The sequence below is a fragment of the Ramlibacter sp. WS9 genome (genome assembly GCF_003797765.1).
Classification (GTDB): Bacteria; Pseudomonadota; Gammaproteobacteria; order Burkholderiales; family Burkholderiaceae_C; genus Ramlibacter.
Window position 1 is genome coordinate 112,488 of sequence record NZ_RKMB01000003.1, and the last position, 113,899, is coordinate 226,386.

General features: G+C 64.6%; 102 protein-coding genes and 2 pseudogenes (2 of these 104 only partly in view). 49 read left to right on the forward strand and 55 right to left on the reverse strand.

Annotated features, from left to right (window positions below; translation table 11 throughout):
- The 9 genes in view from EEB15_RS06465 to EEB15_RS06505 are tightly spaced (at most 28 nt apart) and all read left to right on the forward strand, a layout consistent with a single transcriptional unit that may run on beyond the window.
- On the forward strand, nt 1–835 hold the 3' portion of the coding sequence (locus tag EEB15_RS06465; RefSeq protein WP_141508847.1) for a transporter. The gene continues 107 nt to the left of window position 1, outside the view; 835 of the gene's 942 nt are visible here — the last part of the coding sequence; its start codon lies off the left edge, out of view; it ends in the stop codon at nt 833–835.
- A gap of 28 nt (nt 836–863) precedes the next feature.
- Entirely contained in the window at nt 864–2,528 is a 1,665-nt protein-coding gene (locus EEB15_RS06470) for an amidohydrolase (protein WP_141508849.1), read from the forward strand.
- A complete protein-coding gene (locus tag EEB15_RS06475) occupies nt 2,525–3,604 on the forward strand; it encodes a GTP-binding protein (RefSeq protein ID WP_141508851.1) in 1,080 nt (359 codons plus the stop codon). The genes EEB15_RS06470 and EEB15_RS06475 overlap by 4 nt, the downstream gene beginning before the upstream one ends.
- A 17-nt stretch (nt 3,605–3,621) precedes the next feature.
- The gene (locus EEB15_RS06480; RefSeq protein ID WP_141508853.1) at nt 3,622–4,932 is read left to right on the forward strand and encodes an ABC transporter substrate-binding protein; all 1,311 of its coding nucleotides are present in this window, start codon (nt 3,622–3,624) and stop codon (nt 4,930–4,932) included.
- A 10-nt stretch (nt 4,933–4,942) separates the two neighbouring features.
- Nucleotides 4,943–5,668 (forward strand): ABC transporter ATP-binding protein, encoded by a 726-nt coding sequence (locus EEB15_RS06485; RefSeq protein ID WP_141508855.1) that lies wholly within the window; start codon nt 4,943–4,945, stop codon nt 5,666–5,668.
- The gene (locus EEB15_RS06490; RefSeq protein WP_141508857.1) at nt 5,655–6,353 is read left to right on the forward strand and encodes an ABC transporter ATP-binding protein; all 699 of its coding nucleotides are present in this window, start codon (nt 5,655–5,657) and stop codon (nt 6,351–6,353) included. The genes EEB15_RS06485 and EEB15_RS06490 overlap by 14 nt, the downstream gene beginning before the upstream one ends.
- A gap of 7 nt (nt 6,354–6,360) precedes the next feature.
- Nucleotides 6,361–7,227 (forward strand): branched-chain amino acid ABC transporter permease, encoded by an 867-nt coding sequence (locus EEB15_RS06495; RefSeq protein ID WP_141508859.1) that lies wholly within the window; start codon nt 6,361–6,363, stop codon nt 7,225–7,227.
- Nucleotides 7,224–8,210, forward strand: coding sequence for a branched-chain amino acid ABC transporter permease (locus EEB15_RS06500; protein WP_233259380.1), 987 nt, complete (start codon nt 7,224–7,226; stop codon nt 8,208–8,210). The genes EEB15_RS06495 and EEB15_RS06500 overlap by 4 nt, the downstream gene beginning before the upstream one ends.
- Nucleotides 8,211–8,233: 23 nt before the next feature.
- A complete protein-coding gene (locus EEB15_RS06505; protein WP_158290014.1) occupies nt 8,234–9,406 on the forward strand; it encodes an ABC transporter substrate-binding protein in 1,173 nt (390 codons plus the stop codon).
- A 34-nt stretch (nt 9,407–9,440) separates the two neighbouring features.
- Here EEB15_RS06505 and EEB15_RS06510 read toward each other — a convergent pair whose 3' ends face one another.
- From EEB15_RS06510 to EEB15_RS06550, 9 genes are read right to left on the reverse strand one after another with little or no spacing between them, the layout of a single operon-like run.
- On the reverse strand, nt 9,441–11,186 hold the full coding sequence (locus EEB15_RS06510; protein WP_141508862.1) for an amidohydrolase: 1,746 nt from the start codon (nt 11,184–11,186) through the stop codon (nt 9,441–9,443).
- A gap of 45 nt (nt 11,187–11,231) precedes the next feature.
- Nucleotides 11,232–11,990, reverse strand: a complete 759-nt coding sequence (locus tag EEB15_RS06515) for an SDR family NAD(P)-dependent oxidoreductase (RefSeq protein ID WP_199236488.1) — start codon at nt 11,988–11,990, stop codon at nt 11,232–11,234.
- Nucleotides 11,978–13,477 carry an APC family permease gene (locus EEB15_RS06520; protein ID WP_141508866.1) on the reverse strand — a complete coding sequence of 500 codons (1,500 nt, stop codon included), beginning with the start codon at nt 13,475–13,477 and terminating at the stop codon, nt 11,978–11,980. The genes EEB15_RS06515 and EEB15_RS06520 overlap by 13 nt, the downstream gene beginning before the upstream one ends.
- Nucleotides 13,474–14,274 carry an SDR family oxidoreductase gene (locus EEB15_RS06525; protein ID WP_199236469.1) on the reverse strand — a complete coding sequence of 267 codons (801 nt, stop codon included), beginning with the start codon at nt 14,272–14,274 and terminating at the stop codon, nt 13,474–13,476. The genes EEB15_RS06520 and EEB15_RS06525 overlap by 4 nt, the downstream gene beginning before the upstream one ends.
- Nucleotides 14,271–15,653 carry a transaminase gene (locus tag EEB15_RS06530; RefSeq protein ID WP_141508868.1) on the reverse strand — a complete coding sequence of 461 codons (1,383 nt, stop codon included), beginning with the start codon at nt 15,651–15,653 and terminating at the stop codon, nt 14,271–14,273. The genes EEB15_RS06525 and EEB15_RS06530 overlap by 4 nt, the downstream gene beginning before the upstream one ends.
- Nucleotides 15,654–15,694: 41 nt before the next feature.
- A complete protein-coding gene (locus EEB15_RS06535; protein WP_141508869.1) occupies nt 15,695–16,348 on the reverse strand; it encodes an HAD family hydrolase in 654 nt (217 codons plus the stop codon).
- Nucleotides 16,341–17,597 (reverse strand): Tm-1-like ATP-binding domain-containing protein, encoded by a 1,257-nt coding sequence (locus tag EEB15_RS06540; RefSeq protein ID WP_141508871.1) that lies wholly within the window; start codon nt 17,595–17,597, stop codon nt 16,341–16,343. Before EEB15_RS06540 ends, EEB15_RS06535 begins: the two co-directional genes overlap by 8 nt.
- A gap of 1 nt (nt 17,598) precedes the next feature.
- A complete protein-coding gene (locus EEB15_RS06545) occupies nt 17,599–18,966 on the reverse strand; it encodes an aminotransferase class III-fold pyridoxal phosphate-dependent enzyme (protein WP_141508873.1) in 1,368 nt (455 codons plus the stop codon).
- A 46-nt stretch (nt 18,967–19,012) separates the two neighbouring features.
- Nucleotides 19,013–20,455 carry an NAD-dependent succinate-semialdehyde dehydrogenase gene (locus EEB15_RS06550; protein ID WP_141508875.1) on the reverse strand — a complete coding sequence of 481 codons (1,443 nt, stop codon included), beginning with the start codon at nt 20,453–20,455 and terminating at the stop codon, nt 19,013–19,015.
- 145 nt (nt 20,456–20,600) lie between these two features.
- Between EEB15_RS06550 and EEB15_RS06555 the strand changes: the two genes are divergently transcribed.
- Entirely contained in the window at nt 20,601–21,599 is a 999-nt protein-coding gene (locus EEB15_RS06555; protein WP_141508877.1) for a helix-turn-helix domain-containing protein, read from the forward strand.
- A 44-nt stretch (nt 21,600–21,643) separates the two neighbouring features.
- Here the strand turns inward: EEB15_RS06555 and EEB15_RS06560 are convergent, their stop codons facing one another.
- Together EEB15_RS06560 and EEB15_RS06565 are read right to left on the reverse strand one after the other, a co-directional pair.
- A complete protein-coding gene (locus EEB15_RS06560; protein ID WP_141508878.1) occupies nt 21,644–22,612 on the reverse strand; it encodes a LysR family transcriptional regulator in 969 nt (322 codons plus the stop codon).
- 51 nt (nt 22,613–22,663) lie between these two features.
- Nucleotides 22,664–23,620, reverse strand: a complete 957-nt coding sequence (locus EEB15_RS06565; protein WP_141508880.1) for a tripartite tricarboxylate transporter substrate binding protein — start codon at nt 23,618–23,620, stop codon at nt 22,664–22,666.
- 186 nt (nt 23,621–23,806) lie between these two features.
- On the opposite strand from EEB15_RS06565, the gene EEB15_RS06570 reads away from it, so the two are divergent.
- From EEB15_RS06570 to EEB15_RS06595, 6 genes are read left to right on the forward strand one after another with little or no spacing between them, the layout of a single operon-like run.
- A complete protein-coding gene (locus tag EEB15_RS06570; RefSeq protein WP_158290015.1) occupies nt 23,807–24,370 on the forward strand; it encodes a cupin domain-containing protein in 564 nt (187 codons plus the stop codon).
- Complete coding sequence (locus EEB15_RS06575) at nt 24,367–24,834, forward strand: cupin domain-containing protein (RefSeq protein ID WP_141508884.1); 468 nt, start codon at nt 24,367–24,369, stop codon at nt 24,832–24,834. The genes EEB15_RS06570 and EEB15_RS06575 overlap by 4 nt, the downstream gene beginning before the upstream one ends.
- A 16-nt stretch (nt 24,835–24,850) precedes the next feature.
- Entirely contained in the window at nt 24,851–25,549 is a 699-nt protein-coding gene (locus tag EEB15_RS06580) for an RraA family protein (RefSeq protein WP_141508886.1), read from the forward strand.
- Between the two features lie 5 nt (nt 25,550–25,554).
- Nucleotides 25,555–26,526 (forward strand): Gfo/Idh/MocA family protein, encoded by a 972-nt coding sequence (locus EEB15_RS06585; RefSeq protein WP_233259401.1) that lies wholly within the window; start codon nt 25,555–25,557, stop codon nt 26,524–26,526.
- The gene (locus EEB15_RS06590) at nt 26,519–27,487 is read left to right on the forward strand and encodes a Gfo/Idh/MocA family protein (protein WP_141508890.1); all 969 of its coding nucleotides are present in this window, start codon (nt 26,519–26,521) and stop codon (nt 27,485–27,487) included. Before EEB15_RS06585 ends, EEB15_RS06590 begins: the two co-directional genes overlap by 8 nt.
- Complete coding sequence (locus EEB15_RS06595; protein WP_141508891.1) at nt 27,484–28,635, forward strand: serine hydrolase; 1,152 nt, start codon at nt 27,484–27,486, stop codon at nt 28,633–28,635. The genes EEB15_RS06590 and EEB15_RS06595 overlap by 4 nt, the downstream gene beginning before the upstream one ends.
- Here the strand turns inward: EEB15_RS06595 and EEB15_RS06600 are convergent.
- From EEB15_RS06600 to EEB15_RS06625, 6 genes are all read right to left on the reverse strand, one after another.
- Nucleotides 28,625–29,629, reverse strand: coding sequence for a D-2-hydroxyacid dehydrogenase (locus EEB15_RS06600; protein WP_233259381.1), 1,005 nt, complete (start codon nt 29,627–29,629; stop codon nt 28,625–28,627). The two genes, EEB15_RS06595 and EEB15_RS06600, sit on opposite strands and share 11 nt — an antisense overlap.
- Nucleotides 29,605–30,558: a tripartite tricarboxylate transporter substrate binding protein gene (locus EEB15_RS06605; protein WP_141508893.1), complete on the reverse strand. Its 954-nt coding sequence runs from the start codon at nt 30,556–30,558 to the stop codon at nt 29,605–29,607. Before EEB15_RS06605 ends, EEB15_RS06600 begins: the two co-directional genes overlap by 25 nt.
- 78 nt (nt 30,559–30,636) lie before the next feature.
- The gene (locus EEB15_RS06610) at nt 30,637–30,990 is read right to left on the reverse strand and encodes an NIPSNAP family protein (protein ID WP_141508895.1); all 354 of its coding nucleotides are present in this window, start codon (nt 30,988–30,990) and stop codon (nt 30,637–30,639) included.
- An 11-nt stretch (nt 30,991–31,001) separates the two neighbouring features.
- The gene (locus tag EEB15_RS06615) at nt 31,002–31,961 is read right to left on the reverse strand and encodes a tripartite tricarboxylate transporter substrate binding protein (protein WP_158290017.1); all 960 of its coding nucleotides are present in this window, start codon (nt 31,959–31,961) and stop codon (nt 31,002–31,004) included.
- 5 nt (nt 31,962–31,966) lie between these two features.
- Entirely contained in the window at nt 31,967–33,139 is a 1,173-nt protein-coding gene (locus EEB15_RS06620) for a hypothetical protein (RefSeq protein ID WP_141508899.1), read from the reverse strand.
- Nucleotides 33,136–34,155: a tripartite tricarboxylate transporter substrate binding protein gene (locus EEB15_RS06625; RefSeq protein ID WP_141508901.1), complete on the reverse strand. Its 1,020-nt coding sequence runs from the start codon at nt 34,153–34,155 to the stop codon at nt 33,136–33,138. The genes EEB15_RS06620 and EEB15_RS06625 overlap by 4 nt, the downstream gene beginning before the upstream one ends.
- Nucleotides 34,156–34,417: 262 nt before the next feature.
- Here EEB15_RS06625 and EEB15_RS06630 point away from each other — a divergent pair, with 262 nt between their 5' ends.
- Nucleotides 34,418–35,503 (forward strand): porin, encoded by a 1,086-nt coding sequence (locus tag EEB15_RS06630; RefSeq protein WP_141508903.1) that lies wholly within the window; start codon nt 34,418–34,420, stop codon nt 35,501–35,503.
- On the opposite strand, the gene EEB15_RS06635 is transcribed toward EEB15_RS06630, so the two are convergent.
- The gene (locus EEB15_RS06635) at nt 35,491–38,622 is read right to left on the reverse strand and encodes an FAD-binding and (Fe-S)-binding domain-containing protein (protein WP_141508904.1); all 3,132 of its coding nucleotides are present in this window, start codon (nt 38,620–38,622) and stop codon (nt 35,491–35,493) included. The two genes, EEB15_RS06630 and EEB15_RS06635, sit on opposite strands and share 13 nt — an antisense overlap.
- Nucleotides 38,619–39,683 carry a DUF1338 domain-containing protein gene (locus tag EEB15_RS06640; RefSeq protein WP_233259382.1) on the reverse strand — a complete coding sequence of 355 codons (1,065 nt, stop codon included), beginning with the start codon at nt 39,681–39,683 and terminating at the stop codon, nt 38,619–38,621. Before EEB15_RS06640 ends, EEB15_RS06635 begins: the two co-directional genes overlap by 4 nt.
- Here EEB15_RS06640 and EEB15_RS06645 point away from each other — a divergent pair.
- The 4 genes from EEB15_RS06645 (at nt 39,682) to EEB15_RS06660 (ending at nt 43,518) form a co-directional block, all read left to right on the forward strand.
- The gene (locus EEB15_RS06645) at nt 39,682–40,656 is read left to right on the forward strand and encodes a LysR substrate-binding domain-containing protein (RefSeq protein ID WP_233259383.1); all 975 of its coding nucleotides are present in this window, start codon (nt 39,682–39,684) and stop codon (nt 40,654–40,656) included. The genes EEB15_RS06640 and EEB15_RS06645 overlap by 2 nt on opposite strands.
- A gap of 111 nt (nt 40,657–40,767) precedes the next feature.
- The gene (locus EEB15_RS06650) at nt 40,768–41,535 is read left to right on the forward strand and encodes a class II aldolase/adducin family protein (protein WP_233259384.1); all 768 of its coding nucleotides are present in this window, start codon (nt 40,768–40,770) and stop codon (nt 41,533–41,535) included.
- Nucleotides 41,536–41,545: 10 nt separating this feature from the next.
- Complete coding sequence (locus EEB15_RS06655) at nt 41,546–42,466, forward strand: fumarylacetoacetate hydrolase family protein (protein WP_141508908.1); 921 nt, start codon at nt 41,546–41,548, stop codon at nt 42,464–42,466.
- 143 nt (nt 42,467–42,609) lie between these two features.
- Nucleotides 42,610–43,518 carry a LysR family transcriptional regulator gene (locus EEB15_RS06660; RefSeq protein WP_158290018.1) on the forward strand — a complete coding sequence of 303 codons (909 nt, stop codon included), beginning with the start codon at nt 42,610–42,612 and terminating at the stop codon, nt 43,516–43,518.
- A 64-nt stretch (nt 43,519–43,582) separates the two neighbouring features.
- Here EEB15_RS06660 and EEB15_RS06665 read toward each other — a convergent pair.
- Together EEB15_RS06665 and EEB15_RS06670 are read right to left on the reverse strand one after the other, a co-directional pair.
- Nucleotides 43,583–44,053: pseudogene (locus EEB15_RS06665) on the reverse strand (DDE-type integrase/transposase/recombinase); the annotation flags it as partial.
- A gap of 30 nt (nt 44,054–44,083) precedes the next feature.
- On the reverse strand, nt 44,084–45,532 hold the full coding sequence (locus EEB15_RS06670) for a PLP-dependent aminotransferase family protein (protein WP_158290019.1): 1,449 nt from the start codon (nt 45,530–45,532) through the stop codon (nt 44,084–44,086).
- Nucleotides 45,533–45,857: 325 nt separating this feature from the next.
- On the opposite strand from EEB15_RS06670, the gene EEB15_RS06675 reads away from it, so the two are divergent.
- The 5 genes from EEB15_RS06675 to EEB15_RS06695 are packed head-to-tail and all read left to right on the forward strand — an operon-like array spanning nt 45,858 to nt 54,294.
- Nucleotides 45,858–48,215: a TonB-dependent receptor gene (locus EEB15_RS06675; RefSeq protein WP_158290020.1), complete on the forward strand. Its 2,358-nt coding sequence runs from the start codon at nt 45,858–45,860 to the stop codon at nt 48,213–48,215.
- 55 nt (nt 48,216–48,270) lie between these two features.
- Nucleotides 48,271–48,657, forward strand: coding sequence for a co-chaperone YbbN (locus EEB15_RS06680; protein WP_141508915.1), 387 nt, complete (start codon nt 48,271–48,273; stop codon nt 48,655–48,657).
- Nucleotides 48,658–48,689: 32 nt separating this feature from the next.
- Complete coding sequence (locus EEB15_RS06685) at nt 48,690–49,673, forward strand: hypothetical protein (protein WP_141508917.1); 984 nt, start codon at nt 48,690–48,692, stop codon at nt 49,671–49,673.
- A 36-nt stretch (nt 49,674–49,709) separates the two neighbouring features.
- Nucleotides 49,710–51,431, forward strand: a complete 1,722-nt coding sequence (locus tag EEB15_RS06690; protein ID WP_141508919.1) for an ABC transporter ATP-binding protein/permease — start codon at nt 49,710–49,712, stop codon at nt 51,429–51,431.
- Nucleotides 51,424–54,294 carry an insulinase family protein gene (locus EEB15_RS06695; RefSeq protein ID WP_141508921.1) on the forward strand — a complete coding sequence of 957 codons (2,871 nt, stop codon included), beginning with the start codon at nt 51,424–51,426 and terminating at the stop codon, nt 54,292–54,294. The genes EEB15_RS06690 and EEB15_RS06695 overlap by 8 nt, the downstream gene beginning before the upstream one ends.
- A gap of 15 nt (nt 54,295–54,309) precedes the next feature.
- Here EEB15_RS06695 and trxB read toward each other — a convergent pair whose 3' ends face one another.
- Complete coding sequence (gene trxB, locus EEB15_RS06700; protein ID WP_141508923.1) at nt 54,310–55,260, reverse strand: thioredoxin-disulfide reductase; 951 nt, start codon at nt 55,258–55,260, stop codon at nt 54,310–54,312.
- Nucleotides 55,257–57,542: an aminotransferase class V-fold PLP-dependent enzyme gene (locus EEB15_RS06705; RefSeq protein ID WP_141508924.1), complete on the reverse strand. Its 2,286-nt coding sequence runs from the start codon at nt 57,540–57,542 to the stop codon at nt 55,257–55,259. Before EEB15_RS06705 ends, trxB begins: the two co-directional genes overlap by 4 nt.
- An 86-nt stretch (nt 57,543–57,628) precedes the next feature.
- Here EEB15_RS06705 and EEB15_RS06710 point away from each other — a divergent pair, with 86 nt between their 5' ends.
- The gene (locus EEB15_RS06710) at nt 57,629–58,105 is read left to right on the forward strand and encodes an Lrp/AsnC family transcriptional regulator (RefSeq protein ID WP_141508926.1); all 477 of its coding nucleotides are present in this window, start codon (nt 57,629–57,631) and stop codon (nt 58,103–58,105) included.
- A 98-nt stretch (nt 58,106–58,203) separates the two neighbouring features.
- On the opposite strand, the gene EEB15_RS34575 is transcribed toward EEB15_RS06710, so the two are convergent.
- From EEB15_RS34575 to EEB15_RS06745, 7 genes are all read right to left on the reverse strand, one after another.
- Complete coding sequence (locus EEB15_RS34575; RefSeq protein ID WP_141508928.1) at nt 58,204–58,644, reverse strand: BPSL0761 family protein; 441 nt, start codon at nt 58,642–58,644, stop codon at nt 58,204–58,206.
- A 120-nt stretch (nt 58,645–58,764) separates the two neighbouring features.
- Nucleotides 58,765–60,348 (reverse strand): hypothetical protein, encoded by a 1,584-nt coding sequence (locus tag EEB15_RS06720; protein WP_158290021.1) that lies wholly within the window; start codon nt 60,346–60,348, stop codon nt 58,765–58,767.
- Between the two features lie 4 nt (nt 60,349–60,352).
- A complete protein-coding gene (locus EEB15_RS06725) occupies nt 60,353–61,366 on the reverse strand; it encodes an ATP-binding protein (RefSeq protein ID WP_158290022.1) in 1,014 nt (337 codons plus the stop codon).
- Entirely contained in the window at nt 61,363–63,312 is a 1,950-nt protein-coding gene (locus EEB15_RS06730; RefSeq protein ID WP_141508934.1) for a hypothetical protein, read from the reverse strand. Before EEB15_RS06730 ends, EEB15_RS06725 begins: the two co-directional genes overlap by 4 nt.
- On the reverse strand, nt 63,309–64,016 hold the full coding sequence (locus EEB15_RS06735) for a hypothetical protein (protein WP_141508935.1): 708 nt from the start codon (nt 64,014–64,016) through the stop codon (nt 63,309–63,311). The genes EEB15_RS06730 and EEB15_RS06735 overlap by 4 nt, the downstream gene beginning before the upstream one ends.
- 367 nt (nt 64,017–64,383) lie before the next feature.
- A complete protein-coding gene (locus EEB15_RS06740) occupies nt 64,384–64,806 on the reverse strand; it encodes a type II toxin-antitoxin system VapC family toxin (protein ID WP_141508937.1) in 423 nt (140 codons plus the stop codon).
- Between the two features lie 12 nt (nt 64,807–64,818).
- Complete coding sequence (locus tag EEB15_RS06745) at nt 64,819–65,109, reverse strand: type II toxin-antitoxin system prevent-host-death family antitoxin (RefSeq protein WP_141508939.1); 291 nt, start codon at nt 65,107–65,109, stop codon at nt 64,819–64,821.
- A gap of 99 nt (nt 65,110–65,208) precedes the next feature.
- Here EEB15_RS06745 and EEB15_RS06750 point away from each other — a divergent pair.
- From EEB15_RS06750 to EEB15_RS06760, 3 genes and pseudogenes are all read left to right on the forward strand, one after another.
- Nucleotides 65,209–65,364, forward strand: a pseudogene (locus EEB15_RS06750) (ABC transporter); the annotation flags it as partial.
- 43 nt (nt 65,365–65,407) lie between these two features.
- Nucleotides 65,408–67,459 (forward strand): phenylacetic acid degradation bifunctional protein PaaZ, encoded by a 2,052-nt coding sequence (paaZ, locus tag EEB15_RS06755; RefSeq protein WP_141508941.1) that lies wholly within the window; start codon nt 65,408–65,410, stop codon nt 67,457–67,459.
- 562 nt (nt 67,460–68,021) lie between these two features.
- Complete coding sequence (locus EEB15_RS06760; protein ID WP_141508943.1) at nt 68,022–69,278, forward strand: hypothetical protein; 1,257 nt, start codon at nt 68,022–68,024, stop codon at nt 69,276–69,278.
- Here EEB15_RS06760 and EEB15_RS06765 read toward each other — a convergent pair whose 3' ends face one another.
- Nucleotides 69,279–69,749, reverse strand: coding sequence for a universal stress protein (locus tag EEB15_RS06765; protein ID WP_233259386.1), 471 nt, complete (start codon nt 69,747–69,749; stop codon nt 69,279–69,281).
- A gap of 180 nt (nt 69,750–69,929) precedes the next feature.
- Here EEB15_RS06765 and EEB15_RS06770 point away from each other — a divergent pair, with 180 nt between their 5' ends.
- The 11 genes from EEB15_RS06770 (at nt 69,930) to EEB15_RS06820 (ending at nt 83,911) form a co-directional block, all read left to right on the forward strand.
- Nucleotides 69,930–70,439, forward strand: a complete 510-nt coding sequence (locus EEB15_RS06770) for a universal stress protein (protein WP_141508947.1) — start codon at nt 69,930–69,932, stop codon at nt 70,437–70,439.
- 16 nt (nt 70,440–70,455) lie between these two features.
- Nucleotides 70,456–71,070 carry a YitT family protein gene (locus tag EEB15_RS06775; RefSeq protein ID WP_141508949.1) on the forward strand — a complete coding sequence of 205 codons (615 nt, stop codon included), beginning with the start codon at nt 70,456–70,458 and terminating at the stop codon, nt 71,068–71,070.
- A gap of 165 nt (nt 71,071–71,235) precedes the next feature.
- Complete coding sequence (locus EEB15_RS06780; protein WP_141508951.1) at nt 71,236–72,537, forward strand: nitrate/nitrite transporter; 1,302 nt, start codon at nt 71,236–71,238, stop codon at nt 72,535–72,537.
- Between the two features lie 36 nt (nt 72,538–72,573).
- A complete protein-coding gene (locus EEB15_RS06785; RefSeq protein WP_141508953.1) occupies nt 72,574–74,220 on the forward strand; it encodes an MFS transporter in 1,647 nt (548 codons plus the stop codon).
- A gap of 33 nt (nt 74,221–74,253) precedes the next feature.
- A complete protein-coding gene (locus EEB15_RS06790) occupies nt 74,254–78,066 on the forward strand; it encodes a nitrate reductase subunit alpha (protein WP_141508955.1) in 3,813 nt (1,270 codons plus the stop codon).
- Nucleotides 78,063–79,586, forward strand: a complete 1,524-nt coding sequence (narH, locus tag EEB15_RS06795; RefSeq protein ID WP_141508956.1) for a nitrate reductase subunit beta — start codon at nt 78,063–78,065, stop codon at nt 79,584–79,586. The genes EEB15_RS06790 and narH overlap by 4 nt, the downstream gene beginning before the upstream one ends.
- A gap of 1 nt (nt 79,587) precedes the next feature.
- Nucleotides 79,588–80,301, forward strand: coding sequence for a nitrate reductase molybdenum cofactor assembly chaperone (narJ, locus tag EEB15_RS06800; RefSeq protein ID WP_141508958.1), 714 nt, complete (start codon nt 79,588–79,590; stop codon nt 80,299–80,301).
- A complete protein-coding gene (gene narI, locus EEB15_RS06805; protein ID WP_141508960.1) occupies nt 80,298–81,071 on the forward strand; it encodes a respiratory nitrate reductase subunit gamma in 774 nt (257 codons plus the stop codon). The genes narJ and narI overlap by 4 nt, the downstream gene beginning before the upstream one ends.
- A 3-nt stretch (nt 81,072–81,074) precedes the next feature.
- On the forward strand, nt 81,075–81,866 hold the full coding sequence (locus EEB15_RS06810) for a peptidylprolyl isomerase (protein ID WP_141508962.1): 792 nt from the start codon (nt 81,075–81,077) through the stop codon (nt 81,864–81,866).
- Complete coding sequence (locus EEB15_RS06815) at nt 81,863–82,591, forward strand: carbonic anhydrase (protein ID WP_141508963.1); 729 nt, start codon at nt 81,863–81,865, stop codon at nt 82,589–82,591. The genes EEB15_RS06810 and EEB15_RS06815 overlap by 4 nt, the downstream gene beginning before the upstream one ends.
- Before the next feature lie 15 nt (nt 82,592–82,606).
- A complete protein-coding gene (locus EEB15_RS06820) occupies nt 82,607–83,911 on the forward strand; it encodes an acyl-CoA dehydrogenase family protein (protein WP_141508965.1) in 1,305 nt (434 codons plus the stop codon).
- Nucleotides 83,912–83,921: 10 nt separating this feature from the next.
- Here EEB15_RS06820 and EEB15_RS06825 read toward each other — a convergent pair whose 3' ends face one another.
- Nucleotides 83,922–84,329 carry a ribonucleotide reductase subunit alpha gene (locus EEB15_RS06825; protein WP_141508967.1) on the reverse strand — a complete coding sequence of 136 codons (408 nt, stop codon included), beginning with the start codon at nt 84,327–84,329 and terminating at the stop codon, nt 83,922–83,924.
- Nucleotides 84,330–84,445: 116 nt separating this feature from the next.
- Between EEB15_RS06825 and EEB15_RS06830 the strand changes: the two genes are divergently transcribed.
- The 6 genes from EEB15_RS06830 to EEB15_RS06855 all read left to right on the forward strand — a co-directional run bounded on the left by EEB15_RS06830 (nt 84,446) and on the right by EEB15_RS06855 (nt 90,331).
- A complete protein-coding gene (locus tag EEB15_RS06830) occupies nt 84,446–84,727 on the forward strand; it encodes a DUF2249 domain-containing protein (RefSeq protein WP_141508969.1) in 282 nt (93 codons plus the stop codon).
- 33 nt (nt 84,728–84,760) lie between these two features.
- Nucleotides 84,761–87,034 (forward strand): nitric-oxide reductase large subunit, encoded by a 2,274-nt coding sequence (locus tag EEB15_RS06835; protein WP_141508971.1) that lies wholly within the window; start codon nt 84,761–84,763, stop codon nt 87,032–87,034.
- Nucleotides 87,031–87,501, forward strand: coding sequence for an Rrf2 family transcriptional regulator (locus tag EEB15_RS06840; protein WP_141508973.1), 471 nt, complete (start codon nt 87,031–87,033; stop codon nt 87,499–87,501). Before EEB15_RS06835 ends, EEB15_RS06840 begins: the two co-directional genes overlap by 4 nt.
- Nucleotides 87,498–88,679 (forward strand): NnrS family protein, encoded by a 1,182-nt coding sequence (locus EEB15_RS06845; protein ID WP_141508975.1) that lies wholly within the window; start codon nt 87,498–87,500, stop codon nt 88,677–88,679. The genes EEB15_RS06840 and EEB15_RS06845 overlap by 4 nt, the downstream gene beginning before the upstream one ends.
- Nucleotides 88,680–88,766: 87 nt before the next feature.
- Complete coding sequence (locus EEB15_RS06850; protein ID WP_141508977.1) at nt 88,767–89,861, forward strand: DUF72 domain-containing protein; 1,095 nt, start codon at nt 88,767–88,769, stop codon at nt 89,859–89,861.
- Between the two features lie 125 nt (nt 89,862–89,986).
- A complete protein-coding gene (locus tag EEB15_RS06855) occupies nt 89,987–90,331 on the forward strand; it encodes a hypothetical protein (RefSeq protein WP_141508978.1) in 345 nt (114 codons plus the stop codon).
- A 15-nt stretch (nt 90,332–90,346) separates the two neighbouring features.
- On the opposite strand, the gene EEB15_RS06860 is transcribed toward EEB15_RS06855, so the two are convergent.
- From EEB15_RS06860 to guaB, 10 genes are all read right to left on the reverse strand, one after another.
- Nucleotides 90,347–91,261, reverse strand: a complete 915-nt coding sequence (locus tag EEB15_RS06860; protein ID WP_141508980.1) for an LD-carboxypeptidase — start codon at nt 91,259–91,261, stop codon at nt 90,347–90,349.
- Nucleotides 91,258–92,631, reverse strand: coding sequence for a tRNA adenosine(34) deaminase TadA (tadA, locus tag EEB15_RS06865; RefSeq protein ID WP_141508982.1), 1,374 nt, complete (start codon nt 92,629–92,631; stop codon nt 91,258–91,260). The genes EEB15_RS06860 and tadA overlap by 4 nt, the downstream gene beginning before the upstream one ends.
- Complete coding sequence (locus tag EEB15_RS06870; RefSeq protein WP_141508983.1) at nt 92,628–92,864, reverse strand: hypothetical protein; 237 nt, start codon at nt 92,862–92,864, stop codon at nt 92,628–92,630. Before EEB15_RS06870 ends, tadA begins: the two co-directional genes overlap by 4 nt.
- Complete coding sequence (locus EEB15_RS06875; protein ID WP_141508985.1) at nt 92,861–93,502, reverse strand: FMN-binding negative transcriptional regulator; 642 nt, start codon at nt 93,500–93,502, stop codon at nt 92,861–92,863. Before EEB15_RS06875 ends, EEB15_RS06870 begins: the two co-directional genes overlap by 4 nt.
- A gap of 38 nt (nt 93,503–93,540) precedes the next feature.
- Nucleotides 93,541–94,542, reverse strand: coding sequence for a type II toxin-antitoxin system HipA family toxin (locus tag EEB15_RS06880; protein ID WP_370283429.1), 1,002 nt, complete (start codon nt 94,540–94,542; stop codon nt 93,541–93,543).
- 256 nt (nt 94,543–94,798) lie between these two features.
- The gene (locus EEB15_RS06885) at nt 94,799–95,131 is read right to left on the reverse strand and encodes a helix-turn-helix transcriptional regulator (RefSeq protein WP_141508989.1); all 333 of its coding nucleotides are present in this window, start codon (nt 95,129–95,131) and stop codon (nt 94,799–94,801) included.
- A 136-nt stretch (nt 95,132–95,267) separates the two neighbouring features.
- Entirely contained in the window at nt 95,268–96,884 is a 1,617-nt protein-coding gene (guaA, locus tag EEB15_RS06890) for a glutamine-hydrolyzing GMP synthase (RefSeq protein WP_141508991.1), read from the reverse strand.
- Between the two features lie 9 nt (nt 96,885–96,893).
- Nucleotides 96,894–97,316 carry a type II toxin-antitoxin system VapC family toxin gene (locus EEB15_RS06895; protein WP_158290023.1) on the reverse strand — a complete coding sequence of 141 codons (423 nt, stop codon included), beginning with the start codon at nt 97,314–97,316 and terminating at the stop codon, nt 96,894–96,896.
- Entirely contained in the window at nt 97,313–97,588 is a 276-nt protein-coding gene (locus EEB15_RS06900) for a type II toxin-antitoxin system Phd/YefM family antitoxin (protein WP_141508995.1), read from the reverse strand. Before EEB15_RS06900 ends, EEB15_RS06895 begins: the two co-directional genes overlap by 4 nt.
- An 82-nt stretch (nt 97,589–97,670) precedes the next feature.
- Nucleotides 97,671–99,143 carry an IMP dehydrogenase gene (gene guaB / locus EEB15_RS06905; protein ID WP_141508996.1) on the reverse strand — a complete coding sequence of 491 codons (1,473 nt, stop codon included), beginning with the start codon at nt 99,141–99,143 and terminating at the stop codon, nt 97,671–97,673.
- A gap of 21 nt (nt 99,144–99,164) precedes the next feature.
- Here guaB and EEB15_RS06910 point away from each other — a divergent pair, with 21 nt between their 5' ends.
- Entirely contained in the window at nt 99,165–99,812 is a 648-nt protein-coding gene (locus EEB15_RS06910) for a DUF4124 domain-containing protein (protein ID WP_370283431.1), read from the forward strand.
- Nucleotides 99,813–99,820: 8 nt separating this feature from the next.
- Here the strand turns inward: EEB15_RS06910 and EEB15_RS06915 are convergent, their stop codons facing one another.
- Both EEB15_RS06915 and EEB15_RS06920 read right to left on the reverse strand, forming a co-directional pair.
- Nucleotides 99,821–100,162 (reverse strand): RnfH family protein, encoded by a 342-nt coding sequence (locus tag EEB15_RS06915; protein ID WP_141508997.1) that lies wholly within the window; start codon nt 100,160–100,162, stop codon nt 99,821–99,823.
- Nucleotides 100,155–100,592 (reverse strand): type II toxin-antitoxin system RatA family toxin, encoded by a 438-nt coding sequence (locus EEB15_RS06920; protein WP_141508999.1) that lies wholly within the window; start codon nt 100,590–100,592, stop codon nt 100,155–100,157. Before EEB15_RS06920 ends, EEB15_RS06915 begins: the two co-directional genes overlap by 8 nt.
- Before the next feature lie 57 nt (nt 100,593–100,649).
- Between EEB15_RS06920 and smpB the strand changes: the two genes are divergently transcribed.
- Nucleotides 100,650–101,123 (forward strand): SsrA-binding protein SmpB, encoded by a 474-nt coding sequence (smpB, locus tag EEB15_RS06925; RefSeq protein WP_141509001.1) that lies wholly within the window; start codon nt 100,650–100,652, stop codon nt 101,121–101,123.
- Nucleotides 101,124–101,139: 16 nt separating this feature from the next.
- On the opposite strand, the gene EEB15_RS06930 is transcribed toward smpB, so the two are convergent.
- The 11 genes from EEB15_RS06930 to EEB15_RS06980 all read right to left on the reverse strand — a co-directional run.
- Entirely contained in the window at nt 101,140–102,210 is a 1,071-nt protein-coding gene (locus EEB15_RS06930) for an enoyl-CoA hydratase/isomerase family protein (protein ID WP_141509003.1), read from the reverse strand.
- Nucleotides 102,207–103,082, reverse strand: a complete 876-nt coding sequence (locus tag EEB15_RS06935) for a DMT family transporter (protein WP_141509005.1) — start codon at nt 103,080–103,082, stop codon at nt 102,207–102,209. The genes EEB15_RS06930 and EEB15_RS06935 overlap by 4 nt, the downstream gene beginning before the upstream one ends.
- On the reverse strand, nt 103,079–104,917 hold the full coding sequence (gene typA, locus EEB15_RS06940; protein ID WP_141509007.1) for a translational GTPase TypA: 1,839 nt from the start codon (nt 104,915–104,917) through the stop codon (nt 103,079–103,081). Before typA ends, EEB15_RS06935 begins: the two co-directional genes overlap by 4 nt.
- The gene (truB, locus tag EEB15_RS06945; RefSeq protein ID WP_141509009.1) at nt 104,914–105,861 is read right to left on the reverse strand and encodes a tRNA pseudouridine(55) synthase TruB; all 948 of its coding nucleotides are present in this window, start codon (nt 105,859–105,861) and stop codon (nt 104,914–104,916) included. The genes typA and truB overlap by 4 nt, the downstream gene beginning before the upstream one ends.
- Nucleotides 105,862–105,863: 2 nt before the next feature.
- Entirely contained in the window at nt 105,864–106,232 is a 369-nt protein-coding gene (gene rbfA / locus EEB15_RS06950) for a 30S ribosome-binding factor RbfA (protein WP_141509010.1), read from the reverse strand.
- 107 nt (nt 106,233–106,339) lie between these two features.
- Nucleotides 106,340–109,222: a translation initiation factor IF-2 gene (infB, locus tag EEB15_RS06955; protein ID WP_141509012.1), complete on the reverse strand. Its 2,883-nt coding sequence runs from the start codon at nt 109,220–109,222 to the stop codon at nt 106,340–106,342.
- A 23-nt stretch (nt 109,223–109,245) separates the two neighbouring features.
- Nucleotides 109,246–110,742 carry a transcription termination factor NusA gene (gene nusA, locus EEB15_RS06960; protein ID WP_141509014.1) on the reverse strand — a complete coding sequence of 499 codons (1,497 nt, stop codon included), beginning with the start codon at nt 110,740–110,742 and terminating at the stop codon, nt 109,246–109,248.
- Between the two features lies 1 nt (nt 110,743).
- Nucleotides 110,744–111,310: a ribosome maturation factor RimP gene (gene rimP, locus EEB15_RS06965; protein WP_141509015.1), complete on the reverse strand. Its 567-nt coding sequence runs from the start codon at nt 111,308–111,310 to the stop codon at nt 110,744–110,746.
- Between the two features lie 163 nt (nt 111,311–111,473).
- Nucleotides 111,474–111,884, reverse strand: coding sequence for an alternative ribosome rescue aminoacyl-tRNA hydrolase ArfB (gene arfB, locus EEB15_RS06970; protein ID WP_141509017.1), 411 nt, complete (start codon nt 111,882–111,884; stop codon nt 111,474–111,476).
- A 10-nt stretch (nt 111,885–111,894) separates the two neighbouring features.
- Nucleotides 111,895–113,493, reverse strand: coding sequence for an ABC transporter ATP-binding protein (locus tag EEB15_RS06975; RefSeq protein ID WP_141509019.1), 1,599 nt, complete (start codon nt 113,491–113,493; stop codon nt 111,895–111,897).
- On the reverse strand, nt 113,490–113,899 hold the final stretch of the coding sequence (locus EEB15_RS06980; RefSeq protein ID WP_141509313.1) for an ABC transporter permease. The gene runs 628 nt beyond the window's last position; the window shows 410 of its 1,038 coding nt (coding positions 629–1,038); the start codon falls outside the window, past its right edge — the gene reads right to left on this strand; the stop codon is at nt 113,490–113,492. The genes EEB15_RS06975 and EEB15_RS06980 overlap by 4 nt, the downstream gene beginning before the upstream one ends.

Genomic DNA, 113,899 nt, shown 5'->3' on the forward strand with positions numbered 1-113,899 from the left:
CACGCCCTTCGGCGTGTTCGACTTCGGCGCCGGCCAGTTGCCGCCTCCTTCCGAGATCGCCACCGTGGGAGTGCGGGCGGCAGTCTATCGTGCCAGCGAGCTGCGCGACAACGCGGGCAACGTATCGCCGGTGGGAGCGAAGGTCAGAGTCGACAGCGTCGGCGCAGCCATCATCAAGATGACCGACCACAGCTTCATGGGCGGCAAGTACGGTTGGGGCGCCGTGATCCCGGTGCTCAACATGGGCCTGGATCTGGCCATCCCCACCCCGGTCGGCACCGTCAACGTGTCCGGCCGCAACACGGCCGTCGGCGACATCCAGCTCATTCCGCTGATGGTGCAATGGACGCCCTCCCCTGGCCTCTTCACCAACGCGAGCCTGCAGCTGCAACTGCCCACGGGCTCCTACGACAAGAGCCGTGCGATCAACGCCGGAACCAACCACTGGACGGTGGTGCCGACCTACGCGTTCACCTACATCACTTCGGGCGGCTTCGAGGTCTCCTCGAACTTCCAGCTCAATTTCAACGGCCGCAACAAGGACACGGACTACCGCTCGGGCGTCGAATACCAGCACGAGTTCGCGCTGGGCCAGCACCGGGGCCCGTGGACCTTCGGGCTGGGCGGCTACTACTACCAGCAGCTGACCGACGACAAGGCACCCGGCCTGCCGAACGGCAACCGCTCGCGCGTCGCGGCACTGGGGCCTGTGGTCAGCTTCTTCGAACTCGGTTCGGGCCTGCCTCTGGTGTGGGTCCACGCGTACAAGGAATTCGGCGCCCGCAACCGCAGCCAGGGCTCGCAGCTCACGGTCCGGGCCGCCTGGACGTTCTGACCCGATCGCGAACGAGGAGCAAGCACCCATGCCCAGACAGTCCACCGGCTCGGCCGATCTTGTGTTGCGCAACGGCGCGATCTACACCATGGACGCCGCCCGCCCCTGGGTCGAGGCGCTGGCCATTCGCGACGGCCGCTTGTTGGCGCTGGGTCCGGAGGCGCAAGTGCGCGCGGCGGCCGCGCCGGATGCCCGCGTGGTGGACCTGCACGGGCGCATGGCCATGCCCGGCATCGTCGATGTGCACAGCCACTTCGTGTGGGCCGGGCGCGCCGAGCTGTATGAAACCACGTTCCCCCCTATCCTCACCCTCGAGCAAGTGCTCGACCAAGTGCGCCAGACAGCGGCCAAGCAGCCGCCCGGCGCATGGGTGGTCGGCGGCATCTGGGGCAGCGGGCTGATCGGCGAGCTGACCGCGCAAGCGCGCCTGGCACTCGACGAAGCCGCGGGCGGACGCCCCGTGATGCTGCGCGACGACTCGCACCACAACCGCTGGGCCAGCACGGCCGCATTGCAGCAGGCCGGCATCGACGCATCCACCCCCAACCCACGCAACGGCGAGATCGTGCGCGACGCGAGCGGTGAGGCCACCGGCCTGCTGCTCGAGTCGGCCTCAGCGCTGGTGGAAGCGGCGGTCGCCAAGGCATTGGCGGCCTCGCCACAACTGGACTTCAATGCCGCCGCGCATGCCATCCGGCGCTTCAATGCCTGCGGCGTTACCGCCACGCAGGAAGCGTTGACCACTCGGGCCGTACTGGAAGCCATCAAGTCCCTGGAAGGCGCGGGCCAGCTCACCGCCTGGGTCGTGGGCAGCCTGCCGGTGGTCGAGGCGCCCCTGGCGCCCGGCGAATGGGGCGAGACCCTGTTCGCGCTGCGCGACCACTACCGCAGCCGCCACTTCCGGCCCGACGCCGGCAAGATCTTCCTCGATGGCGTTCCGACCTCGCGCACCGCGGCGATGCTCGAGCCCTACCTGCCCGATGCGGCACATGGCTGCTGTTTCCGCGGCGGCACCACACTCACGGTGCCACAACTCGCGCGGGCGCTGGCCGACTGCGAGGCACGCGGCATCGCCGTCAAGATTCACTGCGCGGGCGACGGCGCCGTGCGCAGCGCGCTCGACGCGGTGGAAGTCCTGCGCAGTTTCAACGGGCCCGGGCTCGCGCACCAGATCGCGCACGCGAGTTTCATCGCCGACGACGACGTGCCGCGCTTTGCCGCGCTCAACGTCGTGGCCGACCTGTCGCCGATGCTGTGGTTCCCCGGTGTCATCGTCGAAGCCATCCGGGCCGCCGTGCCGTCCGAGCGCGTCGAGCGTTTCTGGCCCAACCGGGATCTGATGGAGGCCGGCGCGCTGATCGCGGCAGGTTCCGACTGGCCGGTGGTGCACGACCCCAGCCCCTGGGCCGGCATCCAGGGCATGGTCACGCGACGTGACCCGACCGGCCGGTTCCCCGGCGCGCTGTGGCCCGAGCAGGCGCTGGACCTGGCGTCGGTGCTGCGTGCCTACACCATCAACCCGGCACGGGCGATGGGCCTGGCGGACGAGACCGGCTCGCTCGAAGTCGGCAAATCGGCCGACCTAATCGTGCTCGATCGGCACCTTTTCGAAGTCCCGCCCGAAGAACTCGCCGCCACTCGTGTGCTCAGCACCTACTTCGAAGGCCGCGTGGTGCATGAGGCCGGCTCGTGAGCGCCGCCGCCGACGTGCGCCTTCCGGTCACCGTGCTCACGGGCTTCCTGGGCAGCGGCAAGACGACGGTGCTGAACCACTTGCTGGGCCACCCAGAACTGGGCGACAGCGCCGTCATCATCAATGAATTCGGCGAGGTGGGCCTCGACCACCTCCTGGTCGAGCAAGTCAGCGAGAACCTGCGTGTGCTCAATAGCGGCTGCCTGTGCTGCACCGTCCGCGGCGACCTGGTCGACACCCTGCGGGAGCTGGAAGCGCGGCGCACGCGCGGAGACGTCGCCCCGTTCTCCCGCGTCATTGTCGAGACCACCGGGCTGGCCGATCCCGCGCCCGTCCTGCACACACTGATGGCCGATCCCGCGGTGACGCCGGGCTATCGGCTCGAAGGCGTCGTGACCACAGTCGATGCGGTCAACGGCTTGGCGACGCTGCAACACCATCCGGAAGCCGTGAAGCAGGCGGCGGTGGCCGACCGGCTCCTGTTAACCAAGACCGACCTGGCCGGCACGCCGCAGATACAGGTCCTGGCCGCACGGCTGCAAGCCGCCAACCCCGCGGCCCGCTTGCAGCACGTGGTCGGCGGAGCGATCGCGCCCCGGGACGTCTTGCAGATCGGCTGGTACGACCCCCTGGACAAGTCGTCCGACGTGCGCTACTGGCTGGCGCGCGAGGCGCATCACGGCCACCAGCGCGAACACAGTCATGGCCATGCGCCGCACCGGCATGACCACGCCGGCCGCCATGGCGACCGCATTCGGGCGCACTGCTTCATCTCGGACGAGCCGGTGCGCGAAGCAGCATTCACCCACTGGCTCGAACTGATGGCCGCGATGCGCGGCGAGAAGCTGCTTCGCGTCAAAGGACTTGTGCACTTGGCCGAGCGTCCCGAGCAACCCCTGGTGGTGCACGGTGCGCAGCACGTCTTCCATCCGCCGCGCTACCTGCCCGCATGGCCGTCGACGGACCACCGCACTCGTCTTGTCTTCATCACCGACGGCCTCGATCGCGCGGACATCGAACGCACGCTGTCCCAGTTCGCCGGCTTGCGCACCGCCGGCTCCCCGCATCCTGCATGACACGGAGACTCACCCCCATGAACGCAAAGTCCATCTCGAAGAAACACACTACCCCCGCCGTCGATCTCGGGCGGCGCCGCTCCATCGCGCTGACGGGCGCCGCCCTCGCGTTTCCGCAGCTCGCGCTGGCCCAGTCGCGTCCGATCAAGATCGGCTACATCACCGCCCTGTCGGGTGTGCGGGCCGCGTTCGGCGTGGCCGACGAATGGCAGCTGGCGAGGATGCGCGAGATGCTCAAGAACGGCATCGAGGTGAGCGGCAAGCGCCATGCAGTCGAGATCGTGCTGAAGGACAACCAGTCCGACGCCAACCGCTCGCAGCAAGTGGCCAGCGACCTGGTACTGCGCGACAAGGTCGACCTGATGCTGGTCCAGGACGGCGACGCGGCCACCCCTGCGGGCCAGCTGTGCGACGTGCATGGCATCCCCATGATCAGCACGATGACGCCCTGGCAGGCGTTCCTGTTCGCTCGCGGCGGCACGATCGGCAAAGGCTTCCCGTTCTCCTTCAACTTCTTCTGGGGCGCCGACGACGTGGTGAAGAACTTCGTCGCGATGTGGGACGGCGTCAAGACCAACAAGGCCGTGGGCACGTTGTATGTCGACAACCCGCCGGGGCAGGCTTTCGCCGATCCCCTGCGCGGCATGCCGCCGGCGCTGCGCGACGCCGGCTACAACCAGGTCTCGTCCAGCTTCTTCAAGGTCGCCACCGACGACTTCTCGAACCAGGTCGCAACCTTCAAGGCCAAGGAGGCCCAGATCGCGTCGGGCTTCATGTTCGAAAGCCACTTCGCCACTTTCTGGAAGCAGGCGCAGCAGGCCGGCTATCGGCCCGAAGTCTGCACCATCGCCGGTGCCTTCCTGTTCCCGAGCGCGCTGAAGGCCCTTGGCAACGCCGGCAATGGCATGTCCACCGAAGTGTGGTGGACGCCGAACTATCCGTTCAAGTCGTCGCTCACCGGCCAATCGGCGCAGGCGCTCGCGGCCGATTGGGAAAAGTCCACCGGCAACCAATGGACGCAACCCCTCGGCTACGCCCATGCGCTGTGGGAAACCGGCATCGCCGCCCTCAAGACGGCGGCCGATCCGCTCGACCGCAAGGCAGTCAGGGACGCAATCCGCGACATGGTGCTCGACACCATCGTCGGCAAGGTGGACTTCAAAAACAGCCCCATCAAGAGCGTGGCGAAGACCTCGCTCGCCGGCGGGCAGTGGCGGCGCTCGGCTGCGGGAGCGCGCTTCCCGTTCGAGCTGCAGGTGGTGAGCAACCCGACCGCACGGCACATCCCCGTCGGCGCCGAGTTCAAGCTGCTGTCGCAGTTGGCCTGACGCGAACGCCATGGTCCTCGTGGTCGACGGCCTATGCAAGGCCTATGGCGAAGTGGTGGTGGCCGATGACGTGAGCTTCTCGCTGGCCCACGGGGAATGCCTGGGCGTGATCGGGCCCAATGGCGCCGGCAAGAGCACGCTGTTCCACCTGCTAGCCGGCGCGGTGACCCCCGAGCGCGGCAGCATCCGCCTGAACGGTAACGAGCTCGTGGGGCTGCCGGCGCACCGGCGTGCCCGCATGGGCGTTGCGCGGGCTTTCCAGATCCCACAGCCGTTCGCGCATCTGACCGTCTACGAGAACGTGCTGGCCGCGGCTTCGTTCGGTGCCGGCCTGCGCGGGCGCGCCGCGGCCGACGCGGCGGTGGCCGCCCTGGAACGTACCGGATTGCACGATCGGCGCTCGATGCTGGCAGGCGCATTGCCGCTGCTGGACCGCAAGCGGCTCGAGGTTGCCAAGGGAATTGCCGCCGCGCCCAAGCTGCTGCTGCTCGACGAAGTGGCCGGCGGACTGACGGAGCGCGAGGTGCAAGCGATGGTGGAACTGGTGCGCGAACTGAAGCAGTCTTACGCGGTGATCTGGATCGAACACATCCCGCACGCCCTGAAGGCCGTGGCCGATCGGGTGATGGTGCTGCACTTCGGCCGCAAGCTGCTGGAGGACACGCCGCAGGCGGTGATGGACAGCGCCATCGTGCGCGAAATCTACATGGGGATACCGGCCGATGCCGCTGCTTGAACTCGAATCCGTGGAAGTTTTTTACGGCGATCTGCAGGCAGTGTTCGGCGTGTCGCTGTCGTTGGCGCAGGGCGAAGCCCTGGCTTTGATCGGCGCCAACGGCGCGGGCAAGTCGACCTTGCTCAACGCCATCACCGGCCTCGTTCCGGCGCGCGCGGGCGTCGTTCGGTTCGATGGCGAGTCGATCGCCGGATTGCCGGCGGAGAAAATCGCGGCGCTGGGCATCGCGATGGTGCCCGAGGGGCGGTTGCTATTCCCCTCGCTCAGCGTCGAGGAGAACCTGTTGATGGGCACGCTGACGCGGCGCGCCGGTCCCTGGAACCTGGACGCGGTGTACAGCCTGTTCTCGATGCTGCACGAGATGCGCAATCGGCCCGCAACGCGGCTGTCGGGCGGGCAGCAGCAGATGGTCGCGATCGGGCGCGCGCTGATGTCCAACCCACGACTGCTGTTGTGCGACGAGTTGTCGCTCGGCCTGGCGCCGCTGGTGATCGAGGAGATCTACCGCGCGTTCGAGCGCATCCGCGCAGAAGGCCTGTCCGTCATCCTGGTCGAACAGGACGTGGCGCGCGCCTGCAAGGTGTCCGAGCAACTGCTTTGCCTGTTGAAAGGGCGTGTCACCCTGGCCGGCCCGGTCTCGCAGTTTTCACACAGCCGCATCGCAGCGGCCTACTTCGGGGAATGAGGCCACCATGGACTGGATCGCCACCATCATCAACGGCGCCCTGCTGGGTGGCCTCTACGGACTGTTCGGCCTCGGGCTCGCGCTGGTGTTCGGCGTCATGCGCGTGGTCAACCTCGCCCACGGAGAGTTCATCGTGATGGGCGCCTACCTGGGCGTCTTCCTGGTCGCCTCGATGCCGCAGGTCCCGCCGTGGCTCATGATCGTGCCGGTTGCGCTGGCCGGCTACGCACTGGGCTGGGGACTGCAGCACAGCGTGGTCAACCTCGCGCAACGCACCGGCGACCCGCTGACACCGTTGATGCTCACCTTCGGCCTGTCCGTCATCCTTCGCAACGGCATGGTCGAACTCTTCGGCGCCGACTCCCGTGCCATCGACGGCGGCGCCCTCACCAGCGCCGGCTTCGACCTGTTCGGGCTGCGCCTGGGCGTCTATCCGCTGCTGGTGCTGGGGCTGGCCATCGTGTTGTTCGGCAGCCTCCAGTGGCTGTTGAACCGCACCGAGTTCGGCCGCGTGGTGCGCGCGACGGCCGACGCGCCACCTGTGGCCCGCCTGATGGGCGTGGCGCCGGGCCGCGTGTTCAACCGCGTGATGGGTCTGTCGCTGGCCTTCGCGCTGGTCGCGGGTTTCCTGCTCGCGCAGCGCACCTCGTTCACGCCGTTCTCCGGCGCCGAGCGCATGCTGGTGGCGTTCGAGGTCGTCATCATCGGTGGGCTCGGCTCTTTCTGGGGCGCGCTGATCGGCGGCGTGGTGCTGGGCATCGCCCAGCTGGTGGGGCAGAAGTTCGATCCGAACGCCGGGCCCTTGTACGCGCACCTGCTGTTCGTGGCGACGCTGGTGCTGCTGCCCAAAGGCCTCGCCGGGGAGCGCAAGTGAACAAGCAACGGATGGCGAGCCTGCTGGCCGCGGCGGTGGCTGCCGCCGCCCTGGCGGCCATGGCGCCGCGTTTTGCCGACGCCGGCGTCTTGCGCCTGTGCGCGGAGATCCTGCTGGCGATCTGCATGGCCCAGATGTGGAACCTGCTCGCGGGCTACACCGGCCTGTTGTCACTGGGCCACCAGATTTTCGTCGGCATTGGCGCGTATGTCCTGTTCGAAGGCTCGCAACGCCTCGGGGTGGCGCCGTACTGGTTGCTGCCCGCGGCCGGGTTGGCGGGCGGATTGGCCGCCGCGCTGATGGCGCCGGCGCTGTTCCGGCTGCGCGAGGCCTACTTCTCGATCGGGCTGTGGGTGTTCGCCGAGATCGCCTACCTGGCCGTTTCGAAGGCACCGTTTCTCGGCTCGTCGGCAGGGCGCACGCTCGACCTGTCGGCCATCGACGACCCGGAGAAGTTCCAGGCGATCTCGTTCTGGGTGGCCTGCGCCATCGGCGCATGCGCGTTGGCCGGAGTCTATGCCCTCATGCGCTCGCGCCTGGGCCTCGCATTGATGACCGTGCGGGACAACGAACTGGCGGCACGCAGCATCGGCGTCGACGTCTGGCGGGTGCGGCTGCCGGCCTTCGTCGCTTCGGGCTTCGGCTGCGCGCTGGCGGGCGCCGCCTATTACATGGGCGGCATGTTCGTCTCGCCCAACGCGGCTTTCGACATCAACTGGGTGGTGATGATGATGTTCGCCACGCTGATCGGTGGTGTCGGCAGCATCGAGGGACCGGTCATCGGCGTGCTGGTCTGGTTCGCGCTGCGCGAGCTGCTCGCCACCTGGCTGGGGCTGCCCGGCGGCTGGTACCTGATCGGCATGGGTGCGGTCGCCATGGTGGTGAGCCTGGTTGCACCGCGCGGCATCTGGGGCCTGGCACAGCGCCGCTGGGGCTGGCGCGGTTGGTCCGTCACACGGCGACCGCCCGCTGCGGTGGAGTGAAACACATGTCAAGGAGCCTTCGAATGCCCGGTTTTTCCAACACGCCCACGCGCGTCCGCCACGTGGCTCACGTTGCCGCCATTGTCCTGGCCCTGGCTTGTCCCGCCGCGTGCGCAGCCAAGGACGCAGGCACCATCAAGGTCGGCGCCATCAGCACGCTGACAGGGACGGGGATCTCCACGGAGGCGGTCCGAGGCGCCAAAGCGTATTTCGACGCGCTCAATGCGGCCGGGGGAATCCGCGGCAAACGCATCGTGCTGGTTTCGGAGGACGACCGGGCCGAACCGCAATCGGCCGCGGCCGCCGCTAACCGGCTGGTTGCCGACAAGGACATCGTGGCGATGGTCGGCGGCTCCAGCGTGCTCGAGTGCGCAGTGAACCACAAGCTCTATGAGGAAGCCGGGCTGATGTCCCTCCCGGGCGGGGGGATCGATCCCCTGTGCTTCGGCTCCCCCAACATCGCGCCTGTCAACGCCGGACCCTACGTCTCGCTGGCCAATGGACTGACATTCGCGCGAACCGTGCTGCGGCATGAACGCCTGTGCGTGGTCTCGCCGGCGCTGCCTGGCATGGTGGAGGCATTCCAGCAAGCGATCGACCAGTGGGCCAAGACCCAACGCGTGCCCAGTCCACCGATGGAAATCTTCCAGCTGGGCGATCCGATGGAGCCTGTCGTGAAACGGGTGGCGGCGCGAGCCTGCCAATCGCTCGTGTTCACCGGACCGAACGTGGTCGAGTGGGCGCGCAGTTCGCGGCCACTGCTGCCGGGTGTGGAACAGATATTCCTGACGCCGGCGTACACCACTGTCGTGACCCAGGCGCTGGGTGCCTCCGGCGAAGGCATCTATGCCATCGCGGAATTCGAACCCTGGACAAGCCGGTCGCTGCAGCTTAATGACTGGCGCGCGTTGATGACCGCCAACAAGGTACCGTTGAGTTCGCTCTCGCAAGGCGGCTACTTGGCGGCCCAGATGTTCGGTAAGGCGGTACGCGGAATTAGCGGCCCCATCACACGCGAAACCGTGGCCAAGGCGCTGCGCGAGATGGCGCCGGTGTCGAACGCCTTGACCGCTTCGCCGTTCGTCGTCGGGCCCGGCCGGTCACACAATCCGAACAACAGCGGGATTCCGATGCAGTTGAAGGACGGCCAGTGGCGCGTGGCGCATTCGAAGTGGATCAGCTTCGAGATGCGCTGACGCGCGTGGAATCACGCTCCATCCCGCGCAGGATTCAAGGCGCGGAATGCACCAACCTTCCCTGGAAGAAGGTTCGCTGCACCTGCGTGAGATGGATCTGCTCGACCGGCACCTTGAACACATCGCGATCCAACACGATGAAGTCCGCAGACTTGCCCGGTTCGATGGAGCCGGTTTCGCGCGCCAAGCCCATGGCCTGCGCGCTGTTGATGGTATAGATGCGCACGGCCGTTGCTAGGTCGACCGCCTGATCCGGCCCAAGCACGCCGGGAATCTCGCCGAGCGGATTCTTTCGCGTCACCATGCCTTCGATTCCTATCCACGGATTGGCTGTCGGCTGGCCAGCCGGCCAGTCCGAGCCGCCGGCCACCAGGGCCCCGGCCGTCACCAGCGACTTGATGGGAAAGATGCGCTTGGCACGAATTTCGCCGATGGCCATCGCCGTCGCGATGTTCAGGCCCGTCGGAAACCACAGCATGGGTGACAGGTCCGCTGTGACATTGAGCTTCCTGAAACGCGGCAGATCACTGTCGGCGATGAAGCTGGCATGGGCGATCTGGTGGCGTGGTCCTTTCGGTCCGTTGCGCTTGCGGACGGCTTCGACTGCGTCCAGCGCCTGATGCAACGAGGCGTCGCCGGTGGCGTGCATCTTGGCTGCCACACCCTGCTTGTCCAGCACGGCCAGCATCTCTACCAGTTGAGCGAAGGTGTAGGTTGTCCTGCCGCGGAAGTCCGATCCATGCTCATGATCCGGCAGGTAGGGCTCGATGAAGCTTGACGTGCGCGCGGGCGGCACACCATCGAGAAACAGTTTGGCAAAGTCCGGCCTGACGTTCGCCGTTCGATAGCTGCCGCGCGCGCCGACCAGGGCCATGCCATTTCGGTCCCCCGTCTGCTCCGGCTCCAGCATCGACACAGACGCGACAACGCGCAGCGAAAGCGCCTTGCTGCGATCCGCCTGCGACCAGAGGCGCAGGCTTTGCTCTGAGCTGGCGGCGTCTTGCACGCCGGTGATGCCATAGCCGTTCAGCGTGCGGCTGGCCGCCTCGACTGTCTGACGCATTTGATCGGCGGTGCGTGGCGGGATCAACTTCTGGACTTCGGCGAAGGCCGGAAACTCCTTGAGCAGGCCCACGGGCTGTCCCGTCACCGCGTCCTTGACGTAGCTCCCATTGGGTGGATCCGCGCTCTGCGCGCTGATGTTCGCGCGTTGCAACACGTCGCTACTGACCCAGCGATTGTGGTAAGTCTCGTCGCGCAGCACTGTGGGATGGCCCGCGCTCGCCTTGTCCAATGCCTCCAGCGACGTGCTCGACGCGATCTGTCCGAGCAGGCGGCTGCTCCAACCCCCGCCGACAATCCACCCTCCGGGGGCGGCACGCTTTGCGCACGCTGCCACGCGTTCGAGCACCTTCTCGAGGTCGTCGGATTGCGCCATGTTGCAAGCGAACAAGTCTTCGTACGCGCCGCTCAAGGGGTGTGCGTGCACGTCGTTGATGCCGGGCATGGCCATTGCCCCTTTCAGGTCGATCACCTGGGTCTTGGGTCCGATGTGGCGCGCCATGTCGGAGTCGGAACCGACGGCAATGTATCGGCCATTGCGCACCGCGAACGCTTGAGCCCAAGGCTTGGCCCCCTGCACCGTGTAGATGGCGCCGCTGCGCACCACCAATTCGGCAGGGGTAGCGGCCTGGGCGCGCACCAGCGCCGTGGGCATGGCCAGGCCCAACGCGAGCGCCACGTGCAGCGTCAAACGCTGCGTTGTTCGATCCGATTTCATGACATTTCCTTGTAAAACCATTTCCATTGCTCCGCACTTTCGAATTCAGATTCCACGCGCCGCGGCAGGCATTCGGGCGCCGCCATCGGCCACCAGCGCCGCGCCTGTGATGAAAGAGCTTTCGTCGCAGGCAAGGAACAGGCACACGGCGGCCATCTCCTCGGGCCGCGCCATGCGGGCCAGTGCAATGCGGGCGACTGTGCGCTCCCTGGCCTGCGCCTCGGTGATGCCCAGCTCGCGCGCTATGTCCTGCATCTCCTTGGCGGCCATCGGCGTGTCGACCCACCCCGGGCACAGCGCATTGACGCGCACGCCCTGCGCGCCGTAGGCCTGCGCCGCCGATCGTGTGAGGGCGACCACACCCGCCTTGCTGGCCCCGTAGCTCGCCGAGCCGGCGCCTGCGTTGAAGGCCGCCACCGAGGCAATGTTGACTACCGATCCGGTGCCGCGCGAAAGCATGTGCGGCAACACTGCCCGCATCGTGCGCATCGTGCCGGCGAGGTTGATCTCGTGCTGGCGCGACCAGACCGAATCTTCGATGTCGGCTGCATCGTCGTTGACGATCACGCCTGCGGCATTGACCAGCACGTCGATGCGGCCATGCCGTTCGAGCGCAGCCGCCACGGCGGCGCGCACCTGGGCCTCGTCGGTCACGTCGCAGGTCAGGGCGCCCGGGAATGGCGGCAGCGGCATACCGCACGCCAGCACTGTGGCGGCCTCCTGCGCGAAGCGCCAGACCACCGCGGCGCCGATGCCGCTGCTCGCGCCGCACACCAACGCCACCTTGCCCTTCAATGCTGCCACTGCCCTGCCCTCTCGGTAGGCTTGCTCGCCTGCGGCTCGATGCGCCGAAACTCGGCCTCGAGCACCTGCTCGACCTCGGCCGGGGTGAACAGCGGCCGGCGCTGGACGAAGGCAGTCCATAGCAGCGCATACAACGCCGTCAGTCCCAGCATCACACCGAAGGGCACATAGATGTCGCGCGGGTTCATGTTCGGCGGCGTGATGTACCAGATGGCAATCAGGATGCCGATCGAGGACACGATCTGCGGCAACGGAAAGAACGGCGAGCGGTAGGCCCGCGGCAGTTCGGGGCGCCGGATACGCAGCAGCACCACCGACACGTTGACCATCAGGTAGGCCGTTCCCCATGCACACACCGCCGCGAGCACCAACGGCAGGATGCGATCGAGGTTACCGTTGATCCAGATCACGTGCGCGATCGGGATGATGGCCGAGACCACGATGCCGACAACCGGGCTGCGGTACTTGGGATGGAGGTAGGCGAACGCCTTTGGCAACGCGCCGTCCACCGCCATGCCGTACAGGATGCGCGGCAATGCAGCCATCAAGGTATTGATCGTCGCGGCGCCGGCCAGGAGGAAGGCAATCCCGAGCCAGATGCGTCCGAAAGGTCCGAGCACCTGCTCGGCGAAGGCGGGGATCGCCTCGGGTGTCTCCAGCAGATGCACGAGCCCCTTGGGATCCACCGGCGTGTTGGGCACCTGGCGTTGCATCGCGGCGCCCCACATCAGCATGCACAGCGACACCAGGCACAAACCCATGAACATCGACCGCGGGATCGAGCGTTGGGCATTGCGCAGGTCCGGCGCCAGCGGCGTGACGAACTCGACGCCCAGGAACATGAACATTGCCAGGCCCACCAGCGACAACACCGCGAACAGGTCGGTGCCCACCGCCGATGCGCCGAACCAGCCCTCCAGGTTGACCTGCGCCGCCATCGACAGCCCCAGCACGCCAAAAACCATCAGCGTGACCCACATACAGAAGGTCAGGACCACTTCCACCCGCCCGAATGCGGCGATGCCGAAATAGTTGAGCCCCGCGAACAGCACAACCATGCCCACGCCCACGGTCCAGGTGGCATCGTGCGCCACGAGCACGCCATGCAGGCCCGGGAAGTTGACTGTGGCCATCACACCGGAGAGGATGGTCTCGGCGGTGCCAGCGAACACATGCACCAGCATGTAGGCCGAGATGGTTCCGGTGATGGCGAAGAAGCGCCCGCAGCCACAAGCGATGTAGTCGTAGACGGAGCCGGCCGTGGGCAGCATGGTCGCCGCCTCGGCAAAGGTCGAGGCCTGCGCCAGCATCAGCACGAAGGCGATGAGCATCGCGGCGACGAAAGCCCAGCCGCCGATCGAAAAACCGGTGGTGGCCGTCAGGATGGCGGGGCTGGCCATCACAACGCCGACAGAGGTGGCCAGCGCGGTCGGGAATCCGACAACGCCGCGTACGAGGTGCGCATGGGTGCGTTCTGCAGGGGTCATGGGGTGCTTTCGGATTCGTTGAAGAAAGGGCTCTCCGGCAGGGTCGAGCCGCCATCGACCACCAGGGTCTGGCCGGTGACGTAGCGCGCAGCGCCGCTGGCCAGGAAGCACATCGCGCAAGCGATGTCCTCGGGCCGGCCCAGTTCGCCGGCCGGGATGTGTCGCGCGATGCGGGCGGCACGTTCCGGGTTGGAGAGCAGCGATCCGCCCTGCTTGGCGATGTAGCCCGGCTCGACGCCGTTGACCGTGATGCGGTCGGCGGCCAGTTCCAGCGCCGCGCTGCGGATGAAGCCGTTGACACCGGCCTTGCTGGCGGCGTAGTGCGCGCTGCCCGGCATGGCCACGCGCGGTCCGGTGACGGAAGAAGTCACCAGCATGCGCCCGCCACCGCGCGCGCGCCAGTGCGGCAGCGCGGCCTGGACCAGCCAGAAGCAGGCCTTCAGGTTGACCGCCAGCGTCGTGTCCAGGTCGGCATCGCTCATCGCTTCGATGCGCGCCCAGGGGTTGACGGCTGCGTTGTGCACCACGATGTCGAGCTCGCCGAAAGCACGCACCGTCTCGGCGACCGCCCGCGTGGCTTCGTCGTGCCGGCCGATGTCGCAGCCGATGGCCCGCGCGCTGCCGCCTGAAGAACGAATCGTCTCGGCGATGCCCTCGCCCGCCGCTTCCGTGCGGTTGGCGATCAGGACCCGCGCGCCGGCTTGGGCGAAAAGCGTGGCGATGGCCGCGCCGATGCCCCGGCCGCCGCCGGTGACGAGGGCGACCTTGCCGTCGAGCCCGAACACGGCGGGCGTCACTTGACCAGCTCCTCGATCAGTTCATCGAACATCGCGTTGTGCCTGTCCACGTCGTCGGCCGTGGTGCCGGGGCAGCACAGCATCATGTTGTGGAACGGCGTGATCAGCACTCCGCGGTTCATCAGGAACAGGTGAAGCAGCGCCTCCATGCCGGCATCGCGGTGCTGCCGGACTTCGGTGGCGTTGCGCGGCTCGTCGGGCGCGAACAGCGTCTCTACCCGTGCCCCCACCCGCGTCGCGTGCCAGGGCAGGCCGCAGCGCGCAATGCTGTCGTTGACGCCGCGCTGCAGCCGCTCGGCCAGCGCCAGCATGCGCTCGAAGGCGTCTTCGGTCAGCACGTCGGACAGCACCGCGCGCATCACGGCCACGGTCAGCGCGTTGCCGGCCAGCGTGCCGCCGAAGCCGGCGTGCGCACTCTGGCGCACCGTTGGCGGCACGGGAGGCAGCGCCTGCCAGACGCGCTCGGCCGTGGCCTGGCTCAGGCCAAAGGCCGCCGCGGGAATGCCGCCGGCGATCGCCTTGCCCAGGACGAACATGTCGGGCGCCAGGCCATGCAGCCGCGTGTAGCCGCCGGCGCCGCTGGAGATAGTGTGCGTCTCGTCGATGACGAGCAGTGTTCCCGTTTCGCGCGTCAGCCGCCGCAGCGCCTCGTGAAAGCCCGGCTGCGGCGCGATCATCCCGTAGTTGGTCATCGCCGGCTCGGCCAGCACGCAGGCCACGTCGCCCTGGCGGAGCGCGGCTTCGAGCGCCGGAACGTCGTTGAATTCGACCACGCGCGAAAGCTCGTCGTGAGGAAAGAAGTTGTGGTGGATGTTGTTGCGCATCTGGACCGCGCCCTCGCGCAGTTCCACATGGGCTTCTTCCACACTGCCGTGGTAGGCGCCGGAAAAGACCAGCACCCGCGGCCGCTCGGTGACCATGCGCGCCAGCCGGATGCAAGCGCGGTTGGCGTCGCTCGCCGACGTGGTGAGCGTCCAGTACGGCACGCCGAAACGCCGGGTGAGTTCCTGGCCCACCCATTCCGCGTCGCCCGTGGGCAGCATCAATGAGGTGCCGATGCGCGCCTGGTGCGCCATCGCGGCAACCACTGCCGGGTGGCCGTGCCCGCACATGCCGCCGGTGTCGCCCAGGCAGAAGTCGACGTAGTCGTTGCCGTCCACGTCGCCGAAGCGGACGCCGTAGGGGCGCGCCTCGTCGCGGATGTAGATCGGCCAGCCGCCGATCCAGCGCCGCATCCAGTGCGAGGGGGCGCCGTACAGCCAGCTGGATTTGCCTTGGGCGTAGGCCTCGCCGGAACGGGTATGGGTGGCCGCGTAGCGGGCCTGCTCCGCTGCCATCAGTTCGGCCACGCGGGTGGGATTGGGAAAGGGAACGGTCATGGTCTCGGGTTGTGAAATGGGGACTAGGAACCGGGTGCCCATCAGCACCCAAGCAGGGTCAGCGCTTGCCGGTACGACTGCGCCGGCTGCGTGACGTCGAAATGAACCACCCGCATGCCGGCACGCCGGCCACCTTCGACGTTGCGGAACTGGTCGTCCACGAACACACAGGCGTCTGCGGGCAGGCCCAGCTGCTGCGTGCACTGCGCGTAGGCGCGCGCGTCGGGCTTGAGGATCTGTGTGTAGGTGGCGTCGATGACCACATCGAACAGCTGCAGCAGCGGCAGCCGCTCGCGAAAGCCGGCGCCATAGAACAGGTCCAGTTCGTTGGACAGGACGGCGAGCCGGCAGCCGGCGGCCTTGGCCGTGTGAATCGCCGCCACCGCCTCGGGCCGGAGCACGGCCTGCACGTCCGCACCACGCGCGCGCTGCACGAACGTCTCCATCCGGTCCCAGTCCTCGCCCAGCAGGCGGCCCACCTCGCGGGTGCGTGCCATCCAGTAGTCACGCTCGCTGATCTTGTCGGCCTGCATGTCGCGCCACAGCGCGTCGCCACCCGGATCGAACGGGCCGCGCCAGTCCAGCGTGCCGGAGGCCAGCCCGAGGGCCTGTTCCGTCAGGTCGTGCGTCTCGAACGGCGTGCGGCTGATGACCCCGCCGAAGTCGAGCACCAGGGCTTGAGGGAAGTCATTCATGCGATTGCACCGCACCAGGCAAGACGATGCCGTCACGCACCCAGGTGTCGAAGATGTCGAGCGCCGCCTGGGCGAAGGCGGCATCGTTAATGTGCGCGTCCAGCTCGACCAGCTGTGTGTTCGGTCGCACGGCCAGGCGCAGCTCGTCGACCAGCGCGGCCAGGCCCTCGGGATCGTGCAGGGGCTCGCCCGGGCGGTCCCAGCCCTCGATGCCTTGCTTGGGAACGAGCAGCGCGACCGGTGCGGTGGCCTCGCCCAGGCGCTCGCAGATGGCGCGCGCCGCTTCACGGCGCATCGCGGAATCGATGCAGACGGAAGCCAGCAAGCGATTGTGCGCATGTTCCGGGCGGCCGGTGAAGCGCGCCGGGCGCGGACCCCAGGCCGGGTAGTCCAGCATGTCGGTCGCGCCAGGCGCCACCAGCTGCGGCACTCCGGCGCGGCCCGCGCCGCGCAAGCGGTCCGGCCCGGCCGTCACGCACGAGCCGCCCAGGTGATTCACCAGTTCCTGCTGGCAAAAGTCCATCACCGCCACGAAGCGGCCCTGGCTCGCCAGTTCCTCGAAGGCGCGGCCGCCCATGCCGGTGGAGTGAAACACGGCTAACTCGTAGCCGCGCCGCTCGAGCTCGGGCCTGAGGGTCTTCATGTAGCTCAGCGCGCTGGATCCGAGCGAGGTCATGCCAACCATGGGACGCTCGAAAGCCGGCGCCACGGCACAGCGGCATGCGCCCATCACGGCGCCGGCGGCCTGCGCCAGCGCGGAGCGGCAGAGGCTGTTCAGGCCATACAGGCCGCCCGCCCACAGCACCATGATCAGGTCGGGCGGAATGCGCTCGGGCGGCAGCATGTGGGAGTGAGCGACGGTGGACACCAGGACCTTGGGAAACCCGAGCGGCAGGGCATTGGCCACGTCCAGCGCCAGGTCGGTGCCCATGGTGCCGCCCAGCGCCAGCAGCCCATCGATGCGGCCCTGCGCATGCAACCGCGCGGCCAGCGCGGTCGCGCCCTGGGCCATCAGCACCATGGCGCTGTTTTCGTCGCCCGAGTCGGCGACCTGCTGCAAGCTCAAGCCGGCGGCTTGCGCCACTTCGTCGTTGGTCACGTCGGGCGTGACGCCGCCGCGCCCGAGCACGCCCACGTCCATCACCATCACGCGGCCGCCCGCGCTTTCGACACGCTCGCGCATGAACGCGATCTCGTCGCTCTTGGTGTCGGCGGTGCCGATCAACAGGATTGTCGGTGTCGTGTTCATCTCAAAGTGCCTTGTCCACGGCGGCGTAGGACGCTTCGAGGATGTCCACCAGATGGTCAACCTCCTCGCGCGTGATCACCAGAGGCGGCGACAGGATCATGTTGGGACCGGAGATACGCACCATCGCGCCGCGCTGGTAGGCCTCGCGCGCGACACGTGCCGGGATGTCGCTGCTGCGCGGCTGTGGAGTGCGTTTGGCCTTGTCGGTCACCATTTCGATGCCGGTCATCAGGCCCACACCGCGCACATTGCCGACGAAGCTGAACTTGCGCTCGAACTGCGCCATGCGCTCCTGGAAATGCGCGCCCACGCGCGCCACGTTGCCGACCACGTCCTTCTCTTCGAGTTCGTCCAGCGTGGCCAGCGCGGCCGCCGCCGCCACCGGGTGCCCGCTGTAGGTGTAGCCATGGGCCACGGTGCCCAGGCCCGCGGTGTCGGCCAGGAAGGCGTCGGCCACCTTCTTGCTGAGCGCAGTGGCGCCCAGCGGCACGTAGCCCGAGGAGATGCCCTTGGCCAGGCACCAGATGTCCGCCGTCGTGCCCCACAGGCGGGTGCCGAACATGGCGCCGCTGCGGCCGAAGCCGGTGACGACTTCGTCCGCGATCAACAGCACCTTGTGGCGTTCGCACACCTCGCGCACCAGCGGCCAGAAGTTCGGCGGCGGCACGATCACCCCCGCCGAGCCCTGGACGGGTTCGGCAATGAACGCGGCCACGGTGTCCGCGCCCTGGAACTGGATCTCGCGTTCCAGCAGGCCGGCGCAGATGCGGCCCAGCTCTTCGGGATCCTGTGTGTAGGCATTGCGGTACAACCAGGGGGAGTCGACATGGAAGCAGCCGGGCATCAGCGGCTCGTAGGCGCGCCGGATGTTGGCCAGGCCGTTGACGCTCATGCCGCCGAAGTGCACGCCGTGGTAGCCCTGCTTCAAGCTGATGAACTTGGTACGCTCGGGCTGGCCCAGCACCTTCCAGTACTGGCGCGCGATCTTCAGCGCGCCCTCCACGGCGTCGGAGCCGCTGTTGCCGAACATCACCGCACCCACGCCGTCGGGTTGCATCATCTTCACCACGCGCGCCGACAGCTCGATGGCGCGCGGGTGCGTGGTGCCGCGGAAGGTGTTGTAGAACGGCAGTTCGTCGAGTTGCGCGACGATGGCGTCACGCACGCGCTTGTTGCTGTGGCCGAGGTTGCTGCTCCACAGGCCGGCGACGCCGTCGATCATCTTGTGGCCGTCGATGTCCCAGATCCAGCAGCCCTCGCCCCGGGCGATGATGTCGGGCTTGGTCTTCTGCATGGCCTGCGGGTGGGCCATGGGATGGAACAGGTACTGGGCGTTGTCTTGCTTGAGTTGGTCGATGCCGGTTTTCATGGAAACTTCCTTTGAACTTCTGTTGCGATGCCGGTCGCGGTGGTCCTCATCGCGGCACCCCGACAATCACCGTCTTCAGCTCGGTGTAGCCGAGCAGGCCTTCGGCCCCCATCTCGTGGCCGTGGCCGCTTTCCTTCCAGCCGCCGAAGGGCATCTCGGGCTGCGAGACTCCGAAGTGGTTGATGCCGACCATGCCTGCCTCGATCTCCTCGGCGAGGCGATGTGCCGTGACCAGGTCGCGCGTGAAGGCGTAGGCGCCCAGACCGTAGGGTGAGTCGTTCGCCTTCGCGATGGCGTTAACGAGTTCGTCGAAGGGTTCGATGGTGGCGATGGGACCGAACGGTTCGGTGTTCGCGAGCCGGCAGGCCGGCGGCACGTCCGTCAACACGGTGGCCTCGAAGAAGTAGCCCGGCCGAGCCGCGCGCTTGCCGCCGCACAACAACCGCGCGCCCTGGTCGATCGCCTCACCAACCAGCGTTTCCATATCGTCGATGCGGCGCGCATGGGCCAGCGGCCCCATCTGCGTTTGCGCATCCAGGCCGGGACCCAGGCGCAACGCGCCGGCCGCCTTGGCGAAGCCGGCACTCCAGGCCTCGTAATGCTTGCGGTGCACATAGAAGCGGATCGGCGAAGCGCACACCTGGCCGGCGTTGCGGTACTTGGCCACCACGGAGGTCTTGAGCGAGAAGTCGAAGTCGGCATCCTCGCAAACGATCACCGGCGCGTGGCCGCCGAGTTCCGGCGTGTAGCGCTTGACGCCGCGCGCGCACATCTCGCCCAACAACTTGCCCACTGCCACCGACCCCGTGAACGAAACCTTGGCGATGGCCGGGTGTGCGATCAGCAGCGACGAAACCTGTGCCGGCTCGCCGCATACCATGTTCAACGCATCGGGCGGCACGCCGGCATCCAGGAAACAGCGCACCAGCGCCATGCAGCTCCCCGGTGTCTCTTCAGCCGGTTTCACGACCACGCTGCAACCGGCGGCCAATGCGCTGCCGATCTTGCGGGCCGGCAGGTTGACGGGGAAGTTCCAGGCCGTGAAAGCCGCCACCGGGCCCACTGGCTGGCGCATGACGGTCTGGCTCAGGATGCCGGCCACGCGCGGCGGAACGGTGCGCCCGTACAGCCTCTTGGCCTCCTCGGCCTGGAATTCGATGATGTCGGCCGACAGCGTGACTTCGCGCAGTGCCTCGGCCAGTGGTTTGCCCTGCTCCAGGGTCAGGACGTGCGCGATGTCGGCGGCACGCTCGCGCATCAGGTCGGTCGCGCGCCGCAACACCGTGAAGCGCTCCAGCGCGGACAGCTTGCGCCACTGCGCGAAACCGCGCCGCGCGGATTCGGCCGCCGCGCGCAGCTCCGGTTCGCCGGCCAACGGCAGCATGCCCAGCGTCGATTCGTCGGCTGGGTTCAGCACAGGACGCTCACCGCCCGAGGTTTGCGTCAGCCATTGGCCGCCGATATGCAATGCAAGGATGGGATACTTCATGCTGCGAAGGTAGCCCGGAGGTGGCTCCAGGCGTGATCGCATTCCCGCAATTCAACACCCAGGGAAAACCCTAGAATTCATTTCGACAACGACGTCCAGCGCGCCGGTACGCAACTTGCCGACTTGCCCTCTGACCCGCCGATCAATGCCCGCCCTCGAAGACACCCCGCAACCGCCGACCGGCGAGTCCACGGCATGGCTGCGCCAAGTTGAATCGACGGACATCGACGAGCACGCGGCGGCGCAGCCACACTGGTCGCTGCACTACGACCAGCTGTCCAGTGGCGCCTTCATGGGCAGGTTCACGCATCTGCAGTTGCCCGGTCTGCGGCTGGTGTTCGAGAGCGCGAACCGGGCGGTACGGCAGCGCGGGAGCATTGGCGAGGGGCACTACGGTTTCGCGATGCTGACGCAGCAGGCTGGCGACGCCTTCTTCAGCGGGCAACGGCTGGACCACGAAACCATGATGATCGGCCGGGGGGAAGAACTGGACCTCTCGAGTCCAGCTTCTTTCAGCATGATCGGTGCCGTGGCCGATGGCGCTCTGCTGAGTTCCCTTTGGGAGGCCTTGTACCAAAAGCAACTTGCATCCTGGCTGGACAAGCAGGTCACGGTGCAGACGCGTGCCATCCTCGCCGAAGAACTGCGAACAACCCACCTGGCAATACTGGACCGCGTCGCCACCGCGCCCGCAGTGCTCAATGACCCCGTCGCTGTGATGCAGATGCGCGACGCGATCCTGATCGAGTGGATCGAGGCGATTCCGGCACAGGTCGATACCAGCGGGCTCAAGAGCGTGGAGGCGCGCAGGCGCGTGGTGAACCGGGCCTGCGAGGTGATGCTGTCGCAGCCCGACCAGCCGATGTCGGGCCTTCAACTCTGCAAACAGGTGGGCGCCAGCCCGCGCAAGCTGGAGTACTGCTTTCGCGACGTGCTGGGCACGAGCCCGGCGAAGTACCTGCGCACGGTGCGCTTGAACGGCGTGAGGCGCGACCTCAAGCGCAACACGAACGACGGTGTCGGCGTTTACGACCTTGCCGCACGCTGGGGTTTTTGGCACCTCGGCGAGTTTTCAGCAGACTACAACCGCCAGTTCGGCGAACTTCCATCGCAAACGCTGCGACGGGCGCGCCAGTTGCGCTGAAGTACGGGTCTTTGGCCGCGTCGCCACCCGGCTGGCTACGGAGATCAAACCTCCCAGTACGGCGGCTTTCCGAATTTCTGGCTGAAATAGGTCACGAAGCTGCGCAACTGCTTGGACTTGGAAAGTTCGGGGAGCCAGACGAAGCTGATATCGCGGGGCTCGGCGTCGCTGTCAAAGCGGCACTGCGGCAGCAGCTGCACCAGCTTTCCCTTGCGCAAGTCCTCATGCACGGCCCAGCTTGCCAGCAGCGTCACACCCATGCCGTTGCATGCGGCTTCCGCGAGAATGTCCGAGCTGTTCGCGGCCATAGGCCCCGCCACGTGCAGAGTGCGCATGGTGCCGCCGGACCAGAAGTGCCACACCCCCGTCGGTGCCAGCCGGGTATGGATGAGGCAAGGGTGCCGCGCGAGGTCTTCCGGGCTTGCTATCCTGCCGCGCCTAGACTCATAGCTCGGCGATGCGCAGAGAATTCTGCGCTGTTTGCCGATTTTCGCCGCGACAAGACGGCGGTCCGGAAGATGCCCGATGTGAAGCAGGAGATCCACTTCGTCGCGGACGAGGTCCACTTTCTCGTCGGTCAGCGTCAGCCGGATTTCCACACCCGGATTTGCGTCGCGAAAAGATTGTAGGTAGGGAAGGATGTGCTTCTTGCCGAACATCGGTCCGGTAGTCACCTTCAGCACGCGCGGGCTGGAATTCGATTGCCGCAGCAGTTCCAGCAACTGGTCCGCCGATCGCAGCATCTCCTTGCCGGAATTCACGAGCAGATGCCCGGCATCGCTGGGCGAGATGGTTCGCGTGGTGCGCTTGAACAAAGGGACGCCCAGCATTTGTTCCATGGCGAGCAGTTGCCTTGAGGCCGCGGGCTGCGACAAGCCGAGGCTGGCTGCCGCGTCGCTGATCGAGCCGCATCGTTCGATAGCGAGAACCAGCTCCACGCCCGCGATCAGCTGCACGCGGTCCGTCACTGCGCGCTGCTGCTTCAACTTGCGTTCACCGGAATCGTTGCCCATTGCCGTTGCGAGTCCTTGTGAGCGCGATCATAGTGCGACGGCCACCGATCTCTAGTTTTCCCAAGGCGACGCCCGCCACAGGGCGCGGTAGTCCCGGTCCTGGCGCTCCAGTTCTCCCTGAAATTCCCCAGGCGCCATGTACCGGACCGGCATCTTTTGGGTAGCAGCCTCCCGCTGGAATTCGGGGCTGCGCACAACGGCCGCGATGGCATCCGACAGGATACCCAGTACCGGTGCGGGTGTTCGTGCGGGCGCTGCAACTCCCCGCAAGGCGCTGATCACCACGTCGACACCCTGCTCGCGCAGTGTCGGCATCTGCGCCGCCGTTGCGGAACGCTGTTCCGCGGCCTGGCCCAGTGCGCGGACCAGACCGCCCTGAAGATCGGAAGAAGCATCCGCGATGGTGATGAACCCGACATCCACGTCGCCGGCCAGCACCGCCTGACGGATGGGAACGGTACCGGAGTAAGGTACCGCCATGAGCTTTGCGCCGGTACTCTTCTGCAGGGACAGGAGCGCGAAATGCGGCAATCCACCATTGCCCGTCGTGGCCAAGTTGACGCCGCCAGGCTTGGCCTTGGCTTCGGCCAGCAAGTCCTTCATGGACTGGAACCGGTGTTCCTTGCGGACAAAGAAGATGCCCACATCCTCCACCAGATTGGCGATGGGTGCGAGGTCGCCAAGCTTGTATTGCGCGGCGCGCTGGATAGGAAGCACCACTACGTTAGGAGCCGTAACGATACCGATCGTGTAGCCGTCGGGCTTCGCTCGGGCAATCGCGGCAAAACCTATTTCACCGCCCGCCCCTGGGCGATTCATCACGACGACTGGTTGGCCAAGCTTGCGCTCCAGGTGTCGTGCAAGCAGGCGGCCAGCTGAATCCGCGCCTCCTCCGGCTGGGAACGGCACGATCATCGTGATCGGTTGCTCCGGAAACGCTGCATGTGCTTGCGCAGTGGCCGTGGCGGCGATCGCGAATGCGAGCAGGTGGTGGATCAGTCTGTTCATCGCTGAATCTCCTTCGCTGTATTGAGCGGTTGATGCAAACGCTTTCCACTATTCTGGCCTGGTCGCACTGCGCTCGCACCCGTTCAAGCGCATGAGACTTATGATTTTGGCGCATGACTTGTGCGAGGAATCCGTGAAATGCTCTCTGGAACGCAAAGAACCGTTTCACCAGCACAGGGCAATTTCATGCAGCAATCCACCTCAACCAGCAAGGAACAGATTGAACGACGGATAGCGCGCTATGGCGAGCTTCCGGGTACAACGAGTGCTTTCATCGATTCGCGGCTACCCGGCGGCCAAAAGCAGAACTTCAAGTTGGTCGCCGCGGGCAAGGGTATCTTCGAAAACCCCGACATGCGCCCGGCGATCCCTGTTCCGCACAACATCAACATGAGCTGGGTCCTGATCCCGCCCGGCGGCGGATCGAATCTGCACGACCATCCCGGCTCCGGTGCCGAACTTTTCATTCCAGTAGACGGTCCACTGACGATCTATTGGGGAGACGATGGCGAGCAGCAGACGACACTGCAGAAGTTCGACTGCGTCTCGATCCCGGAGGGCCTGATGCGGGGCTTTCGCAACGACGGTGACAAGCCCGTACTGATGCTCGCCATCGTCGACGGCGGCGCCGCCGGCGGCGGCAGCGTGCGCTGGCATCAATCAGTCCTGGAGCGAGCGGCCCAGACCGGCCTGTACCTCGATGCCAGCGGAAAATTGGCGCAGCGTGTCTCGGAAGGAGCAGAAAAATGACGAGAGTTCAGATCGCCCGCTATTCGAGCCTCTCGGGCAACAGGGCCGGCTTCCTCGACACCCGGCTGCCGGGTGGCGCTAAGGAAAACCTCAAGCTGATTGGCCGGGGCTCCTCCGAGAACCCATTCCCGCCGGCGATTTCCGGGGACCACAGGTATGTGATGAACTGGGTCAGGATCCCGCCGGGTGGTGGATCGCGGATGCACTCACACCCCACGCAGGAAGTCTTCATCCCTGTGGAAGGCGACATGACCATCTACTGGATCGCCGAGGATGGCGAAGAACACACGCTTGCTGCCCACCCCAGGGACTGCGTCTCTATGGAAGGTGGCGTGATGCGCGGCTTTCGCAACGACTCGGATGGCCAGGCGTTGATGCTGACCATCGTGACGGGCAATGACGCTGGCGGCCCCTTGCTTTGGCATGCCGATGTGGTGGCCGAACAGAAGGCCCTTGCAACTTGACTCATCAGGAAATCCTATGGACGATACAACCTCTCCGCTGACTCACGCTGACCTCGACCTGCTTGCTTTTTGGGACACCCCAACGATCTGCAATGCCCTTGAGCTGCTGGTGCCAGGCCTGCCGCTCACCTCTTACACGACCCACCCCGGAGTTGCGCTGGACGGGCCGTTCAAACCCATGATCGGTGCCGCACGCGTGGGCAGCATCCGCGCCCGGAACAAACCCACCCAGCCAGCAGCCGACCGCTTCGACTGGTACGACTATGTCCAAGCCCGGGACTTGCCGACGATTGTCATATTGCAGGATCTTGACGAGCGCCCCGGCGCCGGCGCTTTCTGGGGTGAGGTGCACTCCAAGGTACACCTCAAGCTTGGGGCACGCGGCTGCGTCACGAATGGCTCCTTTCGGGACACGGACGCTTGGGCGCCCGGCTTCAAGATGCTGGGCGGCTGCTTGAGCCCCAGCCATGCACACGTGCACCTGGCGGGCTTTGGCGCGCGCGTGTCGGTGCTGGGCATGGACGTCGGACACGATGACATCGTGCACGCCGACCACCATGGGGCCGTGGTCATCCCGCGCGATTGCGTGCGGCGTCTGCCCCACGCAATCGAAAGGATTGCCGCCAAGGAGCGCCGGACGCTGGACCTCTGCGACGCGCCGGACTTTTCGCCGGCCCTGATGCGCCGCGTCCTCAAGGAGGGCCATATCCATTGAAGCAAGTGCAGCTAGGGATCGCCGGGTTGGGCTGGTGGGGCCAGCGCCTGGTAAGGTCCGTTCAGGGGATAAGCGACCAGGTCCGGTTCGTCGCCGCAGCCGTGGCCGAGCCTGCGAAGCGTACGGGCATCGCCGCGGAGCTGGGTCTCGAACTGACCTCTTCAGTGGAATCCCTGGTCCGCGATCCGCGCCTGGACGGGATCGTCATCGCCACGCCGCATTCGCTCCATCGCGAGCAAGTGGAACTCGCGGCCGCCGCCGGCAAGCACGTGTTTTGCGAAAAGCCGCTGGCCCTCACCGCGGACGATGCCCAGCGGGCGATTGCCGCGTGCGCGGCGCACGGGGTGCAACTGGCGGTTGGCCATAACCGGCGGTTCGCGGCCAACGTTGCGTCGCTGTTCGACATCGTTCGCAGCGGCGAGCTCGGAAAGCTCCTGCACATCGAAGGTCACTGGAGCAACGAGAACACGACCCGTTCCGACTTCGGGGCCTGGCGGGCGTCGCCATTGGAAAGCCCCGGCGCCGGAATGACCGGAACGGGCATTCACGCGCTGGACATCATGACGGCGTTGTTCGGCAAGGCCGACGTGGTGAGGGTTCATCACAGCTCGCATTCGGCGCCGGGGGAGAGCGTGCGCGATGCACTGAGCGTGCTCCTGGAGTTCGAGGGCGGCGTATCGGGCCTCCTGGCCACGATACGGCCGACGCCGCGCTTCTGGCGCATCCACGTGTTCGGGCTCGATGGATCTGTCGAGGCACGCGGGGATACGGAGCTTCGTGTTTACCGCCGCGGTGTTCCGCCCGAAGTCATGCAGTTGCCGCCGACCGACACGCTCCGCCGTGAACTCGAAACATTCGCCGAGAGCTGTCTGGGCCTGGCCGACTACCCGGTCACCGCCGACCATTTGGTGAACTGCGCCTGCGCGCTAGAAGGCATCGTGGCGCGCATGGACAACGAGGAGCCTCGTCATGATTGATGCCGCCATTCTGGGCCTCGGCTGGTGGGGTCAGGCGCTCGTTGCCTCCGTGCAGGGGAAGAGCGAGAGACTGCGCTTCGTCAAAGCGGTCGTGCCCGACGTCGCGAAGCGTGCCGCCGTCGCAGCCGAGTTGGGCGTTGGACTTTCCACGAGCTTCCAGGAAGTCCTCGAAGATCCCTCGATCGGGGCGGTGGTGGTGGCCACGCCCCACTCCCTCCACGTGGAGCAGGTCGTCGCTACTGCCCGAGCAGGCAAGGCCGTGTTCTGCGAGAAGCCGCTCTCGCTCACGCGCGGCGGAGCGCAGCGATGCGTGGACGCCTGCGCCGCTGCCGGTGTGGTGCTGGCGGTGGGACACAACCGCCGCTTCATGCCGGCGATCGCGTACCTCCAGGACGCGCTCAGCCGCGGCCTGCTGGGCCAGGTGCTGCACCTGGAGGCGAACTCGAGCAACGAAAGCGCCCGCACGAGTTTCTCGGCATGGCGCGCCGAGTCGGCAGAGTCGCCCGCCGCGGGCATGACAGGAACGGGCATCCACCTGCTGGACCTGGCGGTCTCCCTGTTGGGCAAGCCGGAACGCGTCTTTGCGAGAGTGTCCGCCCATGGGCACACGGCGCCGCCAGAGGACACGTGCAACGTATTTTTCACCTTCACCAATGGCGTATCCGCCACGCTTTCGATGGTGCAGACGACGCCACGCTTCTGGCGCATGCACCTTTTCGGCAGCGACGGGTCGCTGGAGATCCTGAACGACGACGAGATGGTGCTGTACCGGGCCGGCCAAGCGCCCCTACGCCAGCGCCTGGCCAAGGTTGCCGCGCTCAGGCTGGAACTGGACGCATTCGCCCAGGCCATAGACCGCGAGAGACCCTACCCCATCTCACCCGAGCAGATGCTGTGGACGGCGGCAGGAATGGAAGGTGTCTGCCGGTCATTGGCGACGGGCAGCGAGGAGAGCCTATGAGCAACCTTGACGAACGACTGCGCGCGGTAGTGCGCCACGCCGGTATCCCGGGTGTGGTCTGTGCCGCGGCCAGCCAGGCGGAGTTGATCGATGTCACCGCGCTGGGGCAAGTGGAGTTCGGATCCGCGCAGGCAATGACGCTGGACACGACCTTCTGGATCGCCTCCATCACGAAACTGGCCACCGCAGTCGCCGTGCTTCAGCTGGTCGAACGCCGAAGCCTCGGCCTCAACGACGAGGTAGCGGATTACCTGCCTTTCTTTGAAGACCCGGAAGTCTTGGCGAGCTTCGGCCGCACCCCTGCTCGAGCGCGAGTAAGGGTGCGCCATCTGCTCACCCACACCGCCGGCTTCGGCTACGAGGCGTGGAGCCCGACTCTCTCCGAGTATGTCGCGCAGAACGGGCTGCCCGCTGCACGGACCGGATCGCGCAGGTCGCTGGAGCGACCACTTCTGTTCCAGCCGGGCGCGTGCTGGAACTACGGCATAGGCATGGACTGGGCGGGGCTGCTGGTGGAGCAGGTCAGCTGCGGCACCCTGTCCGACTATCTGGAGGCCAACGTCTTCAAGCCGTTGGGGATGCGTTCGACCGGGTTTGCGCCGGTGCCCGCAGTCATTCGTGCGGTGCTGCATACGCGGCAGGCCGATCGCGTGCTGGACAGGACTCCGATGGATCCGAATCCGTACCGCGAATTCGATTCCGGTGGTGCCGGCCTCTACTCCACTCCGCGCGACGTGCTGCGCCTCCTTCAGTCCATCTTGCGCGCCGACCGGGGCAGCACCTCTGAAGTCCTCCTCCCCGAAACCGTTGCGCAGGCGCGCTGCAACCAGATCGACCTGCTGAGCGTGCGCGACCTGCCCACTTGCATACCCGAGCGCAGCCACGATCTAGCGCTCTTTCCCGGCAGGAAAAAGAAGTGGAGCTACCTGGGCCTGCTTCACCAAGAGGCCGAGCCGGCTGGCAGGTCCGCCGGCAGCGTCTCATGGGCCGGCGTTGCCAACACGTTCTTTTGGATCGACTTCGATATGTCCGTTGCGGCAGTGGTATTCGCGCAAGCCCTGCCCTTTCTCGACCCCGACGTGCTGGCGATCGTCGAGCGTTACGAGCAGGGCCTCTATGGTCGCCTGCGAAGGCAGGCTACTGCCTGACCAGGTTGGCGGGCACATTCCGGACGAAGGCCTCGATGTTGTCGACCAGCTGGTCGGCGAGCCCCTGGACCGCTTCATCGCTCGCCCACGCGACGTGCGGCGTCAGCATAAAGTCGGAACGATCCAGCAGCCGCATGAAGGGGTGATCGGACGCAGGCGGTTCCACGCTGACGACGTCAAAGGCAGCGCCGCTGATCTGTCCATTCGCCAAGGCGGGGCCCACGGCATGTTCGTCCACCAGGCCGCCACGTGCGGTGTTGATCAGCAGCGGCCTGCGCGACATGCGTGTGAACTCGTCAGTACCGATCATGTTGCGGGTCGCGGGTGTCAGCGGGCAGTGCAGCGTGATGATGTCAGCACGTTCTAGCACCTGTTCGAACGGCGTGTAGAGCGGCCCCATGTCCGCATGCCCCTTGTATGAGGCGAACAGAACCTTCATCCCCAAAGCTCGCCCCATTGCGGCGACTGCCTGGCCCAGTACGCCATCGCCCACGATTCCCAGGGTCGATCCGGCAAGGTCGCGAATCGGGTGATCGAAAAAACAGAATTGCTGCGCCTGCTGCCATCGCCCCGCGCGTACCGAATCGCGGTATGCGCAGATGCTCCGGCGCAACGCAAAGATCAGCGCGAATGTGTGCTCCGGAACCGTGTGTAAAGCGTAATTGCGGATATTGCTGACGGCAATTCCGCGCTTGCCGCAGGCCGCCAGGTCGATGTTGTCCGTACCGGTGGCGGCGACTGCGATCATCTTCAACTGCCCCGCGGCTGAAATCGCCCGCTCATCGAGCCTCACCTTGTTGACGATGACGATATCGGCTTCGGCCAGGCGTGAGGCCAGTTGATCGGGCCGGGTGCGTTCGTACACCTGAAGGTTGTGGGGAAAAGCTGGCGCCCTCAGGTAGGTCTGCGGCGAGATGGTGCCGCGGTCCAGGAATACGATGTTCAGGGGTGTGGTCTGATGTGTCATAGTCACTTGGATGCCCGCTCGTTCCATATCAGGGTGTACTCCTGTTGCTGGCGCAGCAGGTCTTTCGCAAATGCCTCGTGGTCCATGTAGCGGATGGGCATGCCCTGCTTCTGGGCCACGTCGAGGAATGCTGGATCTTTTGCCGCGTCGGCAACCACGCCGCGCAGCAGCTTGAGCACGTCCTCTGGGGTCCCGGCCGGTGCCGCCAGGCCGCGAGATGCGCTGGTGACCACGTCATAGCCCTGTTCGAGCAGGGTCGGGTTGCCCGGCATCGACTCGATTCGTTTCCTGGCGGTGACGCCCAGGGGCCGTACCAATCCTGCCCGCAGGTCTCCTGCCCCGTCGACCGCCGTAACATAGGCCATGTCGAGGTCACCCGCGAGAACGGCCATCCGCGTTGGAGCCGCGCCGCTGTAATGCACTGCCGTCAACCTGATGCCGGCCTTCTGTTCGAGGGCGAGCATGGCCAGGTGCGGCAAGCTGCCCTCCCCTGTCGTTCCGACAGTGACCTTTCCGGGATTCGCCTTGGCGTAGCTCACGACATGGGCGATCGACTTGAACGGGCTTTCCTTGCGAACGAAGAACATGCCATCGTCCTCTACGAGGTTCGCGATCAGCGTGAACTCGGACAGCTTGTATTGCGTGGGCTTTTGCACCGGAAACACGACCAGGTTGGGAGCCGTGACGATGCCGATCGTGTAGCCGTCCGGCTTGGCCTTGGCTGTGGCGGTGAACCCGATTTGTCCGCCCGCGCCACCGCGGTTGATCACCACCACCGGCTGCTTCAGCCGCTTCTCCAGATAGTGAGCGATGGCGCGTCCCGTGGCGTCCGCGCCACCGCCCGGTGCGAACGGGACGATGAGCGTGATCGGGCGATCCGGGTAGGCGGCGTGGACGGGCCAGGCCGCCAGGGCCAATACAGCCGTCAAGCTGGTGATGAAAGTGCGCAGCATCATGTCTCCTTGAAAACGCTCATTGCGTGGTCAAGTATGGGCAGCGCAAACCCCTGAGCCCGGGCGCCGGGGACATAACACTTATGCCGTTGGAGGGGCGTCGTAGCGCGGCTCCAGCATCGGCGAGAAACAGGTTGGCCGGATAATCCGCGAGCTGAGCGAAACGAACGGGGCCATCTCCGTCGTGGTCAGCAGATATGCCTTCCACCGCGGGTCGTCAGCCAGCCGTTGGCGTCGCAGTTCCCGGTCGCCCATGCTGTCGTACGCCCACATGTGGATGACCTCGGACAGGTTGGGGCCGACCTCGGTGGTAAACATCCCCAGGAAGGTCCCCAGCAGTTCCTTCTCCAAGGGCAGTGCGACATGCTCCCAGCCCGACATCCATGTCTTCAGTTTCTCGGGCTTGAGTGTGTAGAGGCGGTGGTCGATAATCATAGGGAAACGAGTTAGCGCTCGAACTTCAGGTTGTTGGATTTGATGAGCTTGCGGTAGAGGTGGGCGTCGGCTTCCATCTTTCGGCTTACGGCCGAAGCATCCATCGCCAACGGGGTGGCGCCGACTTTCGCGATGGCCGCTCGCACTTCCGGCGTCTGCAGAATGCCGCTGAGCGACGCCCCCAGCTTTTCGCGCAAAGGCTGAGGTGTCCTGGCGGACGCGTACACGGCAAGCCAGCTTTCCAGCGGGTTGATCGCGTTGAGCGCCTGGCTCTCGCTCAGCAGCGGGATGTCAGGCGCCACTGTCACCCGCTCACCCGAGAACAGCCCGTACGCCCGCACGCTGCCATCCCTGATGCTGCTCAACGCGGCGGGCAGAACCAACACAGCCAGATCGATATGGCCACCCATCAGATCCGGCAACATGTTCGGGGCGCCCCGGTAGGGCACATACGACAGCGTCACACCAGCGCGCTGCTGGAGCAGGGCAGTTGCCATGTGGGGCATGGTCCCCGAACCGCCTCCGCCCACCGTGAGTCGGTTCTCCGACTTGCGCATGAAGGCCACGAGCTCATCGACGGAGCGCGGCTCCAGCGTGCGTCGCCCCACCAGAACCAGGGGAATGCCGGCAACGCCCGTCAGGCCGGCCAGTTCACGCATCTTGTCGGTCCCGTTCACCACGTCGAGCAAGACCTGGTTGGCACCCGCCACCATCAGCGTTGCGCCGTCGGCGGGACTGGTGACCAGCTTCGCCTGCGCAATGAGCCCGCTACCGCCGGCGACGTTTTCCACCACTGTCGTGGCTTTCAGATCGGCGGCAACCTTGGATGCCACGATGCGCGTGATGATGTCGTTGGTTCCGCCGGCCGGATTTCCGCTGACGAAGCGGTAGGTGGCGGGGAGTGGCTGCGCATGCGCGTTAAGTGACCAAGCGAGCGCAAGAAGGGTCAATTGCGCGAGTGTCTTTTTCATGGATGTCATCCTGGCTCGTTGATACCTACCACGGGACTGTCGATCGCTAGTTGCATCAGGTCGTTCTCTGTGGCCTTGCCGAACTGCCGGGTGTTGGCGAGCAGGTCTCGCATGAAACGGGTGCCGGGCAAGCCGGTGGCGTCCAGGTTGGCGACGAACCGGCCCTGCACCATGGCGTTGAATGACGCCAGCCGCAGGGTTTCGTTCCTGTCAAGCCGGGTTGTTTCCATGCCCTGCCGCGCGAAATGCATGCGCGCCTGTGCGCCACCCACTCCGTAGAACACCTGGCACTCCGCTTGGGCCAGGCCACTGAACCAGGCGCCCAGCACGGCGCGCAGGTCAGAGGGCAGCGCGCAATACGCACGCGGGGAGACGCAATACTCGAGGTTCAGCCGCCCCAGGCTACCGGTCTCGAGGCGGTACCGCGTCACTCTGTCGACTCCGAACACCTGCGCGGATCCATCCGTCATCGCTGCGGCGTCGATCTCGCCGGAAGCGATGGCCGCGGCCACCTGCGGCGAGGTCTTCATGCATACGATCGCACCGAGCTGGCGATAGATCTCTCCATGCCAGCCCGAAGAAGCGCTGATGCGCAATCCCCTCATGTCGTCGAGCGCTCGAATCGGGCGGCGCGAGAAGACGACGTCGCCGGCGGTCGCCTTCAGCCGGCCCATGCGGACGCCTTGCCGGTCGAAGTCGGCCATTAGCCACTGCCGATAGAGCAGCTCGGACACGAGGGTGGCGACATGTGCACCGGGAAAGAGTCCCGGCAGGAACAGCCCCTGGAACAGCTTGAATCCCAGCTCGGGCGACCTGGACGAATAGCAGGCGGTAATGTCGATGAGGCCGTCGCGCACCATGCGCCAGCCATCGGTCAGAACGTGGCTGCCCTCCCCCCAGACCGGCTCGATCGACAGGCGGCCGTGCGACATCGACTGGAGGACGCGGAAAGCGGGGGTGAACACCTCGCGGACTACGAACGCGTCTGCCGGATTGTGCGCTGCAAGGCGCAGCACAAACGACGGTCCGCCACGGTCCACGCGCTGCTGCCAGCGCTGCGAAAAGTCGCCAGCCAGCCATGCCCGCGCAACCGTGGTGCGGTCGAGGGCGGACTGCAAGTCACCTGCGGCGGCCTCGGCCACGGTCGCCTGTGTGCTCGCTGCGGATGCCACCGTCACAGCTGCGCCTTGATGCCCGCCTTGCGGATGGTGTCGCCCCACATCGCGGACTCGACGGAAATAAGGCGCGCCATCTCCTGCCCCGATGTTCCCTTGGGAGTAAGGCTCAGGGCCTTGAGCGGCCTGCGCACCTCCTCCGTCTGCAGCACACGAACCACGGCGGCCCTCAGCCGATCGACGATGGGTTGTGGCGTGCCCTTCGGCGCCCAGAGCCCATGCCAGCCAACCACCTCGAAACCTGGATAGGTTTCGCTTATCGCGGGCACCTGGGGAAAGACTGGCGAGCGACCCGGACTGGTCACGGCGATGGCTCGGACATTGCCGGCGCGGATCGACTCCTGAAGCGCGACATGCGAATCGAACAGCAAGTGGATCTGGCCGGACATCAAGTCGAGAGAGGGTGAGCGCGAGTACGGAACGTGCACCATCGGAAAACCGGCACGGCTCATCAGGAACTCTGCGCACATGTGGTGGCTGGTCCCAACACCATAGCTTCCGAAGGACAGTTTGTTTGGATTCCGCTGGCCGTACTGGACCAGTTCGTTGAGGCTTCGCACCGGCAGGCTGTTCGTGACGGCGAGGATGTAGCCGGCCCCCATCGACACCTGGGTCACTGGCACCAGGTCCGCTTCCGGGTTGAACCTTCGCGTCGTGACGAGATGCGGAACCATGGTGACCATCTGGTTGACTGCAAGCAGAACCGTCAGCCCGTCCGGCTTGGCCTTGGCGACCAACTCCGCGCCGATGTTGCCCGAGGCGCCCGGCTTGTTGTCGACGATGACGGGCTGCTTCAACTCTTCGCCAAGACCCTTTGTCAAAATCCGGGCAACGGAATCCAGCCCGCCGCCGGTTCCCTGCGGAACGATGATCCGGATAGGGCCTGTTGGCCAGTCGGCTTGCGCGGCCGCCAACCCTGGGACGCCTGCCACCAAGGTTGCCGCTATCCCGATCATCAGTTCTCGCCGGCTGTTATCCAGCGCTGCCGAATGGACGCTGGTGTTGTTCAGGTTGTTCAATCAAATGTCTCCGTTCATTTCCATGCCGCGTCGCGGCAGGGGTAGTCCTTCATGCAATGGCGCGAGGAAATGTTAGGAGCGCGGTCAGCTTGCTGCCAATACTTTTGCGGGAACGCGTGATACCCGTTCGGTCATAACAGTCCTCCGCTCTCTCGATGCATGAACGGGTATCACGCGCGCCGGCAAAGGTATTGGACCGGTCGCGGCCTGGTTCCGAGAATCGCCACCGGCCGCGATCTTGCGGCACACCAAAGGAGCATCGATGAGAAGAGGGATCAAGGGATTGGTAGTGGCGGGCGCGTATGGCGTCGCAACAGTGGCCTTCGGGCAATCGACCGTAACGCTCTTTGGCGTGGCCGATGTCTCTGTCCAGAACTTGCGGGCCGATGGCGTCGGCTCCGCAACGAGAGTGGCGTCCGGTGGCAACAACACCAGTCGAATCGGCTTTCGCGGGCAGGAGGACCTCGGCGGCGGAATGGGTGCGGGTTTCTGGTTGGAGGCAACGCTCAGTGTGGACAACGGACAGGGCGCGGCAACCAACGTCAACAATCAAGCGAATGGTGGCAGTTCCGCTCCAGCCGGAACACAGGGATTGACGTTCGATCGCCGCGCGACAGTCAGCCTGATGGGCACCTGGGGCGAGGTGCGCTTGGGCCGGGACTACGTGCCTTCATACTGGAACGTCACTCGTTCTGACCCCTTCTCCGCAACGGGTGTCGCCTCCATTCGCAGTCTCGTTGGCACTGGCGCGGTCAATGCGGTGACTTTCGTGCGGGCATCGAACTCCGTCGCATACCATCTTCCAGCGGATCTGGGCGGCTTCTACGGCCAAGTGAACTACATGCTTGGGGAAAACGCCTCGAACGTCACCAACAGGAAAGACGGGACTTATATTGGCGCACGCGTTGGATTCGCAAAAGGCCCGATCGACGGGGCGATCGCCACGAGCAGGACTGAGTACCTCGCCGGCGACTTCAGCAACTCGAACCTCTACGGCGCGTATGACTTCAAGGTCGCAAAGGTATCTGCCCTGTGGAACCAGTCGACGGTGAAGTCCGCTGTTCCGCTGAAGCAGCGCGACTACCAGGTCGGGCTCGTGGTGCCGGTAGGCGCGGGCGAACTGAAGGCCTCGTTTGCGCGCGCCCGGATCACAACCAGTGCGACAGATGACGGTGCGACTCTGTTGGGTCTGGGTTACGTGCACAACCTCTCCAAGCGGTCTGCCGCCTACGTGCACTACGCGCGCGTGTCGAATCGGGGAGCAGCGAGATTCTCCAATGGATCCGGAGCGCCCTCGCCCGGTGGTGATACTACCGCGTACGAGGTGGGTTTGCGTCACAGCTTCTGATCGCGAAGCACCTCGACCAGCAATTGGACGGGGTGGCGCAGACTTTGCTGGGCAAACCGCCGCGTCTGGCAGCGGCAGGAGTACCCGGTGGCAAGCACCTCCCGGTGCGCACTGTCGGACTTGCCGGGCTGCGCGAGCAGCCGCCCCCATGAAGAGCCGAAGATCGCCTCGGAGGTGGCTCGGTGCCGCCGTTCATGGCCGTAGGTTCCCGCCATCCCGCAGCAGCCAGCGACACCTGTGGCCAGGGCAACTCCAAAGCGCGAGCAGACTTCGGTCCAGAGCGCGGTGGCCTGCGGCGCGGTGGTCCTCTCCGTGCAGTGCGGCAGCAGCACGAACTCCCGCAAGCCAGTCGCATCAGGCTCCTTCCTGACCGTCGCGGGAAGCGCCACCGAGGCCAACCACTCTTGCGGCAGCATCACCTGCAGATCCGATGCCGCTCCCCCGAGCTTTCGGTACTCCTGGCGGTAGGTCAGTGTCACGGCGGGGTCCAGCCCGACCATCGGCACTCCGAACGAAGCTATCGCGCCAAGCGCGGCGGCGTTGCGACCCGCCACGCGCTCGAAGTGTTGCCGGAACCCGTGCACTTGGAGCGGCTTGCCATTCGGCAAGTACGGCGCCATGAACACTCGCATGCCCAAAAGGCCAGCCAGCTCAACGAGTGCACCGAACACCTCCGTGTCGAAGTAGCGCGTGAACGCATCGGGCACGAGGATGACGGACTGTTTGCGCTGCGCCTCGCTCAATCGGCCCAGCACCTGGGGCTGCGCCGTTTCGACACCCCATCGACGAAGGACGGGGCCGATGCTGAAGCCGCTCAGCGTCGGTGCGTCCACGAGTCCGATGCGGGCCTGAGCCCAACGTCCCACGCGTGAGCCCATCACCGCGTTGCTGACACCGGCCATGCGCCCCATGTACGGCGCGGCCTGCTCCAGCATGCCCACCGCATAGTCTTTGATCGGACGGCGGTAGCGCTGGTGGTAGAGCTCCAGAAAGCGCGCTCGGACGTCCGGTATGTCGACCCGGACCGGACACTGCCCTGCACACGACTTGCAAGCGAGACAGCCCGACATCGCTTCGTAGACAACGTGCGAGAAGTCGTCACGCGCCGGCCCAGGACGCACGAGTTCCTGGCAACGCAACGCGAATGTGCGCCACCATCGGGGCGGCCGAAGCGTCGCGTCCAGTACGTTGACACCTGCCAGCCCCTGTCGCCGCAGCCACTCGCGCATCAGCGTCGCCCGGCCCTTGGGTGACTGCTCGCGTTGCCGGGTGGCTTTCCAGGATGGGCACATCGCGTCATCCGGATCGAAGTTGTAGCAGGCGCCGTTGCCGTTGCAATGCATCGCATTGCCGAAGCTTTGCCAGATGCGGGCCTCAATCTGCCGATCGTACTCACCTCTCAGGGGAACGCCGTCGATGCGCAATAGCTGCTTGTCCCGCGAGTCCGCGGTGACCGCGATCTTGCCCGGATTGAGTTGGTCGTACGGGTCGAACGCGGCCTTGAGCGCCTGCAACGCCGGGTAGAGCGGCCCGAACACTTCAGGCACATACTCGGAGCGAACGCCCTTGCCGTGCTCACCCCACAGGAGGCCGCCGTACTTGCGTGTGAGCGCGGCCACGCTATCCGAAATGGGGCGCACCAGGGCGGCCTGCTGCGGGTCCTTCATGTCTAGCGCGGGGCGCACATGCAGCACGCCTGCATCGACGTGGCCGAACATTCCGTACGCCACGCCGTGGCTGTCCAGCAGCGCTCGGAACTCGGCGATGTATTCGGCCAGGTGCTCGGGCGGAACGGCTGTGTCTTCGACAAACGGCTGGGGACGCGCTTCGCCCAGCGTGTTGCCCAACAGGCCCACCGCCCGTTTGCGCATGCCGTAGATCTGTTCCACGGCGGCGGCAGACTTCGCGATGGTGTGGCCCAGGCGCGTAGTGCAACCCTCCGCCGCGAGGGCTGCGCAGAACGCATCGACCTGGCGCAGCAGCAAGGCCTCATCCTCGCCCGCGAACTCCACCAGGTTGATGCCCATGGCTTCCTGTGCGTCGGCGCGGGGAAAGAACTCCGCGATAGGGGGCCAGACGATGTCTCCCCGCGCCAGAGTCAGTACCTTCGAGTCCACGGTCTCGATGGACAGGGGCCTATGCGCCATGAGCGCCTGCGCATCTCGCAATGCGTCCATGAAGCTGGCGTAGCGCAGGTTCACCAGCATGGAATGGCGCGGCAACGGCAGGAGGTTCAGGGTAGCCTCCACCGTGAACGCCAGGGTTCCTTCCGAACCGCACAAGACGCTGTTCAGATCGAAGCGCCCATCGGGGCGCTCGAGGTGCGCGAGGTCATATCCGGTCAGGCAGCGGTTCAAGCGCGGGAAGCGAGCGGCGATCATGCCGGCCTCTTCGCGCGCAATGCGCTCCGCGGTGCGGTAGACGTCGCCGATGCGGTCTTGCCGCTCGCATAGCGTCCGCAGCGCGGGAGCGTCGACGGGCTCGCTGCGCAGCCGCTCGCCACCGCGAAGCACCACCTCGAGCGCCAGGACATGGTCCCGTGTCTTGCCGTATGTGCAGCTGCCCTGTCCGCTGGCGTCCGTCGCCACCATGCCGCCAATCGTGGCGCGATTGGACGTGGAGAGTTCGGGTGCGAAGAACAGGCCGTGCGGCCGCAACGCCGCATTCAGCTGGTCCTTCACCACCCCCGCCTGCACGCGGGCGCGACGGTTGACATGATCGATTTCGATGATGCGGTTCATGTGGCGCGAAAGATCGACGACGATCCCGTCGGTCAGCGCCTGGCCGTTCGTGCCGGTGCCACCGCCGCGCGGTGCCACGCTGATCCGCCGATGACGAGGCTCCGCCAGGAGGCGCGCGAGGCATGCGACGTCGTCGGCGTGGCGCGGATAGACCACGGCCTGAGGCAGGCGCTGATAGATCGAGTTGTCCGTGGCGAGGACAACCCGGTCCCCGGCACCCGCGCCAGCTTCCCCGGAGAAACCCGCATCCGTCAGCTCCCGCAGAAAAGCTTGGGTTGATGCGCTAGCAGGCGCATCGAATGGAATCCGGGCGATCGCGATGGCCCTGCGCGCGGTCGGCGGTGCCGCGGCCCCGCCTCGAAGCGGCGTGGCCGTCATGCCAGCACCGGGCTCGCGGTGGTCATCCCGAAGATCGCGGTCGCATTGCCTGCGTCGAACTGCAGATCGAGGGTCTTCTCGCCCCCCGCTTCATCCACGTGCCCGCGCGAAATGAACTCGTAGAACGAACCGGGTACGCTCCGGCGCACCACCCTGCCCTGCTCATCGGTGAACTCACGATCGACAAGCGCGGCCCGGAAGGCCGTCTGTCGCACCCGGCCGGACTTCGAAACTTCCACCACGTCCTTGATCGGGCGACCCAGTCGCCGCTGCGCCACGGCGACCGCCTCTACGTCCTCGACACGGTCGGTCGCGTGATTGAACGCGTTGCCCTCCGTGGCGATCCACGCCATTTCGGCCGATTCGGCCAGAAGCAACTCGTAATCACACAGCGGAAACACGCCGTGGTGCCGCGCGAAACAGGCTTGCATGGCGGGAAGGAGTATCAGCGCCTCCGCATGAGAAAGCGATTGGTCGCGCGCGAGCTGCTCGAGCAGCCCGGCATGCTGGGGAGTCAGCGGATCTCGCGAAGCGCCGATGACGCGGCTCACCGCAAGCTGAAAAGACGCGGAGAACCGTTCCGGATGAAGCTCGGACACGAAGAACTGGGCAATCTCCTCGGGGAATTCCGCGTGCGCCCAGGAGCGTCCCGTCATTTTGAGCCGCTCCAATGGGTAAGTTCCGTTGTGCCGGTATCCCAGCGCCCTCAACACGCGCGTGATCGCCTCCTCGCCACGCGGAAGGGCGCCAGTTGGCCATCGCACGGTACGCAGCGCGCCGTGGTCGAAGTGGACCTTGCCACCCGAGTGAATGACATCCTCCACATAGGCACGCCCCGCGGGCACTCGTTCGATCAGGTCGGCAAACAGCAGCATGTTCAACGCTTGCGCGAGCTCAGCCTGCGTCACCGATTCCGATTGCGGGCCCAAGAGCGGGGGTTTTACAGCGATGCGGTCGAATGCTTTCCACGTCCAGTCCGCGCCCTGAAGATCAACCAGGAGTTTCTCAATATTGCTCATGAAGTAGCGCCCTCTTTCAAAGTGAGTTTGTCGGATCGGCATGAAGTTTCACTTCGGAGAACGCGGAGCGCAAACGCATAATGCGCATGAGATCATTAGCAAAGTCAATGAAATGCGTCGCAGACTCCCGTCGACCACTATGCTTCTGGCGTTCGAGGCGGCAGCCAGAGCCCTGAGCTTCACGCAGGCAGGAAAAGAACTGTCACTGAGCCAGAGCGCCATCAGCCAGCAGATTCAGGGGCTCGAAGATTTCCTCGGGATTGCGCTGTTTGTGCGGGCGCGGCAGCGTCTGCAGTTCACCGATGCGGGCCGCCTCTTCCAAAGCCGCATCACCCCCGCGCTCAATAACCTGGAAGGAGCGATCCTCGAAACAATTACCAGCCAGCGCAGCGGCAGCAGCCTCAACATCGGCGTCCCGCCGACCTTTGCCGCCAAGTGGCTGATTCCGCGGCTGCCGCGGTTTGCGACGCAGTGGCCGGGCGTCGCGGTCAACCTGGTGAGCAGCGTGGGCGGACCTGACCTGACAACCAACCGGTGGGATGCCGCGGTTTATTTCGGCTCGCCACTGCAAGAGGACCGCGTCCTGTGCGATCGGCTGATGGGGGAAGAATTGGTGGTGGTCTGCAGCCCCTCGGTGAGACCGCAGTTGCGCCGCCCCGAGGATTTGGCCGATGCGGCGCTACTGCACCTGAGCTCGCGCGAACATGCCTGGACGGACTGGTTGTCGCGTGCCGGCGTTGGCAGCATCCCTTCGACCAGGGGGGCAAAGTTCGAGCTGTTCAGCATGGTGTCGCAGGCGGCGGCGGCCGGCCTGGGCGTCGCGGTGCTCCCGCGCTTCCTGGTGCTCGATGAACTTGCGTCCCGCCAGCTTGTGATTCCATTCGGCCCCTGCGTTGGCAGCGCAGAGCAAGGGTACTTTCTTGCAAGGCCGGCGGCCAAGAGCGAGTGGGCGCCGTTGTTGCATTTTCGGCAATGGCTGATGGAGGAAGCGGCAAACAATCCGGTACCTGCTTGAAAGCGACCCCAGTCTGTTCATACCAATGCGGTATTACGTGTGCCCCAAAGAGTATTGGACTGCATGCGTCGGCCCTTCCATAGTGCGGGCTTGCGACAAACGGAGGATGAATTGGAATTGCACGCCGCACCGGTCGAAGCCGCAACCGCGGATACTGCCCAGCACGAAAAATTGGCTCGAGTCAATCTCGCCGCGATGTACCGTCTCGTCGAGCAAAGCGGCTGGGGCGAAGGGATCTTCAACCACATCTCCATGCGGGTGCCGGGCTCCCCTCGCGAGTTCCTCATCAAGCCGCACGAGCTCGGTTACGCGGAAGTCACGGCTTCCAACCTCGTTCGCGTCTCCATGGATGATGACCTTGACGAGCGCTCCGGCGTGAACCGTCCCGGGTTCGTGCTGCACAGCACGATCCTGAAAGCCAGGTCCGACGTGAACTGTGCACTGCACGTCCATGTGCCTGAAGTTGTGGCGGTGGGCGCGCTGCGGCGGGGCCTGCGCATGTATTGCCAGGCAGCACTGCGGTTCTACGAGCAGCTCGGCTATCACCCCTACGAAGGCCTCACCGAGTCTCTTGAAGAAGGCCCGCGGATGATGAAGGCCCTGGGCAGGAACGGCGTGGCACTGCTGCTGCGCAATCACGGAGCCGTCACGGTATCAGAAACCGCGTGGGGTGCGTTCTCCTTGATGCGCTATCTGGTCAGCGCCTGCAAGATCCAGTTGCAGATCGAAGGCGCGGGCGGCGAGGCTGTTGAGATTTCGCAGGGTGCCTGCGAGTCCGCCCGCAAGCAGCTTTCGTCTCACAACACGGGCCGAGCTGGAGCGGATTGGCCGGCCTGGCTGCGGCGCCTCGACGCAGTCGACCCCACATACCGGTTTTGAAACGCTGGCAATGAAACTCGCCTACGTCGAAACGGATGGCCGCCGCTTCGTGGCTGTTCGCAAGGGCGCCAACTTTGTCGATCTGTCCCGCTCGCCGCTGCGCTGGAACAAAGGACTCACCGACCTCCTGGCCTTGGGGCCTGATGGGCTGGCTGCAGCGCGATCCGCCGTTGCGAGCGCCGATGGCTCCTCGCTGGTCGATCCCGCGGCCGTCACTTACCTGCGCCTCAATGAACCGCATTGCGTCACTTGCGTCGGCAGCAACTATGCGGCGCACATTCGAGAGCGGGCGAAGCCGTTTCCAAAGGAACCCAGCTGCTTCTTGAAAGGCCTGCCGGCTTTCGTCGCCCACCGGCAACCACTCGAACGACCGGGAAATTCAGAACAGTTCGACTACGAGGCGGAGCTGGTCATCGTTGTCGGGCGCGCCGGCCGCCATGTGCCGATCGAGCGGGCGCTTGACTTCGTGGCCGGCTACACATTGATGAACGACGGCTCGGTGCGCGACTTTCAGGAGCGCTACAGCAACATCACGCTCGGAAAGAATTTTCCGGCCAGCAGCGCGCTAGGCCCCGAGATGGTGACGGCTGACGACGTGCCGCCGGGAGCGCACGGGCTGCGCATCTCCACCCGCATCAACGGCAGCACGGCGCAGGACTCGAACACGGCCGACCTGGTCTTCGACGTGCCGATGCTGGTCTCGCTGGTCTCCCATACGGTGGGATTGCGTCCAGGCGATCTCATCGCCACCGGCACGCCATCTGGCGTGGCTGCAGGCATGACGCCTCCGAAGTGGCTGAAGGCAGGCGATGAAATCGAGATGTCCATCGAGGGCGTTTGCACACTCTCCAACATCGTGGTGGATGCCCTTGTTGCGCCAGCTGGACACGGCTACGACCGGGCAGCGTACGCACCGAAGGTCTTGCGATGAGTCATACGGTTGACGCGCTGTTTGCGTAGGCCCGGTCCCGCCCTACTTTCAGGTGCGCCATGCTGCATGCCTCGCATATGATCTGCAGCATTCGACATCTCCCGGGGCAAGGCCCATTCATCATGGCGGACTCGTCGCGAACCTTGGACCTGCGTCAGGTCGCATTGTTTGTGGCCGTGGCCGAAGAATTGAGTTTCACCCGTGCGGCCTTGCGAATGCACATTTCGCAGCCGCCGCTGAGTCGGCAAATCGCACGGCTGGAAGACCAACTCGGCATGCGGCTGCTGGAACGCTCACGCCAGTCGGTAGCACTGACGGCCGCCGGCAAGGCGCTCCTGCCTGAGGCGCGTCGCCTGTTGGAACTGGCGACACGGGCGCCGGAAGTGGCAAGGCGCGCTGAACGCGGCGAGACTGGAACGCTGCGGGTCGGATTCGTGGGGTCCATGATCTACACCTCGATTCCGACGCTGATCGGGAGATTCAGGCGTACCTACCCGGATGTGGAAATCGTGCTGCACCAGTTGACGGTGTCTAAGCAGGTCGAGATGCTGGTCGCCGGCGACTTGGACCTGGGGTTCCTTCGCCATCAGCTGATCCACGAGCAACTGAGCTCCAGGCTGCTCTTTCTCGAGCCTTCGATCGTTGTCCTGCCCCGGGATCACCCACTGGCGGCGCAACGCACGATCAACCTCCCCGACCTGTCACGCGACAAGTTCATCTCTTTCACGCGTCAGGATGGCCCGGGCTTTTTCGAGCTCCTGCTGCGCATCTGCGGCGAGGCTGGATTCTCTCCGCAGATCGTGATGGAGGCCAATCCTCTGTCCACCGTGATCGGCCTGGTGGCCTCGGGTGCCGGTATCGCCGTTGTTCCTCAATCCATGAGTCGCCTCAGGATTCGCAACGTCGTGTACCGCCGGCTGGCGGGAGCCCGGACCACGAGTGAACTTCTACTGGCGTGGAAGAAGGAAAGCGTGCCGGCCACCGTCACCAACTTTTTGGCGTTGACTGGTGAAGATGCGCAATCAGCGACCCTCAGTAGTCATCCAACTTGACCAAGTCCCGGTTCAGCGCGCGAACTGAATCGCACCGGGTTCCGTGGAGGCCAGTTGGTTTAAGTCAGGCTACCACCGCGGTGGCTTGACTGGTGAATTGCCGGTAGTAGTTTGCTTCAGCTTCTGCAGGCGGGATGTACCCGATCGATTCGAGTGGCCTGCGGTGGTTAAAACAGGGCACCCATTCGAGCGTGGCCAGTTCCATCGATTCATTGGTTTTCCCCTGTGCGCGGCGATGGATCAACTCGGCCTTGTACACCCCGCCGATGGTCTCGGCCAGTGCGTTGTCATAGGAGTCGCCTTTGCTGCCTATAGACGGTTCGATGCCGGTCTGGGCCAAGCGCTCGGTGTAGCGGATGCTGACGTTTTGCGAGCCGCGATCGGAGTGGCACAAGAGGCTGCCGTCTCTCTCGGGTTGCCGGGCATTCAGGGCTTGCTCCAGGGCGTCCAGCACGAAGTCCGTCCGCATCGAGCTGCTCGCCCGCCAGCCCACGATGCGCCGGGCATACACATCGATCACAAACACCACGTACATCTGCAACAGCAGATTCAACGATGTTGGACGCTACGGCCGGCCCAGCAACTTCGCCAACGCAGTAATTGCGGGGCTGCTATGCGTCATTCCAATGTTGAATCGCATGTAGCCCTCGTATCGCGAGTCCGATGAGAACGCGCTCCCAGGCGCGGTCAGATGGCCGCTTTCCAGCATTGTGCGTGCGAGTGAGAGGGCGTCCACTTTTTCGCCCAAACGGCCCCAGAGAAACAACCCCGATTCGGGCTTATGGTCAAACGCGATTCCGATGGCCTCAAGCTGTTCAATGACTGATTCGCGTTGCTCGTCCAGCTTCGATATCAATTGGTCACAGATGCGCCTGTAGTTGCCTTCCGACAGGACGCCGAGCACCGTTCGCTCTCCAAGGGTCGAGTTGGAAATGATGTTTGCAGAACGGAACTGGGTGAGCCATTGAACTCTCTCAGGGCTTGCGGCAATAAAGCCAACTCTCAGTCCCACCGCCAATGTCATGGAGAAGCTGCCGATATAAATCACGCGCTTAAGTTGATCCAGGGTCGCTAACCGCGTTAGTTGTCCGGCCATGCTGGAAGGCGCCAGATCGCTGTACGAGTCGTCTTCAACGATCGTCAGATCGAACTCCTCTGCCAGACGCAGGAGTTGAAACGCTTTGTGTGGCGTCATGTAGCTTGATGTGGGGTTCTGCAGTACCGAACTGCAGAAGAAGAACCTGGGCTTGTGCTGTTCGCATAGCGCCCTTAACACTTCGAGGTTCGGACCATCGGCCTCGCGTGGGACAAAAGCGATATCGAGCCCCGTCGCGGCAAGGTGCTGCAAGAGCATGAATGGCCCCGGTGACTCGCCAAGCACGATTTCGCTTTGGACCCGAAAATAAAACGCCTGGATCACCAAATGCAGTGCTTCAGAAGCCCCAACAGTGGTCATCAAGGACTTCGGTTCCGCATTGATCCCTAGCTCCAACAGCTTTGACTGAATGATTTCCCGCAGTGGCAAATAGCCCTGCGGATCGGTGTGCGACGCCAGCAACCGGTGGTTCGACCGGGCAACATTTCGCATGGCCTGGGCAATCTCTGACTCATTGATCCACGCGGCAGGCATCACGCCACTGCCCATGTGAGTTACGTGGTCAACCAGCGGCCTGACGAGTTGCCTGTGCCATAGGTATGGATGAGAGAGCGCCTGGTCAGACCAAGGGGGATGCCGCTCGACCTGACGAGGTGTCCTGCGCGCCAGCTTCACATAGCAGCCGGATCCACGGCGCGCTTCCACGAAACCATGAGCGACCAGCTTGTCATAGGCCCGGGCAACGGTGTCGCGGCTGACATTGCAGTCGTCGGCCAATTGCCGCACTGACGGCAGGCGCCGTCCAGCAGTCAGCTGACCGGCCTGCACGGCCTTGACCACCATCTGAAAGATCTGGTCAACCAGCGACGTGGCGCCTGAAATTGCTGCTGCTGCCTGAAGGTGGGTTGTATTGAACATATCGGTCTCGCAATTAGGGCACGGACTTGCCATCTGAGGCCCACCTTAGAGGTACGGCACCATCTCTTTCCAAGGGGAATCCCTCAAATGTGTCAGGTCAAAACGTTCAGGCCAGTTTGCCAGAAAATTGTCAGATGTGTACTGATTTGACATGAAATCGATCGCTATTCTTCCGTCACTTGGTACGCATCCAAACAGCTACGCCGCGTGTTGCGACAGGTCGGACTTCCACAAGGAGATCCGAGGCTACAAATAAATGCAGAGGGACGACTGACGTGAGTGCTTTCGAACTTAAAACATCCTTAACGAGGTCATAGTGAAAACCGTGGGAATCAAATCTTCATTGCGCGTTACGGCCCTCGCAGCGCATCTGCTCTTCGCCTTCCATGCGCAGGCGCAAAGTCAGGTAATGGACATACCGGGTGGTGATCTGAAGGCAGCGCTGGATGCCTACATCACGCAATCTGGCCAGAAAGTTCAATACTCTGCCGATGATCTCAAGGGTCGCACCAGCCCGGGCGCCAAAGGGCGGCAGGCACCAGAGCAGATGTTGAAGGAACTGTTGCAGGGAACAAATCTCGCGGTTCACACCGACAGCAGCGGCCAGTACACCATTCGCCCCATCGCCCTGCTGGACCAGGTGGTCATCCGCGGCTCCGCGTCGCACCTGGCCGACCGGAACGTCAGTGGCACGCGCGCCGAAGTCGATCCGATGTCGCTGCCGATGACGATCGAAACCGTCGGTGCAAAACTGTTGAGCGAGCAATCGAGCCAGAGTCTCGCAGACGCGATCAACTACCTGCCAGGCGTTACCGGCAACGCGGCCGATCATACGTTTCAGATTCGTGGCTTCTCAGGCTCCGTGATGCGCAACGGCGTGGTGAGTGACGCCAAATTCGGTCCGCCCGTCGGCACGATCCAAAGCATCGAAGTGCTGAAGGGCCCCGCCGCCATCCTGAACGGCGTAGGGGTCGGATACGGTGGCGTGATCAACGTCATCGGCAAGGCGCCGCAAGCGCAAACGGTGCGGGAGGTCTCCCTCCAGCTCGGATCGCACGACAGGGCGGAGTTGGGGCTGGACCTCGCCGGCGCCCTCGACCAAGACAAGCGGTGGAAGTACCGCCTCATCGCCTCCGAGATGACAGAGGGAAAAAACGAGGAAGGCGTTAACGGGGCCTACCACCACTACATCGCCCCCGCCGTCAGTTACAGCAACTGGGATACGGGGACAGAGGCATCGCTCAGCCTTGAATACAACCAGCAGCGCACCACCCCGTTCCTTGGCGTGTTCTATGGGCCGAACGAGAAGCTGGGCGACAAGCACGGCTTTACGCCGACCTCGAATCCGGACTCCGGCTACCACCGGAAGAACACCATCGTATCGGCCAAAGTTCGGCAAAAAATTTCGGACGATTGGGATGTCTCTGTCAATCTCTCCCGTGAACGATCCCTCCAGGACAACTCGGCGCCACAGATTACCGTGGGCTTTGTCGCCCCCTTCGACATTTCGACTTTCACCTTTCCCAACCTCTTGAAGACGGAACTTCAAGAAAACGACACACTCATTCGATCAACGCTCAAAGTCGATCTCACCGGAGAAGTGAAGACCGGGCCGGTCTCGCACAAGTTGCTCTTCGCCTACGACAAGACGCGCGGCAGGGAAGTCGCCGATCGAAACTACGGCTCGGCAGTGGAGGGAATCAACGTCCAGACGGGCGCCGTGGCAAGCTTTCCGGGAGTCAACCCGTACACGGCGACGATCGTCTACGACCGAAGCGACGTGCAGGAAGGTTTCCTGGCCACTGATCACATCAAGTGGGGATCTTGGGTTGCCCTGGCTGGCGTGCGCCATGTGAAGTACAAGCAGGCCTTTGCCGGCCAGCCTGGAGACTCCACCACCAACGAATGGCTCCCCTCGCTCGGCGTCCTTTACGAAGTCACGCCGGATCTTTCCGTTTACGGAAGCTTCAACAAGGGCTTGACTCCGTACCAGGGCGGCGGCGTCATGTACGGCAACGGCGCGCCACCTCCGGCCGAGTACGCAAAACAAAAGGAGCTCGGATTCAAGGCCCTTTTCGCGGACAAGCAGTTGGCGCTGACCGCGGCGGTCTTCGACATCAACCAGAGGAACGTCAATTTCCTCGATGTCGCTCACATGAACGAAGGCTTCTTTCTCACCACCATTCCGGGCCAGAAGAGCCGCGGATTCGAGGTTGAGCTCTCCGGAAACCTGAGCAGGCACCTGAACATTCGAACGTCATACTCCCAGACGAACCTGACGCTGGAGCTTGACCCCGCTCTGGGCGCGTTCCTCGGTCTGACAGACCGGAACATCCTGAGCGGCTTTCTGCCGCCGAAGAAGAAGGCCACGTTCTGGGGTTCATATTCGTTCAATGGCAACGGCCAGGATGGATGGTGGGCAGGCGCGGGCGCGCAATGGCAAAGCTCCATCTTCGTGGGCTCCATCAACTGGTTCGGCATTCCACAGACCGACTACCAGAAAGAGGTACTTCCAGGGAAGCTGCGCGTAGACCTGGCCGCGGGCTACCGAGACAAGAACCGGTCGCTGACGTTGGGCATCAAGAACGTAACCGACGCCCAGCAGATCCTGAATGGAAGCGGGGGATCGGCGCGTGTGGACAAGGGGCGCTCGTTCTATCTGAGCGGCCAATACAACTTCTGACCTTCGGCATTGATCCGCGACGGCCCGGCTTCCACGCCGCGCCGTCGCGGAGTCCATGCAAGAGCGCCTGTGGCGACAAAACCCAAACCAGAGAGAGTTGAAGTCAATGAGCGAATCGATTATTGCGGTAGATGAATCGAACTACGAGTCCGAGGTTGAGCAATCGACCATTCCGGTCGTTATCGATTTCTGGGCGCCATGGTGCGGCCCCTGCCTGGCCCTCATGCCGACCGTTGAAGCCGTCGCCAGCATGTACAAGGGCAAGATCAAGGTGGTCAAGATCAATGTCGACGAAAACAAGGCGCTCTTCGAGCCGTTCGGAGTTCGTGGCATTCCCTATCTGGTGGTCGTCGAACAAGGGAAGGCGCCGCGCCAGATCAAGCAGCACACACGAACACGCCTCGCCATGGAGTTCGACGAGATCCTCCTGGGTTCGGCTTGAAGTTCATTTCCCCCCGTCCATAAAGATCGCAGATGTCTGATTTGATTGCATTCCACGGCAGTTCGGCACTTAAGAAACAATGCATCGAGCGAATCGAAAAGTATCGTGATGCCGGCTCGCTCAATCCGTTCATCAACGTCGCATGGATGCCCGAGCATTCGATGTGTACGCCCTTGGGCGCGCTACTGGAAAGTGCCGACGTCGACAAATTCGAGCCCGCCACTGGGCTCCCCTTGCAACTGGCTATGCTCTATCAAGCATTGCTGGGCGTGAGCGTTGTTTCCATTCCCCATGAGGGATCCGGAGATGGCGCTTTCTCCAGCGCGCCGCCCGTGTTCCTTCTGCCAGACGCCATCGCCGGGCACTGGACAGCATGGCTCGAAGGCATCAAGCCGGGAAGCCGGCTGCCCGATCTTTTTGCGCACGTGACGGCCTGGATATTGCGCGATCTGGCGAGCGCGGATCATCCGGTTGCACCTTTGCCGCCCGGCGTCCAGGCGCGGGTTTCAGCGGTTGCGCAGCTGTTCGAGGCCGAGGCGGCTGGGCAAGTCGTCCCCGCGCAGCAATGGGCAGCCGTTCGCAAGACCTGCGTCGAGATGACCGACGCCCTGGCAGTCGATGCCGGGCAGCCGGCGTTTGTGAAACCCATCACCGAGTTTCTCGAATCTGTGTGTTGGCCTTGGGCGGGTGACTACGCCGAGCCGTTGCAGAGCCTTCGTTCGCTTGCCGGCCCGATCACCCAGGCGCTCGCCACGCGGCTGTCGTCCGCAAAGGATCTGGAAGTCATTGCGGGGCAAGGACGAGCCATGGGCGAGTACGTGGCGCTAGCACAGAAAGACCCGAAGTTCGACGCTCAAGCGTTCTTCAAACAATCGAAGGAACTGACGGCCTACTGGAGTTTCGAGTTCCAGCAAGTCCTGGCGAACCAGCAGCTGCAGACGACGCCTCTGGTCGGCGGCCGCATGCTGGCGGGCCTGGTGGAGTGCATCGGGAATGCCCAATCGAATGGTGCTTAGGCTCACACAGGCCAAGCTTGGATCGAGAGAACTGCTATGAAGAAGAATCTCGCCATGGTCTGGCGCCTCATTCGCCCTTACTGGTTCTCGAAAGACCGTTGGGTTGCTTTGGGGCTCCTGACTGTGTTGTTGTTGATGCTGGGCGTCGGCGTCAAGTTTCAGGCCTGGCAGGCTGACTTCATCAAGGACTTGTACAACGCCATCGACAAGCGCGATGCGGCGGAGTTTCGCTCTTTGTCGCTCATCTCCATCGGGGTGCTCATGGGCTACGCCGTGCTGGTCGCCGCGCGAGAGTACACGAACCAGTTTCTGGAGATACGCTGGCGTCAAAGCTTGACGGAGTATTTTCTCCAACGCTGGTTCAAGGACCAGAAGTTCTTCCATCTTGAACGGGACCAGTCGACCGACAACCCGGATCAGCGGATTTCGGAGGACGTCAAGTTATTTGTCCACGACACGCTCCGGCTTTCCTTCGCGTTTCTGTCCAACCTCGGCACGCTATTGGTCTTTGGTCCCTTGCTTTGGAGTTTGGCCGGACCCTATACCGTCGCCGTTTCCCGCGATTTGAGCTTGACGATCCCCGGATACCTGTTCTGGGTGGCGATCGGTTACGCGCTTCTTCAAACGTGGCTCAGCCATTTTGCGGGCCACAAACTGATCTCGTTGACCGTTCAGCAGCAGAAGGCCGAGGCGGACTTCCGCAACACCATGGTCCAGCAGCGGGAGTACGCGGAGCAGATCGCCTTCTATGACGCGGGCGCGGTCGAATACTCGCGGTTGCAGCGGCTCTTTGTGCAGCTCAGGTTGAACTTTCGCCAGATCATGGGGAAAACCAAATACCTGAACTTTGTCTCCAACGGCACGCTGATCATTCAATCGTTGATCCCCATCTTTGCTGTTTCCCCCAAGCTATTCACCGGAGAGATGAACCTGGGTGCCGTCCTCCAGAGCCAGGCCGCTTTCCTCATGTTCTGCATGGCGGTCGGATGGTTTGGGCTTTTCTACGCGCAGATCGTGGCGTGGGTCGCAGTCACGAGGCGATTGCTCGTGCTGAACGCGGCGCTCGACGCTTCCTCCAAGCCCGGGGTTGAGATCCACACGGAGCCTGTGCGCGACCTGAACGGGCGCTCGCTGAGGCTCACGCTGCCCGATGCCAAGCCACTCGTCACCCTGGATCACTTCGAGTTTGCGAAAGGCGAGCGCTGGCTTGTCAGGGGCCCGTCCGGCGCTGGAAAAAGCACGTTTCTGCGCTCCATCGCCGGGCTGTGGCCCTTCGGCGATGGTCGTATTTCGATTCCCGCAGGAGCCAAACTTCAGTTCATGCCGCAGAAATGTTACGTCCCCACGGGAACGCTGAAAGATGCCCTGGCCTATCCCGGACCGGCCGAGCAGTATTCCGACGTCGAGTGCCGGAAGGCACTCGACGACTGTTTGCTGGGACACCTCGCGCCCAGGCTCCACGAGGCCTCGCGATGGGGGCAGCAGCTTTCACCGGGGGAGCAGCAACGAGTGGCTTTTGCGCGGGTGCTGTTGAGTGCCCCTGACTACCTGTTTGCCGATGAGGCCACAAGCGCCCTGGACATCTCTACCGAGAGCCATCTCATGAAGCTGCTGTTGGAGCGCTTGCCGCGCTTGACGCTCATCAGCGTCGCTCACCGATCCACGTTGAACGTGTTCCATACCCATGAGGTGGTCTTCAATGGCCATGGTGGTGTGACGCAAAACCCTATCGCAGTTCCGACCCCTTCCCATGCCTGAATTCAGCCTCGTCAGCCGCCGCCCCGTTACCGCGTTGCAAGCCACGCTGGAGCACTACGTCGATCACCGGTCCGGTGCCCAACACCTCCACCTGGCCACGCAAGACGAGGAACTTGCTTTCCTCGTGGCCTTCCCGACCGTTCCCGACCGCAGCGACGGCCGCGCTCATATCCTCGAGCACTTGGCATTGAGTGGCTCGCAGCGCTATCCGATAGCGAATCCGTTCTTCTCCATGATGCGCCGCTCAACCGCGACCTTCATGAATGCGATGACCTATTCGGACCGCACGGTGTATCCCTTCGCCAGCACCGACGAGAAGGACTTCTTCAACCTGCTCGATGTGTATCTCGACGCCACCTTCTTTCCCGAGCTCGACCCTCTGGGATTTCTCCAGGAAGGTTGGCGCTACACGCTGGACAACGGCCAGCTGGGGCTCCAGGGTGTGGTGTTCAACGAGATGAAGGGCGTCTACAACGATCCCCTGCACGTGCTCAGTGTGGCCATGCGGCGCGAACTGTTTCAGGGCACGACCTACGCCGTCGATTCCGGCGGGGACCCTGCGGAGATTCCGTCCATCTCGCACGCCATTCTCAAGGCCTTTCACGCCAGCCACTACCACCCTTCTCAAGCCGTGTTCATGACGGCTGGGCGCGTCGCAGCCGCGCAAGTGCAAGCCCGAATCAGTGAGCGCGTGCTGGTGCCGCTGACGGGTGTGGTGCCACGCCATATGCCCACGCTCGCCGTGCCGTGGACGGCGCCGCGTCGTATCGCGGTGGCCTTGCCCCCGCAAGGCACAGGCAACAACGAGCAGGGCGTGCAGATCGCCTGGCTTCTGGGCGAGGCAACCGATCCCCTTGCGACTCATCTCGCGCAGATTCTCACTTTCGGCCTGCTGGGAAGCGCGTCGGCGCCTGTCATGCAGGCCATGCAATCCGCAGGCTTTGGCCGCCCGTCCCGCATGACAGGACTCGACCAAAGTGCACGCCAGATGGTGCTGCACTTGGGGATGGAAGGTCTGACGCAGTCACAGGTCGAACCGGCTGAGGAGTGCATTCGCGACGCGCTGCGCCGGGCCGCTCGGGACGGTGTGCCCGCCGAGGTGATAAAGGCCGCACTTCGCAACCTCCGGGTCGATCAGCGGGAAGTCCCAAGCGGCAGCATGCCGGCCGGCCTGGTTCGTCTGCTCAATGCCGTGCCCATGGTGATGCTCGGCGGCGATGCCATGACCGCGCTCGACGTCGAACCGCTGCTGGTCGAGCTCGATGAGCAAGCCAACGATCCGGGGTTCTTCAAAGGGCTCGTTCAGGCACTTCTGGACAATCCGACCTGCCTGGTCACCCATGCAACTCCCGACTCCGATTTCTTCGGCAAGCGAGTCGCCGCCGAGCAAGCGTTGTTGCACCAGCGCCAAGCACAGCTCACGCCTGAAGACCGGGCACGCATCCTGAGCGAGAGTGCCGCACTCGCCGAACGGCAGCAACGCATTCCCGACGCCGAAGTGCTGCCGCGTATCCTGCCGCAGGAGCTCAAGCCGGCGCCACGCGCATTGCCTGGCCTGACCTGTTCGGCCGACGGTACTTGCGCCGCCACTGTTGCCTCGAATGGAATCACCTATGCGAATGTCATCTACGACGTGGGTTCGTTCGAAGAAGCCGACTGGCCCTGGCTGAGGCTCTATGCCGACCTGCTGCCGGAACTGGGCGTGGGCTCGCAAAGCTATGCCGAAGCGAGTGCCTGGCGGCAGGGCATGGTTCCCGCATTTCGCGTGGCGTTCGATGCCTTATCAACGGCCGACGGCGGATTGAAGCCTCAGCTCTCTTTGTTTGCCAGCGCTCTGCGGGAGGAACAGGAAGCCATCGTCACGGTGATGCAGAGCTGGGTGACGCAACCGCGTTTCGACGAGACCGATCGAATCGCTTTCCTCGTCACTTCGCGAGTGCGAAGCCAGATCTCCGGGCTGGGGCAACTCGGCTCCCAATATGCCGCCCTGACCGCCACGGCGCCTCTGTCAGTCAAGACCCGATTCGAGAACCGGGTGCGGGGCACTGAATCGTTCGCTTTCTGCAACCTGTTGCAGGGCATGATCGAAACGGCGGACGGACTGGCCGAAGTGTGTCAGCGACTCGCGTTTGTCCAGGCGCGCTTGCTGGCCTGCCCCCGAACCATTCTTTGCGCGGGCAGTGACGCGGATGGAGCGAAGCTGGCACACAGCCTGGCGATCGCCATTCCGGCACCTCGCGCGGCCGCCTCTGCCGAGTCAGCCGCCTCGGGGCCGGATACGGTGCTCGCACAGGCGGCCTTGGACATAGCAGGCCAGGTGAACCATTGCGTCGCGGCGTGGTCGGTGCCAAGCATGACCCACGTCGATGCCGCCGCGTTGGCGGTGACGGCGGAGCTTCTTGGCAACCAGATCCTGCATCGCTTGCTGCGGGAGCAAGGGGGTGCTTACGGCGCGTCGGCCTCTTATAGCGGCGACACCGGGATCTTCATGATGTCGTCCTTCCGTGATCCCCGGCTTGCCGCCACCTATGCGGACTTCGCCGCAGCGGTCGAGACAGTCGCGCACTCGGACTTCTCGACAATACAGATCGAGGAGGCTATCGTTTGCGTGATCAAGCGTCTCGACAAGCCGCAGGCGCCACACGTCGAGGCGTTGCTCGCGTGGCAACTGATGGAGCGGGGCATCTCGGTCGACGCACGCGCGCGGTTCCGTCAACGCGTGTTGGCCTGCACTGGCGACGACATCAAGCGGGTCACCCGGGCCTGGCTGGCGCAAGCGGCTCCCAGCAGGGCCGCGGCGGCCGGGAATTTGACGCAGGACCTGGCGGGCTTGTCTCCCGTCAACCTGCTTGAGTCGCCCTGAAGCCTGCGCGGGCGCTCACGGAGCGTCCTGCTCCAGAAATCGTTGCGCATCGAGGGCGGCCATGCAGCCCGTGCCGGCGCTGGTGATGGCCTGCCGGTAGATGTGGTCCTGCACGTCGCCGGCGGCGAACACGCCACGCACGCTGGTCATCGTGGCGAATCCGTTCAGGCCGCTTCGGGTGAGGATGTAGCCATCTTTCATTTCCAGCTGGCCCTTGAAGATGTCGGTGTTGGGCTGGTGGCCGATGGCGATGAAGCAACCCTGGAGTTTCAGGTTCCGCGTGCTGCCGTCGGTCGTGCTCTTGATGCGCACGCCGGTTACGCCGCTCTGGTCGCCCAGCACCTCGTCCAGGGTGTTGAACAGATGCAACTCCATCTTGCCCGTCTGGACCCTGTCCATCATCCTGTCGACCAGGATGGGCTCGGCCCGGAACTTGTCGCGGCGGTGGATTACATGGACCTTGCTGGCGATATTGGACAGGTAAAGCGCCTCTTCGACAGCCGTGTTGCCGCCGCCGACGACGCAGACTTCCTGGCCGCGGTAGAAGAACCCATCGCAGGTGGCGCAGCCACTCACCCCACGTCCCATGAACGCTTCTTCCGAAGGCAGGCCCAGGTACTTGGCCGAGGCGCCGGTGGCGATGATCAGGGCATCGCAGGTGTAGGTGCCGCTGTCCCCTTTCAGGGCAAAGGGCCGCTCTGCCAGATCGACCTCGTCGATATGGTCTTGGAGCAACCGGGTGTCGAAGCGCTCCGCGTGCTCCTGGAAGCGCTTCATCAGCTCCGGGCCCTGCACGCCCATTGCATCGGCCGGCCAGTTGTCGACATCGGTGGTGATCATCAGCTGGCCCCCTTGAGCCATGCCCGTCACCAGGGTCGGCTTGAGGTTGGCACGCGCCGCATAGATGGCGGCTGTGTAGCCGGCCGGACCGGAGCCGAGGATCAGCAGTCGGTGATGTTGGTTCATTGTTGGATCGTCGTTTCGAATTTGTCGAGGGAAGGTTCAGCCGGCGATGGCGCGGCGGGCCACAGCGCCAACCCGCCTTCCAGGCTCCACGCTTGTGCATGGCCGAGGCGGCGCAGCGCGCGTGCCGCCTGCGCGCTGCGGTTGCCGCTGCGGCAATAGAAGACGATCGGAACGTCAGCAGAGAGCGCCAGCCAGCGCGGCAAGGCATTGAGCAGTCCCGACGACGAAACGTACTCGGGGGCGGTGTCGCAGACCGGAGTCGAATCGGCGGCCACCTGTTGCTCGTAAGGCTCGCGCACGTCCACCAGCATCGGCCGCGGAGTGCCGCGCATCAAGGCGGTCAACTGCGCGGCGCCCATTTCGACCCTGGTACCCTGGGTACAACCGTCCACGCGGGCGCCGCAGGCCAGGGTCTGGTACTCGGTCAGCGGCAGGTGATCTTCCAGCGCTGCCTTTGCCTTTGCGAAGGCAGCGGCATCCAGGCGCCCTTGCAACACGCCAGCCAGCAGGGGCTGCATCTCGCACTCGGCACTCAAGGTGCAGGCGAAGCGGTTGTCATAGTCGTGGCCCGGCAGCAGCAACGTGTGCGGGCCGACGATGCGCTCCAGCGTCTTGAGCGAGCTCGCATAGGCGAGCGGTTCGCTCTGGGGGAAGTCGCTGCGCCCGAGCGCGCCCGGCATCACCGTGTCGCCGACGAACGCGAGGCGCAGGGTGTGCGCCTCATGCAAGAGATAGGCGGTCGAGTCGGCGGTGTGCCCTGGAATCGCGAGGCGAGTCAGTCGCAAGCCGCCCAGCACGATCTCGTCGTCTCCCTGCGGCCAGCCCAAGGCGTCGGTGGTGCTCTGTTCCTTCAGGAGTGCACAAGCCGCTGCGCGCAATTCGCCGGCCGAGGACGCGTGGTCTCCATGGCTGTGCGTGTCCAGGACGGCAGCCAGGGCAAGGCCGCGGCAACGCAGCCACTGGACGATGCCGTCGGTCAGCTCGGGCAGTGGGTCGATCACGACGCATTGCCGGCTCGTCGCATCGGCCACCAGGTAGCAGCATGCGCCGTCCACCACGAAGCGCGTCAGCAACTCGGGTGCTGCCTCCTGCGCACGCGGCATCGGGCTCAGGCAGTTCGCGCGCAGCGCGGCCCCGCAGGCGCGGATGCGGGAGCACGCCTCGTCGATGAGGCCGGTTCCGTCCGCCGCACCGAACGAGAGGCGCACAGCGGCCGCGCTCTGCCACGCGGGAAGGCCCATGGCCTCCAGCACATAGCTGGGCTGGGCCTTGGAGGCGCTGCAGGCCGAACCGCCGCTGACGCGCAGGCCGGCCGCGTCGAACAGGTCCAGCAGCAGTTTGGAACTCACGCCGGGCACCGTGAAGTTCAACGTGGTCGGCAGGCTCAGCGCAGCGGGTGCGTTGAACACCAATCCGGAGAAGGCCTCGCTCAATGCCGTGGCCAGGCGCAGGCGATGGACAGCGAGCGTCGTCTGATCGTGAAAGATCTCACCGTCTTCCAGCGCATCGAGCACCGCCCCGAGCGCTGCGATGCCCGCCATGTTCTCGGTGCCGGCGCGCAGCGCGCTTTCCTGCCCGCCACCGGCCAGCAGCGGCGTGAAGGGCGCTCCGTCGCGGACATAGAGCAGGCCGATACCTTTGGGCGCATAGAGCTTGTGGCCGGAGAACGGCGCGTAATCGATGCGGCTCTCGGTCAGCTTCAGCGTCAGCTTGCCCAGGGCTTGCACGCTATCGACCAGCCACAGTGCGGGGCTGCCGGCCAATGCCGCGGCGATGCCTTCCAGATCGCTGATCACGCCGGTTTCGTTGTTGGCCGCCATGGTGCAAACCAGGCCCGCTGTCGGCGCCCGATCTCGAAGCCAGGCCAGGTCATGGCGGCCATGCGCATCGACAGGGATCGCGCGGATCGGCAGCTGCAGACCCAGCAGCGCGTTCCAGTGCTTCAACGCCTCGGGCACCGCCTTGTGTTCCGTGGCGCCGTACAGCAACTCCAGCCGCAGGGGCTCGCCACCATCGCGGCGCCGGCGCAAGGTACTCAGCGCGGACAGCACCGCAGTCTGGATACCCTCCGTCGCGCCGCTGGTGAACAGGAGCTGGCCGCTCGGTGCGCCAAGCACACGCCGCGCTGTCGCTCGCACCCGATCGAGCAGCGCGCGCGCCTTGAGGCCGCTCGCGTGGGTGCTGCTTGGGTTGCCGAACTGTTCGGCCATTGCCGATAGTGCGGCGGCCCGCGCCTGAGGCAAAACAGGGGTGGTGGCATTTGCGTCCAGATAGATTTCCATGCAGAAATTATCTGGACACGCACCTGGAAATGGAGTGCGAATTTCATCCCCACTACGGCAAAATCGGAAAACATATTCTCAGAATCATGAAAACAATGAAATTGGATTCCATCGACTGCAAATTGCTCGAGATTCTGCAGCGCGATGGCGAGACGCAGGTTGCCGAACTGGCGGCCCAGGTGGGTCTCTCGCCAACGCCTTGTTGGCGCAGGGTGCAGCGACTCAAGGAAGCTGGCGTGATAGCCCGCAACGTCATGCTGGTCGACCGCGACAAGGTGAATGTCGGCGCCACCGTTTTCGTGTCGGTGCGCACCAGCACCCACAGCCAGGAATGGTTCCACCGCTTTCGGGCCGCGGTGGAAGCGATACCCGAAGTCGTGGAGTTCTATCGCATGAGCGGCGACGTGGACTATCTCCTGCGCGTCGTCGTCCCTGACATCGCTGCTTACGACAAGGTCTACCAGCGGCTCATCGCCGGCACGCAGCTGTTCGACGTGTCGTCCAGCTTCGCGATGGAAGAACTCAAGTTCACCACCGCCCTTCCGTTGTCTTACGTGGACTGACCATCACCCAGCTTTGGTCCACCGGAGAAGAAGCCAACGCGGTATCTCTGGCGCACGGCTTGTGCGCCCACATGAGCCGCACGTGACGAAAAATGACTCTATCGACTGTCGCTTGGCACCGCGATTGTGACTTGCGCTGAGGGTGCCGACAGGCGCGAGTCGTACCAATCTTCCGGGAGTAACCATTCGCGCGGGCTTCTGCGACCATTCCCGTTGGCCCAAACTTGGAAATCGCCCGATAGCGGATAGTGTCGTCGGGTGTAAAGCAGCACGCTTGCAGTTTCCGCGGAGGCGCTGTTGGCGAGGTCAGCTTTGGAGAAATGGTCCGCTGCGGCGCCCAGTGCCACGGCTGCTGATGCCGGAAGCGAAGGCAAGTCCTCCGCAAGCCAGCGCGCGATTTCGGACGGAGGCGGGTAAGTTGATAGGAGGCGGCGCGCCTGCTCGCGAACAGCTGCATCCAAGGCGGCGTCCTCCGCGACGAGATTCAGGAGTTCATGGCCCCATCGCAGACTACGTGTGCGCTCGTGCGGCATCGTCATGGCTCTCTCCGATTAGAAGTCACGCAAGATGGGGATAGCAGCGTGGCCATTCTAGAGAGCTTCATGTTCGCGCTGCGGCCGTCGTCGGGACGGTTTCGTCGGACGCATACGTTCGCTGTCCTACGCTTTGTTGAGCAGCGCGTCCCAGTGCGTTGCAGGAGCCTGCAAGATCTTCGGTTCAATGACGGTGGCCCTGGCGCGCTCCGCGCGCTCGCGCGCCGGCTTCTCGGTGACCTCCAAGCCCATGACCCAAGGGTCGACGCCCGACCTGCGGCTCGCGATGGACCCGGTTTCAAAGAACCAGGCGCTGCGACGGCCGATGGCAACGTGCGTGCCCTCGGCCAGCTTCGCCGGCATCGACTCGGCCGTGGCGCGCAGAGCTCGGTCGATGACCATGCCATCCAGACGCACCGTGAACATACCATGCAGGGATTCGGCTCGGAGCATTTCATGCGCGCTGCCCAGGAGACCAATGGTGGCGCTGTCGATGCTTCGCATCAACTCGCTGATATCCATGCGCTGGTAGCCCACCAAAAGTTCATCCGCTTCGGTGGTACGCCAAAGGAGTCGAATTGCCCGCTGCACCGCAGTCCGTCCGAAGGCGACCATGTCCAAGTCGCGCTGCGCCGCCCGCAAACCGGCGGACAACGAGCAGATGAAGCCCGCACCCAACCGGGGAAGCTTGTCGATGGCTGTGAGCAGCCCCTGCTTTGTCGCCCTCCAGTGGACGAGCGTCTCGCAGCACGTGCAGGTGGATGGCCGAACGATCAGGACAAACTTCTCTCCCTCGTCCCACAGCACATAGCCAATGGTGGGCGAGTGCCGCGCCTCGTGTCCGCCTATGGATCTGAGCGTCCTAGAAATCGCCGTGTCGAGACTGCGCGAATCTGCCGCGGCCACCCTCAGCAGCCGGGCCGGGCCGCGGTAGGTGTCTCGCCAACGATCCAAACGGTCTGCAACCCTTACATCTCTGACGGTTGGGCCCCAGCATAGAGCCGGGAATGGCTCCAAATAGTCGGGCAGATCGGTACTGAACTGCAACGCCCATAGGATCGACAGCATGGATGCCCGACTGCGTTTCTGCACGGGGCTCGTCTCGATGCTGACCTGCAACAGGTCAAGACGGAAGCATTCCTCCAGCCTGGAGGTCAGCTCACGAAAACAGGCCAGTATCGGCGCCAAGGACGGCACCGCCTTGAACATCAAGTCGAAATCCGACAAGTCGCAAAATGGACGACGGCAGGTCGAGCAATGGAGGGGCACGAAGTCGGTTCGGCGAACAGAATCCATCGAGGGCATCGACGATCCGCACGCTGGGCAGCTTGACGCGAGCGGCACGTGATGGAAAGGGCACCGGACTATCCCCGCCGCTTGGAAGATCAAGGAGTGGAAGCCCTGGCCCAGGCAATGCGGGCAGTACCTGACTGCGTCGCGGAGAACGATGTGGTCATACCCGTCACCAAATGGTGCACCGGACCGCAGACCGTGCACAACGTCTGCGTGTGGTCTGCCCCTGAGCCAGGCCATGTCCCCGCCGATGAGACCGATCAGCTTGCGTTCCTCTCGGGTGACGTGCTCCGGGTGTCGAAGGGCCTTGGCCAGTTCCTGGCCGCCCAGGCCGTTGAGGTAGGCGAACTTGTTCACCCGCATCCAGGGGCTCTCCAGGGAGTGCCTTTCATCTACAGGCTGGAGCCAGACCGTCATGATGCTACGCTGCCAGCAGGGCGACGTTCGCCGTTTCCTTGATGGCCGTTTTCCAGCGCTCCTCGTCGTCATAGGTGGCTTCCCCGCTCATGAGCTCGTCCGTCAGGTAGTAGTGAATGGCTCTCACGATCCAGTTCATACCAAACCCCACGGAATCTTCGGAGAGCTCACCAATGACGCCTGCCGCGCCTTCCAGTGCCGTCCAGAATGCGCTGGCCTCGTGCGATAGCCGCCACCCCTCGTCGAACCTGTCACAGGCATAGAAGCGGGTATAGCACCATCCTTGCGCATTGATCGGGTAGAAGAGGTGCGCGTCGTACTGATCGAGGAGCGATTCGAGTTCCTTTTCGGTCCTGATGCCGCGGAAGACGAGCGGGCGGACGAAGAATCTTCCGCTGATCTCAATCTGGTCCCTCTCAAAGCCCTGCATCATCAGGTGCGACATGCTGCGCTTCTGGGCAAAGAGGATGGTCGCGAGCCTGTGTCCGGCGGCTGCCAGTGCGTTGGAGAGATTGAACAGATGGCGGTACTGCTCAATGCGCAACCGCTGGGCTTCATCGACGACCATAAAGAAGATCTTGCACTCCGAGTTGAGGCAAGCAGTGCGAACGTGATCAATGATCAGCCGCTCCCAGTTGGTGAATTTGCGGCGAACCTCCGTGGCGTGCCCGAATGCCCCCAACATGTGCATGCAGAAGTCGGAATACTTCCGGCCCATTTCATCCTTGGCAACGACATACTCCAAGGCGATCCCAGGAATGTCCTGCGCCAAGCGGTCGAATACAACGTATGAACAATGAGTCTTTCCGATGCGCTGGGTTCCAGAGAACATGCACCCGCCGCTTCCTCGGATGACATCGGAGTACACGGCGTCATAGACTTCGTCGGTGACGGGGGTCTGGGCGCGGTAGAACTCGCTGCGCATCGCGTGGCCCTGCATGATTGACTTCCGATAGTCAAGGTCGTGCAGACGCGAAAAATCCAGCCCAGCGCCGGTGGGCGGCTGCGGCGGTCTCATGACCCGCCCCCCGTCGCGCCCCGGCGCCATCGAGCACCGGCCGCGGGCCGAATCGGCGCGGGCTTGGACAACGGCGAACCCCGATGCAACATCGCCTCGAGGGTCGTCTTGTGCGGCCCCAGGTTGCCCGGGCCCATCATCCGGGCGATCTTGTTGGCCTCGACACTCACCTTCGGGCTTTTGCGGAGCCCCTTTTCCGCCGCGATTCTGGCTAGATGGTCACCGTACAGCGCGACGGGATCGTCGTCCCGCCCATAGTCGAAGTCGTCCTTGCCCTTGGCGTGGATTATTTCCCGCCGAGTTTCCTTCGTGTGATACGAATGTGCCCAGTGGCCGGTGACCCAGAGCGGCCCGAACTCCGCGCCTCCTGGGTGATAGGCCTGAAGCGTCCTGAAGTCGTCATGGATGTGGATGGTGAGTGGTTTCCCGATCATGGTCCAAGCGTCCCGCAGAAGGTCGTTGGTATAGATTCCATCGATATGTTCGACGTACGGTTGTCGCTTCTCCGCGATGTTGCCCGCGACCGTTACTTCGAGGATTTCGTTGGGGAACTTCGGCGAATCCACCAACCCAGCGGGCCATCGCGGGATAACGCTTCCGCGAGATCCCGAGAACTCCCTCGCCAGTTCCTCGAGAGGTGTCGCATTGATCAACGACACTTGACGTGTGTTGTTGATCTGGGCCAAGGCGATGTCGACGACCTGCTGCACGTCCGACATCTTGATCTTCAACTTCACGGCCTTTCCCACCGGATCATCCACCGCAGGATCGTCCGGACCGCTGCCGGTGGTGGAGGGGATGCGGCTCAGAAAGCGGGTCTGCAGCATGGCGAACACGTGCTCGACGGGTTGACGGGTGATCGGTCGGGCCAGCTCTCCGTACTGCAAAGCAATGCCGGTTCTGTCCACTGCGTACTCCAAGATGGAGTTCGCGTAGTGGACCAGGTCGTTGTCCACACGCATCATGGAGATGCGCGCTCCCAACACGCCCTCCACAACCCCAGCCGGCAAAGCCGCGCCCACCGGATAGCGCAGCCCCGGGATGGTCAGGGCCATCGGCTTCCACGGAGTGAGCAGGTGTTCCAGTACCTTCAGAACGTCGCTGGCAGAGACTCGCCGGCGCATGGAGATGAAATACGCGAGGACTGCTCCGGTGAACTCGTCGACCATGAGGCAGAGGCTGCAACGCTGCATGGGGACATGAATCTCCCGGTCCCCAATTTCGATGACCAAAGTCCCGATCAGCGGCAACTGCTGCTCGTCGTAGCACACAATGCTGAGGGCCCTGTGGGCCGTGAGCCAGCCGGTCTTTCCTGACCGGCTGTCCAGCCTTGCTTCATTGGCGGTCCCGTACTTTGCCCGGCGCAAGTCGGCGTCGCCCTGGACGAGCAGCTTGTTGATATGCCGACAAAGGGCGGAGTAGCCCTTGTTGCCCGTGTGGAGGGGATAGTCCTTGGGCGTGAAGCCCCTCTTTTCCAGCCCCTCCATCATGTCGCGATGGATGGACTTCACGTTGATGCCGGCCTCTTTGACGCCGGAGCCAGATTTCCCCCTGGTGGCGTCGCGGATCAACTTGTTGATCCAGGTCTGTTCGCGCATGAGCTTGCCCCACCCGCCCGCGCTGCCAAAGCCGTCGGAAGTGCCATGGACCGTCGCCTTCCGGACATAGGGCTTGCGCGTGGCGTGCGGCAGCAATCCTCGATAGCCTTGGACTTTTCCGTCGGGCCCTGGTTTGACGCAGTCGTGCAGCTTCTTGTTGAGCCAGGCGCGGCTAACGCCATGGGTTGCAAAGACCAAACGTGGCGGCTTTCCATCGAGGTACATGTCGACCGCGCCTTTGAGTGTGTTGAACCGCTCCCGCTGCTCCTCGGACATCATCGACGGCTCAACACCCGCCCAATTCTTGCGATCCAGCTTCTGCGCGGGAATGGAGCGTGGGAACGTCATGCCAGGTCGCACGGCGTCACCGCCGTGGCCCAAGAAAGCTTTCGGGACAGATTGACCGTGATCGTCCCCTTCTGATGAGCCCGGAAAATCGCCGCGAAGACCAAGCGCCACTCCAGGTGCAACGCGTCGTGAATTCCCGCCAAGCTTGTTTTGCCCGCGTCGTAGACTGCGGCGGCCACACGTTTTTCCAGTTCCACGGTTGGAACGGCGCGCGCTTCCCTCAGGACCGCTTCGACGTCCAGCCAATTCAAGAGGACGAGACGTTTCGCAAACGCGTCCTCGTCGGTGAAGAATCTCCAGGAGATTCCCGCCTTCTCACGTCTTGCTTCCAGGACCTTCTGCTGGGCGATGGCACGCGCGTCGGTACCGATCTCGTCGCTGTACTTCACCTCCCGGATTTCGCGGCGGAAGTCTCGATAGTGGACGACGGCGTCGGGTTTGGTGCTGAAAAGCTCGCCGCCGATGTCTGCGATGATCCTCTCTGGGTCGATGTCGTATCGGACGACGGTTTGGTCGGCCTCCAGGTCAAGGAGGTTGGCGAGCTCTATGTCGCTCGTGACAACCAACTCCTTGCGGACCTTTTCCCCGTAGATGAATGAGATGTTGCCATTCGCCTTTCCGCGGTCTTGTGCGGCCTTCCGGACAGCCTTGGCGGCCTTTAGGGGTTGCCTTGCTCGGGCGTTCTTGACTACGGATGCATCCATGGCCTTTCGCGGCCCACGAACCACTTTCCTCTTGAAAACACCTTCCCACGGCGCTATATTTCAAGCGTCGAGCGATCAAGGTGCGACATTGGAAATAGGAAAACGGCCCGTTGCAGCGGGCCGTTTTGCTTTTGGTGACTTGTGGGGGTAGCGTCTCCTTTGACGAAACCGTTATCTCTAGCTCAGCTGGCCGAGATTTCAAGGAAAAGGCGCAAGAACGTCGCCGAATTCCGGGTAATCCCCAGGGACGTCAATGCGCTGGCTGCCAATACGCTCACACAAACCCGTTGACGCTATCCACAATTGCCTTCAGCCGAGGCGGAGAGACGCCTGTGAAACGTCAACGCCTTTGCCAGTCCCGTTTCCTTCATGGGATGGCAGGCACCCACGGGTTGATCAGGTGCACGTCGATCCCTTGGAAGTCTGCCGTGTTGCGCGTGACCAGGCTGAAGCCGTGCTCCTTGGCGGTCGCGGCGATCAGCGAGTCGCGCCAGGACCTCGGATCGGGCACGTGCCATGGGGCGCACAGGCGCGCGCCGCGCAGCGTAAACGGCAAGATGCGCCCGTCGAACCGCTGCTCCAGCGCAACGAGCCAGGCCTTGAGCACCCCGCCCTGGGCCGCGTCCACACGGGCCTTGCGTCCCACGCCGATTCGCAGCTCCAGAACCGTTACGCTCGACAGGTACAGCGCCTCAAACGCCTCTGCGGCCGCCCAGGCGCGCACCTCGGGCGATTGCTCGCGTTTGCCCGGCCGCAGCTCGGAGATCACGTTCGTATCCAGCAGGTGCATTGGCTGGGCCTCTTAGTCGTCAAGGTCGGCGGGATTGACCACGCCTTCCAGACGCGTCGGCTCGAATTCGATGCCACCGGTAGCCGGCAAGCTGTCCATCACATCGAGCAGCGATTGGGGGGGCGCGCCCGAGTTTGAGAGACGGCGGAAGTCTTCGATTTTCATAAGCGCATAGGTGGGCCGGCCGCGGTCGGTGATGAACACAGGCCCTTTCTGAGCGGCGCGTTTGACGTTCGCCAGGTCGTGGGCGAACTCGCGCGACGAGAAGGTGGCAACGGGTTGCGGTTGGGGTTGAGCAGCCATGACAGCGGGCCTCCTGACAATGTACTAATGTTAATACAAGTCGAATCGGGCGTCAAAAGGAGGCCACGGAATCTTGGCGCAGACGGTGCTCAACGACGCGGTATTACGATTGTGCTGGTGGAACAGAACGCCCAGGCCGCGCTCGGCATTGCCGATGTCGGCTACGTGCTCGAAACCGGCACGGTGACATTGACCGGCACCGGTGCCCAGCTTCTGCAGAACGAGGATGTGAAGCGCGCCCATCTCGGCATGTGAACCCGTCGACCCTATTCAAGATAGCCAAGAAAGAACCATTCCCATGTCCGCAAACCCCACCCTGCAGAGTTTCATCGGCGGCCGCTGGATCGGCAGCACGCCGTCCGCGGCCCTGGCCAGCGCGCTCGACGGCCGTGCCGTCTATCACACCCACTCGGAGGCCATCGACTTTTCCGAGGCCGTCGACCATGCGCGGCGAAGCGGCGTGCAGCACCTTCTCAAGCTGGACTTCCAGTCGCGCGCCGCCCGGCTCAGAGCGCTGGGTGCCTGGCTTCTCGACAAGAAAGAGGAGCTGTACGAGATTTCGCGGCACACGGGCGCCACGCGCGCCGACAGCTGGATCGACATCGAAGGCGGCGCCGGCACCCTGCTGGCCTACGCAAGCCTGGGCGCCAATGAGCTGCCTTCGGGCAACCTGCTGCACGAAGGGCCCGCCATACCATTGGGCAAGCAGGGCCGGTTCGCGGGTACGCATATCCTGGTGCCGCGCGGCGGCGTCGCCGTCCACATCAATGCATTCAATTTCCCCGTCTGGGGGATGCTGGAGAAATTCGCGCCCTGCTTCCTGGCGGGCATGCCTTGCATCGTCAAGCCCGCAACGGCCACCAGCTTCCTGACTGAAGCGGCGGTTCGCTTGATGCACGGCAGCGGGCTCTTGCCTGAAGGCAGCCTCCAACTGGTGATCGGCGGCACGGGCGATCTTCTGGATCGCCTGGACGGCCAGGACATCGTCACTTTCACCGGCTCTGCCGATACCGCCGCGAAGCTGCGCGCGCACCCCGGCCTGATCGCCCGTTCCGTGCCGTTCAACGCCGAGGCCGACAGCCTGAATTGCGCGATCCTCTCCGACGAGATCACGCCCGACGATGAAGAGTTCGACCTCTTCGTGAAGGAAGTCGCCCGCGAGATGACCGTCAAGGCCGGCCAGAAATGCACGGCGATCCGTCGCGCGCTCGTGCCACGCAAGCACCTGGACGCGGTGGCGGAGAGGCTCTCCCAGCGGCTCGCGAAAGTCGTCGTGGGCGACCCGGCTATCGAAGGCGTGAAGATGGGAGCCTTGGCCTCGAAGTCACAGCAGGCCGACGTCGCCGAGCGAGTCGCACAGCTCGCGCGCGGCAACGAAGTGGTTTTCGGCGACGGGGGTGCATTCAAGCCCACGGGCGACGGCGTCGCGAACGGCGCGTTCTTCTCGCCCACGCTCCTGGTGTGCCGCAATGCGGGCTTCGACAGCGCCGCGCACGACGTCGAGGCTTTCGGCCCGGTGAGCACGCTCATGCCCTACAGCGACCTGGACGAAGCGGTCGCGCTGGCGGCTCGCGGCAAGGGAAGCCTGGTCACGACCCTGGTCACTCGCGATCCGCAGGTTGCGGCGCGGGTTGTCCCGGCGTTGGCCATCCATCACGGCCGCGTTCACATTCTCGACAACGAATCCGCGGCGGAGTCGACGGGCCATGGCTCTCCGCTGCCACTGTTGAAGCACGGCGGGCCCGGACGAGCGGGCGGCGGCGAGGAGTTGGGTGGCTTGCGTGGCGTAAAGCACTACCTTCAGCGCGCGGCCGTTCAGGGCTCGCCCACCATGCTGACCGCCGTCACCCGGGAGTACGTCAGGGGTGCGAAGGTGCAAGAGGAGCCGCTTCATCCCTTCCGCAAGCACTTCGAGGAACTTGCCATCGGTGATTCGCTGCTTACGCATCGGCGCACCGTCGGCGAAGCGGACATCGTCGCCTTCGGCGGGATCTCGGGCGACTACTTCTACATGCACTTCGACGAGATCGCCGCCAAGGAAAGCCCGTTCGGCCAACGGATCGCGCACGGGTACTTCGTGTTGTCCGCTGCTGCGGGCTTGTTCGTCTCGCCAGCGAAGGGCCCGGTGCTGGCGAACTACGGCCTCGACACGCTGCGCTTCGTCAAGCCCGTGCCGATCGGCGACACCATCCAGGCTCGCCTGACCTGCAAGCGGAAGATCGATCGCCCTGCGAAGAAGGGACAACCCCCGCAGGGTGTCGTCGCTTGGGACGTTCAAGTGACGAACCAGGACGGGGACCTGGTGGCCAGCTACGACATCCTCACCCTGGTGCTGAAGAAGGATGAATGAGCGGCGCGGGTGTCGCGGCCAGCAGCAACGCATTGTGGTGCCTCCGGTCATGCGGGTGCACGTGTCCCGTAGTTTTCTGTTGCACCGCCCTACTCTACCGCTCACATTGACCGCCGCTAAGGGATAACCGCACCTGGATCGCCTCGAACGAAAGTCGACCGAAGCCTTGGAAATTGCCCTCCTGATGTTCGCAGGCTTTGTGACGAGGTGAGCAGCGCACCAGCGCATTGCACCAGCGCTGGCACCTTGCCGAACTGTGGCCGCCAAAGCCGCTGCAACCGCCAGAAAACCGCGAGGCACGCGAGCACCACGAATGTGGAGGCAACCCAATACGAGGATGCAGAAGCACCATTGCGCAATTCATCGAAGAGCCGACCGAATATTCAGTTCCAACACTCCTCCAATTGAAGGATGCGCAATCACCGACAACCAAACAGAATTTGCCGCTGACGACCTTACCCCTGGGATCGCTTGATAGGAACGCACAACAAATGCAGCGGCTTCGCCGCGGCGGTCGCGTTCCGGGCTTTCCCACACTGGGGCGGGTTGCAGGGAGCGAGTGATGGACAGCATGGATATCAAGAATTGGGCTGTAGCAGGCGCGGCGAGGTTCGAGTCCGTATGGGATTTCACGGATTACTGGAAGCGGTCGAACACCTTTCATGGGTTCTTGCGCTTTGTCGACGCGGCGGCCGAGCGCTGGGGGGATGATCCCGCGCTCGTGCCGATGAAGAACCTCCGCACCGCCATGATTGCAACCAATTTGTCGTTTTTTCCCGAGCAGATGCACGACCCAAAATCGATTTGGGCAGATGACTACGGGTGGTGCGGCATCTCGTGCCTGGCGGCCAGAGATCACCTCCTCTCCATCAACGATCAGGCGCTCGGCAAACGCTACCTCGACATCGCCACGGAGTGTTGGCAGAGGATGCGCGATGTGGGATATGACGATACCAACAGTGCCACACCGGTCCGAAGCGGATGCGGCAATGTTCCGCCAGACCGCAAGTCTCCCGGCTACTTTGGCACAAGAAACACGGTGACGAACGTCAATTTACTGCTCTTGTCGCTTCGGCTCTACACGGTGACGAAGGAGGCCAAGTACCTGTCGATGGCCTTCGCGCAGTACCTGTGGTTCGCGACGTGGTTCAACATCAAGTACGAAAGTCTGGACGCCGGCCGCTACATGAAGGCATACAGCAGGAAGACCGATTGCCTGTTGATTCACGAGCGGCCCCGGGCAAATAAGAGTTACACGCAGGTCAATTATCCAGACTGGGGGACGGGATGGGTCTGGTCAGGTGATCAAGGACTGACCATGATGGCTATGGCCGAACTCTTTCTGATGCGAGGCGAATTCGCTGGCCTGCCCGGCTTCGATCCTGAACTGGTTCAGCGGATCTGCTTGTTCATCGGCAACGGTGCGGCGGATCTCTTGTTCAGCAAGATGGACGGTGTGCTGCGTGAGGCGCCCTATGATTCGAGCTTCAATTTCGACCCCGCCGACTACGTCGGCGGCCGGGGAGTGATGTTGCGCTACGCCACCGAGGCAGCGGTTCAACAAGTCATTGGAAAGTCTTTTTGTCCTGATGGCGTCAAGGCAACGGCCGCGGCGGTGTGGAACAGCAGGGATGCATCCAATCAATTCGCCAGTCTGTGGAACCCCAAGGGCGACGCATCGTTCAACAAATACTTCGTAGAGACGTGGGGCAGCGGCGATGCAAACATCAGTTCCTGGGCATTGGACCTTTCTGACCATTACGGCGTTTTGCAGGCCCTCGGCCTGGACGCTCTCACCGCCGCGATCCGCTTGAGGTAGTCACCGCGCCACCAACACCGGCACGGCCGACTGCGCCACCACCTGCGCCGCCACACTCCCCAGCATGAGCCGCGGTATCCCGCTGCGGCCATGCGAACCCACGACCACCAGGTCGGCGCCCAGTTCCTTCGCGCTCTTCACGATGCCGTTGCAGGCGGACGGGTCCTCGACGGACCGGGTCCGCAGCGTGACCGGCGCACCTGACTCGCACAGCGCCGCCACCTTGGTGTGCGCGCGAACGGCAGCTTGCGAAGCGTCCGACATGTACGCCTGAAAACCCACCGCGCTGGCTTCGCCGACGTGCAGGTAGGGGTACGGCTCGATCACGTACAGCGCGGTGAGCGTCGCGCCGTGGGTTCGCGCGAGATCGGCCGCGATGCGGGCCGCGTTGTCGGATGCGGTGGAACCGTCGGTGGCAAGAAGGATGTGTTTGAACATGGCGTCTGAGGGAATGGCCGATGAGGAGTTCATGGTGCGCCGCCACGGCGCCTATCGAGTTGACGTGCGTCAACAGATGGCGCTGCGGCGCGCACCAACATAGCCGTCGAACATTGACCTCCGTCAAAACGCAAGGCCTGCGCACTCCGTACATTGGAAACGGGTTCAGGTGAATTCCCGCCCTTAGCCAGGGCCCGTTACGAAGGAGTTGTCATGTACAAGTCGATTCTGGTTCCGCTCGACGGCAGTGCCACTGCCGACAGTGGTCTGCGCGAAGCCATCGGGCTCGCGTCCGCATTGAAGGCCAAGCTCGTGCTGCTGCACGTGCTCGACGATCTTTCGATGGTGCTGGAAACGTCTTCTGTCGCGGGGTACGAGCGGATTCTCGACCGCCTGCGCTGTCGCGGCCAGGAGATTCTCAACAAGGCGCGGATGGCCGCGGCCGAGAGCGGCGTGGAAGCGGAAACGTGCCTGCGCGAGGTTTCGCTGGCCCGGATTGCGGGCGTTGTCGTCGACGAAGCCGTTGCGCAATCGTGCGACCTGATCGTCATGGGAACGCACGGCCGCCACGGCTTCAGCCGGCTGACCATGGGCAGCAACGCGGAGTCCGTGGTTCGCAGCAGCCCCGTGCCTGCGCTCCTGGTGCGGCAGGAGGAAGCCGCGTGGGTGCCGTCGTCCGTGCCGCAAGACCGGGCCCACGGCAAGCCGCAGTACGCGCGCTAACGGCAGAACGCACCCGATGCTTGGCCATGCCACGCTCAGTCGTGGCCTTGTGGAAGACGCGCAGGCGATGCTCACGGGCACCCTGCTCGCCGCCGTCGGCGTGGTGTTGTTCCAGCGCGCCGGGCTGCTCGCGGGCGGCACCGTCGGCCTGGCGCTCTTGTTGACCTATGCGACGAACATCGATCTGTCCATCGCCATCCTTCTCGCGAACGCGCCGTTCTACGTGCTGGCCGGCTTTCGGATGGGCCTGGAGTTCACCGTCAAGACACTCGCTTGTGCGGGCCTGGTCGCACTCTTCGTTCGCCTGATCCCGCTCGGCTTGGCGTTCGATCACCTGTCACCGGTACTGGCGAGCGTGTTGGGTGGGCTCCTCGCGGGGATGGGCATGCTCGTCCTGTTCCGCCACCGAGCCAGCCTCGGCGGCTTCAACGTGCTGGTGCTGTATCTGCACGAGCGCTTCGGCTGGAGCACGGGCAAGACCCAGATGCTGTTCGATGCGGTCGTGCTGGTGGGTGGCTCGCTCTTCATCGCCGACATGCAACGCGCCGCCCTCTCCTTTCTGGCGATGGCCGCGTTGAACCTCGTCCTCGTCTTCAATCACCGGCCAGAGCGCTACCTCAGCGCCGAGTGATCGCGCGGCCTCCGCCGTCGAATCCCCCGAACCTTGAGCAACATCAACAACCCGGCGGTTGCGCGCCGGAGCTTGATATTTGTCAAGGCCGAGCACGACGCCGCGCCCTACATTGGGTCCGACCGCACCAAAGAGGGATGCGGACGCACCCAACAGGAGCAACAAGTGGCGACGCAACAAGCAACAAGAACACCCACTGCCGCCGTGCAGATCGATCCAAGAGCATGGTCCGTGCTGGCCGTCAGCACCCTCGCATTCACCGTGTGCTTCATGGTCTGGATGATGTTCGGCGTGATCGGCATCCCGATCAAGAAGATGCTGAACCTCAACTCCACGCAGTTCGGCCTGCTCACGGCGGTGCCGGTGCTGACGGGTTCGCTGATCCGCGTGCCGCTGGGCATCTGGACCGACCGCTACGGCGGCCGCATCGTCATGACGGTGCTGATGGCCGTCACGGTCCCCGCAATCTGGATGATGGGCTATGCCACGGAGTACTGGCATTTCCTCACCATCGGTCTCTTCGTCGGCCTGGCGGGCGGCTCGTTTTCGGTGGGCACGCCCTATGTCGCTCGCTGGTTCCCCAAGAAGCGCCAGGGCATGGCGATGGGCGTGTACGGCGCGGGCAACTCCGGCTCCGCGGTGAACAAGTTCGTGGCGCCGGCGCTGCTGGTGGCCTTCGGCTGGGCGATGGTGCCGCAGGTGTATGCCGCCATCATGCTCGGCACCGTGGTGCTGTTCTGGCTGTTCAGCGCCAGCGACCCGTCGCACCTGGTGCCCGGCAGCGTGAGCTTCGCCGACCAGCTAAAGACGCTGAAGGACCCGAAGGTGCTGCGCTATTGCCAGTACTACAGCATCGTCTTCGGCGGCTACGTCGCCTTGTCGCTGTGGATGGTCCAGTACTACATCGGTGAATTCGGCCTGGACATCCGCGTGGCCGCCCTGCTCGCCGCATGCTTCTCCCTGCCCGGCGGCGTGCTGCGCGCCATCGGCGGCGTCATCTCCGACAAGTACGGCGCGCACAGCGTCACCTGGTGGGTGATGTGGGTCAGCTGGATCTGCCTGTTCCTGCTGTCGTACCCGCAAACCGACTTCACCATTCTCACCGTCAACGGCCCGCGCAGCTTCCACCTGGGCCTGAACGTCTACACGTTCACCGCACTGATGTTCATCCTGGGCATCGCCTGGGCCTTCGGCAAGGCCAGTGTCTTCAAGTACATCAGCGACGACTACCCCAAGAACATCGGCGCCATCTCCGGCGTGGTCGGCCTGGCCGGCGGCCTCGGCGGCTTCGTGCTGCCGATCATGTTCGGCGCGCTGATGGACCTGACCGGCATCCGCTCGAGCGCTTTCATGCTGATGTATGGCGTGGTCTGGGTATCCCTCATCTGGATGTACTGGACCGAGGTGCGCCGTACACAAGTCATGGGCGACCAGGGCACGCCCTCCCCTCTGGCCCACGCGCGCTGAGCCGCAGCCAGCCTTCCTCTTACGAAAGTGAAGCAGATGAACACCACCACACTGAACCCGCCTGCCGCCCCGAGCGGTGGGACCATCGTCGACTGGCGCCCTGAAGACGCGGCTTTCTGGGAATCGACCGGCAAGCGCGTCGCCTACCGCAACCTCTGGATCTCGGTGCCCGCGCTCCTGTGCGGCTTCGCGGTGTGGGGCATGTGGGGAATCATCACCGTGCAGATGATGAACCTGGGTTTTCCGTTCAGCCAGGCCGAACTGTTCACACTCACGGCGATCGCGGGCATCGCGGGCGCAACGATGCGCATCCCCGCTTCGTTCCTGATCCGGCTGGCCGGCGGGCGCAACACCATCTTCCTGACGACGGCCATGCTGCTGGCCCCCGCCATTGGCACGGGCATCGTGCTGCAGCACCCGGAATGGCCGCTCTGGTCGTTCCAGCTGATGGCGCTGTGGTGCGGCGTGGGCGGCGGCAATTTCGCCAGCTCGATGTCCAACATCAACACCTTCTTTCCGAAGCGGCTGCAAGGCACAGCGCTCGGCTTGAACGCGGGCCTGGGTAACTTCGGCGTGACCACGATGCAGGTCGTCATCCCGCTGGTGATGACGCTCTCGATCTTCGGCACCATGGGCGGCGCGTCCACCACGCTGCTGAAGGACAGCGGCTGGATCTTCGGCAAGATCGCCGCCGGCACGCCGACGTGGATCCAGAACGCCGGCTTCGCGTGGGTGTTGTCGCTGGTGCCGCTGTCGGTGCTGTGCTGGTTCGGCATGAACAACCTGAAGACGGTGACGCCTGACCCGGGCAACCCCCTCGCTGCTTTCGCCAAGATCACCTGGCTCTACACGCTCGCCTTCATCCCGTCCATCCTGGGCCTGTACCTCTACCTGCCCAAGCCCACAGGGCTGGGCCTCATCAGCATGTGGGTCGCGATTCCACTCGACATCGCGAGTGCGCTCCTGATCATGAAGCTCGCGGCCTTCGGCCCGATGAAGGAGAACGTCAGCAAGCAGTTCGCGATCTTCAAGGACAAGCACACCTGGTCGCTCACCGCGCTTTACATCGTCACGTTCGGCTCGTTCATCGGCTTCTCCATGGCGCTGCCGCTCGCGATGAAGGTGATCTTCGGCATCAGCCACGTGCCGGACGCGGCCGGCGTGATGCGCCATACCTTGAACAACCCGAATGCGCCGACGGTGCTGGCCTACGCGTGGATCGGGCCGTTCGTCGGCGCGGCCGTGCGGCCGGTCGGCGGCTGGATCTCCGACAAGGTCGGCGGCTCCATCGTGACGCAGATCATTTCCGCCATCATGGTGGTGGCTTCGGTGGCCGTCGGATACGTGATGATGCAGGCGTACGCCTCGGCAACGCCCGAGCAGCACTTCCCGGCTTTCCTTGGCCTCTTCATTGTGCTGTTCGCCGCCAGTGGCATCGGCAACGGATCGACCTTCCGCACCATTGGCGTGATCTTCGACCGCACGCAAGCCGGCCCGGTGCTGGGCTGGACTTCGGCCGTCGCCGCCTACGGCGCTTTCGTGGCGCCCATCGTCATCGGCGACCAGATCAAGGCGGGAACGCCGCAATACGCGATGTACGGCTTCGCCGTCTTCTATGCCCTGTGCCTGGTATTGAACTGGTGGTTCTACCTGCGCAAGGGAGCCTACGTCAAGAACCCCTGAGCCGCCGCCCAACCCGAAGAAAGAACAAGATCCATGAGCCACTTTCTCGATCGCCTCACGTACTTCCAGCAGCCGCGCGAACCCTTCTCCGGCGGCCACGGCCAGACGACCGGCGAAGACCGGACCTGGGAAGACGCCTACCGCAACCGCTGGGCGCACGACAAGATCGTGCGCAGCACACACGGCGTCAACTGCACCGGCTCGTGTTCCTGGAAGATCTACGTCAAGGGCGGCATCGTCACCTGGGAAACGCAGCAGACGGACTACCCGCGCACCCGCTGGGACCTGCCGAACCATGAGCCGCGCGGCTGCGCCCGCGGCGCCAGCTACAGCTGGTATTTGTACAGCGCCAACCGCGTGAAGTACCCGATGGTGCGCGGCCGGTTGCTCAAGCACTGGCGTGAGGCCCGCCTGACCCTGGGCCCTGTCGAGGCCTGGGCCAGCATCGTCGCCGACGACGCCAAGCGGCGCGACTACCAGTCCATCCGCGGCCTGGGCGGCTTCGTGCGCTCCAGCTGGGACGAGGTGAATGAGATCGTGGCCGCGGCCAACGTGCACACCATCAAGCGCCACGGCCCCGACCGGGTGATCGGCTTCTCGCCCATCCCCGCGATGTCGATGGTCAGCTACGCCGCGGGCTCGCGCTACCTGAGCCTCATCGGCGGTGTCTGCATGAGCTTCTACGACTGGTATTGCGACCTGCCGCCGGCCAGCCCGCAGATCTGGGGCGAACAGACCGACGTGCCGGAGTCGGCCGACTGGTACAACTCCAGCTACATCATCGCGTGGGGCTCCAACGTGCCGCAGACGCGGACGCCCGACGCCCACTTCTTCACCGAAGTTCGCTACAAGGGCACCAAGACCGTCGCAGTCACGCCCGACTACTCGGAAGTGGCCAAGTTGGCCGACATCTGGATGCACCCGCGGCAAGGCACGGATGCCGCCGTCGCGATGGCGATGGGCCACGTCATCCTGAAGGAGTTCTACTTCCCCGACAGCGGGGAGCGCAGCGCGTACTTCGACGACTACGTGCGCCGCTACACCGACATGCCGATGCTGGTGATGCTGAAGGAGCACACGCTGCCTTCGGGCAAGCAGGTGTTGGTGCCGGATCGCTACGTGCGCGCCAGCGACTTCAACGGCAAGCTGGGCCAGGCGAACAACCCCGAGTGGAAGACCGTTGCGTTTGACGAGTCGGGCAAGGTGGTGCTGCCCACCGGCGCCATCGGCTTCCGGTGGGGCCCTGACGGGCGCGCCGACGAGGGTCAGTGGAACCTCGAGGCCAAGGAAGCTCGCAACGGCCATGACGTGAAGCTGAAGCTGTCCGTGATGGAGGGCGATTCCGGTCACGAAACGGCGCGGGTGGCCTTTCCGTATTTCGGCGGCATCGCCAGCGAGCACTTTCCCCACAACGAGCAGGCGGACGTGCTGGTGCGCACCGTCCCGGTCCAGCGGATATCCCTGGGCAAGGCCGGCGAAGAACGTTCCGCCCTCGTGGCGACGGTGTTCGACCTGCAAGTCGCCAACTACGGCGTTGCGCGCGGTCTGGAAGGCGAATACGCCGCGCGGAGTTTCGACGACGACACCCCGTACACGCCCGCATGGCAGGAGCGCATCACCGGCACGCCGCGCGAGCAACTCATCACCGTCGCGCGCCAGTTCGCCGAGAACGCGCACAAGACCGAGGGACGCTCGATGGTGATCATCGGCGCGGCGATGAACCACTGGTATCACAGCGACATGAACTACCGCGGCGTCATCAACATGTTGATGATGTGCGGGTGCATCGGCAAGAGCGGGGGCGGTTGGGCGCACTACGTGGGCCAGGAGAAGCTGCGGCCCCAGACCGGCTGGACCGCCCTGGCCTTCGCGCTTGACTGGATTCGTCCGCCGCGGCAGATGAACAGCACCAGCTTCTTCTATGCCCACACCGACCAGTGGCGCTACGAGAAGCTGGGCATGGACGAGGTGGTGTCCCCGCTGGCGGACAAGAACCTCTATGGCGGCAGCATGATCGACTACAACGTCCGGGCCGAGCGCATGGGCTGGCTGCCGAGCGCACCGCAGCTGCAGACCAATCCGCTGCAGGTGGTGAAGGATGCCGTCGCGGCAGGCGTGGACCCGAAAGACCACGCGGTGAAGGGCCTGCAGGACGGCTCGCTCAAGATGAGCTGCACCGACCCGGACCATCCGGACAACTGGCCGCGCAACATGTTCGTGTGGCGCTCCAACATCCTGGGTTCATCCGGCAAGGGCCACGAGTACTTCCTCAAGCACCTGCTGGGCACCAGCAATGGCGTGCAGGGCAAGGATCTCGGGGTCGAGGATGCCAAGCCGTCCGAAGTGGTGTGGCACGACAAGGCGCCTGAAGGCAAGCTCGACTTGCTGGTCACGCTCGACTTCCGCATGAGCACCACGTGTCTCTACTCCGACATCGTGCTGCCCACGGCGACCTGGTACGAGAAGAACGATCTCAACACCAGCGACATGCACCCGTTCATCCACCCGCTGTCCACGGCGGTGGATCCGGCCTGGCAGTCGCGCAGCGATTGGGATATTTACAAGGGCTTCGCCAAGAAGTTCAGCGAGGTCTGCGTCGGCCACCTCGGTGTGGAGCGCGAGCTGGTGCTGACACCCCTCATGCATGACAGCCCGGCAGAGCTGGCGCAGCCTTTCGACGTGAAGGAATGGGCCCGTGGCGAGTGCGACCTGGTCCCCGGCAAGACCGCGCCGAACATGCAGGTCGTCGAGCGCGACTACCCGAACGTCTACAAACGCTTCACCGCCCTGGGCCCGCTCATGGCCAAGGCGGGCAACGGCGGCAAGGGCATCGGCTGGAACACGCAGACCGAAGTGCGGCAGCTCGGCGAGCTGAATGGCCTCGTCAAGGAAGACGGCGTCACTCGCGGCATGCCGAAGATCGAAACCGACATCGACGCTTGCGAAGTCGTGCTGCAGCTGGCACCTGAAACCAACGGCCACGTCGCCGTGAAGGCCTGGCAGGCGCTCGGCAAGCAGACCGGGCGCGAACACACGCACTTGGCCCTCCACCGAGAGGACGAGAAGATCCGCTTTCGGGACGTGCAGGCACAGCCGCGCAAGATCATCAGCTCCCCGACGTGGAGCGGTATCGAGAGCGAAACCGTGTCGTACAACGCGGGCTACACCAACGTCCATGAGCTGATCCCATGGCGCACCCTCACCGGGCGCCAGCAGTTCTACATGGACCACCCCTGGATGATCGCGTTCGGCGAAGGGTTCACGACGTATCGCCCGCCGGTGGACCTGAAGACGACGTCCGGCATGCAGGGCGTGCGGTCCAACGGCAACCCCGAGATCGCGCTGAACTTCATCACGCCGCACCAGAAGTGGGGCATCCACTCGACTTACACCGACAACCTGATGATGTTGACGCTGAGCCGGGGCGGCCCCTGCGTGTGGATGAGCGAGATCGACGCGAAGGCCGTGGGCATCGTCGACAACGACTGGATCGAGCTGTTCAACGTCAACGGCGCCATCACGGCGCGGGCCGTGGTGAGCCAGCGCGTCCCCTCGGGCATGGTGATGATGTACCACGCCCAGGAGAAGATCGTGAACACCCCGGGCTCGGAGATCACCGGCGTGCGCGGCGGCATCCACAACTCGGTGACACGCATCGTGCTGAAGCCCACCCACATGATCGGCGGCTACGCGCAGTTCAGCTACGGCTTCAACTACTACGGAACCATCGGCACCAACCGCGACGAGTACGTGCTGGTGCGCAAGATGGACAAGGTCGACTGGCTCGACACGCCCGTCGCCGACCAGTTGATCAAGCCGACGCTCGAGCAAGGAGAAACCGCATGAAGATACGCGCGCAAATCGGCATGGTCCTGAACCTGGACAAGTGCATCGGTTGTCACACCTGTTCCGTGACCTGCAAGAACGTCTGGACGAGCCGGCCCGGCATGGAATACGCCTGGTTCAACAACGTCGAGACGAAGCCGGGCATCGGCTACCCGAAGGAATGGGAGAACCAGGACAAGTGGAACGGCGGATGGGTGCGCCGCGCCGATGGGTCGATCCAGCCTCGGCAGGGTGCCAAGTGGAAGCTCTTGATGCGCATCTTCGCCAACCCCAACCTGCCGGAGATCGACGACTACTACGAGCCTTTCACCTTCGATTACGCGCACCTGCAGTCCGCGCCGGAGATGAAGGCATCGCCCACCGCGCGCCCGCGCAGCCTGATCACGGGCAAGCAGATGGACAAGATCGTCTGGGGCCCGAACTGGGAAGAGATCCTGGGCGGCGAATTCGCCGGGCGCAGCAAGGACAAGAACTTCGACGACATCCAGAAGGAGATGTACGGCCAGTTCGAGAACACGTTCATGATGTACCTGCCGCGCCTGTGCGAGCACTGCCTCAACCCGGCGTGCGTCGCTTCGTGCCCGTCGGGCTCGATCTACAAGCGCGAGGAAGACGGCATCGTCCTCATCGACCAGGACAAGTGCCGCGGCTGGCGCATGTGCGTGTCGGGCTGCCCCTACAAGAAGATCTACTACAACTGGAAGAGCGGCAAGGCCGAGAAGTGCATCTTCTGCTACCCGCGCATCGAGGCGGGCCAGCCGACCGTGTGTTCCGAAACCTGCGTCGGCCGTATCCGCTACCTCGGTGTGCTGCTGTACGACGCAGACCGCATCCAGGAAGCCGCGAGCGTGGAGCGCGACCGCGACCTGTACCAGGCCCAGCTCGACATCTTCCTCGACCCGAACGATCCGAAGGTGATCGAACAGGCGCGCATCGACGGCATCCCCGACAAGTGGATGGAAGCGGCGCGCAACAGCCCGGTCTACAAGATGGCGGTGCAATGGAAGGTGGCGCTGCCACTGCATCCGGAATACCGCACGCTGCCGATGGTCTGGTACGTGCCGCCGCTGTCGCCGATCAGCGCCGCCGCCAACGCAGGGCACCTGGGCACGAACGGCCAGATTCCCGACGTCAATCAGCTCCGCATCCCGGTGAAATACCTCGCCAACCTGCTGACCGCGGGCGACACCATGCCTGTGATCCGCGCGTTGGAGCGCATGCTCGCCATGCGCGCGTATCAGCGAGAGAAGCACGTGGAGCAGCGGCTCAACCGCGCTGTGCTGGACCAGGTTGGGCTCACCCCGGCCGAGGTCGAGGAGATGTACCACGTGATGGCCATCGCCAACTACGAGGACCGCTTCGTGATCCCCTCGACCCACCGCGAATACGCCGAAAACACCTTCAATGTGCGCGGCGGCTGCGGCTTCACCTTCGGCAACGGCTGCTCGGACGGCTCGACCGATGTGAGCCTGTTCGGCGCCGAGAAGAAAAGAACCATTCCCATCAAGGCGGAGATCTGACATGGCTGCACCTACCACCCCCCACGCTGCCCAGCGCGCGCCCGGCGCCCTGACCTTGCGCGTTCTGTCGGCCCTGCTCGGCTATCCGGATGCCCGGCAGCGGGACAACCTGGCCGAGATGCGACGCCTGCTGCGGCAGGAAAGCGTTCTCTCGCCCACGCGCATGCAGGAGATCGAAGCGCTGATGACGCGCCTGCAGGCCGGCGATGCAATCGATGTGGAAGCGGCCTATGTCGAACTGTTTGACCGCGGGCGCGCCACCTCTTTGCACCTGTTCGAACACGTCCACGGCGACTCACGGGAGCGTGGCCCCGCGATGATCGACCTGGGCCAGACTTACCAGAGCGCCGGGCTGATGCTGAAGGAGGACGAGCTGCCGGACTACCTGCCGGCGCTGCTCGAATTCGTTTCGACCCAGCCGGCCCGCCAGGCGAAGGACTTCCTGGCCGAGATCGCGCACATCCTCAAGGCGATCTTCGGCGCGCTGCGCGAGCGCGACAGCGGGTATGCGAGCCTCGTGGGCGCGCTCCTGGAACTCGCAGGGCAGAAGGCCGACGCGATTCCGGTTCCCGCGCCCGAAGCGCCGCTCGATGAAAGCTGGGCCGAGCCCGCCGCGTTCGACGGCTGTTCGACGCAGGGCCAAGCCCGGCCCGGCCAGCCCCAACCCATCCACATCGTGCGCCGCGCACAAAACGCAGCCGGAGTCACGCCATGAAATCCGTGCACGACTTCCTGTTCCAGGTCTATCCCTACGTCTGCTTCACGGTCTTCATCGTGGGCAGCCTCATCCGTTTCGACCAGAACCAGTACAGCTGGAAGAGCGACTCGTCGCAAATGCTGCGCGCCGGCCTCTTGCGCTGGGGCAGCAACCTCTTCCACCTGGGCGTGCTGTTCCTTTTCTTCGGCCACATGGTCGGGCTCTTCACGCCGCATGCGGTGTACGGCATCTTCATGAGCGCCGCCACCAAGCAGACGCTGGCCGTGACGGCGGGCGGCATCGCCGGCGCCGTGTGCTTCGTCGGCCTCACGATGCTGATCTGGCGCCGCCTCTTCGACCCGCGCATCCGCCACACCAGCCACGCAAGCGACATCCTGGTGCTCGCCGTGCTGTGGGTGCAACTGGTCGTCGGCCTGATCACCCTGCCCTACTCGATCCAGCACACCGACGGCAGTGTCATGCTGATCCTGGCGGACTGGGCGCAGCGCATCGTCACCCTGAGGCCGGTGGACGCGACGGCACTGGCGGCGTTGCCGTGGCCTTACCTGTTCCACGTGGTGTTTGGCATGACGATCTTCCTCTTGTTCCCGTTCACGCGGCTGGTTCACATCTGGAGCGGCTTCGCCGCCGTCACGTTCCTGTTCCGTCCGCACCAGGTGGTGCGCAGCCGCCGCCTGAACGTGCCCGCCGGACGGAATTCCCCCGGCCAACCCAGCGCGGTTCCCCCAAGGGGCGCAGCGGCCGTCGCGCAACCCGGAGATCGCTAGACCATGACGACGATCACTCGCGACACACCTCAGGCCGTTGCTTCGGTGAACGGCCTGCCGCTGCACAAGGCCGGTGAAGTACTCGCCGACGAAGAGCTGCGGCAACGCGCCTGCACCGAGTTGCTGCGCCAGGCCGCGATCCGGGATGGCTTGCTGGATGCTGCCGACCCGGCCCCCGCCAACGGCGTTTCCAGCGACGCCGCGTCCGAAGCGATCGAAGCCTGGTTGGAGCGTGAACTGCAGATTCCCGAGCCATCGGACGACGCGTGCCGCCGGCATTTCGACGCCCATCCGGGGCGCTACCAGACTGGGGAGCGCGCTCGCGTGCGCCACATCCTGTTCGCCGTGACGCCGGGCGTCGATGTTGTGGCATTGCGCAATCGCGCAGAGGCCTGCCTGCTCGACGTGCGATGCCACGACGGAACCGAAGCCGAAGGCTTCGCCCGCGCTGCACGCGAGCTTTCCAATTGCCCGTCCGGGGCCGATGGCGGCGCTCTGGGCTGGCTTGCCGCCGCGGACTGCGCGCCGGAGTTCGCGCGCGAGATCCTGGGACATGCGGAAATCGGCGTATTACCGCGCCTGGTGCACAGCCGGTTCGGGCTTCACGTGGTGGAAGTCCTGGAGCGCCTGCCCGGTACGGCGCAAGCCTTCGAAACAGTCCACGGTTCGGTGCGCATGGCGCTGCGCCAGCAGAGCTGGGTCACCGCATTGCGCCAGTGCCTGCAGGTGCTGGCCGGCCAGGCGCGGATCGAGGGCGTGGCGCTGGACGCGGCGGAGACACCGCTGGTTCAATGAACGAGCCCGATTCCGACGAGCTGTTGCAGCGGCTCCGGCATTTCCGGTCGGACTACTTCCCGCGCCACCAGCAACGCTTCCAGGACCTGGTGGCCCAGGGGCAGCACCCGAAGACGCTGTTCATCGGATGTTCGGATTCGAGGCTCGTACCCTACCTGCTCACCGGTGCGGGGCCGGGCGAGCTGTTCATCGTCCGGAACGTGGGCGCGTTCATACCGCCCTATGACGGCTCGCATGGGCTGCACGGCACCATGGCGGCGATCGAATTCGCCGTGCTCTCACTGCACGTCGAGTCCATCATCGTCTGCGGCCACAGCCATTGCGGCGCGATCCGCGCGGCGTACGAAGGCGTTCCGGACGAGGCCATAGCGCTGAAGGCGTGGTTGAAGCTGGCGAGCGAGGCGCTCCTTCCCGTCCAGGCGGGACCGGAGGCGCTCCGGCGCACCGAGCAGCGCGCGGTGGTGCTGCAGCTGGAACGATTGATGGGTTATCCCATGGTCCGCCGGCAAGTCGAATGCGGGCAGCTCACCTTGCACGGCTGGCACTATGTCATCGAAGACGGTGAAGTGCATGTGTTCGACGTCACACAAGGCGGCTTCGTCGCGGCATCGCGCGCGACGAACAGCGGAACCGGGCCCTATCAGCCCTATGTGGAGCACGACGGGCAAGTCATCGACACGGGCCTGGATTCGGCCGTCCCCCAGCCGGGCAGCGTGCCCTTCTGACGCGCTACGCTTCTCATGGATTTTCAGCACTCCCCTGAATCGCTCCGCCTGCGCAGCCGGCTGGAGGCATTCATCGCCCGCTTCGTTCTGCCCTACAACGCGGCTTGGCACCGTTCGGTGCAAGAGGGTGTGTTCCCGCCGCTGTTCATGGAAGACCTGAAGTCGCTGGCTCGCGACGAGGGCCTGTGGAACCTGTTCCTGCCCGGCCTGCGCGACAGCGAGCCTGGGACAAGGGTCAGCAACCTGGACTATGCACCGCTCGCGGAATCGATGGGCCGCGTGCCGTGGGCGTCTGAAGTCTTCAACTGCAATGCGCCCGACACCGGCAACATCGAGTTGCTGCACCGGTTCGCGACGCCCGACCAGGCCGCACGCTGGCTCGTGCCGCTGCTGGAAGGAGACATCCGGTCGGCGTTCGCCATGTCCGAGCCCGACGTCGCCTCTTCGGACCCGACCAACCTGCAAACCACCGTCCGCCGTGACGGACCGGAGTTGGTGCTGAACGGGCGCAAGTGGTTCATCACCGGCGCGGCGCACCCCCGCTGCCGGCTCCTCATCGTCATGGCGCGCGATGCCGCCGGCGACCGCGGGCACGACAAAGAAAACGAAAACGACTCGCATGCGCGGCACAGCATGGTGCTGGTGCCGATCGACACGCCGGGTGTTGGGGTCGTTCGCAACATCCCGGTGCTCCACCACGTCGCGCCCGAGGGTCACTGCGAAATCCTGCTGCGCAATGTGAGGGTGCCGGCGGACCATCTGCTCGGTGCCTGGGGCGCGGGGTTCGCCATGGCACAGGCCCGACTCGGCCCCGGCCGCATCCACCACTGCATGCGCACGATCGGCCAATGCGAACTGGCCCTCGAGCTGGCCAGCGAGCGCGTGCTGGAACGCCGTGCATTCGGCAAGTACCTGGCCGACTTCTCCAATGTCCAGGACTGGATCGCGGAGTCGCGCATCGAGATCGACCAGGCCCGCCTGCTCGTCCTGCAGGCGGCATGGGCGCTGGATCAGGAAAGCCCGGACCGCGCGTCGATGAAAGCGCAGATCGCCGCCATCAAGGTCGTGGCCGCGCGGCTCCAGACGCGCGTGGTCGATCGCGCGATGCAGATCTTCGGCGCCATGGGCCTTTCGCCCGACACGCCTTTGGCCTGGTTCTTCAGCTGGGGGCGCGCCCTGCACCTCATGGACGGGCCCGACGAGGTTCACCTGCGCACCGTGGCGCGCGCCGAACTCGCGCGAGCGCGTGCCCGCATGGGTGCCGGGTCGGCGTACTTCACCACGCCCGAGCAGTTGGAAGCGCCGCCGCGGTTGCGCTGAACTCGCTGACCTACTGGAACGCTACCGCGTTTCCTTCGGGGTCCAGCGCGAGGAAGCCTTGCAAGCGACCGATGCGCACGTTCTCGACCATGCTGTTCAGGGCCGCGTCCACTTGCGCATCGGTCGGCTCCCCGTCGCCCTTACCGCCCAGCGCGGCGACGAAAGCCACCTGCCACGGCGGGCAGGCATCGCGCGATTCGGCGACGAGCGCCTCGAACTGCGAGAGCTCGTCCAGGCGCTTGTCCACACAGGCGAGCGGCTCGAGGGCCCCACCCTCCCCGGCTTCGAAGCTGGCGCGTTGCAGAGGCGTCGCATCTGCCGGCAGTTCGGCTCCGGCGAAGACGAAGAGGAGGCGCTGCGGCGCCGGTTGTGCGGCTGCGGCCTGCAGCAGCTCGTTGAATTGAGAAATCGGGTTCATGGCTGCCAGCATGCCCGCCGCGCGAGCCGCCGGGTTGATGCAGATCAAACACCCAGGAGAGTGCCGCTCCTAGCATAGGTGCATTCCAAATCCACCTTTAAACGAAGGAGCTTTCCATGACACTTTCCGCTGCACGCATCGACGTTCGAACCATTCCTCCCCGCGAGCGGCATCCCTTGATCTTCTCCACATTCGGCGCACTCAAGACCGGTACCGCGATGGAGCTCGTCAACGACCACGACCCCAAGCCGCTCTACCACCAGTTCCAGGCGCAGATGCCCGACGCATTCACCTGGGACTACCTCGAACAAGGCCCGGACACGTGGCGCGTCGCCATCACCAAGATCAAGCCCGCGCATGCCGACGGCCAGTGCTGCGGCTCGTGCGGGGGCGCATAGCCACATCCCACCGTTCACCTGAGGGAAAACATCGTGAAAAACAATGCAATGCTGTGGCGCTGGCTCGGCTTCATCTTCGTGCTGTCATTCGGCATCCTGGGCTACCTGGGATGGCAGATCTACCTGACGGCACCGCCCATCCCCCGCGAGGTGGTCAGCACCAGCGGGCAGGTGATCTTCACCGGCGAGCAGATCCAGAAAGGCCAGCAGGTCTGGCTGGCCAGCGGCGGCCAGCAACAGGGCAGCGTCTGGGGCCACGGCGCCTACGTGGCGCCCGACTGGTCCGCCGACTGGCTGCACCGCGAGGCAGTCGCGCTCAAGGCCATCCGCACTGCCGAATTGCGCAAGTCGCCCGACGCACTGACGGCCGCCGACAAAGGCGGCATCGACGCGGCGCTGAAGGAGGAGATGCGCCGCAACACGTATGACGAGGCCAGCGGGACTGTGACGGTTTCGGCGGAGCGTGCCAAGGCCATCGAGCAAGTCGCCGGCCACTACGACGGCGTGTTCGGCGACGATGTGTCGCTCGCCAAACTGCGCGACCAATACGCCATGGTCGATTCGACCGTGCCGGCCCGCGCGGACCGCAAGGCCCTTGCCGCCTTCTTCTTCTGGACTTCGTGGGCGGCGGCGACGGATCGCCCGGGCGAAGAGAACCTCTCTTACACCAGCAATTGGCCGCATGAGCCACTGGTCGGCAACAAGCTCACCGACTCCGCAGCGCTCTGGTCGATGGCCAGCATCGTGCTGCTGCTGGCGGCGATTGCGGCCATGCTGTGGCTGCACGGCGGAAGCAAGCACGAGCCGGAAGCGCAGCCGCCGAAAGCGGACCCGCTGCTCGGCGCGGTGGCGACCCCTTCCATGAAAGCCACCCGCAAGTACTTCTTCGCGGTGATCGGGCTGATGCTGCTGCAGATCGCCATGGGCGTGATCACAGCGCACTACGCGGTCGAAGGACAGTCGTTCTTCGGCCTGCCGCTCGCACAAGTCTTGCCCTATGTGGTGAGCCGCACCGTGCACACGCAGGTCGGCATTTTCTGGATCGCCACCGCATGGCTGGCCACCGGCCTCTATGTCGCGCCACTGCTTTCGGGCCGCGAACCCAAGTTCCAGAAGCTCGGGGTCGACGTGCTGTTCTGGGCACTCATCGCGATCGTGGTCGGATCCACCGCCACCGGCTGGATCGGCACGCTGCAGCGCAGCGGTGTCGACTTCAGCTTCTGGATCGGCAACCAGGGCCTGGAGTTCACCAGCATGGGCCGCGTGTGGCAGCTCCTGCTGTTCGTCGGCTTGCTGTTCTGGGTGTTCCTGCTGGGCCGTGCGCTCTGGCCGGCGCTGAAGACCCCTTCGGAAACCCGCGGACTCATCGCGATGGTGTTCCTGTCGGCCGCGTGCATCGGCGGGTTCTACGCAGCGTCGCTGACGTGGGGCCAGCACACCCACTACTCCATGGTGGAGTACTGGCGCTGGTGGCTGGTGCACCTGTGGGTCGAAGGCTTCTTCGAAGTGTTCGCCACCGCGGTCGTCGGCTTGATCTTCACCAAGCTCGGACTGGTGCGTGCGGCCAGCGCGAACCGCGCGATCATCGCCGAAACCATCGTGTTCCTGTTCGGCGGCATCCTGGGCACGCTGCACCACCTGTATTTCACCGGCACGCCGACTTCGGTGATCGCCGTGGGGGCGGTGTTCTCCGCGCTGGAAGTGGTGCCGCTGACACTGATCGGTCTGGAGGCCCTGCAGACGTGGAAGCGCTCGCAGGCCATGCCGTGGCTCGGCGCCTACAAGTGGGCCGTGATGAGTTTCGTGGCGGTCGGGTTCTGGAACACCCTGGGTGCCGGCGTGCTCGGGTTCGCCATCAACCCGCCGGCCTCGCTGTATTACGTCCAGGGCCTGAACATGACCGCGGCGCACGGCCACGCTGCCCTGTTCGGCGTGTACGGCATGCTCGGCATCGGCCTCATGCTGTTCTGCCTGCGCGGCCTGTATCCGCGGGACCTGCATGCGGACAACTTGCTCAAGCCCGCGTTCTGGAGCCTCAATATCGGCCTGGCGATGATGGTGTTCATGTCGCTGCTGCCGGCCGGCATCTACCAGGCCTGGGCCAGCATCAGCCAGGGGCTCTGGTACGCCCGCTCGCCTGAAGTCATTCACTCGGGCGTGATGGAAACACTGGTGTGGATGCGCGTTCCGGGCGACATCCTCTTCGCAGCGGGCTCTGTGTTCCTTGCCTGCTATGCCCTCAAGCTGCTGCGCCGGCGAGGAGCCGCGCCGCAGGCAGCTGTTCAAGGTGCCACGGTCACGCCATGAAACTCACCACCTTCACCGACTACAGCCTGCGGGTGCTGATCTATCTCGCAGTGGAGCCCGGCCGGCGAGCGACCATCGGCGAAATCGCCGCCTCGTTCAACGTGTCCGAGCATCACCTGACGAAGGTGGTGCACTTCCTCGGCCGCTGCGGGTGGCTGGCCAACGTCCGCGGCCGAGGCGGCGGGCTCCACCTGGGGATGGCACCGGAACAGATCGGCGTGGGTGCCGTTGTCCGCCAGACCGAGGGGGAAGCCGTGCTGGCCGAGTGTTTCGGGCCGTCCCAGGGTGGCTGCGCCATCGCCCGCGTGTGCCGCCTGCGGGGTGTCCTCGCGGAGGCCGGCGAAGCCTTCCACGCGGTGCTCGACCGGTACACGCTGGCCGACCTGGTCGCCGACGGCGGCCAGATGTCCACCATCCTGTTCATGGGCAACACCAGTGTGCAGATGCGCGAGGGCCGCGCCGCATGAGCTCGCAGCTCTTGCCCTCCACTGCGCCGCGCGCGGGATTCGCGTTGTGGCAACTCGGGTTTCGCCCGTTCTATCTTTTCGCCAGCATCTTCACGGCCTTGTCCGTCGGTCTTTGGGCGCTGCAGTTCACCGGCAGGCTGGGCCGGCCTTACCTCGCTGGCCCCGTCTGGCACGCCCACGAGATGCTGTTCGGGTTCACGCTGGCCGTCGTTGTGGGCTTTCTTTTCACCGCCGGCCGCAACTGGTCGAACCAGCCGACTCCGACAGGCTGGCCTCTCGCGGCACTCGCGTTGCTATGGGTCGCGGGCCGCGTCCTGGTGCTCACGCCCTATGGCTGGGCCGCGGCGCTGGTGAATGCGGCTTTTCCGGCGGCAGCGGCGATCGCCCTCGCGGTCCCGTTCTGGCGCGCGGGCGTGCGCCGGAACTACTTCTTCGTGGGACTGCTGCTGGTGATGTCGGGCGCGGTGTTAGCGACCCATCTGCAGCAGCTGGGTATCATCGCGCTGCCCGGCTGGGTGGGAATCCAGATCGGCCTGGACACTGTGCTCTTCATCCTCGCAGTGATGGGCGGCCGGGTGATTCCCATGTTCACCAACAACGGAATCCCGGGCGCCGGCGCAACACGCAATCAATGGGTGGAGCGGGCGGCGCTGGGTTCGACGCTGGCGGTGATGGCTGCCGATGTTCTTCGCCCGGACGGCATGCCGCTGGTCCTGGTTGCGGCAACCTGCGCCTTGGCGCACGCCATCCGGTGGAGCTTGTGGCGTCCGTGGCGCACCTTGCGCACGCCGCTGGTCTGGGTTCTGCACCTGGCTTACCTGTGGATTCCTGTCCACCTGGTGCTGCGCTCCGTTGCGCAGTTCGGCCTGGTCGCTCCGTCCCGCGCGGCGCATGCGCTGACCGTCGGGGCCATCGGCGGGCTGATCATCGGGATGATGACCCGCACTGCGCGCGGCCACACGGCACGACCGCTCCGCGCCGATGCTTGGGACGTTGCCTGCTACACGCTGGTAAGCCTCGCCGCATTCGTCCGGGTGGCGCTGCCGCTGGCGTTTCCGCAGTTGCTGCACGAAGCCGTGGGCGCTTCGGCGCTGCTCTGGTCGGCCGGGTTCGGGCTCTACGCCGTCCGCTACTGGCCGGTGCTGACCCGCGCGCGGCTTGACGGCAAACCCGGCTGAGGCCACACCTGCCGCTGCTTCGGCTGCGGGGGATAATCCGGCCGCAAGCGTGATCGCCACGATCGCGCCACCGACGAAGAGTCCCCGATGCAACCGGCGCCATCATTGTTCGACCCGCTGCCCGACGAAGCCGACAACACTCCGCCGGACAGCACTCCGCCAAAATCGCCGCGCGCGAAACGCCAGGCGGCCGCGGTAGAACCGGCACCGGCTGAACAAACGCTCCTCGATCTTTCCGCTGCCATGCCGCAGCTGCTGCACATGGGCACTTCTTCCTGGAGCTTTCCGGGGTGGAAGGGCCTGGTGTGGGCTGGAGATCACGCCGAGGCCGCGCTGTCGAAGCAGGGCTTGGGCGCCTATGCCCGCCACCCGATGTTCCGCACCGTGAGCCTCGACCGCGCGTTCTACCGGCCGCTGTCGGCCAGCCAATACGCAACATACGCGGCGCAGGTGCCCGAGCATTTCCGGTTCGTCGTCAAGGCGCCGAGCCTGGTGACCGACGCGACCGTGCGCGCCGCGGACGGCCGCGGCATGCAGCCCAACGCAGCGTTTCTCGACCCGTCGCTCGCCATCAGCGAGTTCGTCCAGCCGGCGTTGGAGGGGCTGGGGCCGCGCATTGGATCGCTGGTGTTCCAGCTCAGCCCCCTGCCCCGCGCCTGGCTGGCGCGCATGCCCGAACTCTTTCAAAAGCTCGAGACGATGCTTGCCGCCATGCCTTCGCTGCCCACAGGCGCAACGGTGGCTGTGGAAGTGCGGGACGCGCAACTGCTGGTGCCGGAGTTCGCCGCGCTGCTGAAGCGCGTGGGCGCCACCTATTGCCTGGGCCTGCACGCCAAGATGCCGCCGATCGAGGCGCAGTTGCCGATGCTGCGTGCCCTGTGGCCCGGCCCGTTGGTGTGCCGATGGAACCTGCACCAGAAGCACGGCGCTTACGGCTACGAAGAAGCGAAGGGCCTGTACGAACCGTTCGACCGCCTCGTCGATCCCGATCCCGAAAGCCGCGACGTTCTTGCCCGGGTGATCGTGGCCACCGTTGCAGCCGGCTTTCACAGCTACGTGACGATCAACAACAAGGCCGAAGGATCAGCGCCCTTGTCGGTTCAAGAACTGGCCAACGCGGTGCTTGCGCGCCTGGGGTCTGCAGCGAGCGCGCCGAGCGCTGAACCAAAGCCAAAGACTTAAGCCCTGATGCAGCCTAGAAGTGGCCTCACGATTCGTTACCAACTTGTTGATTGTTATGTAGTTTTTCGTTAACTGTGTCACGCGACAGTCTTGCGCTTTTGTTACGCTGCGCATAACTTGTACCTATGCGCTGGTTCAAACCCAATCTTCGCAGCAGCATTTACGGCCTTCTCGGCAACCCGCTTCCGCCTTCGGATTCAATGCTGGAGTCGGGCGCGGAAGACATCCGTGAAGCCATGCTTAAGCTGCTCGGCGACGCCGGCCCGAAGCATTTCCCGCAGATCACCCGGCGCATCCGCTACGCGAGCGACGTGCAGTCCCTGTGGTATCTCCGCGGTGACCTGATGGCTTCGCTGGCGGCCATGCACGGCGAGTCCGCGGCCCGCAAGCAGGTCGCGTCCGTCACCGCCATGTTCCGCGGCCTGCTGCCCAACGGCCTGGATTCGCGTCCGAGCCGCCTGGAAGGCTGAGCGTCTCCCTGCCGCCTAGTGGCGGTGCCCCCACAGCACGAAGGCATCACGTCCCTCGACGGCGAGATGCACCTTGGCCCCCACCGGGAGCGCCACCTTGGTGGGCACGTGCCCGAACGGTAGGTTCGTGAACACCGGCGCCTTGATCTTTGTGCGCAGCCAGTCCACCACGGTTTGCAGGCGGTAGCCCTTGTCGTGCGGCACAGGCTTGTAGTTGGTGAAGTGCCCGAGCAGCACCGCCTTCTGGCGGGCCAGCACGCCGGTGTAGAGCAACTGGGTCAACATGCGCTCGACGCGGTACGGATGTTCGTGAACGTCTTCCAGGAACAGGATGCCGCCTTTGACCTTGGGCATCCACGGCGTGCCCGCCAGCGCCGACATGATGGCGAGGTTGCCGCCCCACAGCTGCCCCTTCAGCTCGATGGGCGTGGCTTGCGATTCCGACTTGGGCAACTGCCAGCCCGTGCCCTCCCCCTGCCCGTTCACGAGGTCCTCGAAGCAGGCTTGCATGATGTCGTCCGGTTCGCCTTCGACGCCGAAGTCCTCGCCCAGCGCCGGGCCTGACCACGTGACGCTGCCGGTTTCCGCCAGTACCGCGTTCTGGAACGCAGTGAAGTCCGACAGGCCGACGAAACGCATGCCCTTGTCGATGGCCTTCGCCACCGCCTTGTAGCGGATGCCGGGCAAGAGGCGCGTCAGGCCGTAGCCACCGCGCGTGATGAGGGCGACGTCCGCGCCGCTCGCGGCCGCACGATGGATGGCGGCCAGGCGGGTTTCGTCGTCGCCGGCAAAACGCATGTGGGTTGCGAGGGCAGCCTCGTCGAGTTCGACTTCGTGGCCCAGGGCCTGCAGGCGCGCGACGCCGCGGCGGATCACCGACTTGTCGCGCACGGCGCTCGACGGCGAGAAGATGTAGATATGTTTTTTCACCCGGCGAAGTATCCCACCGCCGCGCGCGCGATCGGTTCGCCGTGCTCCTGCACGAAGTGCCCGGCCTGGTCGATGACCATCGGCTCCGGGCAGCCACGGATGTTTTCCCGCAGCGCCTGCATCACGTGCACGCCCAGCACCGGGTCCTGCGCACCGACTGCCATCATGGTCTTGCCTGCCCATTGCCCGGACCAGAAATCGCGTGCCTGGCGCGAGATCGCTGCACCATCGGCGTCCGGGCTGTCCGGGACCATCGGCGGGAAAGCACGCAGCGCAGCCCGGTGCCCACGGTCCGGGAAGGGCGCGCCATATGCGGTGCATTCCTCCGCGCTCATCTGCGGGTTGCCGCGGCCAAACAGGCGGCCGACGTCGAACTCCGGGTTCTTCCTGCACATCTCGCGCCACGCCAGGAAGCCGGGGCTCAAGGGCGCGTCGCCCGTTGCGAGCGTGGTGTTCATGACCAGCAGGCCGCGATAGCGCTGCGGCGCGGCCATCGGCAGCGTCAAACCCAGCAAGCCGCCCCAATCCTGCACCGCGAGCACGACGTCGCGCAGATCGAGCCGCTCGACGAATTCGAGCAACGCCTCGCGGTGCCAGCCGAAACGATGGGCGGCGTCCTTCTTGGGTTTGTCGCTCTTGCCGAAGCCGATCATGTCCGGTGCCACCACGCGGTGCCCCGCCTCCAGGAAAACCGGGATCATCTTGCGATAGAGGTAGCTCCAGGCAGGGTTGCCGTGCAGGCAGAGCCAGGTGACGGGCGCAGTCGCCGGGCCTTCGTCCAGGTAGTGCATCCGCAGGCCATCCAGCGCGGGCAGGTCGGCAACGTAATGCGGCTGCCAGGGATAGCCGGGCAAGCCGGTGAAACGATCGTCGGGTGTGCGAAGCGCGTCGTCGCGCAGCGGATGCGCGCTTGATCGTGCCTCCTGCCGGCGGCCCAGGAAGAATCGGCTCAGCTCAGCGCCACACTCCTCGGCCAGGACGCCGGCTTCGACTTCTGTTTGGTGGTTGAGCCGCGAATCCGCGAACAGGTCGACGACCGAGCCCGCCGCCCCGGTTTTGGGATCGGCCGCGCCGTACACCAACCGTCGGATCCGCGAGTGCAGCATCGCGCCGCTGCACATCGCGCACGGCTCCAGCGTGACATAGAGATCGCATTCGTCGAGCCGGTAGTTGCCCAGTGCCTGCGCGGCCGCTCGCAATGCCGCGACTTCCGCGTGGGCCGTCGGATCGTTCTGCCCTACCGGCGCATTGCGACCCGTGGCGATGACCTGGCCGTCCCGCACCACCACGGCGCCGACGGGCACCTCCCCATTCGCGGCAGCGAGGCGCGCCTGTTCCAGCGCCAGCGCCATGAAGCCTTCGTCGCTCACTTCGTGCTGTCTTCGGGGATCTGCCGGGGTTGCTGGTCCATCGCGCCTTGCACGGCTTGCTTGAATTGCTGGACCTGTTGCTGGGGTGTGCCTGTCAGCGGGGCCACAGCGCCGGGCTCAGACGCCGAGGAGGCCGATGCGGCGGGCGAGCGCGGATTCAATTGCTTCTTGGCCAGAACGCCCACGATGGCCACGACGACCAGCAGGCTCAACACACCGAAGATGATTCTCATTGCCCTTCTCCTGTCTTGGCGGCCGCGCCCATGCCCAGCCGGTCCATCCACAACCCAAGTTCGCGCTCGTCGTCATTGCCGTCGGCGTAACCGGCTCGCATCACCGCGTGCGCTTCGCGCCGATGCTGGTTCAGCTTGAGCTTGCACTGCAAGTCGACCACCTCGAGCTCGAACGCCATGATGCCCGCAAGCATCTTGTGCGCGAAGTCCTCGCCCAGGTCGCGCCACTGCTGCGCGTACGGCGGCTCGTGGTCGCCGATCAGTTTCTTGAGCAAGCGGTCTTTGGCCAGCGGATCGTCAACGAGCATCGCCGATACGGTGCAATGCACGGCCAGGTAGTTCCATGTCGGCACGCGCGCCAGGTCCGGGTAGACCTTCGGCGACTGGTAGGCGTGCGGGCCGAGAAAGGTGGCCACGGCCGTGGGCCGCGCCTGCAGGTAGCGCCAGTGCGGGTTGGGCCGGGCGCAATGGCCCAGGAGCACGAACCCGCTGTCGCGTTCTTCCAGATGCAACGGCAAATGCGTGACGAACGGCAAGCCGGCATCGTCGATGGAAATCAAGCTCGCGAACGGGTTCTCGCGCATCACCAACGCCGCCATCGCGGGGTCGTCCGACTTGAAATGGGAAGGCAGGTACATGGGCGAATTGTGCCCGCAGTGCATCGCCCTTGCTCAGCTCACTTCGCCTGCCCGGGCCCTCTTTCGACAAAGAAACAGTCAGGCAGGATGGCCGGGGCGATGTGGTCGATGTCTTCGGACGAAACGCCACGGGCGAGGAAGCTGTCGCGCCAATGCCGCACGGTGTCGACAAGTCGATCGATCTGCGCGCGCGCCTCTTCGGCCGACAAGCCGAAGCGCCCCGCCTGCGACAACAAGTTGTAGATGCTGGCCGTGCGGCCGTAATCGCCCACAGTCAGCGCCAGGTCGCGCCTCTCCAGGCTCACCAAGGGTGCGGGCACGAGGTCGTAGGCCGGCGACAAGCGCCATCCCCTCTGCCTGCGCAGCAGGGCATGGTTGCGGGGGTGATCGTCGTTGTTGGTCACGGCAGCGTTGAAGACCATCCGCCTGAAAAGTTCGGCGCAGTCTGCCTCCGGCTTGTCGGACCATCGGCGCAACGCGTCGGCCAGCAGCGGGTAGGACCAGCGGCCGCGATCGAGGTAGCTGTCACCGCAGTCAAGCACGGTCAAGCCGCTGACGAGGCCGAAGCGCAGGTAGCCCATGTCTGTTTGATCGCGATCGAAGCGCTGCAGCATCAGCACATCGCTCTCGCCGACGGACTGGAGCCGCGCATGGGCGACGTTCAGGCCGCATCGGCGGGCCAGGTCGAGCGTCGCGAATTCGACTCGCTGCAGATTGAAGCGGTCGCCGCGCGCGGGAAACTTGCCAAGCCAGAGGCTCTGGGCGTCCTCGATCGTGGCCTTCGGCCGCGCCCCGCCCATGCTCGTGCCAGGATCGAGCTGTTCGAGCAGGCGTGCCGCAACCGGGCGCCCATCTTCGATCGCTTGCGTGGCGGCGATCAGTTCGGCCAGCTGGTGCGTGCGGTTGTACTGTCGCTTCGGCGCCGGCGGTTCGGCCTTCAACCCGAAGCTCAGATATCCTGCCCCATCTTGCGGCCCATGGAGCAGATAGTCGATTTCCTGGAGATCGGCCGCACCGCGCTGGAGTTTGTGTTCAATCACGCGGCGTCCCCACGCGTCGGGGCCTGCGTCTCGAACCGCGCCAGGAATTCCATGGAGTTGGGTGAACTCGAAGACTTCTTTGGCAAGAGGCAGCTTGAAGGGATCGAGCGCGACTGCTTCCGGGCGCTGAAGGTAGCGATCGCCGTAGCGGAACCGTCCAACCTGCGTCCCGTCTGGGAGTGTCTGCACCCTGAGCAGCGCAGCTGGCACCGTCTTCAATGTACCGGGCAGCTGAATGTAGACATATACCTCGCGCTCAGAAGTCATAGTCGTCGCTTGCCTTGCGAGGCTTACCGGCCCGCGTGGGCCGGCGCGACGCTTCGAGCGCCTTGCCGTGAAGATCGCCGTCGGGATCCGCGACAGCGTCCAGGGACTTGTCCAAGCCAAGCGCCCACAGCACGGTGAAGCACACGCCAACCGCCGTGCCTGGCTTGCCGAGCTCCAGCGCCGTGAGGGTATTCCGGTTGATTCCAGCCTTACTTGCGAGATCGGCCACGGACCAGCCGCGCCGGATTCGCGCCACCCGTATGCGCTGACCAAGTTGAACCACCTGGTCAGCGACTTGAACGGGTATCGCGAACTTGCTCATTAAACTAGGCATTTATTTGATATATGCCCTTTATACTAGGTGTTCATGACAAGAAAAACAACGTGCGCATCGAAAAATCATCAGTAAATTAGGCATTAATTTGGATAATGCCTATTATTCTTTGCATTCTGGCGAATCATTCCCACTCGATCGTTGCCGGCGGCTTGCTGCTCACGTCGTAGGTCACGCGGTTGATGCCGCGCACCTCGTTGATGATGCGGCTCGACACCTTCTTCAGCAGCGCATAGGGCAGCTCGGCCCAGTCGGCCGTCATGAAGTCACTGGTCTGCACGGCGCGCAGGGCCACGACGTAGTCGTAGGTGCGGCCGTCGCCCATCACGCCCACGCTCTTGACGGGCAGGAAGACCGTGAAAGCCTGGCTCGTGAGGTCGTACCAGTTCTTGCCGGCATCGTCGTGGAAGTTGCGCAGTTCCTCGATGAAGATCGCATCGGCGCGACGCAGCAGGTCGGCGTATTCCTTCTTCACTTCGCCCAGGATGCGCACACCCAAGCCCGGGCCGGGGAACGGGTGGCGGTAGACCATCTCGGGCGGCAAGCCCAGCGCCACGCCCAGTTCGCGAACTTCGTCCTTGAACAGGTCGCGCAACGGCTCCAGCAGCTTCAGGCCCAACTGCTCCGGCAGCCCGCCGACGTTGTGGTGGCTCTTGATGGTGACGGCCTTCTTGCTCTTCGCGCCGCCGGACTCGATGACGTCCGGGTAGATCGTGCCTTGCGCGAGGAACGTGGCGCCTTTGTGTCCGCCGTCGCCGGCCTTGAGCTTGGCGGCCTCGGCCTTGAACACGTCGACGAAGAGCCCGCCGATGATCTTGCGTTTGGCCTCAGGCTCGCTCACACCGGCGAGCTTTCCGAGGAACAGTTCGCTCGCGTCGACGCGGATCACCTTCGCGTGCAACTTGCCCACGAACATGTCCATCACCATGTCGCCCTCGTTCAGGCGCAAGAGGCCGTGATCGACGAATACGCAGGTCAGCTGGTCGCCGATGGCGCGGTGGATCAAAGCGGCCGCGACGGACGAATCGACCCCACCGGACAAGCCGAGGATGACTTCTTCGTCTCCGACCTGCTCGCGGATTTTCGCCACGGCTTCCGCCACGTGGTCGCGCATCACCCAGTCCGGGTTGGCGCCGCAGATGCCCAGCACGAAGCGCTCGAGGATCACGCGGCCCTGTTGGGTGTGCGTGACCTCCGGATGGAACTGCACGGCGTAGAACTTGCGCGCTTCGTCGGCCATGCCGGCGATGGGGCAGCTGTCGGTACTGGCCATCAGCTTGAAGCCGGGAGGCAGCTCGGTGACCTTGTCGCCATGGCTCATCCAGACATTGAGCATGCCGTGGCCTTCGGGCGTGGTGAAGTCGGCGATGTCCTGGAGCAATTTCGTGTGGCCGCGCGCGCGCACGCTGGCAAAGCCGAACTCGCGCTTGTGGCCGCCCTCCACTTTCCCGCCCAGCTGGTGCGCCATGGTCTGCATGCCGTAGCAGATGCCAAGCACGGGCACACCGAGCTCGAACACCGCCTGCGGCGCCTTGTCGGTCGTGTCTTCGTAGACGCTGGCATGGCTGCCGGAGAGGATCACGCCCTTGAGGGTGCCGTCGGCTGCGTACTCACGCACCCAGTCGTCGGTCACGTCGCAAGGATGGACTTCGCAGAACACGTGCGCCTCGCGGACGCGCCGGGCGATCAGCTGGGTGACTTGGGAGCCGAAATCGAGGATGAGGATTTTCTGGTGTTGCATGGCGGTTTTCTAGAATTGCACGCACGGGATGCTGCAGCTTTGGGCCGCCGCGACCAGCGCTTTGTCGCGTGACACGAGGGTGCCGTTGAGGCGCACCACGAGTTCCAGGTAAGTTGCGTCGTAGTAGGTAAGGCGGTGCGCCTCGGCCAGCCGCAAGATCTGCGCGCGGCGGTGGAAGCTGGGAATGGGATCGATCTCGACCCCCGCCATGGTGACGAGTTCGAGCCCGCGCTCAAAATGCGCTTTGGGCAACCGGTTGCGGCGATAGGCCATGGTCAGCGTGTTGCCGATCTCCCAGAGCCACAGCGCCGGGGCATGATAAGGACCCTCTCCGCGGCAGGCCTGCGTGTAGTGGAAGTCCCCGATGTCATGCTGCTCATCGGGAATGCACCAGCAGGCCGTGGCGGACGTGTCGATGACGATGGGCTTCAATATCTTCTGCCTTCGTCGCGCAGCTCTTTCCAGTCGAGCTTCTTTTCACCCGGCTGGAGAGGACGCCACAATGCGCGAAAGGCTCGGAGATCGGCCAGGGCTTGCGCTGCCCGCTTGTCGCGCTCTGCTTGGCTCGGCCCTTCGGCCGTTTCGGCAACGAGGCGGACCACGGGCTTGCCGTGCCGGGTCAGCACCACATCTTCGCCCTGCTCCACGGCGTGGATCAGGGCCGACAGCCGCGTCTTGGCTTCGTTGATGGGAACAGACTGCATGAACTGGTCCTTTATTAAGGAAGACAGCCCATATTTTAACGCATCATTTATATTAAGACCATAAATTGTGGTCTTAATTGATTTATTCCGCCCGGTAGTTGGGCGCTTCCTTGGTGATCTGCACGTCGTGGACGTGGCTCTCGCGCATGCCGGCCGAAGAGATTTCGACGAACTCGGCTTTGTTCTTCATCTCGTCGATGGTGGAGCAGCCGCAGTAGTGCATCGAAGCCCGCAGGCCGCCGGCCATCTGGAAGATCACGGCAACAACCGAGCCCTTGTACGGGACCTGACCTTCGATGCCTTCGGGTACCAGCTTGGCCGTGTTAGGGCTGTTACCGGCGTTGTCCTCCTGGAAGTAGCGGTCGGCCGAGCCCTGCTGCATAGCCCCGAGCGAGCCCATGCCACGGTAGCTCTTGTAGGTGCGACCCTGGTACAGGATCGTCTCGCCCGGCGCCTCCTCGGTGCCGGCAAAGACGCCGCCCATCATCACGGTGTCGGCGCCGGCTGCTATCGCTTTGGCCAGGTCACCCGAGAAGCGCACGCCGCCATCGGCGATCAGCGGCACGCCGGACCCCTTGATGGCGCTGGCGACTTGGTCGATCGCGAATATCTGCGGCACGCCCACACCGGTGACGATGCGCGTGGTGCAGATCGAGCCGGGGCCGATGCCGACCTTGACCGCGTCGGCGCCTGCCTCGACCAACGCCTTGGCGGCGGCCGCTGTAGCGATATTGCCGCCGATCACGTCGATCTGCGGATAGTTCTGCTTGACCCAGCGCACGCGGTCGATCACGCCCTTGCTGTGGCCGTGCGCGGTGTCCACCACGATCGCGTCGACTCCGGCTTTCACCAACGCTTCGACGCGCTCCTCGGTGCCCTCGCCCACGCCGACGGCGGCGCCGACGCGCAGGCGGCCGGAACCATCGCGAGCGGCATTGGGGAAGCTGGTTTGCTTGGTAATGTCCTTGACGGTGATCAGGCCCTTGAGCTCAAAGGCGTCGTTGACGACCAACAGCCGCTCGAGCTTGTACTTATTGAGCAGCGCCTTGGCTTCCGCCAGTGTCGTGCCGTCGCGTGTCGTGATCAGCTTTTCGCGCGGGGTCATGATCTGGCTCACCGGCACGTCGTAACGCGTCTCGAAGCGCAGGTCGCGCCCGGTCACGATGCCGACCACCTTGCCGCCATCGAGGACCGGGAAGCCCGAGATGCCCAGCTGCTCCTGCATGTCGATCACCTGGCGCACCGTGTGGGTGGGCGTGATCACCACAGGATCGCGCAGCACCCCCGATTCGTAGCGCTTGACGCGTGCGACTTCGGCGGCCTGCTGCTTGGGCGTGAGGTTCTTGTGGACGATCCCCATGCCGCCTTCCTGCGCGATGGCGATCGCGAGCCGCGCTTCGGTCACGGTGTCCATGGCGGCGGACACCAGCGGCAGGTTCAGGGTGATGTTGCGGGAGAGACGGGTCGCAAGGGACGTGTCCTTGGGCAGGACCTGGGAGAACGCCGGCACCAACAACACATCGTCGAAGGTGAGCGCTTTTCCTAAGAGGCGCATGTCAAAGCTCCAAAAGACGGATTGTACTCGTCCGCATTTGGTACTAACCCTTGTGGCTGGGAGTGCCCCTTCGTGACGAACGGCGCAGGCATGTGGTGCCAGCGGTTCTCGCTTTTGCCGGGCCGGCGCTACACTGGCGCGATGAAATTGCTTCGCGTCACTCTGTGCGGCATCGCCTTGGCGAGCCTTCCGGCCCTTTGCCTCGCCCAGTGGCAATGGATCGACAAGGACGGCCGCCGGGTCTTCAGCGACCAATCGCCGCCCGCCGACATTCCCGCCAAGAACATCCTCAAGCAACCGGGGGGAAACAAGGGCAAAGCCGGCAGTATTTCGATTACCCCCGCCGAGCCCGCATCCGCTCCGGCCGACGCCGCCAAGCCCGTAGCCGCCGTGCCGAAGCTCAGTGGCAAAGACAAGGAACTGGAAGAGAAGAAGAAGCTGGCCGAAGCTGCCGAGGCGGACAAGAAGAAGGCCCAGGAGGAGGAAATTGCGAAGGTGCGGGCAGAAAACTGCGATCGCGCCAAGCGATCCAAGGTGACCCTCGATTCGGGCGTTCGGGTTTCGCAGACCAACGCCAAGGGCGAGCGCGAAATCATGGATGACGCGCAACGCGCAGCCGAAGTCAAGCGCCTGGAACGGGTCATCGCCAGCGATTGCAAGCCGGCCTGAGACGCCCGCTAATAGCCTGGCTTGGCGCCCTGCCTCTTGCGGGCGAACAATCCCGCCGCGCGTGCACCCTGCTTGCGAAACCGCTCGCGGCGCGCGAGCTTCGGATCCACCTTGAGCTCCCGGTAGATTTCCACCCGGTCGCGATCACGCAACGGCTGTTCAAGGCGAGCTTTGCGGCCCCACACGCCCACCACCGCTGCAGTCAGGTCGGCGTTTGGGAATGCGGTTTTCAAGCCGCTGGCCTCTAGCGCCTGAAGCACGGTGGCGCCCGGAGGCAGGGACAACACCCATTCATGCACGATGCGGGGTCGCGGCGAATACAGCACCGCCACCTGGATGGCCTCAGTCATAGACCTGCTCCGCCCGTTTGACGAAGGCGTCGACCATGTTGCCCGCGATCTTGTCGAACACGGGGCCCACCAACGCAGCCAGCGCCGCGTTGTCGAAGCCGTAGTGCAGGTCGAGTTCGACCTTGCAGGCGCGCTGCTGCTCGCCCAGGGGCTTGAATTGCCATTTTCCGTCGAGGCGGGAAAACGGTCCGTCCTGGAGCTTCATCGCCACTTCACGGCCTGGCACGTGCTCGTTGCGAGTGGTGAATGTCTGGCGGATGCCGCCGAACGCGATGCCGATTTCGGCCTTCATGCCCTTGTCGTCGCTCTCGATCACGGCAGCCTTGTCGCACCAGGGGAGGAACTCCGGATAGCGGGCCACATCGGTGACCAGGGCGAACATTTCTTCGGCGCTGTACCAGATGAGGACGGACTTGTGAACGGTTTTCATAGAATGCGGGGCCCGCGGGCATTGTAGTTACGTCGCGCAAACCCAATCTGTAAGGCAATGGCCAAAAAACCCGAAACCGCGAGCCGCATCGCCGACAACAAGAAAGCGGCCTACAACTATTTCTTCGAGGAAAGGTTCGAGGCCGGCATGGTGCTGGAAGGCTGGGAAGTGAAGGCCCTGCGCGAAGGCAAGGTTCAGCTGACCGACGGCTACGTGGTGGTCAAGGGTGGTGAGCTATTCGTCATCGGCTGCCAGATCAATCCGCTCAAGACCGCATCGACCCACGTCAACCCCGACGCAGTGCGCACCAAGAAGCTGCTTCTGCACAAGGAAGAAATCAAGCGGCTGGTCGGGAAGGTCGAACAGAAAGGCTACACCCTGGTTCCGCTCAACCTGCATTGGAAAGACGGCAAGGTGAAATGCGAGATCGCGCTGGCCAAGGGCAAGGCCGAGCACGACAAGCGCGACACGATCAAGGACCGTGAAGGCAAGCGCGAGGTCGAACGCGCCATGAAGAGCCGTAACCGCTAGGCAGGAGGCTCGGCGCTCAGGCCAGGTGGCGCAGCGGATGCGCGTGCGCCGGCCAGGGGCTCTCGAAAAACGGCAGCACCATCTCCGGCGTGACGTCCTCGATGCGGGCGGGGTTCCAGCGCGGCTGCTGATCCTTGTCGATCGCCAGGGCGCGGATGCCCTCCACCGTTTCGCTGGCGCCGGGGCGCAAATGGAAGCAGTGGCGCACCATGTCGCGCTCCATCCGCAGGTTGTCCGCCAATTCCAGTGCGCGGCCGCGCCGCACCTGTTCGAGCGTCACATGCAGCATCAGCGGTGACCGCTTGCGCAGCAGCGCCGCGGTTTCGGTGGCCCAGGGCGTCGCGTCGCTTTCCAGTGCCGACACGATCGCATGAACGGTCGGCAACGCGAAATACCTGTCGATTGCGTCTCTGTGCGTCAGCAGGGGCGCCGTGGGCAGCGGGCTGGCCGTATCGTGCAGGCCATCGACCCACGACAGGTCACCCGCTTGCAGCAGCGTCCACAACGAAGGCAGTCGCGCGGACTCGACCACGGCGTCCGCCAAGCCCGCGGCCAGGGCATCGGCCGCGCCGATCATGTGCCCGGTGAGCGCGAGGTATTCGCCCACGCGTCCCGGGCACCGCGACAGGAAGTACCCGCCGCCCACGTCGGGAAAGAGTCCGATGTTCGTTTCCGGCATCGCCATCTTCGTGCGCTCGGTCACCAGGCGCAGGCTCGCCCCTTGCGAGATGCCCATGCCGCCACCCATCACGATGCCGTCCATGAATGTCAAATATGGTTTTCCGTAACCATGGATCAGGTGATTGAGCCGGTATTCCTCGGTGAAGAAGTCTTCCAGGCGGGGATCGCCGGCGTGGATGGCCTGGTGGAAGAACCGGATGTCCCCGCCCGCGCTGAACGCGCCGAAAGGGCCGTCCTTGCCGTGCCCGCGGATCGCAACAGCGCGAATCGCGGCGTCGTCTCTCCAGGCAAGCAGCAGGGCCGTCAGGTCCCGGATCATGGAAAGGCTCAGCGCATTGAGCGCCTTGGGCCGGTTCAAAGTGATGAGGCCTACACCCCCGCCGACCTCCGCCAGGACTTCGCTCATGACGCCCTCGCCCTCCAGCTCAACATTTCATTGATGACCAAGGCGCCCATGACCAAGGCGCCGCCTGCCAACACGGTCTGGCTCGGAACTTCATCGGCGCCGACCCAGGCGAGCAATATACCGAAGATCACTTCGAGCAGCGCCAGCAGCGCGATCTCCGGTGCCTTGAGCACGCGGGCGCACATGACAGAGAGAGCGCACGGAATCGCGAGTTGCACCAGGCCCAGCAGGGCGAGCAGCCCGATGTCGTGGGCCGAAGCCTGTAGCGGCATGGCCAACGGCAGCGTGGCCAATGTTGAAATCACCGCGCCCACGAGCACCGACGGCACCAGGTCGACGTTCTGGCCGCGCGCGTTGGCGCGCTGCACCACCGTCCAGTTGATGGCGCCGGCGAGCGGCACGCACAGTGCCACCAACGTACCGGCGATCTGCCCACCCGATACCTGCGCCGCGTACATGTAGGCGATCCCGCCGCCGGCCACGATGATCGCCATCCAGGTGCGCATCGGGATTCGATGGCCAATGAAGACGCGCGCCAGCAACGCCGTGAGGAACGGCCCCACCGACATGGTGACCAGCACGTTGGCGACGCTGGTCAGCGTGAGGGCGATCATGAACGCCGTGAACATCACGCTCCAGCACACGCCGGAGACCCAGAGTGCCGTGTTGCCGTTGCGAATGCGCGCGAAAACCTCGCGGCCCTGGAAGAACGGCAGGATCACCAGCAGCGATGCCACCGTGAAGAAGCTGCGCCAGAACGTGATCTCGAAACTGCGCGCATGCTCCAGGTGGCGCGTGATCACCCCGGCGATCGACCACATCATGGTCACCGCCACCATCAGGAACACCGCCTTGGTGTGGGTGAGCTTCATCCCGCCACGGTTTCGCGCGAGGCGCGCTTGCGCTCGTGCTCTTTCAAATGGCGCTTGCGCAGGCGGACGCTCTTGGGCGTGATTTCGACCAGCTCGTCGTCCTCGATGAACTCGACACCGTACTCCAGCGTGAGCTGGATCGGGGGCGTGATCTTGATCGCGTCTTCCTTGCCGGACACGCGGAAGTTGGTCAGCTGCTTGGTGCGCGTGGCGTTGACCACGAGGTCGTTGTCGCGGCTGTGGATGCCGACGATCATGCCTTCATACACCGGGTCGTTCGGGCGCACGAACATGCGGCCGCGGTCGTCCAGCTTACCCAGCGCGTAGGTGAAGATTTCGCCGTCGTCCATGGAGATGAGCACGCCGTTCTTGCGGCCGCCGATTTCGCCGCGGTGAGCCTCATAGCTGTCGAAGATGTTGGAGATGAGGCCCGAGCCGCGCGTCAAGTTCAAGAATTCGTTGGTAAAGCCGATCAGGCCGCGCGCGGGAATGCGGTATTCCAGGCGGACCCGGCCACGGCCGTCCGGCTCCATGTTGATCAGGTCGCCCTTGCGCTCGCCGAGGGCCTGCATCACGCCGCCCTGGTGCTGGTCTTCGATGTCGACCGTCACCATCTCGATCGGCTCGTGCTTTTCGCCGTTGACGTTGCGCAGCACCACTCGCGGCTTGGACACCGCCAGCTCGTAGCCTTCACGACGCATGTTTTCCAGAAGAATGGTGAGGTGCAGTTCGCCGCGGCCCATCACTTCGAAAATGCCCTCTTCGTCCGTTTCGCTGACGCGAAGCGCCACGTTGGACTGCAATTCCTTCTGCAGGCGGTCCCAGATCTGGCGGCTCGTGACGTACTTGCCCTCACGGCCGGCCAACGGGCTGGTGTTCACGCAGAAATTCATCGTCAGGGTCGGCTCATCGACCTTGAGCATGGGCAGCGGTGACGGATTTGCCGGGTCTGTGATCGTGACGCCGATGCCGATGTCCTCGATGCCATTGATCAGCACGATGTCGCCGGGGCCGGCCTGCGGCACCTGGACGCGATCCAGGCCCTGGAACGTCAGCACCTGGTTGACACGGCCCTTGATGGTCTTGCCATCCGGGCCTTCCATCACCACGACGTCCATCATGGGCTTGACGGTGCCTGCATTGATGCGGCCGACGCCGATGCGGCCCACGAAGCTCGAATAGTCGATGGCCGAGATCTGCAGCTGCAGCGGTGCATCCGAGTCGCCCTCGTGCGGCGGCACGTGCTTGAGCACCGTGTCGAACAGGGCCGACATGTCGGGGCCCCACTGCTCACCCTGGCCGCCCTCTTCCATCGAGGTCCAGCCGTTGATGCCCGAGGCGTAGACCACCGGGAAATCCAGCTGTTCGTCGGTCGCGCCGAGCTTGTCGAACAGGTCGAAGGCGGCATTGACCACGTGCTGCGGCCGCGCGCCGGGCTTGTCAACCTTGTTGACGACCAGGATCGGGCGCAGGCCCAGGGCCAGCGCCTTCTTGGTCACGAAACGCGTCTGGGGCATCGGGCCTTCCTGCGCGTCGATCAGCAGCACCACGCCGTCGACCATCGACAATGCGCGTTCCACTTCGCCGCCGAAGTCCGCGTGGCCGGGGGTGTCGACGATGTTGATGTGCGTGCCCTTCCAGGACACGGCGCAATTCTTGGCCAGGATGGTGATGCCGCGCTCGCGTTCGATGGCGTTGTTGTCCATCACGGTGTCGACGACTTTTTCGTGCTCGGCGAAGGTGCCGGACTGGCGCAGCAGCTGGTCCACCATGGTGGTCTTGCCGTGGTCGACGTGCGCGATGATCGCGATGTTGCGGATTTGCTTGTTGGTCATAGGTTGCTTTCCAAAATCTGTTGGACCTCCGGCGGGCTGAGCAGCCGGCCGGGGATCAGTTCGCCGCCCTTCACATGGGCGGTTCCGAGCAAGGCCTTCGGCTCATTGCCGAAAACCGCCACGAATTCGTTGTCCTGCCACTGCCCGCGGCGGCGCAGGCCGCTGAGGAACCGGCCTGCATTATCCGCATCCAGGGTGACGCGCGTGTGATCGGGTAACAGGGAGTCGACCGGCTTCAGGTTGGCCCGGCGTTCTTCCTCGCTCATGGTTTCCAGCGCGTCGAGCGTGATGCATTGCGAAACGTCGTAATGCCCTGTCGCGACGCGGCGCAGCGACGTGAGATGTGCCCCGCAGCCCAGCGCCTCGCCGATGTCTTCGCCCAACGTGCGGATGTAGGTGCCTTTGCTGACCTTGGCCGTCATCAAGAGCGTGTCGTTCGTCCCGCTTTGCGCGCTGAGCTCGAGCTCGTGAACGATGACGTCGCGCGCCTCGCGCTCGACCTCCTCGCCCGCGCGCGCGTATTCGTACAACGCCTTGCCATCCTTCTTCAGGGCGCTGTACATCGGCGGCACCTGGCGCAGCGGCCCGGTGAATTGCCGCGCAACATCCGCGAGGCGGTCCGCCGTGATCTCCGGGACCTCGCGCTCGGCGATGACCTCGCCTTCGGCGTCCCCGGTGGTGGTCTTCACGCCCAGGCGCACCGTGGCCTCATACGTCTTGTCGGCCTCGAGCTGGAGCTGGCTGAACTTGGTGGCCGCGCCGAAGCATAGCGGCAGCACGCCGGTGGCCAAAGGGTCGAGCGTGCCCGTGTGCCCCGCCTTTTCGGCGCGCAGCAGCCACTTGCAGCGCTGCAAGGCGTTGTTGCTGGAGAGACCCAGCGGTTTGTCGAGCAGCAACACCCCATGCACAGGGCGCCGCTGCACCCTGGTGCGTGGCGCGTTCATGCCTAGTCTTCTTTTGCGCGGGAGGAAACCGCCTTGGCAATCAAGGCGTTCATGTCGGCCGCGCGCTCGGTGGTGCGGTCGAACTGGAAATGCAGCGTCGGCACGGTGTGGATGTGCAGGCGCTTGAACAGGCCGTTGCGGAGGAACCCGGCGGCCTGGTTCAGCGCGTCTTCGCATTCCTGCGAGTCCCCGACGAGCACGCTGAAGAAGATCTTCGCGTGCGCGTAGTCGGGAGTGACCTCCACTGCCTGGATCGTGACCATGCCCACCCGCGGGTCCTTCAACTCGCGCGCGATCAGCTCCGTCAGATCGCGCTGGATCTGATCGGCGACCTTGAAGGCGCGGTTGGGGGTGGCTGACTTCTTCTTCATTGCTCAGTGGGTCCTGGCACCTTCGTGGGCCACCGCGGAACCGGCTTTGCCGGGCCGCTGGTGGCGCCCCCTTGAGGGGGAGGCGCCGAAGGCGCTTCGGGGGTGGGTCACAAGGTTCTGGCGATTTCCTTGACTTCGAAGAACTCGAGCTGGTCGTTTTCCTTGATGTCGTTGTAGTTGCGCAGCTTGATACCGCACTCGAAGCCTTCCTTGACTTCGCGCACATCGTCTTTGAGGCGCCGGACCGATTCGACATCACCGGTGTAGACCACCACGTTGTCGCGCAGCAAGCGGAACTTGCAGTTGCGCGTGACCTGGCCGGACGTGATGTACGAGCCCGCAACCGTGCCGATCTTGGAAGCCACGAACACGGTGCGCACTTCGGCGGTACCGATGACTTCTTCCTTCTGCTCGGGCGCCAGCATGCCGGACATCGCAACCTTCAGCTCGTCCACGGCGTCGTAGATGATGCCGTAGTAGCGGATGTCGACACCGTTGCCTTCGGCCAGCTTGCGCGCGCCGGCATCGGCCCGGACATTGAAGCCGATGATCACGGCCTTGGAAGCGATCGCCAGGTTGACGTCCGATTCGCTGATGCCACCCACGCCGGAATACACCAGCTGGACCTTGACCTCGTCGGTCGAGAGCTTGAGCAACGATTGCCCCAGCGCTTCCTGCGAACCTTGCACGTCGGCCTTGATGATGATGGGGACCATCTTCACTTCGCCGGCGGTCATGTCGGTGAACATGTTCTCCAGCTTGGATGCTTGCTGGCGGGCCAGCTTGGTGTTGCGGAACTTGCCGGCACGGTACGTGGCGATCTCGCGCGCACGGCGCTCGTCGGTCAGCACCATGAATTCGTCGCCGGCTTGCGGCACTTCAGTCAGGCCTTGGATTTCAACCGGGATCGACGGACCCGCGGTCTTGATCGACTTGCCGTTTTCGTCCAGCATGGCGCGCACGCGACCATACGTCTGCCCGGCCAGAACCACGTCGCCAGTCTTGAGCGTGCCGGATTGCACCAGCACGGTTGCGACCGGGCCGCGGCCCTTGTCCAGTTGCGCTTCGATCACGAGGCCCTTGGCCATGGCATCGACAGGCGCCTTCAGCTCCAGCACTTCGGCTTGCAGCAGCACTTGCTCGAGCAGGGCATCGATGCCTTCGCCAGTTCGTGCGGACACCGGCACGAACGGCGATTCGCCGCCGTACTCTTCCGGCACCACCTCTTCGGCCACCAGTTCCTGCTTGACGCGGTCGGGGTTGGAATCGGGCTTGTCGATCTTGTTGATCGCGACCACGATCGGGACACCAGCCGCCTTCGCGTGCTTGATGGCTTCCTTCGTCTGCGGCATCACGCCGTCATCCGCCGCGACCACCAGGATCACGATGTCCGTGGCCTGGGCGCCACGGGCGCGCATGGCGGTGAACGCCTCGTGGCCCGGGGTGTCCAGGAAGGAGATCATGCCGCGCTCGGTCTGCACGTGGTACGCGCCGATGTGCTGCGTGATACCGCCGGCTTCACCTGCCGCGACCTTGGCGCGACGGATGTAGTCCAGCAGCGAGGTCTTGCCGTGGTCGACGTGACCCATGACGGTCACGACCGGTGCGCGCGGCAGGGCTTCGCCCTCTGCAGCAGCGACCTCTTGCTCGGCGAACGCTTCCGGGTCGTCCAGCGCGGCAACGATGGCCTTGTGGCCCATTTCCTCGACCACGATCATGGCCGTGTCCTGGTCCAGCGGCTGGTTGATGGTGACCATCTGGCCCAGCTTCATCAGGTGCTTGATCACCTCGGACGACTTCACGGCCATCTTGTGCGCGAGTTCCGCGACCGTGATGGTTTCGGGCACGTGCACTTCGATGATGCGCGCTTCCACCGGCGCGCTTTGCACGTGGTCGTCGCCCCGATGGTCGCGGTCGTTGCTGCGCCGGCCCCGAGGACCGCCGCGCCAGCTGTTGCGGCCCACGCCGCCCGTGCTGTCGCCGCGGGTCTTGATTTCTTTCTTCTTGGCCGGATCGCCTGCCCAGCTGGACGACAGCTTGGCCGACTTGACTTCCTTGCCGGCGCCGGGTCCTGCGGGTGCAGCGGTGCCAGGCGCGGGCGGACGGCCCGTTCCCGTGCCCACGGCCGGCTTGTGCAGCGTGCCCTTGGCACCGGGCTTGGCCGCGTCGGCCTTCGCCACCGGCTTGACCGGCTCGGGGGCCTTGTGCGGCACCAGGACCTTCTTGGGCGCGGACATCATGGAGCGGATGGCGGCGGCTTCGGCTTCGGCCTTGCGGCGGCGCTCGCCCAGATCGGCGGCGCGGGCGGCTTCCTCGTCGGCACGCGCCTTCGATTCCGTCGCGGCCTTTTCGCGGGCTTCCGCCTGGGCGGCGGCTCGGGCGGCAGCAGCATCAACGGCTTCCTGCGTGGCCTCGGCCTTCTCAGTGGAAATCTGCGCCTTCTTCTGCTCTTCGCTGGCAGCATAGTTGGCGGCGCGCTCTTCGGCTTCGCGTTCGCGCTTCTCGGCGTCTTCACGCTGGCGGCGCTTTTCGGCCAGGTCTTCTTCCTGGCGGCGGATCAGTTCGGCCTGGCGGCGGGCCTCTTCCTCGCGGCGCGTCAGTTCAGCGTCTTCGGCGACGCTGCGGGCGGGCTCGGGGCTTTCACGCAGTTCCGGCTCGGGCGCTTCGATGACAGCCGTGTCGCCGCCTTCGTCACGCTTGACGAACGTGCGTTTCTTGCGCACTTCGACCTGGATGGTGCGTGCCTTGCCGGTCGAGTCGGCCTGTTTGATCTCGCTCGTGGATTTTTTCACCAGGGTGATCTTCTTGCGTTCAGGCGTGGCAGTGCCATGGCTGGCTTGCAGGTAGCCCAGCAGCTTCTGCTTGTCCGTTTCGGACAGGACGTCGGTCGGGGCCGATTTGGCCACGCCCGCGCTGCGCAATTGCTCGAGCAGCGTGTCCGGAGATTTCTTGAGTTCAGTTGCAAACTCGGCGACGGTGGTACTTGACATGTGTTGTGGTGCCTTCCATCACATTACTCGTGAGCGGCGGTGGCACTGGTGAACCAGTGCTCGCGCGCTTTCATGATCAGGGCTTTGGCCTCGTCTTCGGACTGGCCGGTGATTTCGGTGAGTTCGTCGACCGCCAGATCGGCCAACTCGTCACGGGTCTGCACGCCGGCGTCAGCCAGCTTGGCGATCAGCGGAGGCGTGAGGCCTTCGAGGTCTCGCAGGTCCTGGGAGACTTCCTCGACGCTCTCTTCGCGCGCGATTTCCATCGTCAGCAGGGCGTCCTTGGCGCGCGAACGCAGCTCATTGACGGTGTCTTCGTCGAAGGATTCGATCTCCAGCATTTCCTGGATCGGCACGTAGGCCACTTCTTCCAGGCTGGTGAACCCTTCGGCGAACAGGATGTCGGCGATCTCCTGGTCCACATCCAGCTTTTCCATGAACAGCTTGCGGATGGTGTCCGTCTCTTCGGCGTGCTTTTGCGCCGATTCGTTCGCGTCCATGATGTTGATCTTCCAGCCCGTGAGATCGGAGGCTAGGCGCACGTTCTGGCCGCCGCGGCCGATGGCGATGGCGAGGTTTTCCTCGTCCACCACCACGTCCATCGCGTGCTTCTCTTCGTCGACGACGATGGAGGAGACGTTGGCCGGAGCCAGGGCGCCGATCACGAATTGCGCGGGGTCTTCGGACCACAGCACGATGTCGACGCGCTCACCGGCCAGCTCGTTCGTCACGGCGTTGACGCGGGTGCCGCGAACGCCGACGCAGGTGCCGATCGGGTCGACGCGCTTGTCGTGCGACAGCACGGCGATCTTGGCGCGCGAACCCGAGTCACGGGCGCAGCTCTTGATCTCCAGCAGGCCCTGCTCGATTTCCGGCACTTCCTGGCGGAACAGCTCGATCATGAATTCGGGGGCGGAGCGCGACAGGATGATGGGCGCGCCGCGCAGCGTCAGGTCCACTTCCATGATCATGGCGCGGACGCGGTCGCCGTTGCGCAGGTTTTCCTTGGGGATCATCTCGCCGCGGCGCAGGCGCCCTTCGACGCGGCCCGACTCGACGATGATGTCGCCCTTGTCCATGCGCTTGACGGTGCCCACGAAGATCTTGTCGCCGCGCGACATGAAGTCGTTCAGCAGCATCTCGCGCTCGGCGTCGCGGATCTTCTGCAGGATGACCTGCTTGGCGGCCATCGCGCCGATGCGGCCGATCGGCACCGACTCCACCGATTCCTCGATGTACTCGCCTTCTTCGACGTCGGCGATGCGCTCCTTGGCGTCCATCAGCAGTTCTTCGGCCTCCGGGTTCTGCAGGCCCGCTTCGTCGGGCACCACCAACCAGCGGCGAAAGGTTTCGTAGTTGCCGCTGTCACGATCGACGGCCACGCGAATGTCCACCTCGCCCGAGTAGAGCTTCTTGGTGGCTTGCGCCAAGGCCGCTTCGACGGCACCGAACACCACATCGCGCTCGACGTTCTTCTCGCGCGAGATCGCTTCAACCAGCATCAACATTTCGCGATTCATTTCACGACTCTCCTACTGCCTTGGGCCTGCGCCCTTTGAAATCAACAACCGGTGCCAGCCGCGCTTCTTTCAGCTCGTCCAGCGTAAAACCCAGTGCCTGCAACGGGGCAGGCTCTCTCTTCTTGCTCACCTTCTGGCCCGGCTTCACGGCCGGCGCATCGCTCCAGACGATCTGCCAGCCGCCAGCGTCGGCGCGTTCCAGCGTGCCTCGAAACTTCTTGCGGTTGGGCGCCACCTGCCCGCCCGCCGCCGCGCCCATCGGCGCCTTGAGCGTGACGTCCACCTCGTGGCCGGCAAAACGCTCGAAATCCTGCTCTTTCCGCAACGGCCTGTCGATACCAGGCGACGACACTTCCAGCCGCGAGTATTCGGTGCCTTCGACTTCCAGCGCAAACTGCAGCTGCCGCGTGACCTTCTCGCAGTCCTCGACGTTGACGAACTGCTCGCGCTTCGGATCCCACGGCAGGTCGATCGTGATGCGCAGCAAACCCCCGGCCGAGCGTTCGATCTCCACCAGTTCGTAACCCAATCCGGTCACGGTTTGCTCCACGATGTCCTGCAATGCCACTGTTTCAGTCTGCTCCGCTAGCGATGCGCCAATAAACGATCGACCAAAAAAAACGGGCGGTGAGTACCCGCCCGTTTGGTCGTGAAGCAAGGATTGTACCTCGCAAACCGTTGATTTGCAACGGATCAGGCAGTCTTGCAACCTGATCCGCTCAGTCCGCCGTTCACTCCGAAACCCGGCCGCGCAGCACCTTGACCTGTGACCGGAGGTTCTTGGCTTCCAGCCGGCGCCGCTTCGACGCTTTGGTCGGCTTGGTGGGACGCCGCACACGTGGCGGCTCGGCCACGCTGTCGACGACCTCCTGCAACCGCCCCAACGCCTCGGCCCGGTTCATGTCCTGGCTGCGGTGGGTCTGCGCCTTGATGACCAGGACGCCGTCGCGGGTGATCCGCTGGTCGTTCAGGGCCAGAAGGCGCTCCTTGTGGTCCTCCGCCAAGGATGAGTTGCAGATGTCGAAGCGCAGGTGAATCGCGCTGGACACCTTGTTGACGTTCTGTCCGCCCGCCCCTTGGGCCCGCATGGCGGTGATCTCGACCTCTGTCTCGGGGATCGGCGTCGGTGGGCGAGTTGCCACGGGACCAGCCTCAGGCGGCGGCGGCGACAAGCGTCCGCGTGTAGTCCTCGCGGGGCGTGTCGAGCACCTGCAACACCGGGCCGGTCTCCACCACGGCGCCGTCTTTCATCACCATCACGTCGTGCGCCATCGCGCGAATCACATCCACGTCGTGGGTGATCAGCAGGTAGCTCAGCCCTTTTTCCTTCTGGAGTTTCATCAGGAGGGCCAACACCTGCTTCTGGATCGTGACGTCCAGCGCACTGGTTGGCTCGTCGAGGATCAGCAGTTGCGGCTGGACGATCAGGGCCCGCGCGATGGCAAGCCGCTGCCGCTGCCCGCCGGAAAACTCATGCGGATAGCGCTGCAACAGGCCGGGAAACTGCGTCTCACCCAGCCCGACCTCGTGCAGCGTCTGGATCACCTTTTCGCGGCGCTGCGGCAAGGGCAACGCGGGCTCGTGCACAAGAAGCCCCTCCCCCACGATCTCCTCGACGGTCATGCGGGGAGACAGGGAGGAGAACGGGTCCTGGAACACCACCTGGACCAAGCGGCGGATCGCTTTGTTGCCGGCGGCATCTGGGCCCCAGCGGCGCCCGACCACGTCGAGTTCGCCGCGATGCGGGATCAACCCCAGCGCCGCGAGCGCCAGCGTCGACTTGCCGGAGCCGGATTCACCCACCACGCCCAATGTCCGCCCCGGCGCGATGGAGAAGCCCGCGCCCTTCACGGCGATGAACTCGCCCTTGCGGAACCAGCCGCGGATGCCCGGCAGCTTGACCGGATAGCTCACCTGCATTTCCTTCGCCTGCATCACGGGCGCCACCTGGGCGCCGGCTTCTTCGGTCACGTCGCGCACCGGCCGGCTGTCGATCAGCTTGCGGGTATACGGATGCTGGGGGTTGGCGAACACCTCGGCCACTGTCCCCTGCTCCACCAGGTGGCCGTTTTCCATCACGGCGACCCGGTCGGCAAATTTGCGCACCAGGTTCAGGTCATGCGTGATCAGCAGCATGGCCATGCCGTTGTGCCGCTGAATCTCCCCGAGCAGGTCCAGGATCTGTGAACGCACGGTCACGTCCAGGGCAGTGGTGGGCTCGTCCGCCAGCAGCAGGTTGGGTTTTCCGGCCAGGGCCATGGTGATCATCGCCCGCTGGCGCTGGCCACCCGAAAGCTGATGCGGAAACGCCTGCGCACGCCGCTCCGGCTCGGGGATGCCCGTGGCGCGCAAGCCTTCGACGGCGGAGTCCCAGGCTTCGCGGCGGGTCAAGCCCTCCTTGAGCTGCAGCACCTCGGCGATCTGGTCACCGACCGTGTACAGCGGATTCAGCGCCGTCATCGGCTCCTGGAAAATCATCGCAATTTCGCGCCCGCGCGTGGCCAGCAATTCGCGCTCGGACATCGTGAGCAGGTCGCGGGTCTTGCCTTCGGACGCGAACATGGCCGACCCTGTGACCCGTGCGTTCTGCACCAGCCCCAGCAGGCTGAGCGCACTCACGGTCTTGCCCGAGCCGGATTCGCCCACCAGGGCCAGTTTCTCGCCGGGTGCGACATGAAAGTCGATCCCGTGCACGACCTCCTTGCCGCCGAACGAGACGCGTAGGTCCTTGACCTCCAATAGCGGGTTCATACGTCGGCCTTTCGCGGGTCGAGGGCATCGCGCAACGCGTCGCCCATCAGGGTGAGCAAAAGAAGCGTCACGACCAAGACGAGGAATGTGACGATAGAAATCCACCACGCGTCGATGTTTTGTTTGCCCTGGGCAAGCAACTCGCCCAGCGAGGGCGTTCCGGGAGGCACGCCCAGCCCCAGGAAGTCGAGCGACGTCAGCGCCAGGATCGCGGCGCTCATGCGAAACGGCAGGAAGGTCACTACCGGTGTCATGCTGTTGGGCAGGATGTGGCGCCACATGATGCGGCCGTTGCCGACGCCGAGCGCCCGCGCTGCGCGCACATAGTCCATTTGCCGGTTGCGGAGGAACTCCGCGCGTACGTAGTTTGACAGGCCCGTCCAGCCGAAAAGGCTGAGGAGCAGCA

What these genes read in the sequence shown, in the direction of transcription:
- EEB15_RS06690 (WP_141508919.1), top strand. Translation starts at nt 49,710, where the DNA reads ATGAAGAAGAATCTCGCCATGGTCTGGCGCCTCATTCGCCCTTACTGG.
- paaZ (WP_141508941.1), top strand. Translation starts at nt 65,408, where the DNA reads ATGTCCGCAAACCCCACCCTGCAGAGTTTCATCGGCGGCCGCTGGATC.
- typA (WP_141509007.1), bottom strand. Translation starts at nt 104,917, where the DNA reads ATGACCAACAAGCAAATCCGCAACATCGCGATCATCGCGCACGTCGAC.
- EEB15_RS06570 (WP_158290015.1), top strand. Translation starts at nt 23,807, where the DNA reads ATGCAGCAATCCACCTCAACCAGCAAGGAACAGATTGAACGACGGATA.
- EEB15_RS06745 (WP_141508939.1), bottom strand. Translation starts at nt 65,109, where the DNA reads ATGGCTGCTCAACCCCAACCGCAACCCGTTGCCACCTTCTCGTCGCGC.
- EEB15_RS06760 (WP_141508943.1), top strand. Translation starts at nt 68,022, where the DNA reads ATGGACAGCATGGATATCAAGAATTGGGCTGTAGCAGGCGCGGCGAGG.
- EEB15_RS06685 (WP_141508917.1), top strand. Translation starts at nt 48,690, where the DNA reads ATGTCTGATTTGATTGCATTCCACGGCAGTTCGGCACTTAAGAAACAA.
- EEB15_RS06480 (WP_141508853.1), top strand. Translation starts at nt 3,622, where the DNA reads ATGAACGCAAAGTCCATCTCGAAGAAACACACTACCCCCGCCGTCGAT.
- EEB15_RS06830 (WP_141508969.1), top strand. Translation starts at nt 84,446, where the DNA reads ATGACACTTTCCGCTGCACGCATCGACGTTCGAACCATTCCTCCCCGC.
- EEB15_RS06820 (WP_141508965.1), top strand. Translation starts at nt 82,607, where the DNA reads ATGGATTTTCAGCACTCCCCTGAATCGCTCCGCCTGCGCAGCCGGCTG.
- EEB15_RS06915 (WP_141508997.1), bottom strand. Translation starts at nt 100,162, where the DNA reads ATGACTGAGGCCATCCAGGTGGCGGTGCTGTATTCGCCGCGACCCCGC.
- trxB (WP_141508923.1), bottom strand. Translation starts at nt 55,260, where the DNA reads ATGAACCAACATCACCGACTGCTGATCCTCGGCTCCGGTCCGGCCGGC.
- EEB15_RS06765 (WP_233259386.1), bottom strand. Translation starts at nt 69,749, where the DNA reads ATGAACTCCTCATCGGCCATTCCCTCAGACGCCATGTTCAAACACATC.
- EEB15_RS06710 (WP_141508926.1), top strand. Translation starts at nt 57,629, where the DNA reads ATGAAAACAATGAAATTGGATTCCATCGACTGCAAATTGCTCGAGATT.
- EEB15_RS06855 (WP_141508978.1), top strand. Translation starts at nt 89,987, where the DNA reads ATGCGCTGGTTCAAACCCAATCTTCGCAGCAGCATTTACGGCCTTCTC.
- EEB15_RS06975 (WP_141509019.1), bottom strand. Translation starts at nt 113,493, where the DNA reads ATGAACCCGCTATTGGAGGTCAAGGACCTACGCGTCTCGTTCGGCGGC.
- EEB15_RS06935 (WP_141509005.1), bottom strand. Translation starts at nt 103,082, where the DNA reads ATGAAGCTCACCCACACCAAGGCGGTGTTCCTGATGGTGGCGGTGACC.
- EEB15_RS34575 (WP_141508928.1), bottom strand. Translation starts at nt 58,644, where the DNA reads ATGACGATGCCGCACGAGCGCACACGTAGTCTGCGATGGGGCCATGAA.
- nusA (WP_141509014.1), bottom strand. Translation starts at nt 110,742, where the DNA reads ATGAATCGCGAAATGTTGATGCTGGTTGAAGCGATCTCGCGCGAGAAG.
- EEB15_RS06535 (WP_141508869.1), bottom strand. Translation starts at nt 16,348, where the DNA reads ATGAATGACTTCCCTCAAGCCCTGGTGCTCGACTTCGGCGGGGTCATC.
- EEB15_RS06595 (WP_141508891.1), top strand. Translation starts at nt 27,484, where the DNA reads ATGAGCAACCTTGACGAACGACTGCGCGCGGTAGTGCGCCACGCCGGT.
- EEB15_RS06520 (WP_141508866.1), bottom strand. Translation starts at nt 13,477, where the DNA reads ATGACCCCTGCAGAACGCACCCATGCGCACCTCGTACGCGGCGTTGTC.
- EEB15_RS06495 (WP_141508859.1), top strand. Translation starts at nt 6,361, where the DNA reads ATGGACTGGATCGCCACCATCATCAACGGCGCCCTGCTGGGTGGCCTC.
- EEB15_RS06810 (WP_141508962.1), top strand. Translation starts at nt 81,075, where the DNA reads ATGACGACGATCACTCGCGACACACCTCAGGCCGTTGCTTCGGTGAAC.
- EEB15_RS06560 (WP_141508878.1), bottom strand. Translation starts at nt 22,612, where the DNA reads ATGGGCAACGATTCCGGTGAACGCAAGTTGAAGCAGCAGCGCGCAGTG.
- EEB15_RS06490 (WP_141508857.1), top strand. Translation starts at nt 5,655, where the DNA reads ATGCCGCTGCTTGAACTCGAATCCGTGGAAGTTTTTTACGGCGATCTG.
- narJ (WP_141508958.1), top strand. Translation starts at nt 79,588, where the DNA reads ATGGCTGCACCTACCACCCCCCACGCTGCCCAGCGCGCGCCCGGCGCC.
- truB (WP_141509009.1), bottom strand. Translation starts at nt 105,861, where the DNA reads ATGAACGCGCCACGCACCAGGGTGCAGCGGCGCCCTGTGCATGGGGTG.
- EEB15_RS06575 (WP_141508884.1), top strand. Translation starts at nt 24,367, where the DNA reads ATGACGAGAGTTCAGATCGCCCGCTATTCGAGCCTCTCGGGCAACAGG.
- EEB15_RS06720 (WP_158290021.1), bottom strand. Translation starts at nt 60,348, where the DNA reads ATGACGGTCTGGCTCCAGCCTGTAGATGAAAGGCACTCCCTGGAGAGC.
- narH (WP_141508956.1), top strand. Translation starts at nt 78,063, where the DNA reads ATGAAGATACGCGCGCAAATCGGCATGGTCCTGAACCTGGACAAGTGC.
- rbfA (WP_141509010.1), bottom strand. Translation starts at nt 106,232, where the DNA reads ATGAAGAAGAAGTCAGCCACCCCCAACCGCGCCTTCAAGGTCGCCGAT.
- EEB15_RS06640 (WP_233259382.1), bottom strand. Translation starts at nt 39,683, where the DNA reads ATGCCGATCCGACAAACTCACTTTGAAAGAGGGCGCTACTTCATGAGC.
- EEB15_RS06540 (WP_141508871.1), bottom strand. Translation starts at nt 17,597, where the DNA reads ATGAACACGACACCGACAATCCTGTTGATCGGCACCGCCGACACCAAG.
- EEB15_RS06610 (WP_141508895.1), bottom strand. Translation starts at nt 30,990, where the DNA reads ATGATTATCGACCACCGCCTCTACACACTCAAGCCCGAGAAACTGAAG.
- EEB15_RS06730 (WP_141508934.1), bottom strand. Translation starts at nt 63,312, where the DNA reads ATGACGTTCCCACGCTCCATTCCCGCGCAGAAGCTGGATCGCAAGAAT.
- EEB15_RS06470 (WP_141508849.1), top strand. Translation starts at nt 864, where the DNA reads ATGCCCAGACAGTCCACCGGCTCGGCCGATCTTGTGTTGCGCAACGGC.
- EEB15_RS06550 (WP_141508875.1), bottom strand. Translation starts at nt 20,455, where the DNA reads ATGAAGTATCCCATCCTTGCATTGCATATCGGCGGCCAATGGCTGACG.
- EEB15_RS06775 (WP_141508949.1), top strand. Translation starts at nt 70,456, where the DNA reads ATGCTTGGCCATGCCACGCTCAGTCGTGGCCTTGTGGAAGACGCGCAG.
- EEB15_RS06565 (WP_141508880.1), bottom strand. Translation starts at nt 23,620, where the DNA reads ATGAACAGACTGATCCACCACCTGCTCGCATTCGCGATCGCCGCCACG.
- EEB15_RS06740 (WP_141508937.1), bottom strand. Translation starts at nt 64,806, where the DNA reads ATGCACCTGCTGGATACGAACGTGATCTCCGAGCTGCGGCCGGGCAAA.
- EEB15_RS06725 (WP_158290022.1), bottom strand. Translation starts at nt 61,366, where the DNA reads ATGAGACCGCCGCAGCCGCCCACCGGCGCTGGGCTGGATTTTTCGCGT.
- EEB15_RS06510 (WP_141508862.1), bottom strand. Translation starts at nt 11,186, where the DNA reads ATGAAATCGGATCGAACAACGCAGCGTTTGACGCTGCACGTGGCGCTC.
- narI (WP_141508960.1), top strand. Translation starts at nt 80,298, where the DNA reads ATGAAATCCGTGCACGACTTCCTGTTCCAGGTCTATCCCTACGTCTGC.
- EEB15_RS06900 (WP_141508995.1), bottom strand. Translation starts at nt 97,588, where the DNA reads ATGCAGTCTGTTCCCATCAACGAAGCCAAGACGCGGCTGTCGGCCCTG.
- EEB15_RS06815 (WP_141508963.1), top strand. Translation starts at nt 81,863, where the DNA reads ATGAACGAGCCCGATTCCGACGAGCTGTTGCAGCGGCTCCGGCATTTC.
- EEB15_RS06825 (WP_141508967.1), bottom strand. Translation starts at nt 84,329, where the DNA reads ATGAACCCGATTTCTCAATTCAACGAGCTGCTGCAGGCCGCAGCCGCA.
- EEB15_RS06630 (WP_141508903.1), top strand. Translation starts at nt 34,418, where the DNA reads ATGAGAAGAGGGATCAAGGGATTGGTAGTGGCGGGCGCGTATGGCGTC.
- EEB15_RS06505 (WP_158290014.1), top strand. Translation starts at nt 8,234, where the DNA reads ATGCCCGGTTTTTCCAACACGCCCACGCGCGTCCGCCACGTGGCTCAC.
- EEB15_RS06845 (WP_141508975.1), top strand. Translation starts at nt 87,498, where the DNA reads ATGAGCTCGCAGCTCTTGCCCTCCACTGCGCCGCGCGCGGGATTCGCG.
- EEB15_RS06785 (WP_141508953.1), top strand. Translation starts at nt 72,574, where the DNA reads ATGAACACCACCACACTGAACCCGCCTGCCGCCCCGAGCGGTGGGACC.
- EEB15_RS06695 (WP_141508921.1), top strand. Translation starts at nt 51,424, where the DNA reads ATGCCTGAATTCAGCCTCGTCAGCCGCCGCCCCGTTACCGCGTTGCAA.
- EEB15_RS06600 (WP_233259381.1), bottom strand. Translation starts at nt 29,629, where the DNA reads ATGGAACGAGCGGGCATCCAAGTGACTATGACACATCAGACCACACCC.
- EEB15_RS06790 (WP_141508955.1), top strand. Translation starts at nt 74,254, where the DNA reads ATGAGCCACTTTCTCGATCGCCTCACGTACTTCCAGCAGCCGCGCGAA.
- EEB15_RS06770 (WP_141508947.1), top strand. Translation starts at nt 69,930, where the DNA reads ATGTACAAGTCGATTCTGGTTCCGCTCGACGGCAGTGCCACTGCCGAC.
- EEB15_RS06635 (WP_141508904.1), bottom strand. Translation starts at nt 38,622, where the DNA reads ATGACGGCCACGCCGCTTCGAGGCGGGGCCGCGGCACCGCCGACCGCG.
- EEB15_RS06485 (WP_141508855.1), top strand. Translation starts at nt 4,943, where the DNA reads ATGGTCCTCGTGGTCGACGGCCTATGCAAGGCCTATGGCGAAGTGGTG.
- EEB15_RS06735 (WP_141508935.1), bottom strand. Translation starts at nt 64,016, where the DNA reads ATGGATGCATCCGTAGTCAAGAACGCCCGAGCAAGGCAACCCCTAAAG.
- EEB15_RS06870 (WP_141508983.1), bottom strand. Translation starts at nt 92,864, where the DNA reads ATGAGAATCATCTTCGGTGTGTTGAGCCTGCTGGTCGTCGTGGCCATC.
- EEB15_RS06615 (WP_158290017.1), bottom strand. Translation starts at nt 31,961, where the DNA reads ATGAAAAAGACACTCGCGCAATTGACCCTTCTTGCGCTCGCTTGGTCA.
- infB (WP_141509012.1), bottom strand. Translation starts at nt 109,222, where the DNA reads ATGTCAAGTACCACCGTCGCCGAGTTTGCAACTGAACTCAAGAAATCT.
- EEB15_RS06580 (WP_141508886.1), top strand. Translation starts at nt 24,851, where the DNA reads ATGGACGATACAACCTCTCCGCTGACTCACGCTGACCTCGACCTGCTT.
- EEB15_RS06645 (WP_233259383.1), top strand. Translation starts at nt 39,682, where the DNA reads ATGAAGTTTCACTTCGGAGAACGCGGAGCGCAAACGCATAATGCGCAT.
- EEB15_RS06875 (WP_141508985.1), bottom strand. Translation starts at nt 93,502, where the DNA reads ATGTACCTGCCTTCCCATTTCAAGTCGGACGACCCCGCGATGGCGGCG.
- EEB15_RS06530 (WP_141508868.1), bottom strand. Translation starts at nt 15,653, where the DNA reads ATGACCGTTCCCTTTCCCAATCCCACCCGCGTGGCCGAACTGATGGCA.
- EEB15_RS06590 (WP_141508890.1), top strand. Translation starts at nt 26,519, where the DNA reads ATGATTGATGCCGCCATTCTGGGCCTCGGCTGGTGGGGTCAGGCGCTC.
- guaA (WP_141508991.1), bottom strand. Translation starts at nt 96,884, where the DNA reads ATGCAACACCAGAAAATCCTCATCCTCGATTTCGGCTCCCAAGTCACC.
- EEB15_RS06840 (WP_141508973.1), top strand. Translation starts at nt 87,031, where the DNA reads ATGAAACTCACCACCTTCACCGACTACAGCCTGCGGGTGCTGATCTAT.
- EEB15_RS06545 (WP_141508873.1), bottom strand. Translation starts at nt 18,966, where the DNA reads ATGAAAACCGGCATCGACCAACTCAAGCAAGACAACGCCCAGTACCTG.
- EEB15_RS06655 (WP_141508908.1), top strand. Translation starts at nt 41,546, where the DNA reads ATGAAACTCGCCTACGTCGAAACGGATGGCCGCCGCTTCGTGGCTGTT.
- EEB15_RS06605 (WP_141508893.1), bottom strand. Translation starts at nt 30,558, where the DNA reads ATGATGCTGCGCACTTTCATCACCAGCTTGACGGCTGTATTGGCCCTG.
- EEB15_RS06555 (WP_141508877.1), top strand. Translation starts at nt 20,601, where the DNA reads ATGCCCGCCCTCGAAGACACCCCGCAACCGCCGACCGGCGAGTCCACG.
- EEB15_RS06930 (WP_141509003.1), bottom strand. Translation starts at nt 102,210, where the DNA reads ATGAGCGAAGTCCTGGCGGAGGTCGGCGGGGGTGTAGGCCTCATCACT.
- EEB15_RS06885 (WP_141508989.1), bottom strand. Translation starts at nt 95,131, where the DNA reads ATGAGCAAGTTCGCGATACCCGTTCAAGTCGCTGACCAGGTGGTTCAA.
- EEB15_RS06920 (WP_141508999.1), bottom strand. Translation starts at nt 100,592, where the DNA reads ATGAAAACCGTTCACAAGTCCGTCCTCATCTGGTACAGCGCCGAAGAA.
- EEB15_RS06705 (WP_141508924.1), bottom strand. Translation starts at nt 57,542, where the DNA reads ATGGAAATCTATCTGGACGCAAATGCCACCACCCCTGTTTTGCCTCAG.
- EEB15_RS06850 (WP_141508977.1), top strand. Translation starts at nt 88,767, where the DNA reads ATGCAACCGGCGCCATCATTGTTCGACCCGCTGCCCGACGAAGCCGAC.
- EEB15_RS06680 (WP_141508915.1), top strand. Translation starts at nt 48,271, where the DNA reads ATGCAAGAGCGCCTGTGGCGACAAAACCCAAACCAGAGAGAGTTGAAG.
- guaB (WP_141508996.1), bottom strand. Translation starts at nt 99,143, where the DNA reads ATGCGCCTCTTAGGAAAAGCGCTCACCTTCGACGATGTGTTGTTGGTG.
- smpB (WP_141509001.1), top strand. Translation starts at nt 100,650, where the DNA reads ATGGCCAAAAAACCCGAAACCGCGAGCCGCATCGCCGACAACAAGAAA.
- EEB15_RS06670 (WP_158290019.1), bottom strand. Translation starts at nt 45,532, where the DNA reads ATGTTCAATACAACCCACCTTCAGGCAGCAGCAGCAATTTCAGGCGCC.